The following is a 112,602-nucleotide window of genomic DNA, read 5'->3' on the forward strand; positions in this document are numbered from 1 at the left end:
ATTTCGGAACTTTGACAACTTTAAGAAACGAATTTTCATCGCTCTGAATATAAAAATGAAGAGGACATCAATTGTCCTCTCCAGATGTTAGTTTTTATTCAACCCACTACAGTTGACAATGAGCCAATAAAAAGCGGACAAAACTAGTTTTCTGATAAACAGAAGCTGGTCTTGTTCGCTTTTTTATCTAAACAATTAATTGCAAAAGAAGACCAGAGATGATATTCGACAAAAAACTAAAATAACAAACTAGAGGAATTGCCTCAGAAACATGGTGAGTAAGGCATGGCTATACTGACTTGAATTCAGCTCATCTGAGGACTTTGAAAATCTCTCTAAAGTCTACAGGGATAAGCTTTCTTTCTCTCCTCAAAAGAGTTATAATAAAGATGAAAATAGGAGAAGAGGAGGAGATAGGATGGCTTATATTGAAATGAAAAACAGCTATAAGAGGTATCATACTGGAGATACGGAAATTGTAGCAAATCGAGATGTCAACTTCGAGATTGAAAAGGGAGAACTAGTCATTATCCTTGGGTCATCTGGTGCAGGGAAGTCAACAGTTTTGAATATTCTAGGTGGTATGGATACAAACGATGAAGGGCAAGTCTGGATTGATGGGACCAATATCTCGAATTTCACTTCTCATCAGAGAACTAACTATCGTAGAGATGACGTTGGCTTTGTCTTTCAGTTTTACAATTTGGTTTCTAACTTGACTGCTAAGGAAAATGTTGAGCTAGCTTCAGAAATTGTTGCCGATGCCTTGGATCCTGAGCAGGTTCTCAAGGATGTAGGCTTAGGGCACCGTCTCAATAATTTTCCAGCTCAGCTGTCAGGCGGTGAGCAACAACGGGTATCCATTGCTCGAGCCGTGGCTAAAAATCCCAAAATTCTCCTTTGTGATGAACCAACAGGAGCTTTGGACTACCAGACTGGTAAGCAAGTTCTAAAGATTCTTCAAGATATGTCACGTAAGAAGGGGGCTACCGTTATCATTGTGACCCACAATGCCTCGATAGCTCCTATAGCTGATCGGGTGATTCAGATGCATGATGCCAGTGTCAAGAGTGTTGTCCTCAATCCTCAACCACAGGATATTGATGATTTGGAGTATTGAGATGAAAAGAAAGACATATTGGAAAGACCTGCTCCAGTCTTTCACAGGTTCAAAGGGACGGTTTTTATCCATCCTAACACTAATGATGTTAGGTTCTTTAGCCGTGGTTGGTCTCAAGGTTGCTAGTCCTAATATGGAGCGAACAGCTTGGGCTTATCTGAAAGATACTAATGCGGCAGATATGACCGTCATAGCAGATTATGGTCTAGATCAGGCAGACCAGGAAGAATTACAAACTCTATCAGGAGCAGATGTCGAATTTGGTTATATGACAGATTTGACTCTGGCAAACAGTGAAGATGCCATACGAATCTTTTCAAATACTGATAAGATTTCAAAATTTCAAGTAACGGAAGGTCGTTTGCCTGAAAAAGAAGATGAATTAGCCTTGGCGGACTTTTGGAAAGATCGCTATCAGATTGGTCAAGTCATTCATTTGAGTCAAAAGAAGGGCAGCAATTCTCAGTTGAAGCGAGATAGTTATACCATTACAGGCTTTGTCCACTCACCAGATATTTTTTCAAAATCAGATATGGGGAGTTCAGTCAGTGGTAATGGAAATCTAGCAGCTTACGCTGTCGTAACTGAAGAAAATTTTAAGAGCTCTGTATACACGATTGCCCGCTTGCGTTTTGCTAGTCTAACAGATGTCAATCCTTTCTCTAGTGATTACGAAAAAAAGCTAGAGGAAGAAGAGGAGACTTTAAAGGAACTAGTTGCTGATAATGGACAAGCGCGGCTAGAGAAAATGAAGAAGGATGCCCAAGAGTCCCTTGATGAGGGCAAGAAACAACTAGACGAGGCAGAGACCAACTTGACAGCTGGCAAGAAACGCCTGCAGGAAGTCGAAACGCGTCTACAAGCTCAAGAAAATCAAGTGAGCCAACTACCAGAACCACAAAAAAGTCAAGCATCTAGTCAGTTAGAAGAAGCAAAAAAGCAACTGAAGCAGGAACAGGAAAAGCTGAGCCAAGCCGAAACAGATCTTACTAACGAAAAGGCTAAATGGCAGACCAGTCAGGATGAAGTCAATGCTCTGACAGAGCCAAGCTATCATGTCTACAATCGAAAGAGTTCTCCAACTGGTCAAGGTTATCTCATGTATAGTAACTCGGCCATGAGTATTCGTGCCGTAGGGAATATTTTTCCAGTTGTTCTCTATGCCGTAGCAGCCATGGTTACCTTTACCACCATGACACGATTTGTAGACGAGGAAAGGACCAATGCTGGTATCTTTAAGGCTTTAGGCTACCATAGTAAGGATATCATTGCTAAGTTTGTGATTTACGGTCTAGTTGCTGGTACTCTTGGCACCCTTTTGGGAATTCTGATTGGTCATTATGTCTTAGCACCCACAATCTCGCATATCATCACTGAACGAATGATCGTTGGTGAGAGTCAGCAGTATTTCTATTGGACCTATAGTTGCTTAGCTCTGGGTCTAAGCTTAGTAGCTAGCGTTTTACCTGCCTACCTTGTATCTCGCAGAGAGTTGCATGAAGAAGCAGCGCAATTATTACTACCCAAGCCACCAGTCAAGGGCTCAAAGATTCTCTTGGAGCGCATCACCTTTATCTGGTCTCATTTGAGCTTTACCCAAAAAGTTACAGCTCGCAACATTTTCCGTTACAAACAACGCATGCTGATGACTATTTTTGGGGTCGCAGGTTCAGTAGCCCTCCTCTTTGCAGGGCTTGGTATCCAATCTTCTGTGGTAGGAGTTGCTGACAGGCAGTTTAAGGATTTGCAACAATACCAGATGGTTCTCTCTGTCAATTCTCGAGCTTCAGATTCTGATAAGGCAAAGCTAGAAGAAAAATTGCAGAGTGATGAAGTTGAAAACTATCGTTTAATTTCTTCCAAACAGGTTGAGGAAAAGTATGCTGGCAAGGCAGGTGTTCAAACCGTGACCATCATGGTAACGGATCAAGATGATCTGGCTCCCTTTGTCCTCCTAGAAAGAAATGGGGAAAAACTGAGCTTATCTAACGGACTTGTTCTAACTGAAAAATTAGCCCAGTTGGCAGGAGTTTCCCTTGGTGACAACTTTACAATAGATGGGAAAACCTTTAAGGTTGGAGCCATTACCGAGCACTACGTAGGCCATTTTGTTTATATGAATCAGGCGACCTATGAGGAGATATATGGTCAAACTCCTAAGATGAATACCTATCTAGTCCAACTCAAGGATAAAAGTGAAGGCAATACTGAAAGAGTCGCAGGAGAATTTATGGACCAGGCGGCTGTCAGTGGCCTCGTTCAAAACGCCTCCACCATTCAGCTCTTTGAAAGTTTTGCTAATTCTCTGAATCACACCATGGCGATTTTGGTGCTGGTATCGGTGCTACTAGCCATCGTGATTCTCTATAATTTGACCAATATCAATGTTGCTGAACGGATTCGGGAACTCTCAACCATCAAGGTTCTTGGTTTTCATAACAAAGAAGTGACCCTTTACATATATCGGGAAACCATCCTATTGTCACTAATTGGAATGATTGTAGGATTGGTATCAGGCTTTTATCTCCATCAATTTCTCATTCAGATGATCGCACCCGGTACCTTCCGTTTTCAACCCAAGGTCGGCTGGGAAGTTTATCTCATCCCAGTTCTAGCTGTCAGTGTCATTTTGACCATCCTAGGAGTTTTTGTCAATCATTATCTCCGAAAGGTGGATATGTTAGAAGCCCTCAAGTCTGTAGAATAATTGGTAGAGGACAAAAACAAATAAGAAAGCCCTTTGTGGCTTTTTTATTTTCATAAAAATGGTAAAATAGTAAGAGTAGAAATGGAGTTCTAGATATGAAACGAATTGATCAATTTGAAAATAAGAAAGTATTAGTCCTAGGTTTGGCCAAATCTGGTGAGTCAGCAGCTCGTCTCTTGGACAAGCTAGGTGCCATTGTCACCGTAAATGATGGCAAACCTTTTGAGGAAAATCCAGCTGCGCAAAGTCTCTTGGAAGAGGGCATCAAGGTTGTCACTGGTGGACATCCTTTGGAATTATTGGATGAAGATTTTGCCCTCATGGTAAAAAATCCAGGAATTCCTTATAGCAATCCTATGATTGAAAAAGCGCTAGAAAAAGGCATTCCAGTCTTGACAGAGGTTGAGTTGGCCTACTTGATTTCTGATGCACCGATTGTTGGTATTACTGGTTCAAATGGCAAGACTACGACCACCACTATGATTGGAGAAGTTCTGACTGCAGCTGGGCAAAATGGCCTTTTATCAGGGAACATTGGTTATCCTGCTAGTCAAGTGGCTCAAACTGCCACAGATAAGGACACTCTTGTGATGGAACTTTCTTCTTTCCAACTAATGGGAATCCAAGAATTTCATCCTGAAATTGCTGTTATCACCAACCTGATGCCAACCCATATTGACTATCACGGTTCTTTTGAAGCCTATGTAGCAGCCAAGTGGAATATCCAAAGCAATATGACAGCAGCTGATTACCTAGTATTGAACTTCAACCAGGAATTAGCTAAAGAGCTTGCTACAAAGACAAACGCGACTGTAGTACCATTCTCAACACTTGAAAAGGTGGACGGAGCTTATCTAGAAGATAGTCAACTCTACTTCCGTGGCGAAAAAGTCATGGCAGCTGATGAGATTGGTGTTCCAGGTAGCCACAATGTGGAAAATGCCCTTGCAACCATTGTTGTTGCTAAGCTTCGTGGAGTTGACAATGAAACTATCAAGGAAACCTTGTCAGCCTTTGGTGGAGTCAAACACCGTCTCCAGTATGTAGATGGAATCAAGGGTGTAAAATTCTACAACGATAGCAAGTCAACCAATATCTTGGCGACTCAAAAAGCCTTGTCTGGATTTGACAACAGCAAGGTTATCTTGATTGCTGGTGGGTTGGACCGTGGCAATGAGTTTGACGAATTGGTTCCTGATATTACTGGACTGAAGAAAATGGTCATCCTCGGGGAGTCTGCAGAACGTGTCAAACGTGCAGCGGATAAGGCTGGTGTGACTTATGTGGATGCAACAGATATTGCTGATGCAACACGCAAGGCTTATGAAATTGCGGAAGAAGGAGATGTGGTTCTCCTCAGTCCAGCCAATGCTAGCTGGGATATGTATGCCAACTTTGAGGTGCGTGGAGATCTGTTCATCAACACTGTAGCGGAGTTAAAGGGATAATATGAAAAAAATAGTATTTACAGGTGGGGGGACGGTTGGACACGTTACCCTCAACCTTTTGTTAATGCCTAAGTTCATCGAAGATGGCTGGGAAGTCCACTATATTGGTGACAAAAACGGAATTGAGTATCAAGAAATCCTCAAATCGGGTCTAGATGTGACCTTCCATTCTATTGCAACTGGGAAATTACGTCGTTATTTCTCATGGCAAAACATGGTTGATGTCTTTAAGGTTGCTTTTGGAATTCTTCAATCGCTCTTTATCATGCTTCGAGTTCGTCCACAAGCCCTCTTTTCTAAGGGTGGATTTGTATCTGTTCCGCCTGTTATTGCAGCGCGAGTATGCAGAGTACCAGTCTTTATCCATGAGTCAGACCTCTCTATGGGATTGGCCAATAAAATCGCCTATAAATTTGCGACTAAGATGTACTCTACTTTCGAGCAAGCGTCTAGTCTCACTAAGGTAGAACATGTAGGAGCTGTGACCAAGGTTTCTGGTCCAGTTATGGAAGAACCTGAAGAAATGGTGGATATCCGAACTTCTTTCAACGACAAGTTACCAACTCTTCTCTTTGTTGGAGGTTCTGCTGGGGCGCGTGTCTTTAACCAACTAGTCACAGACCACAAGGAAGAGCTGACTAGTCGTTATAATATCATCAACCTAACAGGTGATGCTAGTTTAAATGAACTAAGTTCAAACCTCTACCGTGTTGACTATGCGACGGAACTCTATCAACCGCTCATGAATATGGCTGATGTAGTCATCACTCGTGGTGGCGCCAATACTATTTTTGAACTTCTTGCCATGGCTAAATTGCATGTCATTGTCCCTCTAGGGCGTGAAGCTAGCCGTGGAGACCAGATTGAAAATGCGGCTTACTTTGTGAAAAAAGGCTATGCTGAGGAGTTGCAAGAGGGCGATTTGACCTTGTCTACTTTAGAAGAAAAAGTAAGCAAGCTTTTGACCCACAAGGAAGACTACCAGAACACGATGAAGAATTCTCATGAATTAAAATCTGTGGCGGATTTTTATACGCTACTAAAAAAAGATCTATCATAAGGAAAATCGATGTCAAAGGATAAGAAACAAGAGCCAACTCAAGGCAAGGAATTGTCAGAGTGGCAAAAACGAAATCAAGAATATCTTCAAAAAAAAGCTGAAGAAGAGGCCCAACTAGCCAAAGAAAAGGCCCAAGCAGATACCAATAAAAAAGAAGTTGCAAAAGCTCCGGAAGAAGAAACCACTTTATCAGAGTGGCAGAAGCAGAACCGTGAATATCTGCGCAAAAAGGCTGAGGAAGAGACCGAGGAAGAACAAGAGTCAGACTTATCTGAGGACACTGAGGAGGAAGATGATTCAGATTCTAATCCTGAAGAGCAGAAGGAGAGTGCAGAAGACCAGTCCTCGCTTGAAAATGAGGAGGAAACTGCTGAGACAGAACAAGTAGAAGAAGAGGACGAAAAATCTGAAGAAACAAAAGTAGAAGAAAAGAGAACTAAGTCTAAGGAAAAGATTGTTAAGCCTTCTATTCCAAGTGTTCATATCTGGCGTGCTGTTACGATTCTAATCCCAAGTTTGCTTGTCTTGTTCTTTTCCATCTATCTTTTGACGCCATACTCAACTTTGAAAAACATAGAGGTTACTGGTACGGTAGAGACCAATGCAGACCAAATCAAAGAGGCTTCAGGGATTCGTGATAGTGACTATACCTTTGGTCTGCTCCTCAATAAAGACAAACATGCTGAGATGATTAAGTCCAATCACTGGATTGAATCTGCTAGCATTCACTATCAATTCCCGACCAATTTCACCATCCAGGTCAAGGAATACGGGATTATAGCCTATTATGTTTCTGGAGAGGACCATTATCCGATTCTTTCTAGTGGGACGGTGGAAACTAGTCCAGTTAGTCTAGTCAGTCTTCCGGAAACCTATATGTCTGTACTCTTTAACGATGAGCAGCAAGTTAAAACCTTGATTGAACAATTAGCTGAAGTCAGCCCAGAGATTAAGCAAGCTATCAAGACGATTGAATTGGCTCCAACTAGTGTAACTAATGATCTTCTCAAGATTACCATGAATGATACGGATGAAGTTTTGGTTCCTCTATCAGAACTAGGTAAAAAATTGCCTTACTATAGTAAGATTAAACCTCAATTAACAGTACCAAGTGGTATTGATATGGAAGTTGGGATCTATAGTTATAGCTTGGCGGACAAGGCACTTGAGGACGAAAGAATCAAGGCCAAAGAAGAGGAGAAGAAAAAGCTGGAAGAAGAAAAGAAAAAACAAGAGGAACAGGGTAATCAAAACCAAACAACTCAACAATCACAGAGTCGCTAAACTTGAGAACATTCTATCTGCTTGATTGTGAGTCTTGGCTTTAAAGTTCTTCGGATACTAGGTAAGTGGTAAGAGTTTTTAGAAAATCAAATAATTCAATATTTTTAGGAGAACAGAGAAATCTGTTCTCTTTTTTGTTCGCTTAAAATTCTATTTGAAAGGAGTTCAACGATGTTAGGATTAGAGATTGTAATGAATTTAGACACGTTAGAAATCTTTGACGTTATCGATCATGATAAGAATGGAAACAGCGAACAAGCGCCTACAACCATCCAGTTAAGCTTATTTGACTCAATGACGTGCATTTAACAGAAGGAGATATATTAGGATGGACAGAGAAGCGCTATACAATGAATTAATTCAAAGCGAACCATTAGGTTTCATTGATCCCTTTTCTGACCTTGGGGAATTCGATCCTCTTCAGCTGAAATTTAAACAACCCGTGAAGGACTTAGTGAATCGATATTCAGGGCAGCCTTACAGTTTGGCCTGGCAACATAAAATTATGGAAATGCGGAAGTTGTTTATTGATTATCAGATAGCATTAAATGAAGAAGATAAGCAGATTAACTTTCAGCGAAGAACAAGAAGCGAAGAGTCCAAAGAACATGCTACTACTATTGTAACAACATATTTGAAGTTGGGATTTAGTTTTAAAGAAATTGAGAAGCGTGTTTCTTTATCTTACAAACAACTTCGTAGAGGCTGGAGAAGAAGTGACCATGTAATGACAAGTAGTCCTGAATTTTATAGCAAAGGGGACTTATCTGAAGGTTGCTGCTTACCGAGTAAAAAGCTACCTAAAAGCATGAGAATAAACGAGGGATAGAAAATGGAAACTGGAATTTGTAGACGATGTGCTTGCAACTGGGTTACACCTTGTATCGATGAAAAGTATGGTCCTTGCTGGTGGGTAGATAAAAACAGAACGCTGTGTAGTCACTGTTTTTATGGATTTAATGATGAATCTTGTCAGACAAAAGTTTATTACAGACCAGGTTGTTATCAGAAGAATTGTTGAATAAATGAGAATGAACATAGGAGGAAATTATATGATTTTGTTGTTTATTGTATTGTTTATTATAGGAGTGTGCATTTCGTTCAATGGAGTATTTATCATAGCTAAAAATACAGACATTAGACTTGGCTGGAGTGGTGAGAAAGATTTCTTTTTGTCTCTAAGTCCTTGGGAATGGATGTTAAGTATATTTTTAATTTTGGTAGGAGGGGCAATGATTTACTTCTCATATAATGAGTTGGCGCCATATATTATAAGTGTACTTGACTTCAAACTATAACTAGTGAAGGGATATGAGAGTCCTAAAAACCATGAAAAAGATTGATTTATTAAAATGCTTATCCATCATCACAAAAGACGGATTAAGAACACAAAAATTTAAGAATAGTCATCTACAGCTCATCTCTTCAGCTGAAGAAGGAAGAAGAGGCTCTGTATTTGCTTATCGTTCAAAAGCGAATATGGTGAAGGCACGTGGTGTTGTTTTAACCTCTATCGAATCATTGCTGGAGAATCAGGATCAGTTTACACACTGGACCCCTAACGTATATTGCTATGGAAGCTATAGCGATGCTGGTCGACGGATTACACGTGGGCACTCTGAAGATAATCTTAGACAGATTAACACATTCTACATTGACTTCGATATTACCTCTGCAGCTGAAGAAATGACGACAGGAGATATTTTAACCGCTTCTCTGGAGCTAGGTTTTATGCCAACGTTGATTCTAAAATCTGATAAGGGATTTCAAGCCTATTTTGTCCTATCAGGATCAGCCTATGTTACAGCTCATTCCCAATTTCGAGTGGTAAAGGTGGCTAAAGCTATCTCTCAAAATTTGAGAAATTACTTTGCTCAAACTTTACCAGTAGATTTGACTTGTAACCATTTTGGGATTGCTCGTATTCCTCGAACCGATAATGTCGAATTCTTTGAACCTGACTATACCTATTCATTCCAGGAGTGGTTAGATTGGTCAATGAAGCAATCAGAACTTCCTTTCCCAACTAAAAAGCCCAATTTGACGGTTATTTCGGGCTCTGAAGGGGTGAAACAGATTGATGAGCCCTGGTATCAATTGCTGATGAGAGAGGGGAATATCAAAGGTGGAAAAGCCTTGATGGGAAGAAACAACGTTCTTTTCACGCTGGCTTTAGCCAACTTCTCTTCAGGAATCGATCAGGAAGAGTGTGAGGAGGTTCTTTCTAGTTTTAATGCAAATCTAGACGAACCACTCTCTTCAGCTGAATATCATAAGATTATCACAAGCGCCTACTCAGGAAAATATGAAGCTGCTAGTCGTGATTATGTGATGACTTTATGTAAAGCATGGGTCAATCAGGAACTCAAGGCTTCAGATCTCTTTGTGAAGCAACGTTGGTACAAATTTAAGAAGAAACGTGCTGACAGGAAGAATAGTCATCTCTATGAATGGAAAACAGACGTAATGGCTTATTTAGAAGGTTTCTATCAATCCGAGGATCCATTTATCCAGACGACGAAAAAAGAGATACGAGAGAAGTTGAACATTCCTGAGCGCTCATTAGACAAAGTATTGAAGGTTCTCAAAACAGAACAAAAGATCTTCTTCACAGTCAAACACGGCCGTGGAGGAGGCATCAGATTAGCCTCTATCAAAGCAATCTTGCTTTCCCTTATCAAGGTGAAGAAAGAACGTCAGGAGGCTTATATGGCCAATATTGCTGCTTTCTTTGAAGAAAGTATAGAGTTCACTCAGAGAGTGATAGAAAGGGTTAAAGATGGCTTTAAACAAACACAACAACTATCTTTATTTGAGCTTGATATTGGATAATTTTAAAAACCCGCAATCTGCCTTACATTTATATCTACGATTATTGCTCAGATATAAATGTATATAAAATAATCTATGGAGGAATGATATGATTTTGATTTTAGTTGGATTCTTTAGCCTTATATTTGTAGGAGGACTTTTCTTAGTTCTCTCACTTATAGGGATTCGTCAACAAGTTCGTTTTGAAAACGGATATGATTCTGAATTAGAGACAGATCGATTGGCAATGATTGGTCAAAATAGAAAGTGAGAAGAAGAATGAAGTACGTAATTTTCAGTTTTGAATTAGGTGACTATATTTGTAATGGGGAGAATAAAGTTTTAGTTTTTGATACCTTGGGACTAGCTTTTCAGTATCTTCAAAAACATTACCGTAAACCACTTCCTGAACAAAGAAAAAAGAGATTGATTCACTATCCTGACGTGTATCAAGCTCCGTTTAGACTTTTAAAAGTTTGTTAGGAAGGAGAAAGGTCGATGTCAGAGTTATTCAAAATCATTAGAGGATACTACCTAACAGGGGTTGGTCAGGAACCATTGGCTTATTATTTTAAGCTTTCATCGGATAATTTAAAATTTGAGTCTGTTTCTGCAGGGGATGTGGCTTTAACTTTTTATCAAAACGAGGAGAGTATTTCTAGCATTCCAGCGATCATTAGAGTAGATAGTGTTATCTCGAATGATAAAATGATTTCAGATTACCTGCAGGAGGAGTTGAGAGATCATTATCCAATGTTGCCAATTGTCCGTGTATTGGATTCCGAGGAATTTGATCCTTTACTCTTTCAAGAAGTGATGACAACGTTCACTAACTTGAAATTAGAAATAAAAGAATTGGCCAAGATTGATTATGTTCAAGGTTCCATATTTGATTTTATGGATGAGGAGGAGATAGGATGAAAGAGCTTTTTACGCATGTTAAGTTAGCTCTAGGGACTCTTCTTGTCATTTTACTTGTGAGTCTCGCAGTTTTAGGAGGATATAGGCTGTATAAAGATTATTTTATCTTAGATTATGATCCTCACCTTACTCAGAAGGAATACCAGAATACTGTACTTGATCAAAATGTAAATCTAGTATTTTATAAAAAAGATTGTCCTTACTGTCAGGTTGGAAAAAGTGTGGTTGTAGATGCAGCCAATAAAGGTTCCTATCCTACATTTTACATTGACACTCAGACAGAAGAAGGTCAAAAGTTGGTAGAAAAATACCAGGTTGAAAAAGCTGCAACTATCATTAAGATTCGTAAGGGAAAAATAAAGAAATATCTATATGCTTCAAGAGATTCAGAGGAAAAGATTGTAGCAGATGAGAAAAGTATTCAGGAGGCCATAAATGACTAAAAGGGTAAAGCTAAGTAAATGGGCCGAGACAGCCTTTCAAAATGATTGTGAACTATGGCGTACTAGGACAAATGAAGGAATGGTTGTTTTAGGAAAATTATCAGACGGAACGTTTACCCTACATCGTTTTAATGATGAGGGAGGAAGACTAACACATATTTCTCAAGATGAGGCTCTTTGGCTAACATTGGATTTGGCACCTGAAAAGTTAGGTTGTATTTAAGGAGACAGTATGTATCAAATTTTAAATGCTATTGCGCATGGCGTGGTTGGAACTATCTTGATTGCGATCTGGTTTGTACCGCTCTTCAGGATAACTATATGTGATAACTTTGGAAATGAAATTAAAACGAAAAGGCTGCCATTAGCGTTCTTAATGTTACTAAAAAGTGTTTGGCCGAAAAGTAAGGTTTCATTTATTTGGAAAGGATATAAGAAGCATGGGAATCAGAGATAAGCCATTATTATAAAACCATAAATAGATACTATGTAGAATTAGAAAGGTGAAAATAAGAATATGGAACAAAAATATTACGCTGTTCTTATGCAAATCAATGTTGGAAAAAGTGTCTGGTTAGTCCAACAAAAAAATGGTCAATTAGCTTGGTCAGACGAAATCAGCGGTACAAGAGTTTTTAATAGTTTTGAGGAAGCTAGGGAAGCTGTTGAAAATCATTTTCTAGAGAATTTTAGATTTATTGGTTCATACAAAATTATAGAGTTCACTTATCAAGAATTGTTAGATTTTGAAATATTAACTGATGACTAAATAGTCCAAAATATCTTCATAGCTTACGTCGGGATTAATGTATTTCTTAGAACTATGCTTAACAAACTTTCCAAAGTAAAATAGTTTAAGAGGTTGTTTATCTTTTGATGCTTTTTCTAATATTTTCAGCTTTCCTTTAACTCCATGATGGCTAGCGAGGCTTTTGTTAATCGTTATAGTTGGATAATTAGAGTCTTGTTCAATTGTGCATAAACTATGGAATCTAACTAAAAAATAACTTTTTTCAGGGTTCTCTTTGTTGTCAATAGACTTTACTGTTGCAGTATCATAATAGATATGAACATCTTCTAGGTTTATTCCTCTTTGGTTTGCTTCTTTTAGATTGACAAAGTATCTTTCGAGTTGGATTTCTCTTTTATATTTATCATAGAATGTATACTTCTCTCCAGACTGGTATTCTAAAAAATAATTGACTAAGTCTCTGAGTTGTTTCACATGGCTACGGAAAGTCCTCTTGTCCTCATCAGTACGAGAGGAATGAGAGCTCTGACGATGAATTTCATCTTTATTTGACTCAGAAGAAAAATTGGATTCGTCTTTCTGTCTAGGTTTAGTTATAGTAGCCAAGCTCCCTTTAACAAGGTCTAAGTCAATAATCAGTTTATTTTTCTCACGATAAAAAGAGATATGATTTTCAGACGTTACTTCTTGTTCCCTTTGTTGATAATGTTCAATCATACGTTGACAATTATTAGGGTCATGTTTTTGATTTCTTGCCCCAGGAGTAAAATAGGGAGTTTTATTAAAGTCTGGATTATTGAAGTTAGCTAAGGTTAATTTGAAGGAGCATTTTTCTCCACATTGAAATTTTTTGGCATCAGTTAAATGATTAGGAGTTCCGATTAGAGAACAGGAAAAATCAAAGGCTTCTTTTGGAGTTACGTGTTGTTTTAATTCTAAACTATAAGCAGATTGAAAAGACATAAATAATTACCTCACTAATAATTTTTATTTTATTTTATCATTATTTCACATAGAATAGAAAGGATAAATCTATCATGATAGAGACAGCAAAACGATGGATTGAAAAGATAAAATCTAGCCCAATTTTGAAACCATTTATTAAGATTAAAGTTTGGTTTCAAGAGAATATTATTAAGAGAAAACTAGTTATTTTCTCAATGTTGTTTGTGACCTGGTTGACCCTTTTGATGGGAGCAATTTTCTCGCCACAAAGACAAACTTATACTTCAGAACAACTCAAAACAAAGCAGATTTTTGCGAATGGCAGTGGTGAGATGAAACTGGTCAGCCAGGAATATTCACCAGATACTGGAATTATTGTTTTACAATTTGAGACGAAAGATGCTACGACTTCGATAGATCGGGGCATCGATGCCAAACGATTGAAATGGAAACTTTATGCGCAACATAAAGATTCAAAAATAGAAATGGATGTTGTCCCAATCATTGATAATAAAGTATCAGTTATTATTAAAGGAGTTCCGAAAAATTTTGGTGCATTTGCGATCGATGTGACAAATCAGACAGTCGCTTCTAGTTCAATTGATGTGAATATTTCATCGCCATCCAGTGATTCTAAAAAGGTTTCTCAGAAGAAATCTGAAGAAGATGACACTGTACAATTTTTTGTAACTCCTCAAAATACTCAGCTTGAAATTAAAGCTATTGAGGTTGTCTCCAGAGAAGAATTTACTCTTCAGGAAATAGAAAAAGAGATCAATTTCCAGAATGAACAGTCTCAAAAATTGACAACCTCAATTGCTCAATTAAAGGAATCAATTGAAGATGATAATTCACGAAAAGCGAGTCTTCAAGCGGAAGCAAAATATCTAACAGGTGATGATCTCGAAGCCAATCAAAAGAATATTGCTACGCTGGATACAAATATCGAAACGAAGAACAGAACTATTGAAACAGCTTATAAAAACATTGAGAAGTTAAAGGCTAAATTAGAGTCTTTGGATAAGAAAAAACAGGCAGTCAAAGATGGAACATTTGAATTTTCAAATCCTATTGAAACTGTAGAAATGAATTAAAAAAGTGAAACAAAGAGCGCATTTTCGATGATGAGCGAGTTTGTGTTTACCAACAAATAGCAGTCAAAAATCTCCTTAATTTTTGAATTAAGGGGATTTATTTTTTATGATTGTCCCTTTAAAAAATAATTTGAGATTTTCGGTTACAATTGGATTAATTAAATAAAAAGGAGAAGTAATCATGGCTAAAAATGATTTAACAAAAATTGATAATCAACTAGAAGAGGCAAAGAAAAAAGTTGCCCTTTTGGAAAAGGAACGTAAAGAAGCAGAAGAGAATCTTCAAAAACAAATTGGTAAAATCTATGTTCAAATTCAATTGAAGAAAAATAAAAATCAGTCGTATGAATCGATTTTTGAAGAGTTAAAAATGGAACTAGGTCTCATCAAAGAAGAGGAAAAAGAACAACGTTTAGCAGCGAAGAAAAATCGTGAAGAAGGCTCTCTTCCAGCTGAAAATCAGTCTTAATTTTTGAGTTTTGAACTTCTAAATAAAGTCAAAAATGGTGTATGTAAAAGTATGTAAAGAATAAAAACAGTGTAAGTATAACACCTATAAAGTGTGTAAAGGTAAGTATAGCTTGTGTGTGTAAGTAGGTGAAACCGAGAAAATTGATATCATTGGAAACGTTGATACTATCAACATATCACGGAACGTGATATCAGTTTCCCTTATGCTCTTTTCTACCACAACACACCTAAAAAGGACCTTAGTCCCTCTGTGTGTGTTAGTGTGTTGAAAAACCGCAAAAATAGAACCGTATCGGTTCGTGATGTTGCGAGGTTGAAGTTTTCTTTTTTGCTTCTTTTTGCTTTTGCTTCGACAAAAGAAAAAAGAAGTCCTGCTTTTGGGACAATAAATAATAAGATGGAGGATACAGATGGACATTCTCATTAGAGGATTAACACAGGAAGAGGTTAGCTATCTAAAAGCTCTAGCTAAGAAAAATAAAGCCAAGTCATTTAATGATTTTCTGCTCTCAATCTGTCGTGAAAAAATTGAGTATGGAAAATTTAATCGTGCTCAAGATTTGTATGTGGCTCATTTAGAAAATATGAAATTAGCTTCTGACCATGTTCTGAAACAAATGAAAAAACAGACAAGGATACTATCTGAATTTGAAGAAAAAATGGATCGTTATGGCAATCATATTTCACGTTGGTTAGAGTATGAAGGGGAGGTGGAAAGTGATGACTAAAAATTTTTTAATTAGAAATGTTCCTGATGATATGTTTGAACAACTTCAGGCCATTTCAAAAAAATATAACTATCCAAGTTTTAATGAGTTTATGTTATCGCAAGTTCAAAATATCGTAATGAATGACGGATTGAATTTGTATGATAATCAATTTGCGGAAACATTGTCCGATATCAAAAACCAACAAAGTCAGATTTTAGAATTGATGTTGAAGAATGACATTTCTCTTTCAGCTTTAAATGTTAAACAAGATATTGTAAATGAATTAACGACAAATTGGTTACATTTTATGGATGATGCATCTGCACTTGATGCTGAGCGACGGTCAGGTGGTGTTTGAAAATGAAGAAGAATAAATCTCTGTTCATCATTCTCATTTTTCTTGCGATCTTTATCGTACAACCTAACAATTTTAATGCTATCAAATCTGGCTTGACACAAAATGATATCCCGACTCAATTGAACATAGCCGATTCAGCTGAAGAAAAAAATTCCGACTCTAATTTGAATCCTACTCTGAAAAATGATGATTTGAAATCGAAGGAGTATGACGGAAAAAATCAAGTGATTGTCGTCAATGAAAAATCACAATTTACAAAAAGCGAATTGAGTTTAGAAAGTGGTAGCTGGGAAAAATATTCTGATCTAGATTTTTTAAATCGTGTAGGAATTGCTGAAGCGATGTTGGGAAAAGAATTGATGCCAACTGAAGATAGAGAATCTATTTCCTCTATCACACCAACAGGATGGAAAAATAAAAAAATAATTTTCAACGGGAAAGAAGATTATTTATATAATCGTTCTCACTTAATCGGTTTTCAATTAAGTGGAGAGAATGCGAATGCTAAAAATTTATTTACAGGTACACGTGCTTTAAATGCAAATTTTGAAGATGAACAATCATCGATGGTTTACTATGAAAATAAAATTGCTAACTACATAAAAAATACGAACCATCATGTTCGCTATCGAGTAACTCCCATTTTTAGAAATGTGGAATTAGTTGCTAGAGGAGTTCGTATGGAAGCACAGAGTATTGAAGATGATGAGATCTCATTTGATGTATATATCTTTAATATTCAACCAGGATATAAAATCAATTATTTGACAGGAACATCTCAGAAAATTTGAGGAGGGAAAAATGAATCCAAGACTTAGCTTATATTTTAGCGAAGAAACACATGAAAAATTTAAGGAAATAAAATCCTACTTGAAAGAATCGTCTGCTTTGCAGAAACAGTATCGAAATAATTCAGCAACGCTTGTCACTTTGATTGAAGTTTTTTATAAACTTTTTATTGAATTAGGAGAAGGAAAAAATTTCTATGAGCGACTGACTCAGCTGGAAAAAAATTTTGGGGATGCCTTTGATTCTGGAAATGATAACAAGGCAATTCATCGTCAACTTGATCAAATTCTCTATCTAACGCTAACCAACTTTCATGCTATTACGAAAGATGATTTTGATGTTCAAGAATTGGAATCTATTCATTCACGATTGGATCCTACACAGCATGAATTGATGGCAAGAATCAACGATGTCATTCAAGAAGATATTGCACGTGGTCAAACTATCAAACATTCTCATTGAGGTACAGTAAATGGTAGATATTGTTGAAATCTATTTAGAAACAGGAGATTTTCATGAAGCGGTGAAACAGTCAGGGCTGCCTACTCATATAGCTCATTTGAAATTAATAAAGAGTGGCTGTCTTAAAATTCAAGATAAAATTCAGTATGGTTCTAGGACAGCTAAGCTCGGGGGAATGGCCGAGGAGCTTTTTCAAAAATATGTTCCAGATGCAACGGATGCGAATAAGTATTTCAAGAAAAATAATCCAGTATATGATTTTTGGCTAGATGGTCTAACGATTGATGTAAAATACAGCTCATTGTATAAAAGGAAAAACGGGAACTCTCATCACTGGCAATTGAGGACAAAAGGAAATCAAGATTTTATTGTCGCCTTTTTAGAACGAGAAAGTGGTTCAGAGTTAGAAGAACCAAATATCTTATTGATTCCCATGCAATTTATTGAAGAGCAAAAAGAATTACACATTTCTCAATCAGGACGGTGGATCAATGATTTTCAAGTTGAACCTGAAGAATTACAACCGTTATTAAAAGACTATGCTCTTTTAAGAAAAAATGGACTATTTTAATTCAAAGAGAGGAAAATAATGAACGTATCTTCTAGTCCAAGTATTACCTTCATGCTGCAATATACAGAAGCAAATAGTGGGTTTGTAGACTACACCAATAGAGACGAAGCTGTCGAGGTTGATAATGAATTAAATTTAGAAACGCACAGACAAAATATTGAGTCTCTAACTGAAGATGAACTACAAAAAATCCAAGCTGAAGTTCCAGAAACAAAACTTAATTTCCAGGAGTACATCGATTATATGAATCGTTCTTATGCTACTGAAAATCAAAATGAAGAAATGACAGCGATTTTTACAAAAGAAGCCAATTACTTGCAACGTAGCAAAGTAACTGAATTGAAAAGTAAGTTAGAACAGGCTTATCAAAATGGCTCTCTTTTATGGCAGGGTGTTATCTCTTTTGATAATGATTTTTTGGCCAAGGAGGGATTATATGATCTTGAAACTGGAAAAGTCGATCAGCAAGCTATCAAGTCGGTCATACGTGAAGCATTACCAAGATTGATTGAAAAAGAAGGCTTATCCGACTCATCATTTTGGTGGGCTAACATTCACTTGAATACGGATAATATTCATGTGCATTTTGGCTTATCAGAAGTCGAGTCTGCAAGAGAAAAAATTTTCTATCGGCCTCGTGGACGAATGGAGTACAGAGGAAACTTTTCGCAGAAAACTATTGAGCGCTTTAAAAGCGATGTTTTTCATGGCTTGTTGAATGAACAGACTAGAGGAATGATTGTTAGACGAGAACAAATCTTGGCCAATATCAGAAGTGAGTTGATCAATTCTGTATTTAGAGATCAGAAGGTTCGTTCTTCGGCTGAAAAAAATTTTTTGGAACAGGCTTACAACCATTTACCAATGGATAAAAAATGGCGCTATGGCTCAAATGCAAGAGATTTTGCAGTCAGTAAATTCTTCCTTGACCGCTATCTGGATTCCTATTTAGAAAATGATGGGAAAGAGCTCTATCAAGAATTTCTGAAAGAAACGAAGGACTTCCTAGAAACCTATAGAGGAGCTTATTCGGCTGGGAAAAAATCAACCTACGAGAAGATTCGGAAACTTGATGGTCGTGTTGAGAAAACACAACAGGAGGCTGCAGGCTATCATCTGCAGCAATTAATAGCGAATCGAGAGAAGGAGTTGAGAGAACGATTAGCAAATAGAATCTTGCACCTATTTCGTGAGAATGCCCCTGAGATAGCTGATGTTCGGCTGGAAAAAAATTTGGCCAATTTCTCAGTAAAGAATCAACAAATGATTTTAGAACAGGATCCCAATGCAAGTGTTATCAAAACACTAGATGCTTGGAAAAAACTGGGTTATGAATTGAAAGATGGGGCAAAACCTCTTGAAATCACAAAACCAGTCTATGCTGCTTATGATAAACACGGAACAGGTTTGGGACGTCCTGAATATGTTACGGAATTAGTTTATGATGTGAGTCAGCTGAAAGAAGACTTACTGGAGAAGCAACTTACTTTAAGAGACTTGTCGCTATTTTCTTCAGATGATTTGAAAGATCTTGTAGAAGCAGCTAAAAAGAAAAGTGATCGATCATTAAAAGAGCGCCAGGAGTTAGGAACATTTCGCTATGCTTTAAAATTGAGTTTATTGGAGGAAAAACAGAGTAGTTTATTAGTTCGTAAAACTCTTTTTGATCAAATTCAACCACTTGAAACCGATAAGCCATTTGTTGAATTTAAAAAGAAAGAAATTCAACAAAGACTGAAGCTGACTGAATTGCAACTGACTCCAAATTATAAACTAGGTGAAGCAGACCAATCTTTAAAACAATCTCTTGCTAACCAATTTGAAGATAGTGTTTCTTTTTCAGTAGAAAAGGCTGATTCATTAGCAATTCAAGCACCTATTAAACGTCTGAAGGGAGAATTAGCGGCAGTTCAACCTCTTCAAGATGAAGGAGTGCTGACTATTCTAAAGGGCTATCCTGTTACGAAAGATAGCTATATAGAAGAGCTACAGACCCATATCTTAATTTTTCAGCTGAAACATCAGATTTACAGTCGAAACAAGGAAATTTCACAAACGACTGATCAAACGACTATTCAAAAATTAAAACGGGATAATGCGAAAGGATTTTCTGAACTCAAATCACTCTATCAAAAAATATTGCCAGAGGAAGAAAGCAATCAGAAAAGTCAGTTAGCTCAAGCTGTTTCACATAAAATGCAAGAAAGGAAGAACTTGCAAAGAAAAAACGTCCAACAATCCCAAGGCAAAGCAATCATCAATACAGATTTTATGAGAAATTTGACCAATTCTCTTCAAAGGGCCCAACGTGCAAATAAAAAAGCCCTTATGGAACGTGAGAGAAGTGATGAGAGGCAAGAACTTGAGGAAAAAGGACAAAGTATATAAGAGTCATTGTAAAAGCAATGACTTTTTTGTTGAAAATGGAATTATATTGTCCCTTTAACTGTGATTTTTCGATTATTACATAGAATAGAAGGATAAAAAGAGAAAGGAGAAGAAAAATGGAGCTAGTATTTCCAGATGTAGCAGTTGAAGCCTTTGACTTTTCAGCTGAATGGTTAATTACGGCAATGAATGCCGATAATAAGCAAGTGCATTTTGAGGGTCAAGGAAGAAATTCTGATTTAGAAATGGTTCTAGATTTTAAGGAAAATTCTGAGCTATTTGAATCTTTTTCAGTAGGGGAATTGGTTCACTTAGATCCAGAAACGTTTCTGCAAGCAGAGAAAGAGCCGTACAAACCACAGTATGAAGGATTTTAAGGAGATTTTATATGACAGAACAAGAATCAAGAAGTGGGAAAAGTCGTAGAGAACGTGTTGAATTTGCACGTTCTAGAGATATTTTGGATGTTGCAAACGAGCTCCAGATGGAGCTGGTTCGTTCTGGACGAGACTATCGATGGAAAGAACATGATAGCCTAGTTATTTCACCTGATAAGAATTTATGGAAATGGTTTTCTAGAAATACAGGTGGAGATGCGATTTCTTTGGTTGAGACAATAAAGGAAGTAGATTTTAACCAATCGGTAGATTTTTTAAATGATGGAAATTTTAAAGAGTTTCAAATGGTTGAAAGGCCTCAAGAGGATTTTAAATACTATCTTGAGAAATACGAGCAGCCGTTATCAGCTGGACGAGACTACTTACGAAATCAACGTGGGCTATCCGATGAAACGATTGATTATTTTTTGGAACAGGGCGTTTTAGCCCAAGCTAATGCCAAACTTGACTACTTTGCGGAAGGTAATAGCGGAAATTCAACAAATGCGATTGAGCCAGTCATTGTATTCAAGTCCCTTTCTTCTTCAGGTGAAGTTGTTGGTGCCTCTTTACAAGGAATACAGGAAAATTGGGAGAAGTGGCCAAAACATGGATATGCTAAAGTGATTATGAAAAACTCCGATCCTATGACAGGTATTCATGTTGATATTGGCAATCCAAAACGATTGATTTTCACTGAGAGTCCAATTGATTTAATGTCCTACTATGAATTGCACAAGGATAGTCTTCAGAACGTCAGATTGGTTTCTATGGATGGTTTGAAAGAATCGACTATTGGCCGTCATCTATCTCAAATTCAAGCTGAAATTTCAGGACAACCACTAAGATGGACACCTGAACAAATGGCAGACGGACTTCAAGTGGCTATTGATCATCACTTTTTTGAAGATGGGAAAAATGCGGATTTAATCACCTTAGCTTTAGATAATGATAAAGCAGGTAGAACATTCATTCAAGAATTGGAAGCAAAAGGAGCCGTTATCAATTCGGATCTACCAGAACTGAGACCAGGGCAAGATAAAACGGACTGGAATGATGTTCTAAAGAGTCAGCATGAAGAAAAATCTGATAATCGGAAATCAGAATATGAAGAAATAGCTGAAGCAACTTTATCAGAATCAAGTCACTTTCCTGATACCAGCCACCTTTCTCCTGAAGATGCGGAGTGGCTTAAAGAAAATTGGAACAATATTTCTTTCTCTGTTCAGTCAACTAGACCCTCTGAAACAGATCTAGCTGCGGAAGAAAAGCATTCTCCAGGCAATCAAGAGTCTATTAGGAATATAGAGGAGAATGCTGAAAGATTGATGAGCTACGAAGAGGTAAAGCAGGAAAACGAAGCATTAACTAAGAGATTAAATAATCGGATTCAATCTGGAGAATTATCAATCGAATTTGCACCAGATTTCTATCTGTATGATGTCTTTGCGAAGTTAGGAAATAGCCATCCTACTAAATACCTCAACGCTAAACGAATGGAAGTATTGTCTCCTATTCATTCACTTTTAACCTCTATTGATGATCGAACGGTTGATTTATACAAGAAAAAAGGGACTTCTGAGCAGGATTCTTTGTATCAAGCATTGAAACCTCATCAGAGAACTTTGGGAGTAGATATTTCAACCCAGTTTATTGGTGAACTTGCAATAGCAGCCTACAATAGTAACAAGCAGATAGAAAGCCTTTCAAGTGACAGTTTTGGCGTCTATTTTGGTGAAAGAACCCTTGATAATCTATCACAATCGATTGAGCGAATGCTGGAGTATCCATTGATTGAATCGGGTAAAAGAGATTTTACCTATGGTTTTGTGGTAACTCCAAATACATTGTTCCACTATCTGGAAGGGCAAGAGGGAGAAGTGGTTTTAAATCATGAATTGTTGGATAACTTGATGTCACGTCTTGAGACTCATCCTATTAAGATAATGGAGACTTCAGAAGAAAAAGCCCCTGAGAAATCTCAAGAGCTAGATGTGATTTTGGAGCAACAAAAAAATGAGAGGACCAGTGGTAGTCTGGGGTCTTTACAGCCCGAAGCTGAAGGCAGTCCCACACCCGTACCAAAAGTTGGCACCTTTGAACGCTCTGTTACCAGTCGTCCTACGACATCCTCTCATTTACTTTATTTTACCATAAATGAAGAGTTTCAGTCAAGTAATGATGGCTACTATCACTCTATTTCCTTGGATGAATTAACTAAATTAAATCGTCCAATCCGTAGACTAGCTTTGCAAAATGCAGCACAATATTATTTGGATGAGTTGGCAAACTCAAAGATTTATTATGTTACCCCTGATAAGACTGTACAAGTGCATTTTGAAGAAAAGCACTTCATGCACCTAACAGGAATTAAGCCAATTGCATTAGGGCAGACACCTGAGAAAACTTTACATGATTTTGCAGAAGGAAATGGGCATTTTGACAATATTTTATTGGCTAATAATGATGCGGCTTTTGACAAACTAAAGGTCTTATCAGATCTTTCAGTCGCAACAGAAAGTACTTCGTTCTATTTTGATGATTTAACTAATCTTAGGCGATATGGTGGACGTTTTGATAGTCTTATAAAGTCTGATGATAAAGATATTATCTTGCTATTCAAAGAGTTAGAGGAAGAAAACTATATTCCAATATCAGTTTTTAAGTCTCGGACAAAAATTACCAAGGAACTAGATACGGTAGATAAAACACCTATTCTTGGTGTGTTCCGTGAACGTGATGGCCAGATTGAACAGCTATCGATTAATGATGAATATGTTAAAGATGGTGGCGAGGAAATGTTATCTATCTTAAAAAATAAGAAGTATGAGGAGGTTTCTGATGAACCTGAACTACCAGCTCCAGAGAACACACTGAATAAAACCTCACTTGATTCAGCTACCTTTACTCAAGTCTTAGATACTGTCTATAATTTAGGTGTGCCAGGTGACATTTCAAAAACTCCAGAAGAATTTCATCAAGCCTGGAATCAGTATCTTGACTATGCGAAACAGTACAATGATAAATTTGATCAGATTGTTGCTGCAGCTGGGAAAGATCATCTCCTAGATACAAATTCAGATTTTTATAAAGAATGGACACAAGATCATATTTATAAGGAGAACTACCATGTACGCCTTCAATGGTCTGAGGATCGCCCAGGTGGCCCGAAATTGCCATTTAAAGAGACAGAGCTGATATCTTATCAAGATTTTGCTAGGGAGCTATATAAGGCCAATCAGGACTTTTATCCAATTCATCAAGAAGGAATAAAATAAATAACAGCAGGCAATACTGAAGGCTATATCCCTCCTACCAAAATTAAGTTTGATGTTTATGCTCCAGGTGGTGAATTGATTAAGGAGGGAATTCGTTATGATATTGGAGATGAGACTACACCAATTTCACAAATGCTAGGGTTAGGATATCGTCGACTCAACGGTCAATCTGAACTAGCATCGATGGATGAAGAAATTCTTTCTCAGCTGGAAAATAGAGTGGTGAATAAGGAAATTTCCCTGGAAGCGAATGAATCAGCTCGATTGATAGAAGAAGGAGAGGGTCAAACTCCTGATACAAGAAAAACGGTAGCTTTTCAATCTTCTAAGCAAGAAACTAAAACTAATTTGCTTCAGCGTGTAGAGGAGATTCTGAAAGAGGAATCTATTTCGGATTTGGAAACCCCTGAAGTAAACTCAAGTAGTATTGATTATGCTACTTTAACGCCTCATGAATTGAGTGAAGTTGCTTTTCAAAAAGTGAGGGAGTACACAGAAACACCAGAACGGTTAGAAGAGTATCTGAATTTTATGAGTAAGTTTCCAGAACTTTCTCCTAGAAATGTAGCTTTGATTCAGGAACAGTGGCCAGGAGCGAGTGCAGTCGCAACCTATAATCAATGGCAATCGATGGGGGAAGTTCTTGGGATTACTTCAGATCAGGTATTTGAAACTAGAAATACCTATACCAATAAAAAAACAGGTCGAACAAGAGAAGTTGTCCATAACAATCTTTCGGTTAAGACAGGAGAAAAATCACATATTACCTTGTTTAGACCTATGATGGTTGAAATGATTCCTGTATTGGATGAAAATGGGAACCAGGTAAAAAATGGAAAAGGCAATCCAAAATATAAAAGACTTTCTGAAGCGACACCTGAAGAAAAGGTTTTAAAGAAAGAAGGAAAATTGAAATCTCGCTTCTTCCAAGAAAGAGATTCAAATACAGGCTTAGCTAAATTCGCTACGTATAAAGTATTTGAGTTGTCCCAAACAACCTTGAAGCCTGAATTTTATCCCAAAGCGATGCCAAATCGTCACTATAACTTTAATATGGATCATATTCGTACAAAAGAGGTGCTTGAAGGACTTTCAGACTATGCTAAGAATATTGGGGTAACAATCTATCAAGACGATGCAAAAGAGTTGAGGAGTGCGAAAGGAGCTTTTTATCCAGATGAACAAAAGATACTTTTGAATCCAGATAATACTCCTGGAGAAGTCGTTGCAACCACTATTCACGAGTTGGCGCATGCTAGTCTACATAATCCTAAATTTGCTAATTCGTATAAGGAGGATGTCTCAAAAGATCGTAGAGAACTTGAAGCTGAGATGACAAGTTATCTCGTATCTAAGCATTTTGGCTTAGATACCTCTGAGAAAGCCATTCGCTATATGGCAATTTGGACTGATAATTTGACATCTCTTGATGATCAACAACTAGCGCAATCTATGAAACGGATTCATGGAACAGTATCAAAGATTGTAAAAAGTGTTGAACAACATACAAAACCTTACCAGTTAAACAGACAGGTGGTACAGAATCAAAATTTTATCCAAAGCCCAAAGAAGGGGCTTAAAGTCTAGAAAGAGTGCTCTTTTTGAGCCTCTTTTTTGTGTAAAAAGTTATATAACTTTTTGTGTTGTTTTTTGATATGAACTCGTTGTATTCTGTGTCAATGTCCCTTTACAAAATATTTTTTAATTATAGATTACAATGACAGAAAATGAAGTAGAAGGAGAATGATATGGTTATAGTTGTTCTGGCTGAAAAAGAGAAACAGGCAGAAGCTTACGCTACAGCTTTGGGACAATTTAGAAAAAAGAAAGGTGTCTATGTCATTAGGCAGTCACCCTATTTTCCAGTTGAAGTACATGTGGTGGCTGCTGAAGGGCACCTATTTGAATATAGTGAACCAGACAATTGGTCGCTTGATAAATTACCTCTTACAAATGTTTCATTTAAGCAACATCTGAAAGAGGACAAGGATTCGAGAGAAAAATTTAAGAGAATCTATGATGAAGTGGTAGCAGCGGATCAAGTGATTATTGGGACGGATGCTGATAGAGAAGGAGAGCGGATTGCGTACTCTATTTTATCGCATATACCAGGAGGCAAGGAGAAAATTTGGAAACGTCTTTGGGCAAGCTCCATGACAAAGAAAACTCTTCAAAAAGCTTTTCAGGAATTGAAGGAACCTTCAGAAACCTATAATTACTATTTAGAAGCTGAAGCACGTGCACAAAGCGATTGGTTGGTAGGCATGAATTTATCACCTCTTGCAACGATTGATCTTCAAGCAAGAGGGCAACTCCCTCGAACAAAAGGTAGCCATCTATCTGTTGGCCGAGTTCAAACACCAGCGGTCAGACTAGTTTGTGAGAATGATTTAGAGATTCGCAACTTTACTCCAGAAAAATATTGGAAGCTTCAGTTGGAGGATAAGAAAAATGGGGTATTTTTCACCACAAAAGACAAAACTAAGGATAGTGAGGCTATTTTAGCCTCTTCAAGGGGATTATCAACCACCTCTGTTATTTCTTCAGTTGAGGTAGAAAATCATCAGAAATCAGCTCCACAATTATTTACCTTGTCTGCATTACAAAGTTTTGCAGCAAGTGCTTGGAAATTTGACTCAGATAAAACAGAGAGCATTGTTGAGGGACTGTATTTGGAAGGATTTCTATCCTATCCACGACCAGATTCAGAATACATCAATCAATTTGAGTTTAACGATTTAAAAGAAAATCTATCTGCCTATCAAAAAGCTATTAATTGTCATTTTCAGCCAGCGTTTTTGGAGCCTAGAGAAGATTATGTCAATGATGAAAAAGTATCTGGTACAAGCCACTCAGCCTTGATTCCGACTGAAAGAATTCCAAACCTTTCAAATTTAAAAACTGACCAACGACTGATTTATGAAGCAGTTGTGAAGCAGGCAATCTTGATGTTTGCGGATGATTGTTATTATTCAACCAAAACAATTGAAGTAGAAAATAATGGTCTTGTTTTTAAAACAAAGGGTAGAACGCTTCATAAATTAGGATGGGCTGAATGGAGTTCACGAAAGGTACGAGGTCCAGTTGAAGTTCCTGATTATCAAGTGGGAGATAAAATTGATACGCAGGTTCAGATTGTAGGGGGTGAAACGAAACCACCTAAAAGACTAACTGAAAGCCAATTGATTGGCCAAATATTTCCTAAATATGGCTTGGGAACACAAGCCACTAGAGGAGAAATCATTAAAAAAATTCAAAGTAAGGGTTATGTTGTTAAAGATAAAAAAACAGGTCAACTAACTCCCACCAATAAGGCCTATCTACTTATCAATTATCTCTATGACAATGAATTCTCTGATCCAGAGACAACAGGAGGCTGGGAAATGTTTCTATCTCAGATTGGAGAAGGGACAATCAATCCACGAGAATTTGTGGATGCGATAAAAGATAAGCTCACTCTTCAAATCAAGGAAGTAAAAGAAAGAGGTGACTAAGTGTGACTACTGAAGAAAAGAAAAAAACACCCTATTTAGATCGTTATACAGAAAATTTGACAGAAAAAGTTTCAAAAAAAGCGGAAGATTATCAGGTGTACGGACGTGATAAAGAAGTAGAAGCTGTTCAGACCACTCTTCTCAGGCGAACTAAGAATAATCCTATTTTGGTAGGAGAAGCTGGAGTTGGAAAAACAGCTATTGTTGAAGGATTTGCTTTAGCCATTTTAAGAAACCAGGTATCTCCAAAATTAAAAAATTTGACCGTGCGTTCTCTGGAACTATCTAGCTTAATGTCAGATGAGGATGGAGGATTTATTGTTAAGTTTAAAAAAATTATTGAGGAGATGGTAGAAACCAAAGGAGAGAATCTTCTCTTTATTGATGAATTTCATACTATTGTTGGTGCTGGTGGTTCAGATAAGGGCGCTTTAGATGCTGGAAATATTGTAAAGCCAGTTTTGTCACGTGGTGAGATGCAATTGATTGGCGCAACTACTTTAGATGAATTTCATGAGTATGTCGAACAGGATCGAGCGCTAGAGCGAAGGATGCAGCCAATTATAGTTGAGGAGCCAACAACTACTCAAGCGATTGAAATTCTTGAACAAGCTAAAACTATTTATGAAAAATTTCACCAGGTGTCTATTAGTTCCGATGCTGTAAAACAAGCTGTACTTCTATCTGTTCGCTACATACCTGATCAATTTTTACCTGATAAAGCCTTCGACTTAATAGATGAAGCAGCGACAATTTGTTCTACAAATGGGTTAGGCCATGTAGGTAAGCAAGAAATTGCAGAGGTGCTGAAAAATAAAACAGGTATTCCTGTCACGACGATTTTAAAAGGTGACAAGGAAAGGCTAGATGGTTTAAAAGAAAAGCTGTCACGACGTGTTAAAGGCCAAGATGAGGCTGTAGAAGCTGTTGTGAACGCTATAACTGTTGCACAAGCTGGCTTACAGGATCAAAGAAAGCCCTTGTCTTCCTTCATGTTTTTAGGAACTTCAGGAGTTGGGAAAACAGAGCTTGCCCTGGCATTGGCAGAGGGGATGTTTGATGATGAGGATGCAATCATTCGCTTTGATATGTCTGAGTATAAACAAAAGGGAGATATCACAAAGCTGATTGGCGATCGTCAAACTAGAACGAAAGGTCAATTGACTGAGAAGATTAAACAGAAACCTTATAGCGTTATTCTGATCGACGAGGTGGAGAAAGCACACTCGGAAGTTGTAGATTTATTTTTGCAGGTGCTTGATGCAGGACGTTTGACTGATTCAACTGGAAGGCAAGTGAGCTTTAAGAATACGATTGTCATTATTACTACGAATATTGGTTCTCAAAAAATTATTAAGCAGTACGAATTGAAAGGGAATTTTAAAAAGCTAACCGATAGGGATAAAATTCAGTTTGAAAAGAGCATGACGTTGGAATTGGAGACTAAATTCCGACCAGAATTTCTCAATCGAATTGAATATAAATTGATTTTTAACATGTTAGACGAGGAAGTGAATAAGGAAATTATTGTCAAACAGCTATCAGAAATTCAAGAAAGAATGAAGAATAAAAAGTTGACTCTCTCTTACGAAGAAAGTTTGGTTACTTATTTATTGGATGTAGGAACAAATATAAAGGACGGTGCACGACCACTTGAAAGAGTGATTAAGCATAAAGTACTTCCTTTAATTTCTAAAGAGTTTCTGAACTTATCTGATCCCAACCAAGAGTATCATTTCCATCTTTGGGTAGAAGGTGATGCACCAGATGAGTATCACCGTGAAGACAAAAGAAAAATATTATTCGAGGTCGAAGCTGAAAATACGTCATTTGGTGAAGCTTTATTTTCTTAAAACTCACCTTGAAAAAAATGATTGTCCCTTTAAAAAATTTTTTTCAATTATCTATTATACTAACGTTGTCAAAAAAACAAAGGAGGATTTCTATGAAAAATTATTTGACAAGACAAATTCAGCAAGTAAAAACAAAATCACAGATGTTTTTATTGAGCCTTTCCCTATTCCTAACAGGATCTACAGTGTATGCGGACGATCCATTTGTTAAGTCGGATAACTTGGCAAAACAAGGAATTACAAAAGTTCAGCTAGTCAGTGTTGCGCTATTTGGTCTAGCTGCCGTTGTCACCTCGCTCATTTATGCGTTTGGTGGACGTGAGTTAAAAGCCTCAATGAAAAAACATTGGGTATCAATTGCAATTGCAATTATTGGTGTTTCAGCAGGACCAAGTATCATTGAATGGATTTTTGATTTCGTGAAAAGTTAAGGGGTGGTGATTTATGGCTTTTTCACTCTTTAATAAAGGTCGCTGTACGATTACAGATGATCTATTTCTAGAAATTACCTGGGAAGATGGAAGAGGTCCAGAGGATGATAGTGAGTTACTTGCTATCATCGAGGGATTGGATCATCTTTCTGATTTTTCTCAGCCGATTTCAAAAAGTTTGCCCTACCTAACATTTCACCAGGCGGAGTTGTTATTTAGAGAGTTGAAACAGATGTATGGTCAGTTTCAGCTGAAAAAAGTTGCCATCGCCCATCTGGAAGGGAAAAGCGTGGTAACAGAAGGAGAGGTTTATGCTAGTCCGTTCCTTATTACTGAAGACTATGAAAACCTCTTGCTTCCCCTTATTCAAGCGATACTTACTCGCTCTGAATTTGTGAATTATAGCTATCAAGAAAAGAGGGAGTATTTTGAGAATCAGATTTATCCTGTATATAAACAAAGTTTGGGATTATCCGATTCTTCTCTTCCTCTTTTCCCAGCTGAAGGTGAGACGGCGACTCTTTCACAACTAAATCGTCCGTCACATGTTCTAAAAGTAGGAGGTCAAACAGCTGTTGCCCCTCCTATAACTCAAAAGCAGTCAGTTTCTCTGAAGAAATTTTATCTATTCTTAGGTGTTTTGGGAGTGTTATCAGTAATAAATATCATTTGTGTATTTATGGCTTTTACTCAACTATCCAACCAGTCAGAAAAAGTAAATTTCTTATACCAAGAACAAAAAAATACTCAACTTATCATTTCAACAAAGAATGAAGTTGATGTATTTAGCCGTTATTTCTTACCTTCTTATTACTCGGGCAAAAAAGAAAACCTAGTAGATTTTCTTTCTGAAGGTGATGCAAAATTTACCAAACCAAAAGAAGGGATTTTACAGTCCGTTATTTTAGAGAAATTGAATTATGATTCAGAAACTCAAAAATATACGGTTTCCTATATCCTGTCTGTCAAAAGAGGGGATAAATTATCTAGCGTTAGATTAACTTTTGATGTAAAAGCTTCTGATTCTTCAAAATATGGATTTGTTGTAGAAACAGAACCAAAAGAATCAAATTATCTTAAAAATTAGAAAAGGAAAAATCAAAATGAACAAGAAAAATGTATTAGCTGCACTAGCACTTTCAACTATCGCACTTGCACAAGCTGGTTATGTATCAGCAGACGAGCTTGCACCAATTGATTCTTCTGCTCCAGCAACAGAAGTCGTTACGCCAACAACACCTAGTGCTTCAACAGAAACAGAGGCACCAGCAACTCAGCCAACAGAGCCTTCAGTTACTCCAGTTGACCCAACAACACCAAGCGTACAAGACAAAGACAACGCAGGAAGTCTTGACGGGGCACCAACAGATAAACCAGCAACTTCTGAACAGCCACAGGACAAGGATAATGCAGGTAGCCTTGATGGTGTACCAACACCATCAGATAAACCACAAGACAAAGACAACGCAGGAAGTCTTGACGGAGTGACAACAGATAAACCAGCACCTTCAGACAAGCCACAGGACAAGGATAATGCAGGTAGCCTTGATGGTGTACCAGCTGAAAAGCCAAAAACAACTGATCAAGCGAACCAGCAAGGGAAGTCACAAATTGGAACTACTTCAACTTCAACAGGTCAAGTAGTGCATGACGTGACAAAAGAACCAGTTGAAACGAATACAGGAGCTTCAATTGTTAGCACGCAAAACGGAAACGTAGTCCTTTCAAATGGATCTGTAGTAGCTCCTGAAGAGATCGGTGGTACTGTTAACGAAGATAAGACTATCTCTGTTACTGATAAAGAAGGCAAACTTAAAACACTTCCAAACACTGGAACTGCAGAAAGCATTCTAGGTACTATTGGGGCTATGTTGTTGACGGCAGTAGGTTATTTCTACAAGAAGAAACTATTTTAATTAAGTGAAGGAGAAAGAAAAATGACAGAAAAAACACAAGGACACGGATATTTCCGTAAGAAAAAATGGGCTAAAGGCCTAGTATCAGGAATTGCAGTTGCAGGTATTGTAGCCTTCTCTGCAGGTTCAGCATTTGCGGATGAAGCAGTTCAGCCTGAAAGCAAAAACGACAATAACATTTATGCTACACAAGCTGGTAAAGCAACAGGAAGCCAGTCTGTAGCGATTGATAATGGAGCAGTTACAAAGGCTGCTGAAAAAGCAAAAGAAGCAGGGGTGAACGTTTCTGAAACTCAGATTGTTGATAAGGGAACAGATACCACTGCTCCAAAACTTGAACAGTCTAAGTCTGAGATTAAACAAGATCAGGACAAGCAAGTCAAGGAACTTGAAGAAGCGACTACAAAACAAGTTGAAAACAATACAGCCTTCAAGGAAGCGCAAAAAGCTATTCAAGCTAACAATCAATTTGTAGCTGATGAAAAAGCCAAGCATGAAGGGGAAACAACTGTCACAGTGACGAATGACAGTTCGACTGCTACAGATGGTTCAGCAGACAAAAACAAGAAAGCTACTCAAACAGCTAAACAGGTCTTGTCAGATAACCAACAAGCCGTAACAAAATACCAAGATGAAAAATCTAAGTATGATGCTACTGTTGAACAAGCTACTGCTCTAAACAAAGCGGTAGAAAGCGCATCTGAACAGCTGAAGAAAGAAAAGGTTGACGTTAAAGTCGTTACACGTACGGTCTCTTCAGTCGCAGAAGTAGAAGCATTGAAGAAACAAAATGACCAGGCTATTGCGACTGCAAAAGGCAAAGTGGAGCTTAACAAAGCCCTCATGGCTGCCTACACAGAGAAGAAGAATGCTAGTGATCAAGTCAACCAAGATGCTGATCGCAAATCAGCGGATTTGAAAAAATCTGGTGTACTTTTAACTTCTAAAACACAGGAAGTTTCTTCAGCTGATGAAGCTAAGCAAATTGGGAAACAAAACCAAGCAGCTTATGACAAGGCTAAGAAATTACAAGCGGACTGGCAGAAGAAATACAATGAACTTCAATCTAAAACAAGTACGGAAGGGTACACAAAAGAGGTTGTCTTACAGGCTCTCAGTCTTGCTTCGGCCAATCCAAATGCTAACGTAAAATCTAGTGCTTCTGGCGCTAAAGAATTGACTACAAGCTATGTCGCTTCTTCAAGTGGAAATTCTGGATATGGTCGCATTCTTGATTCTACCAAAGTCTTGAAATATCAGGATGTTGGAAATGGTTGGAAAACGGAAATTGACTATACTGGTTTGAAAGGGGTGACCGTTTCAACCGCAGATGGTCAAAAACATGATATTTCTCGTATCCACCGTAAGTTTGAGATCATCAACCAAGGTGAAACTGGTCTAATTGACGTTTATGTCTTGAATGATCCTACTGAAGGATTTGTAGCTGCACGAAACGACGGAATTGGGACAACTTATGACTATATGCGTTTCAGAGTCACAGATACCTACTACTACAAGGTGGATGGGAAAGAAGTGGCCTTTAATGCTTCAGAAAAGACTCCAGCAGCCCTTACTTATTCATCACTGAACTACAACAAGATTGGATGGGAAGGTGCAGGAGCTGTCAATGGTAAAAACGTTGAGATTAACGGTTCAACTGTAACCTACCACAAAAATGATGGTTATAACTATGCTGATGATTACAATACAGTGGAAAATGTTGGCGTAACGTGGGATACTTCTGACTCGCCTTACCAATACAAGGGAGCAGCGCTTGGTGTCTTTAAAGAAGGAACAGCCTTCTCGACTGATTTTACTCAATGGGATGGTTACGCAGAGTCAGGTGGTCAAACTTACTGGTTTGCTTTGAATACGAAGGTTGTAGCGCCAGTTGTTGAAGTTCCAGCCACTGCAACTATCACAAAAACAACCGTGAAGCCAGTTAAGCCGGAACCTGTATCAGCTGAATTGGTAAAAGCGAAGAATCCAGTTAAGCCAACCTTGGCTCTTAAAACTCTTTCTGAAACCAAAAATCAGAAATTATCTGCAAGCTATCACGGCTACAAATTGCAGTATAAGCCAGTTGTCCGCAAATCTGTAGCAGATACAGATAAGACCAATACAAACGGTCAAACCGTAGCTAAAAATGCTACTCAGCTTTATACATTGCATCATGACAATATTTATGCGAACCTTAAAAAAGGGGATAAGATCACCATCATTGATCCGCTTGAAGCTGGAGCAGTTCCTGATGTTGCTGTTACAAAGGCAGCTGCAGAGAAAGCAGGATGGGACGTTGCCTATGATGCAGGAAAGAATACGTATACCTTTACTGCAACCTACGAAGGGAAGCGTCTAGCAGCTCCTGTGATTACCTGGAAGCCAATCTATGATAAGGGCTTCTATGACAACACTTATAAAGTGTTAGTGAATAAATACGAGGTGTACTCAAACACTGTTACCAACAACACACCGAAACCACCAAAACCAGTCAAAGCTGTTCTGGATCGCTCTGGTAAGGATATCAATGGTGCGACAACATTTGACCGCAACGTGACCTTCCGCTTGATGACTGATTATAGCCCATACACCAAAACTCTTGCTTCAGCGCAAGCACTTGGTAAGAAGTTTGGAATCCTGGATGATGTTCAAGATGGTGCATTCTCAGTTTATCAAGGCAATATCAAAATGACTGCAGCAGGTCAAGACGTGAAAAATCTCTTTGATATGTATCACGTGCTTTCAGACAAAGGACGTACCGATGCAATCAATAAAATCCTGAAGGAATTGAACCTGCAACCTAGAGGAGAGTTCTATCTCTGGGTAGCGAAGGATTCTAAGAGTTTTTATCACAATTACGTGAAGCAAAATAAAAACGTGACGATTGATCTTCCAGCTAAACTCCTGGTTAAAGCAGGGGAGAAAGTCAAGAATGACTTTAAACAAATTGACTTTGGTAATAGTTATCAGTCAAATCTTGTAACAGTTGAAGTTCCAAATGTTAAGCCAGAAAAACATGTACTTGATAGAACTGGTAAGAAAGTACTTGATGGCAAAGAAGTTCAGCTAGGTGATTTTGTTCAGTACCTTCTTGATGGAGTAACTGTTCCAGAAAAACATGATACATTGTACCAATATGACGGTTTGGATAAGCTTGATACTAAGCATGACCGATATACTGGTAATTGGAAGGGTATCATCAAGGGTACAGAATACACAGCAGAAAAAGAGCTTGTGTTACCTTATGATGTGACATTGAAAAATGGTAAGGTTATCAAGGCAGGCGATAAGATTGCCAAAGGTAGCTCTTATGCCTTTACCTTTGAGTTCAACCAAGATACCAATTCAGAGTTTATCAAGAAACTTGTGACTGTTAAGTGGGATGCCAAAGGTGGGCAATGGTCTTACGTTATCAATCAAGACTTCCTAAACTCTTTAGGAGTCAAAGGTAGCTTCGATGCGGACTTCTACATCGAAGTAGAGCGTATTGAAACTGGTGATAAGATTGAGAATACTTTCATCAATATTGTCAATAAACAAGAAATGACTGCCAAGGTTATTACACGTACACCAGAGCCACCTAAACCAAAACACCCAGAAAAACATGCGCTTGATAAAACAGGTCAGAAAGTTCTTGATGGCAAAGAAGTCCAGCTAGGTGAATTGATTCAGTACCTTCTTGATGGTGCAACTATTCCAGAAAGACATCATACGTTGTACCAATATGACGGTGTGGACAAGCTTGATACTAAGCATGACCGATATACTGGTAATTGGAAGGGTATCGTTAAGGGAACAGAATATACTGCTGAAAAAGATCTAACGTTGCCTTACGATGTTATCCTTAAGGATGGTAAAGTGATTAAGGCAGGAGATAAGATTTCCAAAGGTAGCTCTTATGCCTTTACATTTGAGTTCAACCAAGATACTAATTCAGAGTTCATCAAGAAACTTGTGACTGTTAAGTGGGATGCCAAAGGTGGTCAATGGTCTTACGTTATCAACCAGGACTTCCTAAACTCTTTAGGAGTCAAAGGTAGCTTCGATGCGGACTTCTACATCGAAGTAGAGCGTATTGCAGCTGGAGAAGTTGAGAATACTTTTGTCAATATTGTCAATGGACAAGAAATGACTGCCAAGGTAACAACCCACACTCCACCAAAACCTGAAGAACCTGGAAAACCAAATCCTCAACCATCACTTCCAAATACAGGATCAGCAGCAAGTATGCTTCCAGTTGTGGGAATGATTTTGGGATTATTGAGTCTTGCAGGCCTTCGTAAGTCGAAAGAAAACTAATTTGACGAACTAAAATGAAAGATGACCACAAGCTGGGATATAACTCTCTTGTGGTCTTTATTGAAAGGAGAAAAAATGCAAGTATTTATTGCTTCTGGACGTGTTGCATTCATCCCAAGCGATGCAGTAGGTCAAACTAAAAATGGTCATGCCAGTTTCAAATTTGAGTTTGTTTGTGATTCAAGTATGAATGATGATACAAATAAACCAATTTCTAGTTTTTTCCATGTACAAGTCTATGGAAAACAAGCAGAATTGATGGCTCAGAGTCTATCAAAAGGCTCTCCGATCCTCTTAAAAGGAGAAATTATCCAACGACCATATAATGATGAACAAGGTCAACATCGGACGTATCAGTTTATTTCCCCAAACCAACAAGGAGGAATCACTTTCCTTGAAAATAAGGAAGCATCTAATCGACGTAAGCAGGAACAACAGGGATTTTCTCAGCCGATACCAAGTTCTATTCCTACATCCTATCCTGAACCAATGGATGCGGATTCCCCATTCTAAAGGGATTGAAAGCATACAAGAACACTTGTATGCTTTTTTATTGTCTATTTATTGCATAAAAAGTTATATAACTTTTTATACAATAATATCTTTTGTCCCTTTAACAAAGAATTTGATATTATCCTTTAGAATAGAGGGGAATTAAGAGATAATAAGAAAGGAGTGCAACAATGGCAAGACAAAAATACAATTATCTGTCTGATGAATTGATTGCAGAATCTCTTCAGGTGACCAATTACTTAGAACAAAGTCGATCCAGTCGATTGAATGTTCTTCAGTTGGATGGAGAGAAATGGTTGGAAAACTATTTTAACCGTTATGAGAAAGCCTCTCCAAGGCTACAGTTTCACATATTTCTCTTTTCGAGCTTCTATACTCGAAAAATGGAATGGTTTTTGGAAGGTGTAAGGGGGTAGTAGTTTGTTTGAGTTATTTGAAGTAGTATTTTATACCCTTATCCAATTGATTCGAGCCAGTTGGATCAATACCTTACTTTTTTTAGGAGTCGCAGGTTATTACCTCTTCAGACTCTTTCAACCTTACTTCTTAAGGCAGTATCAGCGGTTACTAAAAAGCAAGAGTTTTCTTCAGCAGATTTTTAAAAGAAGTTGGAAAGGTCGCAATGCGATTGATTGGGAACAGGTATGGAAGCAATCAGCCAGAGGGCTGTTCAAATGGGTAAAGTTATTGATTCCAAAAATCATTGCGCTTGTCTCCCTCATTCTTTGGAATATTCTCTTTCGAATTCTTTATATGATTCCCTTTGTAAAACGGGAACGGAAACGTTTTGATAAAGAAATGAAACCCATTCTTTATTTTAAAAGTTACCGTAGTTTTGTTTATATGGGATTAGGTTTTAGCTTTATTGCTTTTATCTTAACCAATTACCTGGTTACTGTTTTGAGGGCTACAATCCGCTTTCTCTATTTTAGTATATGGTCGTTTAAAGATGCTAGTAAGGCCGTAAACTTTGACTTAAACAGCCTCTTATTTCAAAGTTTATTGAACGCTAAAGTCTTCTTGATAGCACCGATTTTAGCATTTCCAATCTTTTTACTGGGATTAGTTATCGCCTGGAAATCTGCCTGGGTGAACTTCGAGCAGTTTCGAGACTATAACAACAATGAAGAAGGAGATGACCGTTTTGTGACGATTGATGAAATTCGTCGTCAATACAAAAAGATCCCCAATAAAGATTTAACTTATCCAGGTGAAGGTGGAGCTCCTGTACTTCATGAACTGACTCATGATTTAGCAGGACAAACACTGAGAACTCAAATGTTATGGCAAAATAGAAAAATGAGCCGATACGTGACAAATGCGGAGCGGATTTTAGGCACGTTAGCTTTTCCTTCTGGATATTATTACATTGAAGATAAGCCGACGAATCTGTTAGGAATTGGGATGACTCGTTCAGGTAAGGGTGAAGGTCATATTACTCCAGCAATTGAAATCAACAGTCGTGCTGAATTGCAGCCATCGATGGTACTAGCAGACCCGAAAGGGGAACATTATCAAGCCTCCTACAAACTCATGAGGCAACGTGACTATGATGTCAATGTTCTTTCTTTCCAAAATATGGATTGGTCTATGTCTTTCAATCCGCTAGCTCTAGCCATCGCTGCCGCAAAGAAGGGCTACTATGAGAAGACTCAAACCTATGTCAATGCAGTCGCAGAATCCATTTATCCGAAACAAAAAGGTGGAGAGAAGGGGAATGCTGAATACTTCCGTAAGTCATCTATATCCCTGTTTAATGCTCTTACAATGGCTTTGATGGATCGAGCTAATGAAACCTATCAAAATGGTGAAGACGATGCCTGGGATACCATTACGATCCCTAACGTTGCGAAATTCTTGGCGACAATGGGGTCTGAAGAAGTCTTTGTAGATGGTGCTGGAGAAATCGTCGAGAATCCAAGCAGAGAACAACAAGTGTCGAAAAAGTCAAAAATCACAGTCTATTTTGATAATTTGAGACAAGTCAATCAACAACAATTCTCGAAATTTAGACAAATGGCTGATATCGAATTTCGTGCTTCAGACTTTGGTGGTGATGAGACTAAAGGGAATGTCTACTCTAGCATGATGACAGGAATCAACCTGTTCTTGCAAGACAACGTGGCCAAACTGACTTCTAAAAATTCTATTGATTTAGAGTCTGTTGGCTTCCCACGTCGATTGTCTGTCAAGTTGAGATCAAGCACCAATAGCCAACTTAAAAATGAGTTCAAGCACAAAACTGCTAAAGTAACGATTACAGGATTGAAGAAGTGGGGGAAAGTCGAAAAGAAAGTCGATTATATAAAGCAAGCGACGGCTTTAGTTGACGGGGAAGGCTATCTGACATATGCCATTGAGCCTAAACTTCCAGATCAGTTTACGGTAACGATTGATTTCAATCATAAGAACAATGGGCATTCCCCTGTTCGAGATCAAATCTTTCAATTTTCAGCTGAAAAAGTCTATCGAAGAAACGGAGATAGTCTGGAACTAGATGAGTATAGCAAGAAGCCGATTTTAGATCATATCGATATAACCGTCCTTAAGAATAAAGAAGATACTAAAAATCTTCTTCAGGAGTCGGATATTGAACTGGTCTATTCAGATAAACCGAAAGTCATCTACCTGGTAACACCGCCAAACCGAACAGAGTATAATGGTATTGTTTCGTTATTTTTAGATCAGCTATTCAATGCTAACTATGAGCTTGCTCTCTCAAGTGGTCGTAAATGTATTAATCGGATTCTCCATATCTTAGATGAGTTTACAAATATCCCTGCGATTCCTCACATGGATACAAAAATATCTATTGGATTGGGACAAAACATTCTCTATTACCTATGGATTCAAAATCTGGAGCAATTGGATGATAAATACGGCCAAAATGTTGCTCGAACCATTATGGACAACTGTTCATTGAAGGTTTATGTTAAAACAACATCTTCAGATACCAATAAGAAATTTAGTGCTGACCTGGGTACACGTACCATCACCAGAAGACGGCGCTCCAGCAATATCTTGGACGAAGCCAATCCAAATGTAGCTGTCGAGAATCCAAAACAAGAGTTGTTGACACCAACACAATTGGCCAAGCTCCAGGAAGGAGAAGCGGTTATCTTACGTGGAGTCAAGGGACGGGATAATGCTGGACGTAAGGTGACAACGGATCCAATCTTCGCACATGATAAGAACAGCTTCCCTTACAAGTACATGTTTTTACAAGAGGAGTTTGATACATCGATGACTCTTGCGGATATTCCAGTCGAAAGTGCGCACCGTGAGCTAGAACTTCAGGAGATCGCAGTTGATGCAGGTACAGCCTTCAACAACATCATAGACTGGAGGCAACGTTTGACTATGCCTCTCCTCAGCAACAATGGGGAAACTCCTAAACTATCAGGTCGTCATAGTAAAGGACAAAAGGTACAATCCCAATCATTTACATCTACAGATGAACTATTCCAGGCGGCTGTAGCTAGTGTCATTCACGGTGACTATGATTATTATGATGATGGAGACGACTTCTTTGCGGATGAAGTTATCTAAAAAGATATACAATAAGTTATATAAACACTTGCAAGAAAAAAAGCTGTTTGCTATAATAAAATAAACAATGGTTAGGAGATAAATGATGAAAGCAAAGTACTTTTTAAGAATTGTTTTAGTAGGTTTAGCCTTGATTATACTTGGAGCTTGTGGTCAAAAATCACCTGATTCTATTGCTAAAAATGTGCTAAAAGATAGCTATACAGGCTTTTCACAAGAAGATGGTTATGAGAGTCTTGATTTTAAAGGTGGAGTAGGAACTACCTTAAAATTTGATAAAGAAAAGCGAACTATTTCAAATAACGACGGTGAAAGTATTAACTACAGTGTGCTTTCAGAAGAACAAGTAAAGTCGATTCCAGCCTCTTTCAGGGGAACTATTGTTAGTTTAGAAAGTCAACTGAAAGGAAAAGACACTTTTACAATCGCTGTTGATTATAGGGATATAGGTAAGCCTGAAGAAGCAGAGGCTTATTATCAAGTCGTCTTGACTGAGGGGGGTAAAAAAATCCGAATCATTGAGCTACGTCGTGGCTATAAAGAAGACAATGCTTTCTATGATTTTAATGGAGCCGCAGATTAATTTACAAAAGTCTCAATTACTTGAGGCTTTTTTTGTTGTCAGAATTTCATTGTCCCTTTAAAAATGATTTTGCCATTATCGAATATGATAGGGGTATCTTAGAAAGAAAGAAGGTACCTTTAGTGCACTATCAAACCTTTTCAGATTTGGTGAATGAGGTCAAGAATCTCAATGGTGAAATCACAGGCGAGAATGCAAAAAAGCTGGCGGAATTCTATTCCTATTGGAATAACTATTTAGAACCGACTCCTGCATTTATGGCATTTCTAGCCTATTTGCCAGGAGGGATTGCCAAGGCTCTTTATCAAATCACTTCCAGCCTAGAACATGTTTTTAATAATATGTTCAAGCTCTTTGGGCTTTTCGGTTATCTGGGCGACCAGAAGACGATTATAGGCCAGTTCTTTTACTGGTTTCAGTTATTGGGGACGTCTTTGTTCACCCTGATTTTGGTTGTGTCGGCTGTCGCTGGAGTTTTTACAAAGCCAGTCAAATACAAAGGGGTCATCACGAATTTCCTTTTGGTAACGGCTGTAACTGCCGTATTGCCACTAGCTTTGACCACTATCTCAACAGCGGTGGCACAGGATGCCATGTCTATCCAGACGGTCTCCAGTGAAGCGCCATCTGGTAGCCAACCGATTTCTTCCTTGGCTCTTCAGCCCATGAAAAATAATGTAGTAGACTTAAAAGTCTTGATCTACAAAGATTTTTCTACGGAGCTGTTTCCAATGGATAATTATGGCTATATCAAGCCTGTTCAGGAGGGTTCTACCCCTGTCAATAATATCACGGATAATTCTGACCAACGTGATACGACTGATTTTGCGACCAAGATTGATTTTGGGGCAAACTATGGTACGACAAATCCAAAAATGTTAGATGATATACAGAAAAACGACAAAATAGCAGGGATTAAGGGCTTGTTCCTCCATAAGTTGAATTCTAATAACACTGGAGTTGAAAGCATTACAGAACACCGCCTCATTAATCAATTGAGTGCTTTTGAATCTGTTTATATGCGCTATAAAGTCAACTGGATAGGGATGTTTCTTCAGTACATTATCCTTGTTGTTCTCTTGGTCAGCATGATCATTAAGCTCGTCAAATCAGTTTTTGATATTCTGATTGAAGCAATGATTTCTCCGATTCTTGGTTATAGCTCCCTATCAAACTCAAAGAAATACAAAGAGTTGTTAAGAACGATTGGTGGTGCCTTCGCAGGAATTTTCTTTGAAGTTATCATTATGCGTGTAACACTTGAGATTTTCAGAGATTTGCCAATCCTATCTGTTTCAGCAGTATCTAAGCTTTCTGGCGGATTCTTTGATGGGCTGAACATGTGGGAACAGTGTCTCGCAGCTGCCTTTGTCTATGTGGGGGTATTCTTTGCAGCTATGCAAGGAGTGGCCATGATCGAGCGCTGGCTTGGAGTTTCAACGGGTCATAGTGAAACAGCTCAACAACTGCTCGGAGCTATGATGATGGGCAATGCCTTTGCGGCTGGAGCAGGAGGTGTCTTTAATGGGGGTATGGCGCTTGGTCAATTTGGTATGGATATGGCTAAAAAAGCTCCAGATGCCCTGTCTAAAGGAAGTCAGATTCTGGGGAATAGCCTTGCAAGAACTGGAGGTGGTATTCAAGGTGCTTTGAACTCTGTAAAAGACCAGGGCTTGATGAATGCGGCCAAAGGTGGTGTAAGTAATATGGTTGATTTAGCAGAATGGAAAGCATTTGAAGCCATGCAAAATACGAAAGGTGCAGTTGGCAATGCTTTAAATAACTTGGATGATAAAGCCGCCTCTGCTCAAAATGCGACCTATAACGCTTTGAAAAACGATGCGGTTCCTGGAATTGATCAATTTGGACCAGTTGACATTCCTGAGCCACCAATCGATCCAGGAACAACGGATGCACCTATTGTTGATTCAACTCCTTCAGCTGAAGAAATAGGGTCCCCAATTCAAGATCCACCACTTCAAACTGAAGGAGCGGAGCCACCAATTAAAGAGTCAACTCATCCAACTGGAGGAACGGAGCCACCAACCCAAGATTCATCTCAATCAGTTGTAGAATCGACACAAGCACCGAAACAACCAGACTCTTCTCAACAAAAATTTCAACAGAGTATGAGTCAAATGAATTACATGAACCAACAGATGCAACAAGCAGGACAGCGTATGCAGGGAGGACGTCATATCACAGGTGCTGAAAGTCCTGAAGAGGAGGAATAGGATGAATTATGGATTTAACAGGGAAGAATATTGTTATCACAGGAAGCTTACGTCCTCTAACTCGAGAAGAAGCCATACGATTTTTAGAAAGTAAAGGGGCTGTCGTGCAAAACTATGTGTCTTCTAGGACAGATATATTGGTTGTAGGACACAAGCAGTTGAATCTTTTTGATCCAGATAAAAGTTCTAAGAAGCATGATGCAGCGCTTAGAAGACTATCAGAAGGCCAATTGATTACTTTTCTTTCTGAAGAATCATTCTTTGATTTAGTTAAGAAGTCTCAAGATTGAGACTTCTTTTATTGTACAAAAAGAATATAACTTTTTGTGTAATTACTTCCTGAAAGATAATGGCAAAAATGCTATTGTCCCTTTAAAAGATATTTTCGTTTATTCATTATAATGTGAGTATCAAAACAAATATAAAGGAGAAATTAATGTACGGTGAAAAATACGGTGTACCTAGAGATATCTATGCCAAAATCAAGATTATAGGGCTTCTTATCCTAGATATTGCTTTTGTAGGAATTACTGGAGTAATCGCTTTGAGCGTTGGCTTAAAAATCTTTCCTAAAAGCCAGTGGATACAGATGTTCGCATTCATTTTGTTGACACCAGTTATGAGTTTATATCTTGTATTGCCTGCCAACGGTGGCAAAAAGAATTGGCACAGCATGTTTCTCTTCTTCAGACGAAGAAGAAAACGTTATATTAGCTTGAATTATATCAGAAGGAGAAAACCATAATGGCGATTAAACAAATTCAACCCTCAAAAAACGAGAAACGCCCTCTGGGACGTATTCAAGAAACAAAGAAACAAACGCAGGAATATTTTGATTTACATTCTTGCGTTGAGTTGTTAGATGTAAAATCAATCATTCCGAACAGCCAGGCTTATATCCAGTTAGTTGATTATGGCTACTTGCAGCTGATGGAGATACCAGGTAAAGATTTAGGATCGATGTCTTACAACGAAGTTATGAGAACCATTGAAAATTTTGAAACCTGGTTGACTCGATTTGGACCGAATATCCAAGTGGAGACGACAACTTTGCCAACAAATACAGACACTCAAATTTCAGATTTGCGTCATCATTTGGATTTAGTGCGACAAGATATGTCCAAGTTATCAGTAAATGATAGACGTTTTTTACAACTCAAGGATCGTGAAATTTGGCTTCAAAGCCAAATTAAAGTTGAAGAAAGCATCCGACAAGAAGTTTATAATACAGAGTTTATACTGTGGCTATTTGCACCTACAACAAGCGAATTGGACGAATTGGTTCGTAAGGCAAAAACCTATGGAAATAATGATTTTGTTCCACAAGATATCAGCTACAGGAAGAAAATTCAGATTATAAAGCAATATAACAATATGAATGAGAAAGTGTAGGAGAGATAGCATGCCTGATTTATCAAAACGTAGACAAAGACAACTAAAAAATGAAGGATATGACCTTGCCTTTCTTAGCCAGATTCAACCGCAAGGAAATATTGATTTTCAAAAGGATGACCGCTCCTGGATAAGTGGAGATGGATACCATACGGTCTTACACTATTATGAGTATCCAACTGAAGGAATGGATCGTTTTTGGCTTTCCGAATTGTTATTGATCCCTGGGACACGTTCCTTCCTGTCACTGTACAAGGAGGATAATAGACAGCTTCAAAAAGAGATTGAGGACTCTATTGAAGAGAAGTCAACACGGATTACAAACAATAGCAAACTAACCAATAATCGGAAAGAACTAGATGAAATTGACAATCTTAATAAACTAAGCCGTGAAATTGATAAGCGGAATATAGCTATGTATGGGATGTATATTCGTGTCTTTGTGTTTGCATCAACAAAAGAAGAATTATTTAAGAGGGTTGAAGAGGTCAAAGACAAGACGTCAAAATTCAAATCCACTATTCTATCTGGAGAATTAGATTTTGAATACCATGCCCCATTTATTCCAGCTGAATATCAGATTGATTTACCCAATCATCGAAGAGGAATACCGACTCCAGCTCACTCAATAGCTGGTGGATATTTCTTTAATCATACGAAGCTAGAAGATGAGAAAGGTTTCTATCTGGGATGGACTCCAACAAACGGAGCGGTAAATTTCAATTTTCTAGAACGTGACGGAAAAAGAACAAGATCCTTTATGATCCTATCTGGAAATCCAAAGATGGGACAGCGATCTTTTCTTATGAAACACACAGACGGTCTCTATGCGAAGGGGCATTATATTCGTAACTTTGATGCTACTGGCCAGTTTCTTGATCAGACACGAAAACAACATGGATTGATTCTTGATTTATCAGGTGAGGCTAACCGTATCAATATCTTCCAGGTGATTCCAACAGTAACCAATGAAGCGGGAACTGAAATTGATAAGAAGAAATCTTACAACCTTCATATCGAGAAACTGAAGAGTATCTATAAACTCCTGAATAATGAAGTGACAGGAGACGATTTAATCACATTTGGAACTCTCCTGAATGATTTCTATATTGAGGAAGAGTTGTGGGCTCGAAATCCTGCGTTGAATCCAGAAAAACTGAAAGCGACGGATATTGTAAAGGAAGAGTATCCCATTCTGTCTGATTTTATTTTGTTTGTTGATGCTTACAAACGTCGACTGGAACAAACTAGTGCGGATAAAGCTGAACACAAGGCTGTTAAGCGTATTTACAATACGTTTAACGAACTATTGACAACAAACGCAGAAATTTTCGAGGGAACAACCGAATTTCAAGATATCTCTTCAGAGCAAGTTGTAACATTTGACTTCTCAGGGTTGAAGAACGCCCCTCATTTGTTAAATGTTCAGATATTTTCTGTTCTTTCACTTGTCTCAGCTGATATTGTTAATAACGGAAAGCGTTGTAAGCAACTACTGAAGAAACGATCTGACTTAACGGAGATGGATATGCAACACTATATTGTTAATATTAGTGGGGCACAGACACTTATTAATCCAAAGCATGAAAGTAGTGTTAATCTCCTGGCTGATATGATCGATACAATGGGGGAGAATTTTGCTGGTGTTGTATTGTCTGTTAATTCACTACGAGGTATTCTGTTTGAGACAGGTATCGGTACTCATAAGGATCCGTATGTGACTGCTGTTCAGAGGATTTTTGGTTTGATGCAATATAGAGTTTTTGCTCAGACGGATGAAACCAGTGTGCCTCTACTAGCTAACGCCTTATCTGGATCGATGAATCAGTCTGAACTAGAGACTTTGCCTCGTCTGGCGAAAGGACAGTTATTCATGAACATTGCAGGAGTTGGAAATCTAGTATTTAACCAACAGTTGTTAGCTCCTGAAGTTGAACGCTATGGCGGTATTGAATAAGAAAGGAAGATAAACCAGGATGGCCAAAAATAAACTAGGAATGATTGCAAGGACTAAGCAGAGATTTGATCAATATGTGTTGATTCGTAAATATCGTATGAAACAAGAAAGAGATTATTTTGCTTCAGAGGGAGAATCTGATCCAAAACGCCTGGAAGCACAAAAGGAACGAGATAAGGAGTTTTTGAACGGTCTCAAGAAAATAGGTATAGGGTTTATTGTATTTTTAGTTTTTTATGGAATTTTGCGAACAATATTAGGATTGTGGTAGATAAGCGAGGTATCCATGAAAAAAATATTTAAACTGAAGATCCTCATTCCTCTTGTAGCTCTTCTATTAATTGTCAATGTTGGGATAACCATGTTAGTTGGGATAATGGGAGCTGTAACCAATAATGGAAGAAATGATTGTGGTGCCGTAGAAACAACATCTTCAACTAGCGATTCAACAGTTTCTTCAGCTGATGGTTCCATCGATGACTTTGTAAAAAAGCATAAGGAAGCCTATATCCTCTCTTGGAAGGCAGGAGGTTTCCTACCTTCAGCCTCTATCACTCAAACAATGATAGAGAATGGCTTTAATTTTACGAATCCCAATGGTACTTCCTTCTGGAAAGCTCACAATATGGGAGGTGTTAAAACCTCTAGCAAAAGTAATTTTCCAGTTACTCTGGCGACGTATGGTGAAGACAGTGTTGACCTAACGGGAACAAAGCCTGGAGCAAATGTTGGAGATGGCACAGGAGGAGCTTATACCTGGTTCTCTAGCTATGAGGCTGGGATTGTAGGGAAAGCTGAGTTTATGGCTCACCAGACGCTTTATAAAGGGGCTATAAACAATACAAATGGTATTGCTAGCCTATCTGCTATAGCAGATGGTGGATGGGCCACAGATGGCACTTATAAGAGCAAACTAACTGATATGTATCAAAAACTAGGTACGAAGTATCAGTGGCTTGATAAGGAAGCTATTGCTGCTCATGGTGAGAAGCCATATGAAGGATCCAGTACACAAGATGTCAGTTCTTCAGATAGTGCGGTGTCTTCTTCAGCTGAAAAAAGTGGATGTGGTGAGTCAGGTAGCAGTACCGATGGAACGGGAACTGTCCCTTCAGATGCGACTGCATGGGGGTATAAACCAGAAGACTTACCAGATAGCTTGAAACCATTCATTATTGATCCTAAGAGCTTAGGTATGGATTATGCTAAGTCTACAGGATGGTATAATCCTGGAAGTGACGAGTATGCTGGACAATGTGTGAATCTTACAATTAGTATTGGAAATCACTTATGGGGGCATTCTGGTTCAGTTCAAGGTAATGGGAAAGATCAGGCAGCAGCATGGGCATCAATATTTGGAAATTCAGTTAAGGCTACACCCAAAAGAGGCGCTATTTTTTCTACACAGGTAGGAGGTGGAGGATATGGTCATACTGGAATTGTATGTCATGTTTTCGAGAATAGCTCTATCTTATTTGTAGAACAAAATACACCTCTGAGTGGTTGGGATCAGTTCAAAACTCCATATACATGGAATTATCGTATTTGGACTAAATCACAACAACAAGAACAGGTAATCTCTTTTGCTTATCCAGATGACAGAGAAGCTAAATTAAGTTCAAATTAAAAGGAGGATATAAAATGATTGATTGGATAAAGGAGAATATGGTTGTATCGATTGTAGTAGGTATTCTATTGATTTTGGCAGGAATAGGGATTGTATCGAGTTTCAGGCCATCTCAACAAACTAAAATAGAAGAAGCTGCACAGGTGAGTTCTTCAGGAACCACTCAAAACGAGCCGTCTTCCAAAGAAGAAACAGCAGACGAGAAGAATTATCGGACAGCTAAGTTAAAACTAGAACGCCCCTACGTAGAGGCAAGCTCAGAAGACAAAAAAGAAGTGTTAAAAGCCTTTGAAGAAGCGGTAGCAGATATAAAAAAGACGAATTTTCTGCCAAATGTCAAGGGAACAATCGAGAATCATTTATCTATGACACAGAATGCGATGGTTCAAACCTTTGCGATGGCTCTTCTGACGAATCAGTATGATTTTCAACCTAAACAATTGGAAGTGATGCCAACTGAATCAGATGATGTGATTCAATTTTTGGTTGTTCTAACTAAGAATGGAGAAGAGAACAGCTATTTCGTTGGAAATTTCAATACTACGGTTCAACAAATCCAGCTAAAAGCCTATGTTGGTGGAAATATAGGTGGTACATACGGATAACAAGTTGCACAAAAAGTTATATAACTTTTTGTGCTTTTATATTGACAAGTAAAGTTGTTTTAGGTATAATTAAGTATATAAAAAGTTATATAACAAAATATACAATTATCCAAGGAGGGAATCATGAAGATTCAGACAACAAACTTAGGAAAAGGTGGCGGTGGTAAGACTACAGATACCTTTAATGAAGGGGATTGGTTGGCACGTGTTAAGGGGCTTAGAACACTACTCATTGATGGAGCTTGGGAATGCAATTTGACAAGAACATTTGATGTAAAATGTGAGAAAACCGTCTATGATATATTTACGACTGGAGAGTACGAAATTGTTCCAATATCAAAAAATCTCAGTTTGATTTGTGGTGATGAGCGTTTGACAGATGAGCAGTTAGATCTGGCTAGTCGAAACAACAAATATCTCCAGTTGTTTATGTGGTTTAGCGAACATTACGAGGAGTTAGAAGCACAATTTGATGTCATTCTGATTGATACGCACAATGACGAGAGCCTAGTTACAGCTAATTTTATAGCCGTATCAGATATTGTCTTAGCTGTTTCTGATGCCTCTCTTAATGGTTTTCGTGCCTGGTTATCTTTGAAAAATTTTGTAGATTTCATTAAGAGCGAAGCTATCGAAGTTATTACTAAGAAAAGCTATGTTAAAGCAGAACCTTATCTTATTGGGAATAAGATTAAGTACGTTGGAAACAATGTAACAGACACCTGCAAACAATTTTTAGAAGTTGTTGAAGAAGATCAGGCTTACCTGGGTTCTATCCAGGAGAAAGAGCTCATGGCCAAGAGTCTTGTGATCAGTCAGAGTGTCTTTGAGCAGTATGAAGAGATGACAGCTAACCAAAAAGAGACACATCAAAAGTTTTATGATAATATAAACTACGTATATGAAAATATTTTGAATGTGTTAGAAGGAGAGGTAGCATGACAGAGAATCGATTCGCACAAGTAAAACAAACATTCCAAAGTACACCAAAGAGAGAAAAGACTCTTTCCTCGAGGAAACAAAATCAGGAGGCTAGAAAGTCTCCTGACAGCTATAATAAAAAGCAACGTTTTCCTTTCTCTCTGCATCATAATGTTCGATATGATATGTTAGATGCTTTAGTAGAGTATCACGGTGAAAAATCAGCTTCATCTTATATTGAGAATCTGATTATAAGAGAATGGGAAAAGATGGAGAGAAAGAAAAAATAGCGTTCTATAGGGTATCTTACCAAAAACTATTTAGCCTCCACATATAAGGAGATAATAAATTTTAAAATATTACTGATGAAGTAGGAGGAATCTATGATGATTTTCATTGATATTAAAAGACTTGTTCAGCTGTTCTTTATTTTTATCGGAGCTATAGCAATCTATGTGTTCTATAAAACATTTGGACTTAGTATGGTGTTTATAATTGTTTTAGGGTTGGCCGTTTTAAAATTCGCTCCAGCTTTCCTTCCAGTTGTATTATTACTGTATTTGGGACTTCACTTTACAGGTGGTTTTTCCTTTATTGCAGATGGAATTGTGACGGTTTTATGGAGTATTATTTTGATTCCTATGGGGATAGCTACTATTGAAATGAGCAAATCCTATTTTAGTAAAAAAGAGAAACCCTGGTATGACAAGTAAGAGTTTATCTGAAAAGATAGGCTCTTTTTTTGTCAGAACAAAGGATTATTTGAACATTCAGGTCAAAATTTATTAAAATAAGCGTAATTTTAATAAGGGAGGATTCTGAATGGCTTTCTTTGATGAGAGAGAATTAAAAAATCAATTGCTGTTTCAAAATGCAAAAGAATTTTATAACTTTGTTTCTAGGTATGATGAGGAGATGATTCCAGTCATGAAAGCAAAGGGCTATACCTGTATTCATTCAATGGAGCGAACCGTTGCTTTTACATTTGGTGAGTTTACTTTCAGAAGAAGACGTTGGAAAAAGGGAGATCATTGGGTCATTCCAGTAGATGAAAAGTTAGGGCTTCAGAAGAACGTCCGCTTCTCCTGGGAATTTATGTATCAGGTGGCCAAATTATCTACTTTGATGCCATATGATAAAGTAACTCAGGTGATTCAATTGACTTATCACATCTCTATCACAAAGCCAATTGTAGTAAAAGCTGTAAAAATTTGTGAGAAGTTATTGGAGGAAAGAGAAGGCTATCGATATTATGAAGAGAATAAAGAATTTCGCAAAAGAAAAGCCCAGGTTATTTATATTGAGGGTGATGGTGTGATGGTTAAAGCACGTGATACACAAAAGGATAATAAACATTATGATTTATCCCATTTTGTAGTCCATACGGGAAGCCAGAAAGTTGGCAGCAATCGATTTGAACTCCAGGACAAAAAAGAATTTATTGGCCTTGACAACCGCTTAGTGAGGGAACAGGTGATCGATTATCTATTCAATAATTATGAAGTTACGGATAGGACTTTATTGATTACGAATTCTGATGGAGGTCATGGATATACACCCTATGTTTTCAAAGAGATTGCGAAGGTTTTGCGAATTAAACGCCACGAACATTTCTGGGATGAGTACCATGTAAATAAAGAGTTAAAGAATTATCTAAAATTTTACTCTGAAGATCTATTAGAGAGAGCTTTCCAGGCGATTAAGCAACATGACAAGCAGTTAATGAGAACTGTCCTAGATACAACTGAAAGTTATATCGAGACAGAAGAAGAACAAGAGTCATTTGAGAAGTTCAAGAGTAAAATATTGAGAAATTTCCAATTCACTAAACCAGCTGAACAAAGGGGATTCAGTCATGCAGGAATCGGGATAATGGAGAGTCAGCATCGTAAGGTCACTTATAGAATGAAAAAAAGAGGAATGTACTGGACACTTGCTGGAGCTGAAACGATGAGTCGGATAATTGTTTTGAATTATGAGGATTCCTTGAGAGAATTATTCTTTGGCAACTGGAGAGAAGATTATGAAAAATTTATTTCTTTAGAGGAAATTTCTGCTTATACCATTAAAAAGAGAATGAGTAAAACGGATAAAGAAAATACATCTAGATATCAATGTTACCCTGATAGTAAAAGATTATCCTACTTCCGAAAACAATAGAAGTACATAATAAAGTATATAAAAAGTTATACAACAACAACCTTTGAAAAAAAAAGGTCTTTTTGTGCTACAATCAAACATAAAATGCTTGCACGGTGTGTAAAAATGTGTTATAATCTACTTAAATTAATCGAATAAAAAAAGACGAAAAGTGCGCTAACACTTCTCGCCTTACCGAGTAAGAACTCGTCCTTCTTACTCAGTCTTTAATTAATGATACCTGATAAGTGTATCAATGTCAAGACTGAGCAAGAAATTTGTTCAGTCTTTTTTTAAAACTCGGTGATGTTCTCCTAAAAAATGTATGAATTTAGGCGTTCTAAAAAATTCTACCGCATACGGATACTAGTTTTTACTTGACAAGTCCCGCTTTAAATAATAGAATAGTTAAAAACCTTTAAAGCAGTCCAGAGAGGCAGCTAAGGTTAGACGGTGAAAGGGTGGATTCTACCCATTTTTCGTGGAACCTTGCTGTTGGCAGGTTCCTTTTTTGTAGTCTTTTTGAAGGAAGTTGGGCTGATAAGAAAGATAAGAGGAGAAACACATGCGTGAAAGTCGCCCAGTCATAGCTCTGGATTTTCCAAGTTTTGAAGAAGCCAAGGAGTTTTTAGCCCTATTTCCAGCAGATGAAAAGCTCTATGTCAAAGTAGGAATGGAAATCTACTATGCTGTAGGGCCTGAAGTTGTCCGCTATTTGAAGTCATTAGGACATAGTGTCTTTTTGGATCTCAAACTGCATGATATTCCCAATACAGTCAAATCAACCATGAAAATCTTATCCAACCTAGGAGTTGATATGACCAATGTGCAGGCAGCAGGTGGAGTTGAGATGATGCAGGCAGCGCGTGAAGGATTGGGAGATAAGGGGATTCTCATAGCGGTGACCCAATTAACCTCAACCTCGGAAGAACAAATGCAGGAGTGTCAAAATATCCAAACCAGCCTCCAAGAGTCGGTTATCCACTATGCCCAGAAAACAGCTGAAGCTGGTCTAGATGGAGTCGTTTGCTCGGCTCAAGAAGCCAAGCTTATCAAACAAGCAACTCATGAAGACTTTATCTGTCTGACACCAGGGATTCGCCCAAGAGGGACAGAAGCAGGAGATCAGAAACGGGTAGTAACCCCAGGACAAGCTTACCAGATTGGCAGTGACTACATCGTAGTTGGGCGTCCGATTACGCAAGCAGCTGATCCAGTCGCAGCCTACCATGCCATCAAAGAAGAATGGACACAAGATTGGGTTTAAAAAGAAGATTCATTTAATACTATAAAAAGGAGCACACCATGACACTTGCTAAAGACATCGCTAGCCATCTATTGAAAATTCAGGCCGTTTACCTCAAACCAGAAGAGCCCTTCACATGGGCATCAGGCATTAAGTCACCGATTTATACGGACAACCGTGTAACGCTTGCATACCCAGAAACACGCAACTTGATTGAAAATGGTTTTGTGGAAGCTATCAAAGAAGCCTTTCCTGAAGTAGAAGTGATTGCAGGAACTGCAACAGCAGGGATTCCACACGGAGCCATCATCGCTGATAAGATGAATCTGCCATTTGCTTATATTCGTAGCAAACCAAAAGACCACGGAGCAGGCAACCAAATTGAAGGCCGTGTAGCCCAAGGGCAAAAAATGGTCGTTGTTGAAGATTTGATTTCAACTGGTGGCTCAGTTCTTGAGGCCGTGGCTGCTGCCAAGCGTGAAGGAGCAGATGTTCTAGGTGTTGTAGCTATCTTTAGCTATCAACTAGCAAAAGCAGATAAGAACTTTGCGGATGCTGGTGTCAAACTGGTGACCCTTTCAAACTATAGCGAGCTTATCCACCTAGCCCAAGAAGAAGGCTACATCACACCAGAAGGACTTGACCTTTTAAAACGATTTAAAGAAGACCAGGAAAATTGGCAAGAAGTGTAGAAAAATCAAAGAGTTTTGAGAAAGAGACTTTCATAATATAAGAACGCATCATATCAGGTGTAGAAAAGCTTGATATGATGCGTTTTATTGTGGAAATGTTTTTCGAAGTTTCTAGTCAAATTGAGTTTTTGTTCTGATTATTGGATTTATACTGTGAACAATGTCATAGAAGGTAGATTAAGTAAATGTTCCAATACAAGAATAAATATTAGAACTAGATAAATGTGTTACTAATATTTGAATCGGGAGTTTCTTCGATAAATTCAACGATATCATTTGGAAGACAATCTAAAATGAGACATAGCTTTTCTAGAGTTAGTAAAGTTATGTTTTTGTTTTTCTTTAAGCTGTCAAGAGTTTTGTTATCAACTCCGGATTTTAATAACTTATATTGAGAAATTTCTTTTTTCTTCATTGTAGCCCAGAGTGGGTTAAAACTGATTATCGTCATCAACTCCTTTTATTTAATTATAAGAAAAAAGTATCTGACTTCATATTGTGTATATATCCACAATATGATAAAATAACTAGGAAAGGAGAGTTATAGATGAATAAGAGTGATATTATTTCTCAAGAGGAGAATGAGTTAGATTATTTTTTAGGAATTATTCCGGATGAATATAAGTCAGATTTGTTTGATGAATGGACTATTTGGGAAGCTTATGTAAAAGGGCGGTTACCAAATAAACATTGGTCTGAAGTTTTTGATAATGGGACATACCATTCACTTGATGTCATTACTGCAGAAGGCAAAAAATATGAATATTATCCTATCGCTAATCCGCAATCATACCAGACTGTTTTACAAGAATATCTTTCGACAATAGAAGAGCCTAAACGGAGTAGAAACTTAATAGTTGAAGCTGCTATTTGGTCTAAAAGAGTAGAAGACCTGACTAAGTATTTTTATATAGTAGATGGAAAACATGTTTCTCTTATCAACCTGAAATTAAGTGTTTTGGGATGGATTTTCAGAATTTTAGGTTCATTGTTCTTAGTTGCCTATATGGATAGACTTGGTGAATTTTCTAGTTCTGGTTTAGGAATCTTAAGTAAACCTTTTGAATACTCCCTTTGGGTGGGAGCATGGGTTCTGCTATGGTCTCCAATTTATTTTGCTTATCAACGAGTGAAGCATGAAAAACCAATAGCAAATCAAGTAAAAGAACATAAGGATGAAGTTGCTCAAGCTAGAAACTATTGTATAGAGAAATTGAATAGTATCCCATTTGTTTATGCAAGGCAACAAGCAGGATTAGATATTCATTTTGATGCTTTTGCTTATATGGTTAATGTAATTGATCAAGGTAGAGCCTATGACCTAGGACAAGCGCAAAATATGTATGAAGATTTGATAAGGACAGAGCAATTAAATTATCAGTTTCAAGAATTACAAAGAAAAGTTGATTACAATAACAAAATGACAACAATTAATACATTTACAAATTTAATGAAATAATAGATTAGGAGAAATAAGATGTTTGGAAAACCGAAATATGAAAGTGATATTGATCAAACAGATAGAGATATGTGGTGGGGTTTTGCCATTTTTATAACTGTAATGTACTTTTTAGTCAAAGCAACTTACTATGTCGCATTGCCGTTTTATACTTTATTTACTCAGTTATTTGAAGAAAAAATCCAACAGAAAGAATATTTAAACTGGATGCGATTTTTGCCTTTGACTTGGTTTATGAGTGGAGAGACCAAAGAAATGAGACGAGCTGCTGTGAGCTGTACTATACTGCCGATTTCGCTACCTTTATTTTTAATTTTTAATTATCTATATAGTATTAAAGTAATTGGCGATAGCTTTTCCATTTTTATTCTGATTTTATTTACATGCAGCATAGGAGGTATTATAGGTACTGTTCGAAATTATCGTTTTTCTAAAAAATATATTAGATAGTGTAGGTATGTTAAAGAGAGAATCATTGAAAAGTCAGGAAAATAAAGATGGATAGACAAAATACTAACGAAAAAAAGACTTTGAAAAAAGGTAGAAGAGGTTGGGTAATCTCAGCAGCAATTGTCGCACTTTTAGGAATTTTAGCTGGAACTGTTGTGTTGCAAAATCAATCGAGTCAAAACCAAGGAAAATCTGAAAGTGTTACTGTTTCAGATTCTTCTTCAAAAGAAAAAGAATACTCAACAACTGATACTATTAAAGAAACAGAGAAGAGTTTCCCACCTAAAGTAGATGCCAAAGAGGAATTGTCCAAAGTATTTGTAGCTACTAAAGAAGTTGGTGTTGAAGATTCGATTAAATCTCTCGATAAATCATATGAAAAATTATCAGAAATAACGAAGGTAGAGGAAAAGCTTAAGTCACAGGTAACAAATGAAGGTGAAGAAGCAGTTAAGCAAGTTTCTAGACAAGAGGTAGGTAATAAAGATAATAAAATACTGGAAAAATCTGATAGCTTAACTAAAAAAGTTGAGGTAGAAAAAACGACATTAGAAAAAGGGAAGCTGGTTGTTCGACCAGAACTTCCATCACTTGTAGTTACAGATGACAAAGGTATTTCAGCTGTTCAACAAGAGCTACCAGAATTGGTAGTTAGTGACAAAGGAACACCAGAAGTTCAGCCTAAACTACCTGAGTTGGTAATTAGCGAAAAAGGTACTCCTGAAGTTCAACCTAAATTACCTGAGTTGGTAATTAGTGAAAAAGGCACTCCTGAAGTTCAACCTAAATTACCTGAGTTGGTAATTAGTGACAAAGGAACTCCAGAAGTCCAACCCAAACTACCTGAATTGGTAGTTAGTGAAAAAGGCACTCCTGAAGTCCAGACTAAACTTCCAGAGTTGGTGGTTATCGAAAAAGGAACTCCTGAAGTTCAAGAAAAATTACCTGAAGCTAAGCCGGAAAAAGATAAGGTCTTAGATAAGAAGGAAGAGAAAAAAGAAGTTGAAACTAAAGTTACAACTCCAACTGTTCCAGAAAACAAAGACCAAACAACTGGTACTCCAACTAAAGAAGAAAAAACTTTAGAAGAGAAAAAAGATAAGGTTGAAGGTAATAACCAAGCAACTTTACCAGGAAACAAAGAACAAGTTGAAACTGGTAAAACTAATACTGTAGTTGGTGAAAAAACAACTGAAGAAGTTATTAAACCTGCTACTCCAGCAAAACCAGAAGTGCCTGCTAAACCAGCAGAAGATGGAAAACCAGCTGTAGAAGCTCAGCCAGCCATTCCAGCTCAGCCTGAAGTTAAAAAAGTTGTAACTACTCGAACTGAAGTAGAAACTTCTGTAATTGAACCTGGAGTCCAACATGTCCCAGATGCAAATCTTAATGTTGGTGAAACTCAAGTTGTTCAAGAAGGTGTTGCAGGAAAAACAGAAACAACTTACACAATTACCATTGAAAATGGTGTAGAAGTTAGTCGTGTAGCAACAGGAACTCAAACAATTCCTGCAGTTGATAAAGTTATCCATGTTGGTGCTAAAACTTCTAAAGAAGTAGTTCGTACTACAAAAGAAGAGGTAGTTCGTACTCCTATTCTTCCTGGTACAGAATACGTTCCAGATGAAAACTTAGATGCTGGAGTAGAAAAAGAAGTGAGAGCTGGTCAATCTGGTGAAAAACTTGAAGTCTATACTGTAACACTTGAAGATGGTGTAGAAATTGGTCGTACTCTTGTTTCTTCTACTCAAAAAGATGCAAAAAACAGAGTTGTTCATGTAGGAACAAAAGTTTCTAAGAAAAATCTTGAAACAGTAACTCGAGAAACTCACAAAGTTGAACATAAAGTTACTAGCAGCACAAATCCAGACCTTCCAAAAGGCGAGAAAAAAGTAATTCAAGTTGGCAAGGATGGTTCTTATGAACTTGTAACTATTGTTGTCACTACTCCAGATGGAAAAGAAGTTTCTCGTGATGAAAAACGAGAAAATGAAGTTCCTGCAGTTTATGAAATTGTTGAAATCGGAACCGGTGAAAATGTTGAAACAAGCCGCACTTCTCGAACAGTTGAAGTAAATTACGAAACTGAAGAAGTTAAAGATGAGACACTAAATGAAGGGAAACGTGTAGTAGAAACTAAGGGTCAAAAAGGTTCTTATACAGAAACTACAATTGTTTACGGAAATGGTCGTTCATCTGTAGTGAAAAGTGATGAGGTCAAACCTGTTAAAGAAGTTGTTCGAGTTGGAACACATAAAGTTTTGACAGAAAACAAAACTCGAGTTGAGCGTAAAGCTGGAGAAAACTTCAAGACTGTAGAAGTTAAAAGTGACAAGCTTTTCTCTGATCAACGAGTTGTTAAAACTAAAGGTAAAAACGGTGAGATTATCGAAAACTACAAAGACTACTATGAAGATGGTAAACTTGTTAAGAGTGAACTAGTCAATACTGAAACTGTTCCAGCAGTTGATGAAGTAGTCGAAGTTGGAACCAAAGATCGTTACACTTATGCTAACGAAGACAAAGTTATTACCGCTGTAGGTGAAAAACGAGTAGCAGATTCTAATCTTTTTGAAGGTGATGAAACTGTTGAAGATGCTGTAAATGGTAAAGAAACTTACAAAGTTAAGTACAGTAATGATGAAAATCAAAACCGTACAGAAGTCAGTCGTGAACTAATCAAAACTGTCCCTGCAAAACAAAAAGTTGTTCATTATGGAACTAAGAAATTGATGTCTAAAGTTACTGAAGAAGAAACTGAAACAATTTCTCATGGTTATCGAACAGAAAATGATGCTACCCTTTTCGAAGGTGAATCTCGTACTGAAGATGGAAGTGACGGTTATAAACGTTACCGCAAAGTTATTTCAGTAAACAACAAAACCGGTGAAAGAACTGTTAAAAGTCGTGAGCTAGTTGAAACTAAGGATGCAGTTGATACCATTACCTTTAAGGGAACAAAAGAACGTTATACTTATGTGAATGAAGATAAAGTCATTGTTTCTGTAGGTGAAAAACGAGTAGCAGATTCTAATCTTTTTGAAGGTGATGAAACTGTTGAAGATGCTGTAAATGGTAAAGAAACTTATAAAGTTAAGTATCTAAATGATGAAAATCAAACCCGCACAGAAATCAGTCGTGAACTTATCAACTCTGTTCCAGCAAAACAAAAAGTTGTTCATTATGGAACTAAGAAATTGATGTCTGAAGTTACTGAAGAAGAAACTGAAACAATTTCTCATGGTTCTCGAACTGAAAATGACTCTAACCTTTTTGAGGGTGAAAGTCGTACTGAAAATGGGCGTGACGGCTTCAAACGTTACCGCAAAGTTATTTCAGTAAACAATAAAACTGGTGAACGAACTGTTAAAAGTCGTGAGCTAGTTGAAACTAAGGATGCAGTTGATACCATTACCTTTAATGGTACTAAGAAAAAACGTGTCGCTGATCCAACAGATGTCATTGTTCCAACAAGTGATGACAATTATGATATTGATGGCACATGGAAAGATATTAAGAGTTTAGGTGAAAACGGTTTAGATCCGAACAATGAAGATCACCGCAGTGCTAAGTATCTACACGATAATCTTTCTCAAGCTGATAAAGATCGTGTGGCTGTTGATGAAACAGATGACGGAGATGATCTTCCTCGAGACATGGGACTTGTCTCAGTTTGGAAAGCATCACGCCTTTCTCAAGCAGAACTTGACAAGCTTGAACAGATTATAGATAATCGTAAACTTAATGAACACTTCATGGAACTTCTTAATGAAGAACGCACTCGTAAAGGCTTGACTCCTGCAACAATCGCAGCAGATGATAGCGAATTAACTCGAGTTGCTAATATTCGTGCTAATGAAATGGCAGATCATGGATCTTTACGTTATCAAGGTAAGAAGGAAGGTAAGCATAAACGTCCTGATGGTTCTCGTTGGTCAACTGCTTATGATCCAGAGTTCTACAAACAAACAAATGCAATGACAGAAAACGCAGCAGAAGCAACTGATGTTTGGGATATTGTGAGTCTTACAAATGAAAAGGCATTAGCTCATAATTTCTATACTAGATGGAAACACTCTAAAAGTCACTATGCAGCTATGATGATGGGAGATGGTTATAGCCCAGCAAACAAGAATGTACAATTCCGTGTAGCTCTTGGATTTGCTAATCATTCACTAACCTCTGGTAAAGCAATTAATGTTGTTGCTATGATGGAAATTGCATCTATGATGGACTAGATAAAAACGAACAAGATAAGATTCTGATTACCAGAATTCTAGCCTTGTTCGTTTTTCTTTTTAAAACTTAGTCGACTTTTCCACCTTCAACAACCAGGTCATCTGCTTTAGCAGCGTCACCGTAGGTTGGGTGAAGTGTTTTTTCATAAGCCTTGTGGAAGAAGTTTTCTTTACCTAATTTTTCGATTTCTTGGTTAATGTAGTCAAGTAATTCTTGGTTACCTTTTTGAACTGCTGGTGCAATAGTATCTGGATTACCAAGAGAAGTAATTCCTACTTCATATCCCTTGTTTTCAAGTGCCCAAGCTAGAACTTCAGTATTGTCAGTAGAGAAGGCATCTCCACGTCCATCAAGAAGGGCTTGGTAGGCGTCGCTATATTGATCGTATTTTTGGAGTTTTACTTCTGGGTGATTTTTCTCAAAGTAGGTTTCTGCAGTCGTTCCTTTTGTAACGATCAAGGTTTTGCCTTCAAGTTCTTTAACGTCCTTGATGACTTTATCTTTTGGTGACACAACACCGAGAGAAACTTTCATGTAAGGAAGGGCAAAGTCAACTTGTTTCTTACGTTCGTCAGTCACTGTAAAGTTGGCAAGGGTGATATCAACCTTGTTAGAAATCAAGTATTCAGCACGGTTGGCAGCATCGACAGAAACGTATTTAACCTTGACACCAAGATCTTGTGCTAATTGATTCCCTAGTTCGATATCATAACCTTGGTAAGAACCGTCATTATCAACATAACCAAATGGTTTTTTGTCTCCAAATACCGCGATTCGAAGTTCACCACTTTTCTTAATTTCATCAATAGTACGAGCTTTGGCAGTCGCCTTAGCAGATGAAGCATCAGAGCTTCCGCCTGAACTACAAGCTGTGACGAAGATAAGCGCAAATGCTAGAGCAAAAACAGTTAGAATTGGTTTAAGTAGTTTCATAATAATCTCCTTTATTGATTATAGATATGAGCCAAACTGGCTAAAGTCAAAGACGTTTAAAAATTCTTGTGCTCGTTTGGTTTGTGGATTTGTGAAGAATTCTTGAGCAGTTCCTTCTTCAGCAATTTTTCCTTGGTCTAGAAAGATAATGCGGTCCGCAATGGCTTGGGCAAACTGCATTTCATGGGTTACCAAAATCATGGTACGACCTTCTTGGGCCAAGTCATTGATGAGTTCTAGAACCTCACGCACCATTTCTGGATCCAGTGAAGCAGTTACTTCGTCAAAGAGGATAATTTCTGGATGCATGAGCAGGGCACGGACGATCGCAACCCGTTGCTTTTGTCCACCAGATAATTGACGAGCGAAGCTATGTTTTTTGTCTAGAAGTCCAACTCGTTCCAGTAGTTGTAGAGCTTCTTCAGTAACCTCTTTTTTGTCTCTCCCTTGAGCCTTGATAGGGCCTAGGATGAGGTTTTGAAGGACATCCAAGTGAGGAAAGAGTTCATAACTTTGAAAGACCATACCAATCTTTTGGCGAACCAGGTGAAAATCTTTTTTATTTTCAACGATGGACTGGCCATCCAGCAGGATATCTCCTCCTTGAATACTTTCTAAACCATTGAGACAGCGAAGAAGGGTACTTTTCCCACAGCCAGATGGTCCTAGGATGACGACCACTTCCCCCTTTTTAATATCTAAAGAAAGTCCTTGGAGGATAGGATTGTCTCCGAAGGATTTTTTTAGTTCCTTGATTTCTAAAATAGTTTCAGACATTTAGTTCCTCCAATGTTTTTCTAGATGAGTAGATAGTTTGGAAATAGGGAAGCAAACTGCGAAATATAAGACTAGGATGGTTCCGTAAATCCAAAAGGAAGCGGTTGGGATGGTTAAGCGATTGCTATCAATGATTTGTTGTCCAACCTTGGTAACTTCAACAACCCCAATCAAAACAACCAAGGAAGTTGTTTTAATCATACGAGTGACAAGATTGATGGCTTGCGGTAGAAGCCTTCTCAAAACTTGAGGGATAATGATATGGTAGTAGAGTTGCACTTTAGTTAAGCCAAGCGCCTGCCCACTCTCAAACTGATGTTTGGGAAGGGAAGTGATGGCACCACGAACCAAGTCCCCCATCTCAGCTGTTCCCCAAAGAGTGAAAACGATAATAGCAGAAGCCTCACCAGAGATATTGATATTAAAGTTTCGAGCCAAGCCAAAGTAAACGATGAAAAGGAGCACTAGCTGCGGCATGATACGGATAAATTCTAGATATAAGCGTGTCAAGAAGCGAATCACTCTAGAATGAGAAGTCATGATAATTCCCATCACCGTTCCGAAAATCATGGATAAGAGGACAGACAGGATAGAAATACCAATCGTGACGCCCAATCCCTGTAAGATTCTCAGGAGATTATTTCCCTGAAAGAGTACTTGCATTCCCGAATCCTGCATGACGGAGCCTCCTTTCTATCCAACTAAAGACTAGCGAAATAGGTAGAAGCATGATAAGGTAAGCAACCACCAACATAGCTAACGCAATATCTGTCTCATAGTAGAGTCCTATCAAATCCTTAGCAACATACATAAGGTCAGCAAGGGCAACTGCTGAGAAGACAGATGTTTCCTTTATGAGGAAAATAACATTGGCACTAAAGGATGGTAGAGCAACCGCTGTCGCTTGTGGCAGAACCACGTAGCGAAAAACCTGAAATGGAGTAAGCCCAATGGCTAAACCGATTTCATGCTGGGTTTGACTGACTGCTTCTAGCCCGCTTCGGAAGGATTCTGCCATGTAGGAACCACCTAAAAAGATGAGCCCGACTGTTGCACAGACTTCTGAAGAAAGAACAATCCCTATTCTAGGTAGGCCGAAGTAGAGAAAGAAAAGTTGTATCAAAAGGGGTGTATTTCGTGAAAGTTCGATATAGGCTGTTGCCAACTGGGAAAAAACAGGAAGGCGGTAATGCCGGATGACACTGACGATGAGCCCCAGCAAAAAAGAACCTAGAATTCCCCAAACTGCAATATGCAAGGTCAGAAAGAATGCCTTTTGATAGAGTGGTAGATATTGTTCAACAATGGACCAATCCAAAAGTAGAACCTCCCATCTAGAAAAATGATACAGTTATTGTAGCATTAAAAGAGAGCTTTGGATAATATGTATTTTTTATTGCCGTTATAAGGATTTTTTATCATAGACATAAAATTTCTGAAATTTCCAAACAAAATATTTGAAAAGTTTTGAAAAAAGAGTTAAGATGTTTTTGTAATATACAAAGTAAGCGCTTACTTATTAAGGAGGATATTTTATGTCATATAAAACAAGCAATGCAGAAGGTCATGTAGATTTCATCAATACCTATGATTTAGAGCCCATGGCGCAACAAGTTATTCCTAAAGCAGCATTTGGCTATATCGCTAGTGGAGCAGAAGATACCTTTACTTTACGGGAGAACATCCGTGCCTTTAACCACAAACTCATCGTTCCGCATACGCTTTGTGATGTGGAAAATCCAAGTACAGAGATTGAATTTGCAGGTGAAAAATTGTCTTCACCAATCATTATGGCGCCTGTTGCGGCTCATAAATTGGCAAATGAACAAGGTGAAGTAGCTACTGCGCGTGGTGTACATGAGTTTGGTTCTCTTTATACAACCAGCTCTTACTCTACTGTAGATCTTCCAGAAATTACAGAAGCCCTTCAAGGGACACCTCACTGGTTCCAATTTTACTTTAGTAAAGACGACGGAATCAACCGCCATATCATGGACCGTGTGAAGGCTGAAGGTTATAAAGCGATTGTCTTGACAGCAGATGCTACTGTAGGGGGCAATCGTGAGGTTGATAAGCGTAATGGTTTTGTCTTCCCAGTTGGCATGCCGATTGTTGAAGAATACCTGCCAGAAGGTGCTGGTAAATCAATGGACTTTGTTTACAAATCAGCTAAACAACGCTTGTCTCCACGTGACGTAGAATTTATCGCTGAATACTCAGGACTTCCTGTTTATGTCAAAGGACCACAATGCCGTGAGGACGTTGAACGTTCGCTTGCTGCAGGAGCTTCTGGTATCTGGGTAACCAACCACGGTGGTCGCCAAATCGACGGTGGACCAGCTGCCTTTGACTCACTTCAAGAAGTAGCAGAAGCAGTTGACAAACGCGTACCAATCGTCTTTGACTCAGGTATTCGTCGTGGTCAACACATCTTTAAAGCCTTGGCTTCGGGAGCAGACTTGGTAGCTATTGGTCGCCCTGTTATCTATGGCTTGGCCCTTGGTGGTAGTGTCGGTGTACGCCAAGTCTTTGAACACTTGAATGCGGAATTGAAGACAGTCATGCAGTTGTCTGGAACTCAGACTATTGAAGATGTCAAACACTTCAAACTCCGTCACAACCCATACAACCCAACCTTCCCAGTTGATCCTCGTGATTTGAAATTGTATTGATAAAAAGCTTGCCTCCACTTGATGTGGAGGTTTTTGCATATATTTAATCACTTTTGTCATAAAGATTTTAAAAAAAGAGAAAAATTTGAATTTTATAGTTGACAAATGTAGATTTTAAGAGTATACTGATAATTGTAATTGACAAATGTAGATTTTGGAGGTGTGCTGATGCAGATTTCGGATGCAGAATGGCAGGTCATGAAGATTATCTGGATGCAGGGAGAACAGACTAGTACTGATCTCATAAAAGTATTAGAGAAAAGGTTTAGCTGGTCTAAATCCACGATCCAGACACTCTTAGCCCGTCTGGTAGAGAAAGAATGTTTGACTCGGGAAAAACAGGGCAAGTCCTTTGTCTATTCGTCCCTTTTAACGCTAGATGATAGTAAGGGCTTAATGGTTCAGGATATCAAAGACAAGCTTTGTTCTCGAAGAATAAAGCTCTTGCTAGCTGATTTGATTGAAGAATGTGACTTTACCCTAGCTGACTTGGAAGGCTTGGAAGAAGTAATTTCAAAGAAAAAAGCAAGTGCTGTAACAGAAGTAAGATGTAATTGTATGTAAAGGAGACGCTATGTTAAATCTATTTGTATCTATTATTGTTCTAGGATTGATTGCTTTTATCCTCTTTTGGTTTTTCAAAAAACCTCAAGAAGACGGTAAGAGAGCTCAACAAAAGAATGGCTATCAAGAAATTCGAGTGGAAGTCATGGGGGGATATACTCCAGGAACTATTATTCTAAAAAAATCGCAACCTGCTCGCATTATTTTCGATCGAAAAGATCCTTCACCTTGCTTGGACCAAATCGTTTTTCCAGACTTTGGAGTGCATGCAAATCTGCCTATGGGAGACCAATATGTGGTTGAAATCACTCCTGAAGAAGCAGGTGAGTATGGTTTCTCTTGTGGCATGAATATGATGCACGGTAAGATGATTGTAGAATAGGAGAATGATATGACTGAAATTGTAAAAGCAAGTCTTGAAAATGGTGTTCAAAAAATCCGTATCACGGCAGACAAAGGCTACCATCCAGCCCACATTCAACTGCAAAAAGGGATTCCTGCTGAGATTACCTTTCACCGTGTGACACCATCAAACTGCTATAAGGAGATTCTCTTCGAAGAAGAAGGAATCCTAGAACCAATCGCTCAAGACGAGGAAAAAGTCATTCGCTTTACGCCTCAAGACTTGGGCGAGCATGAATTTTCATGCGGCATGAAGATGCAAAAGGGGACCTACACCGTTGTTGAAAAAACTAAAAAGTCTCTCAGTCTTTTACAGCGTTTTTGGATTACTAGTATCTTTACTGTGCCTCTTGTGATTCTCATGATTGGGATGTCTACAGGAGGAATTAGTCACCAAGTCATGCGTTGGGGCACCTTTTTAGCCACAACACCCATTATGCTGGTAGCTGGAGTTCCATATATCAGAAGCGCCTGGGCTAGTTTTAAAAAGCACAATTCCAACATGGATACCTTGGTTGCTCTGGGAACCCTAGTGGCCTATTTCTATAGCTTAGTTGCCCTCTTCACTGGTCTGCCCGTTTACTTTGAAAGTGCTGCATTTATCCTCTTCTTCATTCTTTTGGGAGCAGTTTTTGAGGAAAAAATGCGAAAAAATACTTCACAGGCAGTCGAAAAATTATTAGACCTACAAGCAAAAACAGCAGAGGTTTTGCGTGATGATGTTTATGTTCAAATCCCTCTAGAACAAGTCAAAGTTGGGGATCTCATTCGCGTTCGACCAGGTGAAAAAATTGCCGTTGATGGGACCGTGTTAGAAGGTGAAACGAGTATTGATGAATCAATGGTGACTGGGGAAAGTATTCCAGTCGATAAATCAGTTGGAGATGCTGTTATTGGGTCAACTATCAATAATAGTGGTACGATCATTTTTAAAGCTGAAAAAGTTGGTTCTGAGACTATGCTGGCTCAGATTGTGGACTTTGTGAAGAAAGCGCAAACGAGTCGTGCTCCTATTCAAGATTTGACAGACAAGATTTCTGGGATTTTTGTACCAGCAGTTGTCATTTTAGGACTTCTTACTTTTTGGATCTGGTTTGTTTTCCTAGGAGAAAGCTTTGTGACGTCACTTCTCTACGGAGTTGCTGTTTTGATAATTGCCTGTCCTTGTGCACTAGGACTCGCGACACCGACAGCACTCATGGTTGGAACAGGACGAAGTGCCAAGATGGGGATTCTTCTCAAAAATGGTACAGTTTTACAGGAAATCCAAAAGGTCCAAACGGTTGTTTTTGATAAGACAGGAACCTTGACCGAAGGGAAGCCAGTAGTGACAGATGTTATTGGTGATGAAAGAGAAGTGCTAAGTTTGGCTGCTTCACTGGAAGATGTATCTCAACACCCGCTAGCTCAAGCTATTGTTAATCGTGCATCTGAACTAGGAATTAGCCTTTACCCAGTGGAAAACTTCCAAGCCTTGCATGGAAAAGGTGTGACTGGGATTATTAATGGTAAACAAGTCTTGCTTGGGAATGCTAAGCTCTTAGCTGACCTTGCTATTCCACATGATTATCAAGAACGATTTGATTTGCTTGAGAAAGAAGCAAAAACAGTTGTCTTCCTATCCGTAGATGGTCAGTTAAAAGGCTTAATTGCCTTGCAGGATGTCCCTAAGGAAAATGCTCGAGAAGCTATTGCTAAATTGAAAAAACGTGGTCTTAGAACGGTTATGCTTACTGGAGATAATGCTGGAGTAGCCCATGCGATTGCAGAGCAAATTGGAATCGAAGAAGTGATCGCAAATGTCTTGCCAGAGGAAAAGGCACATGAAATTCACAAGCTTCAAAAGAATGGCAAATTGGCCTTTGTTGGAGATGGTATCAATGATGCGCCGGCCCTCAGTGTAGCGGATGTCGGAATTGCCATGGGCTCTGGGACAGATATTGCCATTGAATCAGCAGATCTTGTCCTTACAACCAACAATTTACTAGGATTGGCACGTGCTTTTGATATGAGTAAGAAGACCTTTAATCGTATTCTACTCAATCTTTTCTGGGCTTCTATCTATAACCTCATTGGTATTCCGATTGCAGCAGGAGTGTTTTCTGGTCTTGGTTTGGTACTCAATCCAGAACTTGCAGGATTGGCCATGGCCTTTAGTTCAGTATCTGTTTTAATCAGCTCTCTGATGCTTAATTTTACTAAAGTCGATTAATACTCTTCGAAAATCAAATTCAAACCACGTCAGCTTCACCTTGCCGTACTCAAGTACAGCCTGCGGCTAGCTTCCTAGTTTGCTCTTTGATTTTCATTGAGTATAAAAAGGCGGTTTTAACCGCTTTTTTGCTATTCTAAAACAGATTTTCAAAACGTTTTCAATCTGTACTGTAATAGAGAATGAAAGTTTCTGAGCATATACTTAGAAATCTAAAATCAAATGTGATAAATTAGGATTGTAAATTTACTGAATCGTTTTCAAATAACATATAAAAGCGTTTTTTGTAAATATATGAAATTATTTTGAAGGAGAGTTATCATTATGACTCAAGGGAAAATTACTGCATCTGCAGCAATGCTCAACGTATTGAAAACATGGGGCGTAGATACTATCTACGGTATCCCATCAGGAACACTCAGCTCATTGATGGACGCTTTGGCTGAAGACAAAGATATCCGTTTCTTGCAAGTTCGTCACGAAGAAACAGGTGCTCTTGCAGCGGTTATGCAAGCTAAATTCGGCGGCTCAATCGGGGTTGCAGTTGGTTCAGGTGGTCCAGGTGCGACTCACTTGATTAACGGTGTTTACGATGCAGCTATGGATAACACTCCATTCCTAGCGATCCTTGGATCACGTCCAGTTAACGAATTGAACATGGATGCTTTCCAAGAATTGAACCAAAACCCAATGTACAACGGTATCGCTGTATACAACAAACGTGTAGCTTACGCTGAGCAATTGCCAAAAGTAATCGACGAAGCTTGCCGTGCTGCAGTTTCTAAAAAAGGTCCAGCTGTTGTTGAAATCCCAGTAAACTTCGGTTTCCAAGAAATCGACGAAAACTCATACTACGGTTCAGGTTCATACGAACGTTCATTCATCGCTCCTGCTTTGAACGAAGTTGAAATTGATAAAGCTGTTGAAATTTTGAACAACGCTGAACGCCCAGTGATCTACGCTGGTTACGGTGGTGTTAAAGCTGGTGAAGTGATCACTGAATTGTCACGTAAAATCAAAGCACCAATCATCACAACTGGTAAAAACTTTGAAGCTTTCGAATGGAACTACGAAGGTTTGACAGGTTCTGCTTACCGTGTTGGTTGGAAGCCAGCCAACGAAGTGGTCTTTGAAGCAGACACAGTTCTTTTCCTTGGTTCAAACTTCCCATTTGCTGAAGTTTACGAAGCATTCAAAAACACTGAAAAATTCATCCAAGTGGATATCGACCCTTACAAACTTGGTAAACGTCACGCTCTTGACGCTTCTATCCTTGGTGATGCAGGTCAAGCAGCTAAAGCTATCCTTGATAAAGTAAACCCAGTTGAGTCTACTCCATGGTGGCGTGCAAACGTGAAGAACAACCAAAACTGGCGTGATTACATGAACAAACTCGAAGGTAAAACTGAGGGTGAATTGCAATTGTACCAAGTCTACAATGCAATCAACAAACATGCTGATCAAGACGCTATCTACTCAATCGACGTAGGTGACACTACTCAAACATCTACTCGTCACCTTCACATGACACCTAAGAACATGTGGCGCACATCTCCACTCTTTGCGACAATGGGTATTGCCCTTCCTGGTGGTATCGCTGCTAAGAAAGACAATCCAGATCGCCAAGTATGGAACATCATGGGTGACGGTGCATTCAACATGTGCTACCCAGACGTTATCACAAACGTTCAATACGACCTTCCAGTTATCAACGTTGTCTTCTCAAATGGTAAATATGCCTTCATCAAGGACAAATACGAGGACACAAACAAACACTTGTTTGGTTGTGACTTCCCTAATGCTGACTATGCGAAAATCGCTGAAGCGCAAGGTGCTGTAGGATTCACTGTGAACCGTATCGAAGACATCGATGCAGTTGTTGCAGAAGCTGTTAAACTCAACAAAGAAGGTAAGACAGTTGTGATCGATGCTCACATCACTCCACATCGTCCACTTCCAGTAGAAGTACTTGAGTTGGATCCAAAACAACACTCAGAAGAAGCAATCAAAGCCTTCAAGGAAAAATACGAAGCAGAAGAACTCGTACCATTCCGCCTCTTCTTGGAAGAAGAAGGATTGCAATCACGCGCAATTAAATAATTTCTCTCGTCGAAAATCAAATTTTAAATTTGTAGAATTTATTCTTTGATTTTCATAGAGTGAAACTTAAAAAGATCGGAGCAATCCGGTCTTTTTCTGGAGGATAGTTAATGAATTTAAATCAATTAGATATCATCGTTTCAAGTATTCCTCAAGTCTGTGCTGACTTGGAGCGTATTTTGGATAAACAGGCAGATTATGTTGATCAAGGCTTTGCTCAGTTCACGATTGGCAGTCATTGTCTAATGTTGTCCCAAAATCATTTGATTCCTTTGGAAGATTTTCAGTCAGGTATCATTCTTCACATTGAGATTGAGGATCTAGAGCAGAATTACCAACGTTTAAAAGAGAGAGGTGTCGAGATTTTACACGGTCCTTGTGAAACGGATTGGGGAACAGAGTCCTTATTAGTTAAAGGTCCTGCTGGTCTAGTGCTTGATTTTTATCGTATGAAATAAGGGGCTTAGTCATTTGAAGATAACCTTAACTATTCTTAAAACAGAATGTGAGAATATGAACTATTGAAAGATCGGAGCAATCCGGTTTTTTTTCTGTTATGCGATTTTCAGTCCGTCTCGTTCCATTAGGTGCGAGACAAAAAACCACCCGCTGACGGGTGGTTATGATTTCTACACTTATTGTTTGGCTTCCTGTTTTAATTGTTGCACCTGTTCCTTGTACTGGAGAAGCTCCTTGTCTTTTTTATGGATAGTCGTTTCTGCTTCAGCAATGCGGCTTTTCAGCTCTTGAGTCTTGCCATGGTGATAGCTAAAACCAATAGCACTACCAACAATGATCCCGATTACTAGACAAGTAAAAATCACCAAAATCAAGGGAGCAGATAGTTGTGTAAAGACAAGACTGACAGTTACTGTTTGACGATTGAGCAGACCAAAGGAGATCACAATGACTAATAAGATCAAACCGCCAATTAGATAAGCCTTATCTTTCAGTGACAATTCATTAAATTTTTTTAGCATAAGTTCCTTTTCTCCTGACTATGTTGATAGAAAATTACACACCATTTAGGTATTAACAAAATTCATTTTACTAGAAAATTTCGATACTGTCAATAATTTCTAACAGCTTATTTACCATCAATCGATTCATTGAAAAGGAGTATTCATTTTCTAATATTTGATTGACTAAACAGATCGGAGCAATCCAGTCTTTTTTCTGTTCCCTCTTTCTTCTCACAAGATTGTGATAGTTTACATCTTTATAACAAAAGCTTCAAAGTCTTGATTGTTTTGAAAGAAGATTATAAAATAAGATTCAGTAAAAATGAAATAGGTTTTGAAAATAACTGAAAAACAAATGAAAATGTTAGGTTGGGTAGCGACCTTTATGTCTGTTATGATGTATATGTCTTACTTCCCACAAATCATGGACAATCTGGCTGGTCAAAAAGGAAATTTCATTGAGCCCTTGGTTGCAGCGATCAACTGTAGTCTATGGGTCTACTACGGTCTTTTCAAAAAAGAAAGAGATATCCCCCTTGCAGCAGCGAATGCACCAGGTATTATTTTTGGCCTAGTAACCGCTATCACAGCTTTGATTTAAAAGGAACAGAGGAGACTAGTTTTCAGTCTTCTTTTTTTGTTTCCGGGGAGGCTATTTGCTTTTTCGAGAGGATAATTTTTTAAAAAACAATCTGATCAACTTAAATAGTAGAATAGTATCAGTATGTCACAGTATTTTATAAGAAAAGGTTTCAGAATGAGCTATAATATAAGTAAATGAACAAGCAAATAAGAAAGTTGAGTAGACTTATGACCGAAAAACTGACTTTTCCGGATGGTTTCGGCTGGAACAGGCGAAATGAACAAGCGCTATGGCTTTATCTATGTGGATCGAGATAACGCAGGAAATGGGACTCTCAAACGTAGCAAGAAGAAATCCTTCTACTGGTACAAGGATGTCATTGCCAGCAATGGTGCAAGCATTGAGTAGAGCACATTTGTTCACTATTTTTATAAAATCTTCTCCCTAATTTATAAGATGTGAAAAAGAGTTCAATTCGAACTCTTTTTTTGCTATAATGAGGGGAGAAAAATCAGACAGGAGATTGACATGTCAGAACCATTATTTTTACAATCAGTTATGCAAGAAAAAATTTGGGGAGGTACCAAGCTACGTGATGAGTTTGGTTACGACATCCCAAGTGAAAAAATCGGAGAATACTGGGCCATCTCAGCTCATCCAAATGGCGTTTCAAAGGTTGCAAATGGACGCTACGAGGGAACAGACCTAGCTACTTTGTATGCGGAACACCGTGAATTGTTTGGCAACCGTCCAGAACCTGTATTTCCACTTTTGACCAAAATACTCGATGCTAACGACTGGCTTAGCGTCCAAGTTCACCCAGACGATGCTTATGGACTAGAGCATGAAGGCGAACTTGGAAAAACAGAATGTTGGTACATCATCTCTGCGGATGAAGGTTCAGAGATTATCTACGGGCATAATGCCAAGTCAAAAGAAGAACTCCGTCAGCAAATCGAAGATAAGAACTGGGATGACCTGTTGACAAAAGTACCAGTTAAGGCTGGAGATTTCTTCTATGTACCAAGTGGCACCATGCATGCTATTGGTGCAGGCATCTTGATTCTTGAAACCCAACAGTCTAGTGATACCACCTATCGCGTCTACGACTTTGACCGCAAGGACGATAATGGAAACTTGCGTGAACTACACCTTGAAAAATCTATCGATGTCTTGAATATTGGTGAGCCTGCAAATAGCCGTCCTGTGACTGTCAAAGCTGATGATTTACGCTCAACTTTACTTGTCTCTAATGATTTCTTCGCAGTCTACAAGTGGGAAATCACAGGAAAAGTTGAATTTGAGAAGACGGCTGATTACAGCTTGTTGAGTGTCTTGGCTGGTCAAGGGAAACTGACTGTAGACGGAAAAGATTATCCAATCCAAAAAGGTAGTCACTTTATCTTGCCGAGTGATGTTGAAGCTTGGACTCTGGAAGGGCAAGATTTGGAATTAATTGTTAGCCATCCATAAAAAAGAAAGGGCCTGAGTTCACTACTCAAGTCCTTTTTGATTACATAAATTGGGCGATAAAGACCACGATGATGATGATTGGAATGACGAAACGAAGAAGGAAGAGCCAGACTTGGAAAAGTCCTTGTTTCCATGCTGTTTCATCAAGATGCAATTCCTCCATAGCGAGTGCTTTTTTAAAGATAAAGCCTGTAAAAAGGGACAAGCAGAGAGCACCGAAAGGCATAAGGAGGTTGGAAACCAAGAAATCCATAGCATCAAAGAAAGTTTTTCCAAAGATTTGGACGTCTGCCATGACACCGTAGGATAGGGCTGAAGGGATACCAAATACAAAAGTCAAAACCCCTAAAATCATACTCCACTTAGCACGTTTGCGATTGTCTTGGTTGGTGATGTTGCCTACATTGATTTCCAGCATCACGACAGAAGAAGTGACCGTCGCAAAGAGGAAGAGCAAGAGAAAGAGAATATAGAAAATACTTCCAAAAGGCATCTTGTCAAAGAGTTGTGGCAAGACGATAAAGAGAAGACTTGGACCACCTTCAGACTGGATGTTAAAGGCTGACATAGCTGGGAAAATGGCTAATCCTGCCATGATGGATACAGAGATGTTCATGGCAACGATGGACATACCTGATTGGACCAGATTGGTTTTCTTATCTAAGTAAGAAGCATAGGTCAACATAGCAGTAACACCGAGCGATAATGCAAAGAAAGATTGCCCCAGAGCATAGAGGAGTCCGGCGCTTGTCAGTTTTGAAAAGTCAGGTTTGAGGAAGTAAACCACACCTTCCATGGCATTAGGCAAGCTGAGAGAGCGCCCGATGATAATGACAAAGATGATAAAGAGCAGGGGCATCATAACTTTCGATGCTCTTTCAATTCCTTTTTGAACTCCCTTAGATACGATAAAGATGTTGAGGAAGATAAAGAGGGCTTGGGAACCAAGGGCAATCCATGGATTTGAAATAATGTCTGTGAAGAGCTGGGCATAATCACTGCTAATCCCAACTTGGAAGGCTTTAGCAATAGCGATACCTAGATAGACTAAAACCCATCCCCCAATAACACTGTAAAAGGATAAGAGGATGAAAAGGGCAAAGGCACCGATCCAACCGATAAAATTGTAGTTCTTGTTATTGCCCAATTTTCCAAAGGTTTTGATTGCTGACACGCCAGCGCTCCGACCAAGGGCGAATTCAGCAAGCAAAAGTGGGAAACCAATCAATAGTGTCGAGATGAGAAAGACCAGTAAAAATCCTCCTCCACCATTAGCAGCGGTCATATAAGGGAATTTCCAAACGGCCCCAAGACCAATAGCAGAACCAGCAGATGCAAGGATAAAGCCCAGTTTTGAGCCCCATTGCGATTTTTCAGACATCGTTAAACTCCGATCTATTGTTTAAAATAAGAAAAGGCTACTTGAGTTGTCAAATAGCCTTCTCTCAATTGCTCTTTTGAGCTTATTCTTTGATTGATAGACTTGATTATCCTATCATGATTTTTCAAGTCTGTCAAGAAAGCGATTTTCATGTTTTTATAAAAAATATGATAAAATACTTGACTCTCCTCAAAGGGGAGGGTATATACTATTTATGTGAGGAGGAAATCATGTACCATATCAAAGAAGCTGCGCAACTTTCAGGTGTCTCCGTCAAGACCCTCTACCATTATGACAAGATTGGACTTTTGGTTCCATTAAAGTCAGAAAATGGCTATCGAACCTATAGTCAAGAGGATTTAGAACGACTACAGATTATCCTCTATTACAAGTATCTAGGTTTTTCTTTAGAAAAAATAGCAGAGCTATTGAAGGAAGAAAAGACGGACTTGTTACCACATTTAACTAGACAGTTGGACTATTTAACCCATGAGAGGCAACATCTGGATACCTTGATTTCAACCTTACAAAAAACCATTCAAGAACAAAAAGGAGAAATAAAAATGACTATTGAGGAAAAATTCACTGGATTTAGCTATCAAGACCATAAAAAATACCACCAAGAGGCTTTAGATAAGTATGGTCAAGAAGTCATGGACCAAGCTCTCGAGCGTCAAAAAGGACGAGAGGATGAAGCTACAACAGCCTTTAATCAAGTCTTTCAAGCCTTGGCTCAAAATCTACAATCTGATCTGCCGATAACAGCATCTGAAAACCAAGAGGAAGCAGCCAAGCTCTTGCAAGCCATTCGTACCTATGGATTTGACTGCTCCGTTGAAGTCTTCGGTCATATTGGTAAAGGCTACGTCTATAACTCAGAGTTTAAGGAAAACATTGACAAATTTGGAATTGGAACAGCCCAGTACACATCAGATGTGATTGCCCACTATGTAAGCACACAAACTCGATAAAACTCGATAAAACTCAAAGCCTAAGGTAGTAACAGACTTTTAATTGGAGGACACAGACCTAGCTTGAAGATTAGACAAGATAAAAATCGGCGGAGTGACCTCTGCCGATTTACTGTTATTTGAGTTGGTAAGACCAGTCCTCCCCATCCTTGTAGTAAAAGAATTCACTGAGGTCCTCTTCTAGAAAAACACGAAGCATGTCAGACATATCCTCAGTAGCTAATTTTAGATGAGGTAGATTTTCAAAATCCTCCCACCAGACATTTCCTTCGTCTGAAGATTGGAGCTCACCAGTAAAGTGTTCTGTTTTGTAAAAGTGGACAACATAACGATAGTCCTCGTCATCATACCAATCTTTGATACCACAGAGTTGAGGCTTAGAAATGGTCAGACCAGTTTCTTCCTTCACTTCGCGAATGACAGCATCGACAAAGGATTCGCCACGTTCAACATGGCCACCAGGAAAAGTAATGCCAGGCCAGTTAGGACTAACTCGGTCTTGAACTAGGACCTTGTCCCCATTTTTAATCAAGCACATGTTGACAAATTCGACTGATTCTCTTCTGCTCATATTATTTTTCCTATTTTGTTAGTAATTTTTCTACCACGTTTAACTTTCGCATGGTCAGATCAACGCCGAACAGCTTTTCAAGATAGTTGGTATTAAGTTTTTTTCGTTTTGCAGTTCTAGGGAGATAGAGGTAAAGACAATGGTTGCCGATACAAATCTCTTCTTCACCATAGTCACTATCCAATTTTTCTAATGGTAGACTTTGGATATCATTTTGAAAAAGGATCACATGTATTCGGTCAAAAAGATAGTGTTTTCCAAATGGGTTTTCTTGGACAATTTTTGCAAAATCATTTTTGTTCTTGATTACCATTTTTAAATCAGCACCAATTTTTTCCTTTATTAGAGTGTGAACCTGTTCTCGTATTTCTTCCAGAGATAAGTTACTTTCAAGAATGATATTCCCACTTTGAATATAGGTTCGAACTTGTTGAAAATCAGCCTCTATCAAGATATCTACTAGATAAGACATTTTAGGGATAGCATTTTTTCCATTAGGAGTAACTCCCCTTAGTAAGATAATATGTTCCAAAGTAGTTCCTTTCTTATCTAACATCCTTAGATACTAAATCATTTATAGATTAAGTTTGAGCCTGCCACCCAGCCAGTGCAGAGGGCAGAAGTGATGTTAAAGCCACCCGTATGGGCGTTGATATCTAGGACCTCTCCTGCAAAGTGAAGGCCAGGAACCAGTTTGCTTTCCAGCGTTTTAGGATTGATTTCCTTGAGACTAACACCTCCTTTGGTAACAAAGGATTTAGCCAAGGACATTTTTCCTGTCACAGGGATTTTGAGTGCCTTGATAGACTGGAGAAGTTGATCGCGTTCTCTTTCAGTTAGTTGTTTGACTTTTTCAGGATATCCTTGGACAAAAAATTCTGCCAAGCGTTCAGGGAGTAAAGCTTTTAAGGCATTTTTCAAGGATTTTTCACGGTTCTCTTCTAAAAAGTCAACTAAGTCACCTTCTGAAAGTTGTGGCAAGACATCTAGAGAGAGAATTTCCCCACCCTTGACAAAGCTAGACATGCGTAGCGCAGCAGGACCTGATAAACCAAAGTGGGTAAAGAGCAGGTCATGAGTGATGACATGCTTGCCATAGCTTAGGGTCACATCGTCTAGGGAAATTCCCTGCAAGGCCTTATGCGGGAAATCAGTCAACAATGGACTTTCAGCAGCCTCAAGCTCGGTAATGGTGTGTTTGAAATGGCGAGCAATCTCATGACCAAAACCAGTAGAGCCAGTAGAAGGATAGGATTTTCCACCAGTTGTGACGATGAGTTTATCACAAGTAAAGGTCTGGTCTGGTGATTTCAGGATAAACTGGTCGTCTATCTTTTTAACTGAAACAATTTCTGTTTGAGTAGCAATTTGCCCACCAAGTTCAATAATTTTCTTTTCCAAAGCTTCAATTATGGTCCGAGATTTGTCACTGGCTGGAAAGACGCGGCCATGGTCTTCGACCTTGAGTTTTACGCCATTTTCAGTAAAAAAGTTGATGATATCATGGTTGTCAAACTGGGAAAAGACACTGTATAGAAAGCGGCCATTTCCAGGGATGCCAGCTAATAGGTCATCTAGAGATCCATTGTTGGTCACGTTGCAGCGCCCACCACCAGTACCAGCTAATTTTTTTCCGAGTTTTCGATTTTTTTCGATGAGAAGGGTTTTCTGCCCATAAAAGCTACTTGAAATCGTAGCCATCATACCAGCCGGGCCTCCCCCGATTACAATAGTATCAAAATGTTTCATAAGAGTATTGTACCATAAAAAAGACGGAGGGACAGAAATCGGTAGATCAAGTTTTGCATGATAGTACCTAGTCCCGTGAATCTTTATCAAACCGGTGGCTTCTTCAAACTTATGTATTGACAAGATGAAATTGTCAGTACAAAAGTCTACTCAGCTACAGTAGAAAAGATAATTGCTGATAAAAATTGAGGTCGGGACATTGAATCCCGACCTCTGTCTTATATAAATTAGTCAATTTCATATCCCATGAGGAGTCCACCCTCTTCTGCATAAAAACTGCAGAGTCCAGAGGTTGGGATAATCTTGATTTCAGCTTGTGGAAATTTTTCACGTAAGAGCTCTGAGAGCTGTTGGCAGAATTTATCATTACTGCGGTGAGCCATGACGATACGTCCACCAGCATAGCCAGCTTTGATTAACTCTTCATAGGCAGCTTGAAGAGATTTTTTAGCACCACGAGCCTTTTGGAGGAGTTCCAAGGTTCCAGTTTCACTTGCTTCCCCAACCATACGAATATTGAGGAGCCCAACAACTGTACCGATCAGTTTACTCAAGCGACCATTCTTAACCAGATTATCAACCTTAGCGAGAACGAACAATAACTTAGTTTTTTCTTGGTAAGCAGTAATAGCATTAACCACTTCTTCAAAAGAAAGTCCTTGGTCAATCAAATAATTGATTTTCTCAACGATTAGATCAACTTCCCCACCAGCAGACAAGCTGTCAATAACATGAATCTGAGTATCAGGATGTTCTTCGAGATAGAGATTCTTAGCTAATTGAGCGCTGTTTTGACTACCAGAAAGAGTTCCGGTAATGGTCACTACAAAAATATGTTTTGCCCCTTCAAATGCTCGCAAGTAATCATCAGGGCTAGGACAAGCTGATTTTGAAGCTTCAGAAGTTGCATACATGTTTTCCATCATTTTGTCAATATCAAGACTAGCATCGTCAATAAAGACTTGATCAGCCACTTGAATGGTTAAAGGAACACTTACAAATTCAGTGTCAATCGCAGGAGTAGGTAATTGACGATAATCACAACCAGAATCTGCCACAATCTTCCAAGTCATAGAAATTCTCCATCTTTGTCACTTATACATTGACAAAGGTTCTGTCTTTTTCTACAATTATATCATGAAAGTGCTTAAAACAAAAGTCTCGTCACTCTGTTGTCACAAGTAGAAAGGAAGTGTTATGGCCGAACGAAGAATTTCCGAAAATTCACTTGAAAATCTCAGAAAATCCAATCAAGAATCCAATTTACTGACCAGAGAAGCTATCGAAACAGCTCTCTTGCAACTTTTGGAGAAAAAGGAATTGACAAAGATTAGCATTTCTGAGTTGGTCAAACGTGCTGGTGTTTCCCGTGCAGCCTTTTATCGAAACTATGACTCCAAAGAAGAGATTTTAGAAAGTGTCTTTAAACGAAGCGTCCATAACATTATGGAGCAATTGAGCCATTACGATGTTAAAACGGACCTCTATCTGGTTTGGGTTCGCCTCTTTAGAGAAGCCAAGAAAGAGGCTAAGGTTATTCAGCTTGCCTTGGACTACCACTTGGAAAAAATCTTTGTGCAAGCCATGCAAGAGTTTTTAGAAAAATACTATGGAAAATCAAAAGGAGTCAGCTCTTACCTGCATTCTTTTTGGAGTTCTGCCATCGTATCAGTTTTGCTTAAATGGATTAAGGATGGAATGAAGGTTCCTGCTGAAAAAATTGCAGATTTACGCTTACCATTTTTCAAAAAATAAACCAAGAGGAGAGAAGATATGACAGAAAAAAGACTGGCTTGGGATGAGTATTTTGCTGCTCAAGCCCTATTGATTGCCAATCGTTCAACCTGTAAACGCGCCAAGGTAGGAGCTGTTTTAGTCAAGGATAATAAGGTTATTTCAACAGGTTATAATGGCTCTGTATCAGGAACAGAGCATTGTATTGACCATGACTGTTTGGTGATTGAAGGTCACTGTGTCCGTACCCTTCATGCTGAGGTTAATGCTATTTTACAAGGAGCCGAACGTGGCGTTCCAAAAGGATTTACAGCTTACGTTACTCATTTTCCTTGTCTCAACTGCACCAAGCAATTACTTCAGGTAGGATGTGAGCGTGTCGTTTATATTAACCAGTACCGTATGGACGACTACGCCCAGTATCTCTATCATGAAAAAGGGACCGAGTTGACCCATTTACCACTTGAGACAGTACAAGCAGCTCTTCAAGAAGCTAACTTGATTTAAAAATTAAAAAAAAAGATGGTTTAGAAGGATTTTTAGACCATTTTTTGATATAATAAGAAGAATAAATTGAAAGAAGGAATTCAGAAAATGGGAAAACTTGAAGTCATTAATCATCCACTCATTCAACACAAATTGTCAATCTTGCGTCGTACAGACACTTCTACAAAAGCTTTTCGTGAGTTAGTAGATGAAATTGCTATGTTGATGGGATATGAAGTACTTCGTGATCTTCCGCTTGAAGACGTTGAAATCGAAACACCTATCACAAAAACAGTTCAAAAACAATTGGCTGGTAAAAAATTGGCAATTGTTCCAATCTTGCGTGCAGGCATCGGGATGGTCGATGGGCTATTGAGCTTGGTTCCAGCAGCCAAAGTTGGACATATTGGTATGTACCGTGACGAAGAAACTCTTCAACCAGTAGAATACTTGGTTAAATTACCTGAAGATATCGACCAACGTCAAATTTTTGTGGTTGACCCTATGCTTGCAACAGGTGGTTCTGCAATCTTGGCTGTTGATTCCCTCAAAAAACGTGGAGCATCAAACATCAAATTTGTCTGCCTTGTATCTGCTCCAGAAGGTGTAAAAGCTCTTCAAGAAGCTCACCCAGATGTAGAAATCTTTACAGCAGCTTTGGATGAACGCTTGAACGAACATGGCTATATCGTTCCAGGTCTTGGTGACGCTGGAGACCGTTTGTTCGGTACTAAATAAGAATCCAATCTAGGATTTGATCAAATTAAAAAATTGACCTTTTTTGACCAATGGGGTATAATAGCTTCATTATCAGTAGTGATCTACTCATTAAAAAGATCAAAAGGAGAAATCAATGATTCCTGTAGTAATTGAACAAACAAGTCGTGGGGAACGTTCCTACGATATCTACTCTCGTCTTTTGAAAGACCGCATCATCATGCTGACAGGTCCAGTTGAAGACAATATGGCAAACTCAGTTATTGCTCAGTTGCTCTTCTTGGATGCTCAAGACAGCACTAAAGATATCTACCTCTATGTTAATACACCAGGTGGATCAGTTTCAGCTGGTTTGGCAATTGTAGATACTATGAATTTCATCAAAGCAGACGTACAAACGATTGTTATGGGTATGGCTGCCTCAATGGGAACTATTATCGCATCAAGTGGTGCTAAGGGCAAACGCTTCATGCTTCCAAATGCAGAGTACATGATTCACCAACCGATGGGTGGTACTGGTGGTGGTACGCAACAGACAGATATGGCTATTGCGGCTGAGCACTTGCTTAAAACTCGTAAGACTTTGGAGCAAATTCTTGCAGATAATTCTGGTAAATCAGTTGAGCAAATCCATGCAGATGCTGAACGTGATTACTGGATGAGCGCTCAAGAAACACTTGAATATGGTTTCATTGATGAAATCATGGCTAATAATTCTTTGAATTAATCTTTTGAAGCAAACTCGACTGAGTTTGCTTTTTTTGATATAATAGTAAGAAGATTGTTAGAAGGAAGTTGTAATATGTTTCAAAAAGAGAATCGGTCTGGTCTGATTATCTACCTATACTATAATCGTGATGCAAAAAAACTCGATAATTATGGTGATATTTGTTACCACTCTAAAAAACACCGTTATCTGCAACTTTATGTTCCAACAGAAGAAGTGGAAGAACTGGTTAGCCGTTTAGGAAAAGAGAAATTTGTCAAAAAAGTGAGACAATGTCATATCCAAGAATTGGAAACTCCCTTTGTTGGTAGTCTCTACAGAAATAACGAAAACGTTATCATGTAAAATTTTAGATAAATGTGTTGACAATTTTCTGATAATTCGGTATATTCTTAACATGCTATTTATTTAAGAAATAAGGAGACAAAAAGATGAAGAAAAAATTTGCCCTATCGTTTGTGGCGCTTGCAAGTGTAGCACTTCTTGCAGCCTGCGGAGAAGTGAAGTCTGGAGCGTCAAACGCTGCTGGTAACGAAATCGACAAAGAACTAAAAATCGGTTTTAATTTTGAAAAAACTGGTGAAGTAGCAGCCTACGGTAGCGCTGAACAAAAAGGTGCTCAATTGGCCGTTGATGAAATCAACGCAGCTGGTGGTATCGATGGAAAACAAATCGAAGTTGTAGACAAAGATAACAAATCTGAGACAGCTGAAGCGGCTACCGTTACAACAAACCTTGTTACCCAATCAAAAGTGAACGCTCTTGTAGGACCTGCAACTTCAGGTGCCACTGCCGCAGCGGTTGCCAATGCTGGTAAAGCAGGTGTACCATTGGTAACCCCATCAGCAACTCAAGATGATTTGACAAAAGGTCAAGATTACCTTTTCCGTGCAACCTTCATCGATAGCTTCCAAGGACAAATCATTGCTAAATACACAACTGATAACTTGAAAGCGAAGAAAGTCGTTCTATACTACGATAACTCATCTGACTATGCTAAAGGGATTGCTGAAGCCTTCAAGAAATCTTATAAAGGTGAAATTGTAGCGACAGAAACGTTCCAATCTAAGGATACAGATTTCCAAGCCGCACTTACAAAAATCAAAGATAAAGACTTCGATGCCATTGTCCTTCCAGGGTACTACACTGAAACTGGTAAAATTGTAAACCAAGCACGTGGTATGGGAATCAAACAACCAATCATCGGTGGTGATGGATTTAGTGATGCTAAATTCGTTGAACAAGCAACACCTGCTGCAGCTACAGACATCTACTACGTAACTGGATTCTCTACTGAAGGTGAAATGACTGATAAAGCCAAGAAATTCGTAGAAGCTTATAAAGCGAAATACAACGAAGAACCTTCAATGTTTGCAGCCTTGGCATATGATTCAGTTTACATGATTTCGGAAGCATCTAAAGGTGCTAAGAACTCTGTCGAATTGAAAGACAACCTTGCGAAGTTGAAAGACTTGGAAGGTGTTACTGGTACAATGTCTATTGACAAAGACCATAATCCGGTTAAATCTGCACTTATGATTGGCTTAAAAGATGGTAAAGTTGAGTCAGTTGAGTCGGTTAAACCTTAATCTAGTAGATATCGTAAATGGGGAATGAGCTTCTACTCACTCCCTGTTTCGGTGTTTATGAAAGGATTATTTTTTTATAAAATTCTAAAAATATAAATTAGAAAGAGTGAACCATATGCTTCAACAACTTGTAAATGGTTTAATCTTGGGTAGTGTCTATGCGCTGCTAGCCCTAGGTTATACTATGGTTTATGGAATTATCAAGCTGATTAACTTTGCCCACGGTGATATCTATATGATAGGTGCTTTCATGGGTTATTTTTTGATTAATTCCTTGCAATTAAATTTCTTTGTTGCCTTGATTTTATCAATGGCAGGCACAGCAATTCTTGGTGTTATCATTGAGTTTCTAGCTTACCGCCCATTACGTCATTCAACTCGTATCTCCGTATTGATTACAGCGATTGGGGTTTCCTTCTTACTTGAGTATGGGATGGTTTATCTAGTCGGAGCCAACACACGTGCCTTTCCTCAAGCAATCCAAACAGTGCGTTATGACTTAGGTCCAATCAGTCTGACCAATATTCAATTGTTGATTTTGACTGTCTCACTTGTTTTGATGGTTCTTCTACAACTTATTGTACAAAAAACAAAAATGGGGAAAGCCATGCGTGCTGTATCTGTAGATAGTGATGCTGCTCAGTTGATGGGAATCAATGTAAACCGTACTATCAGCTTTACATTCGCTTTGGGTTCAGCCCTAGCTGGTGCAGCGGGTGTCTTGATTGCACTTTACTATAACTCTCTTGAACCATTGATGGGGATGACTCCAGGTATTAAATCATTCGTGGCTGCCGTTCTAGGTGGTATCGGAATCATCCCTGGTGCGGCTCTGGGTGGCTTTGTTATTGGTCTTTTAGAAACATTTGCTACCGCCTTCGGAATGTCAGATTTCCGTGATGCTATCGTGTATGGAATCTTGCTCTTAATCTTGATTGTACGTCCAGCTGGTATCCTCGGTAAGAATGTGAAAGAGAAGGTGTAAACAATGAAAGAAAATTTAAAAGTTAATATTTTATGGTTGCTCCTTTTATTAGCAGGCTATGGCTTAATCAGCGTACTTGTTTCAGCTGGAGTGCTCAATCTCTTTTATATTCAAATTTTAGAGCAAATTGGGATTAACATCATACTTGCAGTTGGTCTTAACCTTATCGTAGGTTTTTCTGGACAATTTTCTCTAGGGCACGCAGGATTTATGGCTATTGGTGCCTATGCGGCTGCAATTATTGGTTCTAAATCTCCAACCTATGGAGCCTTCTTTGGAGCTATGCTTCTTGGAGCACTTATCTCAGGATTAGTGGCTTTAGTCGTTGGGATTCCAACTCTTCGTTTGAAAGGGGACTATCTTGCAGTAGCAACCCTCGGTGTTGCTGAAATTATTCGTATCTTTATTGTCAACGGTGGAGATATTACTAATGGTGCAGCAGGTATTCTAGGTATTCCGAGCTTTACTAACTGGCAAATGGTATACTTCTTTGCCGTGATTACAACGATTGCTACTCTCAATTTCCTTCGTAGTCCTATCGGGCGATTAACTTTATCTGTTCGTGAAGATGAGATTGCTGCTGAGTCAGTAGGGGTAAATACTACAAAAATTAAAATCATCGCTTTTGTTTTTGGTGCTGTTACTGCAAGTATCGCTGGTACTCTTCAGTCAGGATTTATCGGATCAGTCGTACCAAAAGATTATACGTTTATCAACTCTATCAATGTCTTGATTATCGTTGTATTTGGTGGTTTAGGTTCCATTACAGGGGCAATTGTTGCTGCCATCGTGCTTGGAATCTTGAACATGCTCCTTCAAGACGTGGCTAGCGTTCGTATGATTATCTATGCTTTGGCCTTAGTACTCGTTATGATCTTCAGACCAGGTGGTCTTCTTGGGACATGGGAATTGAGCCTATCACGTCTCTTTAAAAAAGGTAAGAAGGAGGGACAAAACTAATGGCATTACTTGAAGTAAAAAATTTAACCAAACATTTTGGTGGTCTGACAGCTGTTGGGGACGTCACTCTCGAATTGAACGAAGGTGAACTTGTTGGTTTGATTGGACCGAATGGTGCTGGGAAAACAACTCTCTTCAACTTGTTGACAGGTGTTTATGAACCAAGCGAAGGGACAGTAACCTTGGATGGTCACTTGTTAAATGGCAAGCAACCCTATAAAATCGCATCTCTTGGTTTAGGGCGTACTTTCCAAAATATCCGCCTTTTTAAAGACTTGACAGTTTTGGATAACGTTCTGATTGCATTTAGCAATCATCATAAACAACATGTTTTTGCAAGTTTCTTGCGCTTACCAGCTTTTTATAAGAATGAAAAAGAATTGAAAGCTAAAGCCTTAGAATTACTAAAAATCTTTGATTTGGATGGAGATGCTGAAACTCTCGCTAAAAATTTAGCCTATGGTCAACAACGTCGCTTAGAGATTGTGCGTGCCCTTGCTACAGAACCTAAAATCCTTTTCTTGGATGAGCCTGCAGCGGGTATGAATCCACAAGAAACTGCAGAATTGACTGAGTTGATTCGTCGCATCAAGGATGAATTCAAGATTACTATTATGCTGATTGAACATGATATGAACTTGGTTATGGAAGTTACGGAGCGTATCTATGTTCTTGAGTACGGTCGTTTGATTGCTCACGGGACACCAGATGAAATCAAGAGTAATAAACGTGTTATCGAAGCTTATCTTGGAGGTGAAGCCTAATGTCTATGTTAAAAGTTGAAAACCTCTCAGTACACTATGGTATGATTCAAGCTGTACGTGATGTGAGCTTTGAAGTAAATGAAGGAGAAGTTGTTTCCCTTATCGGTGCAAACGGTGCTGGTAAAACAACCATCCTTCGTACCTTATCAGGCCTTGTTCGTCCAAGTTCTGGTAAAATTGAATTTTTGGGACAAGAAATCCAAAAGATGCCTGCACAAAAAATTGTGGCATCAGGACTCTCTCAAGTACCAGAAGGACGTCACGTCTTCCCTGGTTTGACAGTTATGGAAAACTTGGAGATGGGAGCCTTTCTTAAGAAAAATCGTGAAGAGAATCAAGCAAATTTGAAGAAAGTCTTTTCACGTTTCCCTCGTCTGGAAGAACGTAAAAACCAAGATGCAGCTACCCTTTCGGGAGGAGAACAGCAGATGCTTGCTATGGGACGCGCGCTTATGTCAACGCCTAAACTTCTTTTGTTAGATGAACCTTCAATGGGGCTTGCACCAATTTTCATCCAAGAAATTTTTGATATCATTCAAGATATTCAAAAACAAGGTACAACTGTTCTTTTGATCGAGCAAAATGCCAATAAAGCACTAGCCATCGCAGATCGAGGCTATGTTCTTGAAACAGGAAAGATTGTCCTATCAGGAACAGGAAAAGAACTCGCAGCGTCAGACGAAGTCAGAAAAGCATATCTAGGTGGCTAAAACAATCCAGTGGATTGTTTTAGTCGGCAGATAAAAATTGCGGCAGCAATTCACATCTAGTCTGGGAGACTAGTTTAGGTTGCGAATAAAGATTGTCTTAGTCTGCGGAAAGATTGCCAAACAAATTATATAATCGTAAGATTGAGGGCCCTAATATAGGGCTCTTTTTATAGTATTTCAGAGTTTTCAGAATCTTGAAAAAGAGATGAAAGCGTTTGATTGATTTTCGTAAAAAGTGTATAATAAAGCTATAAACATAAAGGAGAGTTCCTATGGCAGTTAAAGATTTTATGACACGAAAGGTCGTATATATTAGCCCAGATACGACTGTAGCACATGCAGCAGACTTGATGCGCGAACAAGGTTTGCATCGTCTTCCTGTTATTGAAAATGATAAATTAGTTGGTCTAGTAACAGAAGGAACAATTGCTGAAGCCAGTCCATCAAAAGCAACGAGTCTTTCAATCTTTGAAATGAATTACTTGCTCAATAAAACAAAAGTAAAAGACGTCATGATTCGTAATGTTGTAACTGTCTCCGGTTATGCAAGTTTGGAAGATGCAACCTATCTTATGCTGAAAAATAAGATTGGAATCTTGCCAGTTATTGATAATGAACAAGTTTATGGTGTCATTACTGACCGTGATGTATTCAGAGCATTTCTTGAAATTTCTGGTTATGGCGAAGAGGGAATCCGTGTTCGTTTTATCACAGAAAATGAAGTTGGGGTACTTGGAAAGATTGTTTCTTTGATCGTTGAGGAAAATCTTAATATCTCTCACACTGTTAATATTCCACGTAAAGATGGTAAGATTGTTATCGAAGTTCAAATTGAGGGAACGGTTGATCTAGCTACCTTTAAACAGAAATTTGAATCTGAGAATATTCAGGTTGAAGAAATTACACAAACTTCTGCAAAAAAACTGTAAAAAATAAAATAGAAGCAGTTTTTACTTGCGAAAAAATTTTTTTTCTAGTATAATAATTTATTGTGAGCGAACCTCACTTACCCCTTGCAAAGTCTTGGGGTCATTAGACCAAAAGGAGGAACATATCAATGGCTAAATACGAAATTCTTTATATCATTCGTCCAAACATTGAAGAAGAAGCGAAAAACGCTTTGGTAGCACGATTTGACTCTATCTTGACTGACAACGGTGCAACTGTTGTTGAATCAAAATCTTGGGAAAAACGCCGTCTTGCATACGAAATCAAAGATTTCCGTGAAGGACTTTACCACATCGTTAACGTTGAAGCAAACGACGATGCAGCTCTTAAAGAGTTTGACCGTCTTTCAAAAATCAACGCTGACATTCTTCGTCACATGATCGTCAAAACTGACGCGTAAGAAGGTAGATTATGATTAACAATGTTGTACTTGTAGGGCGTATGACTCGTGACGCTGAGTTGCGTTATACCCCATCAAATGTAGCAGTTGCGACTTTTACTCTTGCAGTAAACCGTACATTTAAGAGTCAAAATGGCGAACGTGAGGCTGATTTTATCAATGTCGTTATGTGGCGCCAACAGGCTGAAAATCTTGCTAATTGGGCTAAAAAAGGCTCACTTATCGGGGTGACAGGCCGTATTCAGACTCGTAGTTACGATAACCAGCAAGGACAACGTGTCTACGTGACGGAAGTCGTGGCTGAGAATTTCCAAATGTTGGAAAGCCGTAGTGTGCGTGAAGGACATACTGGTGGAGCTTATTCAGCACCAAGTTCAAACTATTCAGCACCTACTCAATCAGTACCTGACTTTTCACGTGATGAAAATCCATTCGGAACAACAAATCCTTTGGATATTTCAGATGATGATTTACCATTCTAATGGACAATTAATACTATAAAGGAGAAAAAAACATGGCTCAACAACGTCGTGGCGGATTCAAACGCCGTAAAAAAGTTGATTACATCGCAGCAAACAAAATTGAATATGTTGATTACAAAGATACTGAGCTTCTTAGCCGTTTCGTTTCAGAACGTGGGAAAATCCTTCCTCGTCGTGTAACTGGAACTTCAGCGAAGAACCAACGTAAAGTAACAACAGCTATCAAACGCGCTCGCGTAATGGCTTTGATGCCTTTCGTAAACGAAGATTAAAAAAAAGACCCGGTTGGGTCTTTTTTTCACGAGCCTTGAAATGAGAGAGCGAGTTTGGGTCCAGTGGACCTCTTTTTCATGAGCTTGAAAACAAGAAAGCGAATTAAGACCCGGTTGGGTCTTTTTTTCACGAGCATGGAAATGGGATAGCGAGTTGAGTTCCGAGTGGACCTATTTTTCAGACCCAGGTGGGTCTTTTTTCACGAGATAGTTTTTTCTGACTTTGGCGTGCTATAATGGTAATAGAAAGAGCAAAGGTGGGTAAGTCAAAGATGAATTGTACGATTAGAAATATGATTAAGTCTGATATTGAATCCTTATCTCATGGATTTATGAATCAAGGTTGGCCTGATAGAGAGGAAATTTTGGCTAGATATTTTCTGGAACAGGAAAGTGGGGAGAGAGAAGTCTTAGTTGCAGAGATTGATGGTGCTGTAGCGGGCTACGTTACCATTTTGCCCTCTGCTAAACATGGTCCTTTTGCAGAAGTCTATCCAGAATTATCAGATTTTAATGTGTTTGAGCCTTTTCGAAATCAAGGGATTGGGAATCAACTGCTAGAAGAAGCAGAAAAACGAGTCAAGTTTGTTTCGAGTAAGGTCACTCTTGGTGTAGGTTTGCACTTAGGCTATGGCCCTGCCCAGAGATTGTATATCAGACGGGGCTACATTCCAGATGGGACAGGTGTCTGGTATCGAAATCAACCCTTGGAAATGAATGCGACTAGCCAAAATAATGATGATTTGGTTTTGTATCTAGTAAAGGAATTCGGATAAGAGACAAGGATTTTATTGGGGATGTGGGATTCCTCTACTTTATGGTATAATGGAAAGAGTGAATTGAAGGAGGTAATGAGATGGATGCGAAATTAAGATATAAGGCAAAGAAGATCAAGATTGTCTTTTTTGATATTGATGATACATTGCGGAATTCAAAGACAGGTTTTATTCCGGCTTCAATCCCAACGGTTTTTAAGCAATTACGTGAGAAAGGAATTTTGACAGGTATTGCTTCTGGACGGGGGATTTTTGGTGTCGTTCCAGAGATTCGTGAGCTCAAGCCTGACTTTTTTGTAACCTTAAATGGTGCCTATATTGAGGATAAAAAAGGCAATGTGATTGATAGTAACAAAATCTCTAAAGATAAGGTTGAAAGCTATATTGCTTGGACTAAGGAAGTGGGGATTGACTATGGTTTAGTTGGTAGTCATACTGCTAAACTCTCCACTAGAACTGAGTTGATTAGTGAGGCCATTGATCCAATTTATCCCGACTTAGATGTAGATCCAGATTTTTATGAAAAAGAAGACATCTATCAGATGTGGACTTTTGAAGATAAGGGAGATGACCTGACTTTGCCTGAAAGTTTAGCATCGACTTTGCGTATGGTACGCTGGCATGAACATTCGTCAGATGTTGTACCAATTTCAGGTTCAAAAGCAGCTGGTGTAGCAAAAGTTGTAGAACATTTAGGTCTTAAACCTGAGAACGTCATGGTTTTTGGGGACGGACTCAACGATTTAGAGCTCTTTGATTATGCAGGTATTAGTGTTGCTATGGGAATTTCTCATGACGAAATCAAAGAAAAAGCAGATTATATTACAAAAACATTAGAAGAAGATGGCATTTTTGATGCCTTAGAAGGATTTGGTATGGTAGAAAAAGAATTACATTTGCCACAAGTAGATATTGAAACAGCGGAAGGTCCGATTGCGACTATTAAAACAAATCATGGAGATATGCGTATTAAGCTTTTCCCTGAACATGCACCAAAAACAGTAGCCAACTTTATCGCTCTGTCAAAAGATGGTTACTATGACGGGGTCATTTTCCACCGTATTATTAAAGACTTTATGATTCAAGGTGGAGATCCAACTGGAACTGGTATGGGTGGCGAATCAATCTATGGTGAGTCATTTGAAGACGAATTTTCAGAGAAACTTTACAATATCCGCGGAGCCCTTTCTATGGCTAATGCTGGACCAAATACAAACGGTAGCCAGTTCTTTATCGTGCAAAATCAACACTTGCCATACTCTAAGAAAGAAATTGCTCGTGGTGGTTGGCCAGAACCAATTGCGGAAATTTATGCGGAACAAGGTGGAACTCCTCACCTTGATCGTCGTCACACAGTTTTTGGACAGCTTGCAGATGAAGCTTCTTATGAAGTTCTGGATGCAATTGCAGGTGTAGAAACAGGTGCAATGGACAAGCCAGTTGAAGATGTCGTTATCGAAACGATTGAAATCGAGGACTAAGATGAAAATAGGTGATAAGCTAACAGGGCGAATTACAGGGATTCAGTCTTATGGAGCCTTTGTGGAGCTAGAGACTGGTATCACAGGTTTGATTCATATTTCTGAAATTCGCACAGGATTTATTGAGAATATCTATGATGTACTGAAAATCGGTGAAGAAGTTCAAGTTCAGGTTGTCGATTTGGACGAATATACAGGGAAAGCAAGTCTTTCTATTCGGACTTTGGAAGAAGAGAAACATCAGTTACCGAGACGGAGACGTTTTTCAAGTGACCGTGTCAAATACGGCTTTGCTCCTTTGGCTCGCATGATGCCTATCTGGACCAAGGAAGCTATCTCTAATTTAAATAAGAAAAATTCCTAATTGATCCTTCTTTTTTGAAATGTTAATATAGTTTGATATAATAGAATTATGGTAGAAGAATTATTAAAATCAGGAGAGAGAATCAATCAACTCTTCTCTACAGATATCAAGATTATTCAAAATAGAGAGGTTTTCAGCTATTCGGTGGATAGTGTACTTTTGTCACGTTTTCCTCGCTTTCCTAAAAATGGCTTGATAGTGGATTTTTGTGCAGGTAATGGAGCTGTTGGACTTTTTGCCAGTAGTCGTACCAAGGCTAAAATTCTATCTGTAGAAATTCAGGAACGTCTCGCTGATATGGCTGAACGGTCAGTTCGTTTAAATAGCTTGGAAGAGCAGATGCAGGTCATTTGCGATGATTTGAAGAACATGCCTAGCTACATTCAGGGGAGCAAGGTTGATTTGATTTTGTGTAATCCGCCTTATTTTAAGGTAGATCCAAATTCTAATCTGAACGAGAGTGAGCACTACTTGTTGGCTCGGCATGAAATTACGACCAATCTTAAGGAAATCTGCCGTAGTGCCCAAAGTATTCTCAAATCCAATGGGCGTTTAGCCATGGTTCACCGTCCTGATCGTTTGTTAGATATTTTAGAAACGCTTCAACAACACAATTTGGCTCCAAAACGTCTGCAATTTGTCTACCCTAAACGGGAGAAGGAAGCCAATATGCTTTTGATCGAGGCTATTAAGGACGGCTCCACTAGTGGTTTTAAGGTTCTGCCACCACTCATTGTTCATAATGATGATGGTTCCTATACTCCAGAAATTCAAGAAATCTATTATGGATCATAAAGCTTATATGTATGTAGTTGAGTGTCGGGATGGTTCCTACTATACTGGTTATACAACGGATGTCAAAAAAAGAATAGCTGTTCACAATAGTGGTAAGGGAGCCAAATATACACGAGCTCGCTTGCCGGTAAAACTTATCTATGCTCAAGGTTTCGAAAGTAAAGAAGAAGCCATGTCAGCCGAAGCTCTTTTTAAACGCAAGACACGTCCGCAGAAAATAAACTATCTAAAGGACAATCAAGATAAGAATTTAGCCAATATTTTCGAGATTTAGTGAGAGTGGGACAGAAATCGTTAATTCGTTAGAATTCGATTTCGTCGTCCCACCTCCGCACAATTGAGTAGGGCTGTAAAAGATGATGATACTCTTCGAAAATCAAATTCAAACCACGTCAGCTTCGACTTGCCGTACTCAAGTACAGTCTGTGGCTCGCTTCCTAGTCTGCTCTTTGATTTTCATTGAGTATGAAATCAGCGTAGTAGAGCCCACTCAATCACTGCGTCTTGCTCGACAATCCAAAGACAATTGAGAGGCTAGGACTTTTGTCCCAGCCTCTTACTTTTGTCAAAAATTGAAAAAAATGCTACAATAGAGTGAATAAAGAAACGAGGTATAATCATGTCTAAGATTCTAGTATTTGGTCACCAAAATCCAGATTCAGATGCCATCGGGTCATCTGTAGCCTTTGCTTATCTTGCAAAAGAAGCTTATGGCTTGGATACAGAAGCAGTAGCTCTTGGGACTCCAAATGAAGAAACAGCCTATGTATTGAACTATTTTGGTGTAGAAGCACCACGTGTTATCACATCTGCTAAAGCAGAAGGGGCAGTGCAAGTTATCTTGACGGACCACAATGAATTCCAACAGTCAGTTTCAGATATTGCTGAAGTAGAAGTTTACGGTGTGGTAGATCACCACCGTGTGGCTAACTTTGAAACTGCAAGCCCACTTTACATGCGTTTGGAACCAGTTGGATCAGCATCTTCTATTGTTTACCGTATGTTCAAAGAGCATGGTGTAGCTGTGCCAAAAGAAATTGCAGGTTTGATGCTTTCAGGTTTGATTTCAGATACCCTTCTTTTGAAATCTCCAACAACTCACCCATCTGATAAAGTGATTGCGCCTGAATTGGCTGAATTGGCTGGCGTGAACTTGGAAGAATACGGTCTTGCTATGCTCAAAGCTGGTACCAACTTGGCAAGCAAATCTGCAGAAGAATTGATCGACATCGATGCTAAGACTTTTGAACTCAACGGAAACAATGTCCGTGTGGCTCAAGTGAATACAGTTGATATTGCTGAAGTATTGGAACGCCAAGCTGAAATCGAAGCTGCCATCCAAGCCGCAAATGCAGCTAACGGCTACTCTGACTTTGTCTTGATGATTACAGACATCGTCAACTCAAACTCAGAAATTTTGGCTCTTGGTTCTAATATGGACAAGGTAGAAGCAGCCTTCAACTTCAAACTTGAAAACAACCACGCTTTCCTTCCAGGTGCTGTTTCACGTAAGAAACAAGTGGTACCACAATTGACTGAAAGCTTTAATGGGTAATATTTAAGAAATATTTGGAACTGTTAATTTGACTATTTATAGAAGGTGATAGCATGATGAGATTGATTGAAGGGCTACGCTTTTTGGTTGAGGTTGTGGCAATCCTTGGTCTTTTCTCCGTATCTGTAATACAAATTTCTTGGCTGGAAAAATTCCTATTTTTTCTTCTAGCAGTTCTATTAATCTTATTTTGGGCGCGATATATGGCTCCAAAATCTCCACATGCTTTTAAAAAATGGCGTCGCCTCGTTGCTGAGACATCGATTTTTATTTTAGTTAGTGGTAGTTTTTGGTATTTGTATGGATTGCAAATAGGAATCCTCTACTTAGCTCTGTCTTTTGTAAGTTTAGTGCTACTTTATTATTTTCAGCTAGAGTGATTCTTGGAATATAGTTAATGAATTATTTAAATGGTAATTTTTTAACTAGAGATTGACACGAGAAAACTATGTTTTCTATATAGCTAAAGGAGTTTCGGCTCCTTTTTTGCTAGGAGAGAAGTATGTTAGAAAATGGCGATTTGATTTTTGTGAGAGATGATTCGGATATAGGACAGGCCATCCAGGAATCTACTGGTCACTATAGCCATGTGGCCATCTTTTTGGACGGACAGGTTTATCATGCAACGGTTGAAGGAGGTGTCATTGCACAATTACCTGAAGATTTCTTTGAACACGGGAAAGTATATGACCTCTATAGCTATCCGAAAATCGATAGCAAAGAAGTCAAGAAGCTGGCAGAGAGCCTTTTTGGAGACCCCTACAATGCTTCCTTTTATCCAGATAGGGATGGTTTCTATTGTTCCCAGTATATAGCAGAAATTCTCCCTATTTTTGAGACCATTCCCATGAAGTTTGGGGATAATACACAGGAAATCAGTGATTTCTGGAGAGAATATTATCGAGATTTGGGGCTTCCTGTACCTCTGAATCAGCCTGGCACCAATCCCAGTCAATTAGCAACATCTCATCTTTTAGTTTGTAAAGAAAGGAATCTTCATGATTCAGATTTTTAATCCATCACGTTTGACACGACAAGCATTTTTTAAAGACTTGGTTGACTATCTTGACCAGCATGATGAAGTTATCCTCCGCGAAATCAAGGCTCAGTTTCCAGAGGTTCCAGTTGACAAGTATTTGGAGGAATATATTAAAGCGGGTTTGATTTTGAGAGAAAATAAACGCTATTATCTCAATCTCCCATTTCTAGAATCTACAGAATCTCTTGAACTAGACCAAGAAATCTTTGTGAGAGATGATAGTCCAATCTATCAAGAAATCCTGGAGAAAGATTTTCAGACCGAATTGCGCAATCAAACCAATGCAGCTATCTTAGAAGAGCATACAGATTTTGCAAGAGAAAAGATGACCTTGTCTAATTACTTTTATAAGGTCAAACACCAGTATCCACTGACGGAAGAACAGCAGGCGCTCTACGGAATTTTAGGGGATGTCAATCCTGAGTATGCCCTCAAGTACATGACTACCTTTTTACTCAAGTTCCTCAAAAAAGATCAACTCATGCAGAAACGACGTGATATCTTTGTTGATAGTTTAGTCTTATTAGGTTACATCCTTCAAAATGAAGATGGGAAATACGAGTTAGCTGTAGAATTTGACAAAGAAAGACTCATATTTATAAAAAAATAAAGGCTAGGAAATTTCCTAGCCTTCTTTTAATTTATTATAGATAACGTTCAGCGATGGCTGCATCTCCAGGGTAGTCTTCCTTCTTGCCTTGGACGATTTGGTAGCAGTCTGCTCCTTTACCAGCGATAATCACAGCGTCCAGTTCTTGACTTGTAACAGACATAGCAGCCTTGATAGCTTGCTCGCGATCGACAATCTTTTCTACAGGATGGTTGATATAACTACTGATTTCATCTGCAATATCCAGTGGATCTTCATAGTTTGGATCATCAGCTGTTAGAAAGACTTGAATTTCAGGATGTTGATCGAGGAGAAGTCCGAAGTCCTTACGACGGCTTTCTCCCTTGTTTCCAGTTGAACCAAGTACTAAAGCAATCTTTCCAGTTTGATGAGTTTCAACGACAGAAATAAGTTTTTTAAGACTGTCACCATTGTGGGCGTAGTCGATGAAAACTTTTGCACCATTTTTCTGAGTGAGAACTTCCATACGACCAGGTACGCGAGTAGTCGCAATCCCTTTTTTGATGTCTTCAAGACTAGCACCTAGACGAAGACAAGCAAGTCCTGCAGCAACAGCATTCTCTTGGTTGAAATGTCCAATTAGTTGGATGTCATAATCTCCTGCTAATTTACCAGTAGCTGAGAAGTTAAAGGCTTTGGAGTTTTCAATCTGGTTATTTGACTGGCTACCGTAGAAGTCATGCTCTTGGTTCACAACTTGTTCTTTCAGAATAGAGAAGTGGTCCATATCGCTATTAATGACAACTGCTCGGCTATTTTTCATTAAGAGGCGTTTATGATAGAAGTAATCTTCAAAAGTCGGATGTTCAATAGGACCAATATGGTCTGGTGTGATGTTGAGAAAAACTCCCACGTCGAAAGTTAAACCATACACTCGATTTACCAGATATGCTTGGCTGGAAACTTCCATTACCAGATGAGTTCTACCATTTTTAACCGCTTGAGCCATCATATCAAAGAGATCAATATTTTCAGGTGTTGAGAAGGAAGATTTGAAGAAAGTTTTGCCGTCTAAAGTTGTATTCATTGTCGATAAGAGGGCTGTTGGGTAGCGTTGGGACAAGATATGATAGGCAAAGTAAGCCGCTGTTGTTTTTCCTTTAGTGCCAGTGAAAGCAAGGATTTTCAGTTTCTCCTGAGGGTTGCCATAAAATTCCATGGCAATCAAACTCATGGCCTTTTTGATATTGTTAACAACAATAACAGGAATACCAACTTCATAATCCTGTTCAGCCACGTACCAATTAAGCCCTTGTGCGATAGCTGAAAATAGATATTCTTTTTTAAAGGCAGCTCCTTTTGCAAAAAATAGAGTATTTTCTTTGGTTGTTCGGCTATCGTAACTGATGCTGTCAAAAATAACATCGTTGTAGTTGTAGTGGTAATGTCCTTGGTCGATAATCTCACGGAAGAGACCATCTTTCTTTAAAATATCTAATATAGTTTCAATCTTTATCATACTTTCTATTGTAAACCGAAAGTCTGAATTTTACAAGTAACAAGGAAAAGTTTATAATGGAATATAAGGAACATTTCCTAGTTATTAAAATTGAATGAGGAAGTTATGTCTAACGAAAATAATCATCAGCAGGCCCAGATGTTACGCGGAACTGCCTGGCTAACGGCTAGTAACTTTATCAGTCGCCTGCTTGGGGCCATTTACATCATCCCTTGGTATATCTGGATGGGGACTTATGCTGCTAAGGCTAATGGTCTCTTTACTATGGGTTACAATATCTATGCTTGGTTCTTGTTGATTTCGACAGCAGGTATCCCTGTGGCAGTCGCAAAGCAAGTTGCCAAGTATAATACCATGCATGAGGAAGAACATAGTTTTGCCCTGATTCGGAGTTTCCTAGGCTTTATGACAGGACTTGGTGTGATCTTTGCTTTAATCTTGTATCTCTTTGCCCCTTGGTTAGCAGACCTTTCGGGTGTTGGTAAGGAGCTCATCCCCATTATGCAAAGTCTAGCTTGGGCGGTCTTGATTTTCCCATCCATGAGTGTGATTCGTGGATTTTTCCAAGGGATGAATAATCTTAAGCCTTATGCCATGAGCCAAATCGCTGAACAGGTCATTCGTGTTATCTGGATGCTCTTAGCAACCTTTATCATCATGAAGCTGGGTTCAAAAGATTATATATCAGCAGTTACCCAGTCTACCTTTGCGGCCTTTGTGGGAATGGTAGCTAGTTTTGCAGTCTTGATCTATTTCCTATACAAAGAAGGAATGCTTCAAAAAGTTTTTGAAACTCGAGATAAGATTGATAGTAAAGGTCTCTTGATTGATACCATTAAGGAAGCTATTCCTTTTATCTTGACTGGTTCGGCTATTCAGCTTTTCCAAATCTTGGACCAAAATACCTTTATCAATAGCATGAAGTGGTTTACCAACTATAGTAATGAAGACTTAATTGTCATGTTTTCTTATTTCTCTGCCAATCCTAATAAAATTACTATGATTTTGATTTCGGTTGGAGTTTCGATCGGTAGTGTAGGATTACCACTTTTAACTGAGAACTATGTTAAGGGTGATTTGCAGGCAGCTGCTCGGTTGGTGCAAGATAGTATCACCATGCTCTTCTTATTCTTACTTCCAGCAACTGTTGGAGTAGTCATGGTTGGAGAACCTCTCTATACAGTCTTTTACGGTAAGCCAGATAGTTTGGCTATGGGCTTGTTTGTCTTTGCAGTTTTACAGTCAACCATTCTTGGTTTGTACATGGTCTTGTCCCCTATGCTTCAAGCTATGTTCCGTAACCGTAAAGCAGTCTTGTATTTTGTTTATGGCTCAATTGCTAAGATTGTTTTACAATTACCATCGATAGCGATTTTCCATAGTTATGGTCCTTTAATTTCAACGACAATTGGTCTCATCATTCCAAATGTCTTGATGTACCGAGATATCTGTGAGGTGACAGGTGCACGTCGAAAGATTATTCTGAAGCGAACAATCTTAGTTACTATTTTGACTTTAGTCATGTTTATTCTGGTAGGCTTCTTACAATGGATGATTGGCTTTGTCTTCCAACCATCAGGTCGTTTCTGGAGTTTCCTTTACGTTCTTCTAATCGGAACAATCGGTGGTGGTCTCTACGGAGTCATGTGTCTCTATACTCGTCTCTTGGATAAGGTTATTGGACAGGCAAAAGCGGACCAGTTGCGAGAACGCTTGAAAATATCATAATAGTTTATAAATAAAATGAACAATTTGAACTTTCAACTCTAAAAAAGTTTAAATTGTTCATTTTTTATTTAAAAAATAGTATAAAATATAAAATTAGTAGAAAAAAATCTATAATTTAGTAAAAAATAGATAAAATTGCTTGACTAAAAAAAACAATAGCTGTATAATGATACAAATATTTAAATTTGGAGGTTCTGGAAATGAAAAAGTCTAAGGCAAAATATCTGACGCTGGCAGGCCTTGCCCTAAGTGCCGGTCTACTATTGGCGGCTTGTAGCAACTCAGCTAGTTCAACTAAAACATACAACTATGTCTATTCTAGCGATCCGTCTAGTTTGAACTATCTTGCAGAAAACCGTGCAACAACCAATGACATCGTTACCAATTTGGTAGATGGGTTGATGGAAAATGACCAATACGGTAACTACGTTCCATCCTTAGCAGAGGATTGGAGTGTTTCTCAGGACGGTTTGACATACACTTATAAACTTCGTAAAGATGCTAAGTGGTATACCTCTGAAGGTGAAGAATATGCTCCAGTAACTGCCCAAGATTTTGTAACTGGTTTGAAATATGCTGCTGATAAAAAATCCGAAGCTTTGTACCTGGTTCAAGATTCTGTAGCAGGTTTGGATGACTATATCAACGGTAAAACAACTGACTTTTCAACTGTCGGTGTTAAGGCGATTGACGATCAAACAGTTCAGTACACTTTGACACGACCAGAATCTTATTGGAATTCTAAAACAACATCAACCATTCTCTTCCCTGTCAATGCAGACTTCCTGAAATCAAAAGGGGATGATTTTGGTAAGGTGGATCCTTCTAGTATTTTGTACAATGGACCTTTCTTGATGAAATCCTTTGTTTCAAAATCTGTCATCGAATTCAAGAAAAATCCCAACTACTGGGATGAAAAAAATGTCTTTGTGGATGATGTGAAATTGGCCTATTATGATGGTAGTGACCAAGATGCACTAGCTCGTAACTTTGTAGAAGGAGTCTACAGCTACGCACGTCTCTATCCAAATAGCTCAAGCTTTGAAGGAATTAAAGAGAAGAACAAAGATAACATCATTTATAGTATGCAAACCGCAACTTCTTATTACTTGAACTTCAACTTGGACAGAAAATCTTATAACTTCACGTCTAAATCCTCAGATATCGAAAAGAAATCAACTCAAGAAGCAGTTCTGAATAAAAACTTCCGTCAAGCCTTCAACTATGCATACAACCGTACAGCCTATGGAGCTCAATCTCAAGGGGAAGACGGAGCAACGAAGATTATTCGTAACCTGGTTGTACCTCCTACATTTGTAACCATCAACGGGAAAGACTTTGGAGATGTTGTTTCAGAAAAGATGGTCAACTATGGCCAAGAATGGCAAGGAATCAACTTTGCAGATGCACAAGACCCATACTACAATCCTGATAAAGCTAAGGCTAAATTTGCGGAAGCCAAGAAAGAATTGGAAGCTAAGGGTGTGCAGTTCCCAATCCACTTGGATGTATCAGTTGACCAATCAGCTAAAAAAGGTGTACTTGAAGCAAGTTCTTTGAAACAATCCATCGAATCTGTTCTAGGGGCTGAGAATGTGGTTATCGATATTCAACAATTATCAACAGACGACTTCGATAACTCTAGCTACCTCGCTCAAACCGCAGCTCAAAAGGATTTTGATATTTATAATGGTGGTTGGAGTGCGGACTACTTGGATCCATCAAGCTATCTAGATATCCTAAATGTTAATAATGGGGGGATGTTGCAAAACATTGGTCTAGAACCAGGTGAGGTCAATGACAAGGCTAAGGCAGTTGGACTGGATACTTACACTCAAATGTTAGAAGAAGCGAACAAGGAGCAAGACCCAGCGAAACGTTATGAAAAATATGCTGAAGTTCAAGCTTGGCTCGTCGATAGCGCCCTTGCAATTCCAAACGTTTCCCTTGGTGGAACACCTACCTTGAGAAAAACAGTTCCATTCTCATCGCCATTCTCACAAGCTGGAAATAAGGGTGTCGAATCATACAAGTATCTCAAGTTGCAAGATAAGACGGTGACAACTGCTGAGTACGAAAAAGCTAAAGAAAAATGGCTAAAAGAAAAAGAAGAATCTAACAAAAAAGCCCAAGAAGAATTAGCTAAACACGTTAAATAATCAGTCAGTGCAACAGGAAAAACGATAGTTTCTCAGGAAGCTATCGTTTTTGTATAGTTTGAAACTATAACTAGCTCTTGAAAACAAGAAAACGAAGGATACAAAATAAGTGGTACAATAGTTACTATAGATTTGGAGGTATTGTATGAGTAAATCATTTCACATCAACACAATTTTAGCACAAGCAGGGATCAAGTCTGATGAAGCAACAGGTGCTTTGGTTACACCAATTCACTTTTCAACGACTTATCAGCACCCAGAATTTGGTCAATCAACTGGATTTGACTATACCCGCACCAAAAACCCAACTCGTAGCAAGGCAGAGGAAGTCTTAGCAGCTATTGAATCAGCCCGCTATGCTCTAGCAACTAGTTCAGGTATGTCTGCGATTGTGTTGGCCTTTAGTATCTTTCCAGTAGGAAGTAAAGTCTTAGCTGTTCGTGACCTTTACGGTGGTTCTTTCCGCTGGTTCAATCAAGTGGAACTGGAAGGTCGTTTCCACTTTACCTATGCCAACACAGAAGAAGAGTTGATTGCTGAGCTAGAAAAGGATGTGGATGTACTCTATATCGAAACGCCAACCAACCCTTTGATGTTGGAATTTGATATTGAAAAATTGTCAACATTAGCTCATGCTAAGGGTGCTAAAGTTGTCGTCGACAATACCTTCTATAGCCCGATTTACCAACGTCCAATTGAAGATGGAGCAGATATTGTCCTGCATTCAGCGACAAAATACCTTGCAGGTCATAATGATGTTCTAGCTGGTGTAGTTGTGACAGATAATGCTGATTTGTACGAAAAACTCTTTTACAATCTCAACACGACAGGGGCTGTTTTGTCACCATTTGATAGTTATCAATTGATTCGTGGTCTTAAAACCTTGTCACTTCGCATGGAGCGCTCAACAGCTAATGCTCAAGAGATTGTATCCTTTTTGGAACAATCACCTGCTGTCAAAGAAGTCTTGTATACAGGTCGTGGGGGAATGATTTCCTTTAAAGTGGCAGATGAAAAACGAATCCCTCATATCTTGAATACTTTGAAAGTATTCTCTTTTGCTGAAAGTTTGGGTGGTGTAGAAAGTCTAATTACATATCCAACCACTCAAACCCATGCTGACATTCCTGCAGAGGTTCGTCATTCTTATGGTCTAACAGACGATCTCTTGCGCTTGTCTATTGGTATTGAGGATGCAAGAGACTTGATTGAAGATTTAAGACAGGCCTTGGAAGGATAAAACTATGGGAAAATATGATTTTACGACCTTGCCCAATCGTTTTGGACATCATACCTATAAGTGGAAAGAAGCAGAGACTGACCGTCAAGTATTGCCTGCCTGGATTGCTGATATGGACTTTGAGGTGTTACCTGAGATTCGTCAGACAGTCCATGACTATGCAGAGCAATTAGTCTATGGCTATACCTATGCTAGTGATGGTTTGATTGAAGCCGTTCAAGACTGGGAAGAAAAACACCATGGCTATCGCTTTGATAAGGATGCTCTAGTCTTTATCGAAGGGGTAGTACCAGCTATTTCAACAGCCATTCAAGCCTTTACCAAGGAAGGCCAAGCAGTGCTCATTAACACACCAGTATATCCTCCTTTTGCTCGCAGTATTAAGCTCAATAATCGTAGACTAATCACCAACTCTCTAGTAGAAAAAGACGGACTTTTTGAGATTGACTTTGATCAATTAGAGAAAGACTTTGTTGAAGAGGATGTGAAACTTTACGTTCTCTGCAACCCTCATAATCCTGGTGGACGTGTTTGGGAGAAGGAAGTCTTAGAGAAGATTGGACAACTTTGTCAAAAACATGGAGTTTTGTTGGTGTCTGATGAGATTCACCAAGATTTGGCCTTGTTTGGGAACAAGCACCAGTCATTCAATACGGTAAATGAAGATTTTAAAGAATTTTCACTGATTTTAAGCAGCGCTACCAAGACCTTCAACATTGCTGGAACAAAGAATTCCTATGCTATCATCGAGAATCCTAAGTTAAGACTTGCTTTCCAAAAGCGCCAGCTGGCTAATAATCAACATGAAATCTCAGGGTTGGGATATTTGGCAACAGAAGCAGCCTATCGCTCTGGTGAAGATTGGTTAACAGAACTCAAAGAACTGATTGAGAAACACATCAATTATGTAGTTGATTTGTTTGGGAAAGAAACTAAAATTAAGGTCATGAAACCTCAAGGGACCTATCTCATTTGGCTTGATTTTTCAGCCTACGATATTAGTGATGAAGAATTAAGAAGCCTTTTAAGAGACGAAGCCAAGGTTATCCTGAACAGAGGCTTGGACTTTGGTGAAGAAGGAGCCCTCCACGCTCGCTTAAATGTAGCTATGCCGACATCTGTCTTGGAAGAAGTTTGCCAACGAATCATTGCTACTTTCGCTAAATTTTAACAAGCTAGCCTTTTAGGAGAAAAGTACTCCTAGAAGGCTATTTTCGTAAGAAGAAATGTGGTATAATTAAGAGATAAAGTAAAGGGGAAAATATGGCTAAATTGATTCCAGGGAAGCTTCGAATGGAGGGAGCTCAACTCTACGAAACTAGTCAGATTGAAATTATCAAAGAGAAAGATCATCGCCTCTATGCGCGTGTAGCAGATGAAGAAATTCGCTATAGCTTAGATGATGATTTGGTTTTTTGTGCTTGTGATTTTTTCCAAAAAAGAGGGTTCTGTGTGCATTTGGCAGCACTAGAGCATTACCTGAAAAATAATCACATTGGTCAGGAACTCTTGGGAAATCTGGAAAATGTGCACGAACAGAAAGAAGAAGTTGAAACTCAGGTTACTTTTGGAGGAAAGTTTTTAGAATCCATTCAAATTCCTAGTCTTTCTGAAATCTATCAGTTGTCTGCTCAAGGGCAGATTGAAGCAGGGACTAATCGCATTATTTGGACTTTGAGAGTCGGTCTTATCCAGACACAGAAATTTTATGTAATCCGAGATATTCCCCTTTTTCTGAAGGTTTTAGAAACTAGTAAACCCTATATGATTGGAAAGTTATATGAAACTTCCTTGAATATTCGTCAGTTTGATGAAAGTAGCCAATTTGTTCTGAATTTCCTTCAGGGAATTGTAGAAGATGAGGTTGAAAATGCCCTCTTTTTCCAAAATCAAGGTCGTCATCTCTATTTCCCGCTGTCTTTTTTTGAGCAGGGTGTTAGTCTGCTGATGGGCTTAGATGAATTCCAATTTGACCATCAGATTTCAAGCTATCCTTATCTTGTATTTCAAGATTTTGATGGTCAAGCAGGCTTATTTACCTTTCAAATTGAAGAAAAATCCAACTATTATGAGATGGAAATTTTTCAACAGGTAGGGCTTAATTCGTTTTATAAGGGACAAGTCTTGTTTACTAAAGGTACATTTTATCTTCTGTCTAAAGAACAAGCTAGACTTATAGAAAAATTAAAAAAAGTATCTATCGATAAAAGTGGTAGAAAGATTTTACAATTTGATACCAGTGATCGAGATCTTTTAGCTTCGACCTTGTCGCAGTTTAAAGACATAGGAGAGGTAAAAGTCCCTGATGCGCTCCAAATTCAGTCTTTCCGTCCTTCTTTCTACATGGAAGGAGAAGAGGACGGTTCTATTCGCTTGGATATGCAGTTTCAGTATGAAACTTGCTTAGTAAGGAATCGTAATGAACTAGAGAGTCTTCCTTTTGCTAGTGATATTCAACTGGAGAAGCAAATCTTTCAATTGGCTCTATCTGCTGGATTTGAAGCAGATTTTCGTTCTTGGCGTCAAAGTTTGAAAGCTGATGCAGTCCATGCCTTTTTCCAGGAAGTTTTGCCAGCCTTTGCAGTACTTGGAGAATTAAAGATTTCTGAAAACTTGCAAGACCTTTATCAGGTTCAGAAGCCTCAAGTTCACATCTCATCCAAGGGAAGCCTATTAGAAATTCAATTTGATTTTCAAAATATAGATCAAGAAGAAATCGATCGAGCGATGAAAGCGCTAGTTGAGAAGCAGGATTATTACATCAGCTCTTCGAATCAGGTTTACTATTTCGATGATCATACCAAGCGTATCCGTCAGGATTTAGAAGAATTAGGGATAGAGGACCTACAAGATGGAGCTTTTCGAGCTCGTAAATCCCTAGCTTATACCCTATCTCATCTATTTAAGGACCAGGATCAAATTTCTTTCACCGAAGAATTTCGTAATCTGGCCCATGATTTGACGCATCCAGAAGATTTTCCGATGAAAGAGCTGAATATCCAAGCAGATCTTAGAGACTATCAGAAAAAGGGAATTCAGTGGCTTCAAATGCTCCACCATTATGGCTTTGGTGGGATTTTAGCAGATGATATGGGGCTTGGGAAGACTTTGCAAACCATCGCCTTTTTAAGTAGTCAGGTTCAAGCAGATACTAGTGTCCTAATCCTTGCTCCATCTGGCTTAATCTATAACTGGGCTGATGAATTTCAAAAGTTTGCTCCAGATTTGGATGTCGTGGTCGTGCATGGCTTAAAATCTCATCGAGAGTCAATTTTGGCAGAAAATCATCAGATTTATGTGACAAGCTATGCTACTTTCCGTCAAGATAGTGAAATTTATCGAGACCTATCTTTTGATTTTCTTTTTCTAGATGAAGCTCAAGTGATGAAAAATGCACAAACGAAGATTGCTCAAAGTTTACGACGATTTGTGGTTCCATCTGTCTTTGCACTATCAGGAACACCGATTGAAAACCATCTGGGAGAACTCTGGTCGATTTTTCAGATTGTCTTACCAGGCCTCTTACCTGCTAAGAAGGAGTTTATGAAACTATCAACCGAGAGAGTGGCTCAATTTATCAAACCCTTTGTCATGAGACGTAAGAAAGAAGAGGTTTTGACAGAGTTGCCTGACTTGATTGAAGTTGTTTATAAGAATGAACTGGAGGATCAACAAAAAGCTATCTATCTTGCTCAACTGCAACAGATACAGGAACGTTTGGGACAGGTAAGCGATTCGGAATTTCAACGAAATCGCGTCGAAATTTTGACTGGACTCATGCGTCTGCGTCAGATTTGTGATACGCCTTCGCTCTTTATGGAGGACTACCAAGGAGAGAGCGGGAAGCTGGATAGTTTACGAGATTTGCTGGTTCAGATTGCTGAAGGTGGACACCGTGTACTTATCTTCTCACAATTTAGAGGTATGTTGGATCGGATTGAGCAAGAGCTGCCTGACTTAGGCTTGAATTCCTTTAAAATTACAGGTTCAACACCTTCACAAGAACGTCAAGAGATGACCAAAGCCTTTAATCAAGGTGAGCGCGATGTATTTTTAATTTCCCTAAAGGCTGGCGGGGTCGGTCTCAATCTCACTGGTGCGGATACAGTCATTTTAGTAGACTTATGGTGGAATCCTGCAGTTGAATCACAGGCTATCGGTCGCGCCCATCGTATGGGGCAAGAACAAGCTGTTGAAGTTTATCGCCTTGTGACTCGAGGTACAATTGAAGAAAAGATTCAAGAATTACAAGAGAAAAAGAAAAATCTTGTTTCTGAAATCTTGGATGGAACAGAGTCTCGAGGAAGTTTGAGTCTAGCTGAAATACGAGAAATTTTAGGGATTTCATGAGCCTATACTTGAAAAATCAAGACATTACGCTATAATGGAGTATTGAAAGGAAATAAATATGACACAAAAACGATTTCCAATAGTGGCAGATGATGAAGTCATGTTGACGGAAATGCCAGTTATGAATCTTTACGATGAGTCTGATTTCATCAGTAATATCAAAGGTGATTATCAAGATAAAAACTACTTAGAATGGTCTCCAATCACTGAAGAAAAAAAGCAAGAGAAAGCCAAGCCTCTTGTAAAACCGATTGAGAAAAAAGAAAAATCCTATGCTGAATTAGCGCGTGAAGAAGCGCGCGCGGATTTGAAAAAGAAGCGCTCGGCTCGATATTTGACTCAGGATGTAAGTCATACGAGACGTCAAACGAAACCAAGCCAGGTGCGTCCAGCAAATCAACCGACAGCACCTTTTCAAAAAGAAAATCCAGGAGAATTTGCGAAATATAGTCAGAAGTTAGGTCAATCTCACTATATTTTGGCAGAAACAGTTTCTCAAGTGGAACCTCCAATTTCAGACGGTGAAACAAGTCGTTCCAAGAAAAACAATTATGACTTTTTAAAGAAAAGCCAAATTTATAACAAAAAAAGTAAACAAAAAGAACAAGAACGTCAAGTTGCCCAAGAGCTTAACTTGACTAGAATGAGCGAATAAAGGGGAAGAAAATGGCAAAAACCTATCATTTTATCGGAATCAAAGGATCAGGTATGAGTGCCTTGGCTTTGATGTTGCATCAAATGGGGCACAAGGTGCAAGGTTCTGATGTTGAAAAGTACTACTTTACCCAACGTGGACTAGAGCAAGCAGGGATTACAATCTTACCTTTTGATGAGAAGAACTTACAAGGGGATATGGAGATTATCGCTGGGAATGCCTTCCGTCCAGATAATAACGTTGAAATTGCCTATGCAGATCAACAGGGCTTGAGCTATAAACGTTATCATGAGTTTCTCGGTAGCTTTATGCGTGATTTTATCAGCATGGGAGTTGCTGGAGCCCACGGTAAGACTTCAACAACTGGGATGCTTTCTCACGTCTTGTCACACATCACTGATACAAGTTACTTGATTGGAGATGGTACAGGTCGTGGATCTGAAAATGCCAAGTATTTTGTCTTTGAATCAGACGAGTATGAGCGTCATTTCATGCCATATCACCCAGAATATTCTATTATTACGAACATTGACTTTGACCACCCAGACTACTTCACAAGCTTGGAAGACGTCTTCAACGCCTTCAATGATTATGCCAAACAAATTACCAAAGGTTTATTTGTCTACGGTGAAGATGCTGAGTTGCGTAAGATTACGGCTAATGCTCCAATTTATTATTACGGTTTTGAAGCAGAAGGTAATGACTTTGTAGCCAGCGATTTACTTCGTTCTACAACAGGTTCAACCTTTACCGTTCACTTCCGAGGTCAAGAGTTGGGCCAATTCCACATTCCAACTTTCGGCCGTCACAATATCATGAATGCCACTGCAGTAATTGGTTTGCTTTATACTGCTGGCTTTGACTTGAATTTGGTGCGTGAACATTTGAAGACTTTTGGTGGAGTGAAACGTCGCTTTACAGAAAAGATTGTCAATGATACGGTTATCATCGATGATTTTGCTCACCATCCAACTGAAATCGTAGCGACTCTTGATGCTGCACGTCAAAAATACCCAAGCAAGGAAATCGTGGCTATCTTCCAACCGCATACTTTTACTCGTACAATCGCCTTGTTGGATGATTTTGCCCAAGCCTTGAATCAGGCTGATGCGGTTTACCTAGCACAAATCTACGGTTCAGCTCGTGAGGTGGACCATGGTGATGTCAAAGTAGAAGACCTTGCAAGTAAGATTAATAAGAAAAATCAAGTAATCACAGTTGAAAATGTTTCTCCACTTCTAGACCATGACAATGCTGTCTATGTCTTTATGGGAGCTGGTGACATCCAAACTTATGAATACTCATTTGAGCGTCTCTTGTCAAACTTGACTAGCAATGTTCAATAAGGAATATCATGGAATTTTCAATCACTATTCGGGAGGTTCAGCCATCAGATTTAGAGTCAATCTGGCTGATAGGAGAAAGCAACTCTGACTCCCAAGATGAAATTAGTATAGAAATGATAAAAGAGCGTATCCGCAACCATGCGGGTACGTTTCTGCTAGCCAGCCTTAATGAAGAAATCATTGGTTATATCATTGGTGACGAACTCACTAAGTTCACTCAAAGTGATTCTAGGAAGCAGCTTGAAGCAGCAATTCCTGACACGAATGATTTTATCACTATTTTAGATCTCGCCGTCCATCCTGATTATCAAGGACAAGGATTTGGGACCTTATTGTTGGGAGCTATGAAGGAGTATACTTTTCAGAAAAATAGCCAAGGTCTCTATTTGCTGTCTAGGGATGAATTGCTGGCTTACTTTGAGATGAATGGATTTCTTGACCGAGGTTTAGCTGATGTGCCAACTAGTAGTGAAACTTATTTTCATATGTTTTGGGCAAATCCCTATTTTCAGGAGGAAAGATGATTATTAGACAAGCAAGGCTTACAGACCTTGATCGTATCCTAGAGATTGAGTTGGAAAATTTCTCTGCTGAGGAAGCTATTCCAAGATCTGTCTTTGAAGCTCATCTGAAGGAAATTAAGACCAGTTTCTTAGTGGCTGAAAAGGAGGGACGAATCCTTGGTTACGTTGAAGGACCAGTAATCCCTCATCGATATTTACAAGACCAGTCCTTTACAGAAGACATTAAAGATTATAGCCATCAAAAAGGTGGCTATATCTCTGTGACTTGTCTATCCATTGCTAAGAAAGCTCAAGCTTTAGGTGTCGGACGAAAATTATTGACCGCCTTAAAAGAGCTCGCTCTTGAGCATGAGCGTGAGGGAATCAATCTAACCTGCCATGACTATCTCATTGGATATTATGAAAAACATGGTTTTGTAAATGAAGGAAAATCCAAGTCGACTTTTGCTGGTGAAGAATGGTATGATATGGTCTGGGAAAACACGAATTAGGCATTAGAAAGGCATCTATGGTTGCTTTTCTTTAGTTTTTAAGATATAATATTATGGATTATCAAGAAGGAGGTAATACCTTTGAGCGAAAATTCAAGAGAAGAAGAAAAGTTAAGTTTTAAAGAACAAATTTTAAGAGACTTAGAAAGATTGAAAAGAGAAGAAGAGCTTAGCGCTACCGAGAGTGGTAAGGATGTGCTTTTCTCTGATTTTAGTACTCTTTCAAAGACAGATGAACTAGTGAAAGAGCCGTCTGTAGAAGACTTGATGGAAGATTCAGTTTCACTAGTGGATGAACTATTTGCTAATGCTCCAACAGTTCCACCACGTCCATCTTTATTATCAGAAAAACCTGTTGAACCAGCTGTAGTTCCAGAAAAAGTTACGCCTGCAGAACCAGCTGTGGCTCCAGAAAAAGTTACACCTGCAGAACCAGCAGAAGTTACACCTACAGAATCCGCAGTAGCTACAGAACCAGTAGTACCTACTGTAGATCGAGTTGAATCTCATGTACCTGCTCAGCCGGTTCAAGAAGAGAAAGAGTTCAATGCTAATTCGACAAGGATTCCAGTTTCTTATCGTACGAATCAGGCCAAACCAAGTCCTGCTCGAAAGAATATTAAACCTCAACCGAAACCAACAGTTCTTGCAAAAGAAACTCCAAGTCAAGAACCAGTTGCTCCAGTTGAAACTAGACCTGAACTTCCTAGAAGAAGTCGTAAAGAATCAGTGAAACCAATCAAGAAAAAGAAAAAATCACGCTTGAAAGGATTTTTCGTAACAGTATTTGTTTTATTGATTTTACTAGGTGCGGGTGGATTCTTCGGTTACCGTTATGTCGAATCTGCACTTCAACCAGTTGATGCAAATTCAAAACAGTATGTCACTGTTCAGATTCCAGATGGGGCCAATCTTCAGCAAATTGGTGACACCTTAGAAAAATCTGAATTGGTAAAACACGGTTTTATCTTTAGCCTTTATGCTAAGTATAAAGACTACAATGATTTGAAATCTGGTTACTATAATTTGCAGAAGAGCATGAGTACAGATGATATCATCAAAGAATTGCAAAAGGGTGGAACTCCTCAACCTCAAGAGGTTGCACTTGCAAATCTTACAATCCCTGAGGGTTATACTATTGATCAAATCGCACAAACAGTTGGTCAGCTTCAAGGAGAGTTTAAAGAACCTTTGACTGCTGATGCCTTCTTGGCAAAAGTTCAAGATGAAACCTTCATCTCTCAATTAGTTGCTAAGTATCCAACCCTTCTCGGAAGTCTACCAACTAAAGAAAGTGGTGTTCGTTACCGTTTAGAAGGTTATCTTTTCCCAGCAACTTATGCTATCAAAGAAAGCACAACTATTGAAAGCTTGATTGATGAAATGGTGGCAACTATGGACAAAAACTTGTCAGCACATTACACTGCAATCAAAGAAAAGAACTTGACAGTGAATGAACTCCTCACCATCGCATCACTTGTGGAAAAAGAAGGATTGAAAACTGACGATCGCAAACTGATCGCTGGAGTCTTCTATAATCGTTTGAACCTTGGTATGCCACTTCAAAGTAACATTGCTATTCTCTATGCAGAAGGTAAGCTAGGACAAAATATTAGCTTGGCAGATGATGCAGCAATTGATACAACAATCAATTCACCGTATAATGATTATATGAACCTTGGCTTAATGCCTGGCCCAGTAGACAGTCCAAGTCTGGATGCAATTGAAGCAAGTATCAATCAAACTAAGAGCGACTATCTCTACTTTGTAGCCAACGTACAAGATGGTAAGGTTTACTTTGCAACGACACGAGAAGAACATGATCGAAACGTTGCAGAGCATGTCAACAGTAAACTGACACAATCAAGCAGTTCAAACTAACTCTTAGAACAAGATTTGCGATTAAATCCGTGAATGTAGAAGAGAAACTATCTTTTTACGGGAATAGCAAGTCACACCAGTCTTTCCGCTATGATTAGAAACGCCTGAAATTCACAAGTTTTAGGCGTTCGGAAATTACGAAAGTAAAAACCTACCTCTTATTTGAACCTGAGTCTAGCAGTGATAGAATCATTCGGTTTAGGCACAGATTTTAAAAGGTCGATACTGACTAAAATCATTTAAGGAAAGCTTTAAAAAGACTTTGTCTTCATTGTAAAATTATGTGGTTTACCACATAATTTTGCTTTACTACCTAAAGAAATATAAATTTAATCAAAAGAAAGTTGAGAAAAATGGCAGAAAAAACATATCCGATGACCCTTGAAGAAAAGGAAAAACTCGAAAAAGAATTAGAAGAGTTGAAACTAGTTCGTCGTCCAGAAGTTGTAGAACGCATCAAGATTGCGCGTTCATACGGTGACTTGTCAGAAAATAGTGAGTATGAAGCAGCTAAGGACGAGCAAGCCTTCGTTGAAGGACAAATCTCTAGCTTGGAAACAAAAATCCGTTATGCTGAGATTGTCAATAGCGATGCAGTTGCTCAAGATGAAGTTGCTATCGGGAAAACAGTCACTATCCAAGAAATTGGTGAAGACGACGAAGAAGTATATATCATCGTGGGATCAGCGGGTGCAGATGCCTTTGCAGGTAAAGTATCAAATGAAAGCCCAATTGGGCAAGCCTTGATTGGTAAGAAAACAGGTGATACTGTTACGATTGAAACACCTGTAGGAAGCTATGATGTTAAAATCTTAAAAGTAGAAAAAACAGTTTAATAGGAATGAAAAGAAGGAGTAGATATGGGGAAAGCGCTTCCTATCACTCCTTTTCTTCATTCTAAAAACTAGAGGAGACTATATGAATTCAGAAAATAAGCACAAAAAGAAAAATAAAATGGAACGTGGGTTAACCAATCGCCATGTTCAGGTTATGGCGATTGCAGGAACAATTGGAACAGGACTTTTTCTAGGAGCTGGACGTTCAATTAGTTTGACAGGTCCGTCAATCGTCTTGGTCTATATGATTACAGGTGGCTTTATGTATCTTATGATGCGTGCTATCGGGGAAATGTTGTACCAAGATCCGGAGCAACATACCTTTATCAACTTTATCACCCGTTATCTAGGTCAGGGTTGGGGTTACTTCTCAGTCTGGTCTTACTGGCTCTCAGTAGTCTTTATCGGTATGGCTGAGATTACAGCTATTGCTCACTATGTTCAGTTTTGGTTTCCATCCTGGTCATCTTGGTTGATTCAGGTTGTATTTCTGACAATACTCGGCTTGGTGAACTTGATTGCCGTTAAAATCTTTGGTGAAGTAGAATTTTGGTTTGCTATGATCAAAATCGTGGCCATTCTCGCTATGATTGCAACAGGGGTCTTTCTTGTTTTGACTGGCTTTGAAACTCCATATGGTTCAGCAAGTCTCGCTAATATTAGTGAGCAGTTCTCACTTTTCCCAAATGGTGCTATGAACTTTGTCATGGCCTTCCAGATGGTTTTCTTTGCATACTTAATGATTGAATTTATCGGTGTTACCACATCTGAAACCAAGGATCCAAGAAAAGTCTTGCCTAAGGCTGTTAAGGAAATTCCCTTGCGAATTATCTTTTTCTACGGTGGAGCTCTCTTAGCAATCATGTCTATTATTCCTTGGCGTGAGCTTTCTGCAGCGGATTCACCATTTGTAACGGTATTTGAACTTGTTGGTCTTAAGTGGGCGGCAGCTTTAATTAACTTTGTAGTTTTGACTTCAGCTGCATCAGCCTTGAATTCAACCCTTTACTCAACAGGTCGTCATTTGTACCAAATTGCCCATGATTCACCAAATCGTTTCTTGAAAGCTATTAAGGCAGATACACTCTCACGTCACAACGTTCCTCAGAATGCTATCATTGCTTCTGCAGTATTGATTGGTTTTGCAGCCTTCATCAATGTTCTTCCAGGCGTATCAGATGCCTTTGCTTTGATTACAGCTTCTTCATCAGGTGTTTACATCGCCATCTACATCTTGATCATGGTAGCCCATCTCAAATATCGTAAGTCTAAAGACTTTATGTCAGATGGCTATCTCATGCCTCGATATCGCTTGCTAAATCCTCTAACTATGCTATTCTTTATCTTTGTATTTGGAACTCTCTTCTTACAAGAATCGACTGTAATGGGAGCTAGGGGTTCAGCGATCTGGATTGTCGCTTTTGGTATTTATAGCCAATGGAAATTTAGAAAATAAGGGCTCTTTGTCAACTGTAGTGGGTTGAATAAAAGCTAACATCTGGAGAGGACAATCGTTGTCCTCTCCATTTTTATATTCAGAGCGATGAAAATTCGTTTCTTAAAGTTGTCAAAGTTCCTAAA

107 protein-coding genes and 3 pseudogenes are annotated in these 112,602 nt (G+C 38.6%); 97 read left to right on the plus strand and 13 right to left on the minus strand.

All coding sequences use genetic code 11. From position 1 onward, the window contains the following. The first annotated feature begins 418 nt into the window (after positions 1–418). The 15 genes from QM867_RS04895 to QM867_RS04965 all read left to right on the plus strand — a co-directional run bounded on the left by QM867_RS04895 (position 419) and on the right by QM867_RS04965 (position 12,563). Positions 419–1,120: an ABC transporter ATP-binding protein gene (locus tag QM867_RS04895; protein ID WP_414315266.1), complete on the plus strand. Its 702-nt coding sequence runs from the start codon at positions 419–421 to the stop codon at positions 1,118–1,120. A 1-nt stretch (position 1,121) separates the two neighbouring features. Beyond that, complete coding sequence (locus tag QM867_RS04900; protein WP_414315267.1) at positions 1,122–3,827, plus strand: FtsX-like permease family protein; 2,706 nt, start codon at positions 1,122–1,124, stop codon at positions 3,825–3,827. 95 nt (positions 3,828–3,922) lie between these two features. Continuing rightward, entirely contained in the window at positions 3,923–5,275 is a 1,353-nt protein-coding gene (gene murD, locus QM867_RS04905; protein WP_414315268.1) for a UDP-N-acetylmuramoyl-L-alanine--D-glutamate ligase, read from the plus strand. 1 nt (position 5,276) lies between these two features. Further along, on the plus strand, positions 5,277–6,335 hold the full coding sequence (locus QM867_RS04910; protein WP_414315269.1) for a UDP-N-acetylglucosamine--N-acetylmuramyl-(pentapeptide) pyrophosphoryl-undecaprenol N-acetylglucosamine transferase: 1,059 nt from the start codon (positions 5,277–5,279) through the stop codon (positions 6,333–6,335). Between the two features lie 9 nt (positions 6,336–6,344). Then, on the plus strand, positions 6,345–7,619 hold the full coding sequence (locus tag QM867_RS04915) for a cell division protein FtsQ/DivIB (protein WP_075232223.1): 1,275 nt from the start codon (positions 6,345–6,347) through the stop codon (positions 7,617–7,619). 328 nt (positions 7,620–7,947) lie between these two features. After that, positions 7,948–8,448, plus strand: coding sequence for a hypothetical protein (locus tag QM867_RS04920; RefSeq protein WP_000373371.1), 501 nt, complete (start codon positions 7,948–7,950; stop codon positions 8,446–8,448). Positions 8,449–8,671: 223 nt separating this feature from the next. Further along, positions 8,672–8,917 (plus strand): hypothetical protein, encoded by a 246-nt coding sequence (locus QM867_RS04925; protein ID WP_000601796.1) that lies wholly within the window; start codon positions 8,672–8,674, stop codon positions 8,915–8,917. Between the two features lie 31 nt (positions 8,918–8,948). Then, positions 8,949–10,451: a primase C-terminal domain-containing protein gene (locus QM867_RS04930; protein WP_414315270.1), complete on the plus strand. Its 1,503-nt coding sequence runs from the start codon at positions 8,949–8,951 to the stop codon at positions 10,449–10,451. A gap of 88 nt (positions 10,452–10,539) precedes the next feature. Next, the gene (locus tag QM867_RS04935) at positions 10,540–10,701 is read left to right on the plus strand and encodes a hypothetical protein (RefSeq protein ID WP_000600806.1); all 162 of its coding nucleotides are present in this window, start codon (positions 10,540–10,542) and stop codon (positions 10,699–10,701) included. Between the two features lie 8 nt (positions 10,702–10,709). Further along, positions 10,710–10,913, plus strand: coding sequence for a hypothetical protein (locus QM867_RS04940; RefSeq protein ID WP_000878299.1), 204 nt, complete (start codon positions 10,710–10,712; stop codon positions 10,911–10,913). Positions 10,914–10,928: 15 nt separating this feature from the next. Further along, positions 10,929–11,351, plus strand: a complete 423-nt coding sequence (locus QM867_RS04945; protein ID WP_001292117.1) for a hypothetical protein — start codon at positions 10,929–10,931, stop codon at positions 11,349–11,351. Beyond that, positions 11,348–11,794, plus strand: coding sequence for a thioredoxin domain-containing protein (locus QM867_RS04950; protein ID WP_000661092.1), 447 nt, complete (start codon positions 11,348–11,350; stop codon positions 11,792–11,794). Before QM867_RS04945 ends, QM867_RS04950 begins: the two co-directional genes overlap by 4 nt. Next, complete coding sequence (locus tag QM867_RS04955; protein ID WP_000167063.1) at positions 11,787–12,017, plus strand: hypothetical protein; 231 nt, start codon at positions 11,787–11,789, stop codon at positions 12,015–12,017. Before QM867_RS04950 ends, QM867_RS04955 begins: the two co-directional genes overlap by 8 nt. Before the next feature lie 9 nt (positions 12,018–12,026). Continuing rightward, positions 12,027–12,251, plus strand: a complete 225-nt coding sequence (locus QM867_RS04960) for a hypothetical protein (RefSeq protein ID WP_000284341.1) — start codon at positions 12,027–12,029, stop codon at positions 12,249–12,251. Between the two features lie 60 nt (positions 12,252–12,311). Next, the gene (locus QM867_RS04965) at positions 12,312–12,563 is read left to right on the plus strand and encodes a hypothetical protein (RefSeq protein WP_000436118.1); all 252 of its coding nucleotides are present in this window, start codon (positions 12,312–12,314) and stop codon (positions 12,561–12,563) included. Here the strand turns inward: QM867_RS04965 and QM867_RS04970 are convergent. After that, positions 12,549–13,508: a hypothetical protein gene (locus tag QM867_RS04970; RefSeq protein ID WP_000009937.1), complete on the minus strand. Its 960-nt coding sequence runs from the start codon at positions 13,506–13,508 to the stop codon at positions 12,549–12,551. The genes QM867_RS04965 and QM867_RS04970 overlap by 15 nt on opposite strands. Positions 13,509–13,582: 74 nt before the next feature. On the opposite strand from QM867_RS04970, the gene QM867_RS04975 reads away from it, so the two are divergent. The 34 genes and pseudogenes from QM867_RS04975 to pyrE all read left to right on the plus strand — a co-directional run bounded on the left by QM867_RS04975 (position 13,583) and on the right by pyrE (position 53,439). Further along, the gene (locus QM867_RS04975; protein ID WP_000573156.1) at positions 13,583–14,584 is read left to right on the plus strand and encodes a hypothetical protein; all 1,002 of its coding nucleotides are present in this window, start codon (positions 13,583–13,585) and stop codon (positions 14,582–14,584) included. Positions 14,585–14,765: 181 nt separating this feature from the next. Continuing rightward, the gene (locus tag QM867_RS04980) at positions 14,766–15,053 is read left to right on the plus strand and encodes a hypothetical protein (protein WP_001096995.1); all 288 of its coding nucleotides are present in this window, start codon (positions 14,766–14,768) and stop codon (positions 15,051–15,053) included. 412 nt (positions 15,054–15,465) lie between these two features. Further along, entirely contained in the window at positions 15,466–15,783 is a 318-nt protein-coding gene (locus QM867_RS04985; protein WP_000353213.1) for a hypothetical protein, read from the plus strand. Further along, positions 15,776–16,123 (plus strand): hypothetical protein, encoded by a 348-nt coding sequence (locus tag QM867_RS04990; RefSeq protein WP_414315271.1) that lies wholly within the window; start codon positions 15,776–15,778, stop codon positions 16,121–16,123. Before QM867_RS04985 ends, QM867_RS04990 begins: the two co-directional genes overlap by 8 nt. A gap of 2 nt (positions 16,124–16,125) precedes the next feature. Then, complete coding sequence (locus tag QM867_RS04995; protein ID WP_414315272.1) at positions 16,126–16,914, plus strand: DNA/RNA non-specific endonuclease; 789 nt, start codon at positions 16,126–16,128, stop codon at positions 16,912–16,914. Positions 16,915–16,924: 10 nt separating this feature from the next. Further along, the gene (locus QM867_RS05000; RefSeq protein ID WP_001069604.1) at positions 16,925–17,374 is read left to right on the plus strand and encodes a hypothetical protein; all 450 of its coding nucleotides are present in this window, start codon (positions 16,925–16,927) and stop codon (positions 17,372–17,374) included. A 10-nt stretch (positions 17,375–17,384) separates the two neighbouring features. Further along, positions 17,385–17,945: a hypothetical protein gene (locus QM867_RS05005; protein ID WP_000227716.1), complete on the plus strand. Its 561-nt coding sequence runs from the start codon at positions 17,385–17,387 to the stop codon at positions 17,943–17,945. Between the two features lie 18 nt (positions 17,946–17,963). Continuing rightward, the gene (mobP2, locus tag QM867_RS05010) at positions 17,964–20,333 is read left to right on the plus strand and encodes a MobP2 family relaxase (protein WP_414315273.1); all 2,370 of its coding nucleotides are present in this window, start codon (positions 17,964–17,966) and stop codon (positions 20,331–20,333) included. A 116-nt stretch (positions 20,334–20,449) separates the two neighbouring features. Further along, on the plus strand, positions 20,450–20,710 hold the full coding sequence (locus QM867_RS05015) for a hypothetical protein (RefSeq protein ID WP_000424244.1): 261 nt from the start codon (positions 20,450–20,452) through the stop codon (positions 20,708–20,710). 11 nt (positions 20,711–20,721) lie between these two features. Continuing rightward, positions 20,722–25,575, plus strand: a pseudogene (locus QM867_RS05020) (PBECR4 domain-containing protein). A 161-nt stretch (positions 25,576–25,736) separates the two neighbouring features. Further along, positions 25,737–27,482, plus strand: a complete 1,746-nt coding sequence (locus QM867_RS05025; RefSeq protein ID WP_414315274.1) for a type IA DNA topoisomerase — start codon at positions 25,737–25,739, stop codon at positions 27,480–27,482. Between the two features lie 2 nt (positions 27,483–27,484). Beyond that, complete coding sequence (locus tag QM867_RS05030) at positions 27,485–29,335, plus strand: AAA family ATPase (protein ID WP_414315275.1); 1,851 nt, start codon at positions 27,485–27,487, stop codon at positions 29,333–29,335. Positions 29,336–29,427: 92 nt separating this feature from the next. Next, positions 29,428–29,766, plus strand: a complete 339-nt coding sequence (locus QM867_RS05035; protein WP_006152148.1) for a hypothetical protein — start codon at positions 29,428–29,430, stop codon at positions 29,764–29,766. Between the two features lie 13 nt (positions 29,767–29,779). Then, on the plus strand, positions 29,780–30,853 hold the full coding sequence (locus tag QM867_RS05040) for a hypothetical protein (RefSeq protein WP_414315276.1): 1,074 nt from the start codon (positions 29,780–29,782) through the stop codon (positions 30,851–30,853). Positions 30,854–30,869: 16 nt separating this feature from the next. After that, entirely contained in the window at positions 30,870–31,682 is an 813-nt protein-coding gene (locus QM867_RS05045; RefSeq protein ID WP_414315277.1) for an LPXTG cell wall anchor domain-containing protein, read from the plus strand. A 21-nt stretch (positions 31,683–31,703) separates the two neighbouring features. Continuing rightward, a complete protein-coding gene (locus QM867_RS05050; protein ID WP_414315278.1) occupies positions 31,704–35,981 on the plus strand; it encodes an SspB-related isopeptide-forming adhesin in 4,278 nt (1,425 codons plus the stop codon). A gap of 75 nt (positions 35,982–36,056) precedes the next feature. After that, the gene (locus QM867_RS05055) at positions 36,057–36,494 is read left to right on the plus strand and encodes a single-stranded DNA-binding protein (protein ID WP_001195795.1); all 438 of its coding nucleotides are present in this window, start codon (positions 36,057–36,059) and stop codon (positions 36,492–36,494) included. Positions 36,495–36,664: 170 nt separating this feature from the next. Next, a complete protein-coding gene (locus tag QM867_RS05060) occupies positions 36,665–36,910 on the plus strand; it encodes a hypothetical protein (protein ID WP_000113750.1) in 246 nt (81 codons plus the stop codon). Positions 36,911–36,914: 4 nt separating this feature from the next. Further along, complete coding sequence (locus tag QM867_RS05065; protein WP_033584665.1) at positions 36,915–40,043, plus strand: VirD4-like conjugal transfer protein, CD1115 family; 3,129 nt, start codon at positions 36,915–36,917, stop codon at positions 40,041–40,043. An 82-nt stretch (positions 40,044–40,125) separates the two neighbouring features. Then, positions 40,126–40,626 (plus strand): lipoprotein, encoded by a 501-nt coding sequence (locus QM867_RS05070; protein ID WP_301392047.1) that lies wholly within the window; start codon positions 40,126–40,128, stop codon positions 40,624–40,626. Positions 40,627–40,748: 122 nt separating this feature from the next. Then, a complete protein-coding gene (locus QM867_RS05075; protein WP_414315298.1) occupies positions 40,749–42,860 on the plus strand; it encodes a pLS20_p028 family conjugation system transmembrane protein in 2,112 nt (703 codons plus the stop codon). Between the two features lie 8 nt (positions 42,861–42,868). Next, the gene (locus tag QM867_RS05080; RefSeq protein ID WP_006151897.1) at positions 42,869–43,150 is read left to right on the plus strand and encodes a BRCT domain-containing protein; all 282 of its coding nucleotides are present in this window, start codon (positions 42,869–42,871) and stop codon (positions 43,148–43,150) included. A 146-nt stretch (positions 43,151–43,296) separates the two neighbouring features. Next, a complete protein-coding gene (locus tag QM867_RS05085; RefSeq protein ID WP_006154524.1) occupies positions 43,297–43,605 on the plus strand; it encodes a DUF5592 family protein in 309 nt (102 codons plus the stop codon). After that, complete coding sequence (locus QM867_RS05090; RefSeq protein ID WP_006154580.1) at positions 43,605–44,252, plus strand: hypothetical protein; 648 nt, start codon at positions 43,605–43,607, stop codon at positions 44,250–44,252. The genes QM867_RS05085 and QM867_RS05090 overlap by 1 nt, the downstream gene beginning before the upstream one ends. A 10-nt stretch (positions 44,253–44,262) precedes the next feature. Beyond that, positions 44,263–46,209 carry a virulence factor gene (locus QM867_RS05095; protein ID WP_414315279.1) on the plus strand — a complete coding sequence of 649 codons (1,947 nt, stop codon included), beginning with the start codon at positions 44,263–44,265 and terminating at the stop codon, positions 46,207–46,209. A 19-nt stretch (positions 46,210–46,228) separates the two neighbouring features. Then, positions 46,229–46,480 (plus strand): hypothetical protein, encoded by a 252-nt coding sequence (locus QM867_RS05100; RefSeq protein ID WP_001107250.1) that lies wholly within the window; start codon positions 46,229–46,231, stop codon positions 46,478–46,480. 15 nt (positions 46,481–46,495) lie between these two features. Next, positions 46,496–47,836: a CHAP domain-containing protein gene (locus QM867_RS05105; protein WP_414315280.1), complete on the plus strand. Its 1,341-nt coding sequence runs from the start codon at positions 46,496–46,498 to the stop codon at positions 47,834–47,836. A 14-nt stretch (positions 47,837–47,850) separates the two neighbouring features. Continuing rightward, positions 47,851–48,441 carry a hypothetical protein gene (locus QM867_RS05110; RefSeq protein ID WP_006154511.1) on the plus strand — a complete coding sequence of 197 codons (591 nt, stop codon included), beginning with the start codon at positions 47,851–47,853 and terminating at the stop codon, positions 48,439–48,441. A 123-nt stretch (positions 48,442–48,564) separates the two neighbouring features. Next, positions 48,565–49,383 carry a ParA family protein gene (locus tag QM867_RS05115; RefSeq protein ID WP_006154569.1) on the plus strand — a complete coding sequence of 273 codons (819 nt, stop codon included), beginning with the start codon at positions 48,565–48,567 and terminating at the stop codon, positions 49,381–49,383. After that, entirely contained in the window at positions 49,380–49,652 is a 273-nt protein-coding gene (locus QM867_RS05120) for a hypothetical protein (RefSeq protein WP_000138497.1), read from the plus strand. The genes QM867_RS05115 and QM867_RS05120 overlap by 4 nt, the downstream gene beginning before the upstream one ends. 93 nt (positions 49,653–49,745) lie before the next feature. After that, the gene (locus tag QM867_RS05125; protein ID WP_000972579.1) at positions 49,746–50,075 is read left to right on the plus strand and encodes a hypothetical protein; all 330 of its coding nucleotides are present in this window, start codon (positions 49,746–49,748) and stop codon (positions 50,073–50,075) included. 109 nt (positions 50,076–50,184) lie between these two features. Continuing rightward, positions 50,185–51,522, plus strand: a complete 1,338-nt coding sequence (locus QM867_RS05130; RefSeq protein ID WP_000863692.1) for an ISLre2 family transposase — start codon at positions 50,185–50,187, stop codon at positions 51,520–51,522. Positions 51,523–52,066: 544 nt separating this feature from the next. Then, positions 52,067–52,768, plus strand: a complete 702-nt coding sequence (gene pyrF / locus QM867_RS05135) for an orotidine-5'-phosphate decarboxylase (protein ID WP_414284421.1) — start codon at positions 52,067–52,069, stop codon at positions 52,766–52,768. A gap of 38 nt (positions 52,769–52,806) precedes the next feature. Next, on the plus strand, positions 52,807–53,439 hold the full coding sequence (pyrE, locus tag QM867_RS05140) for an orotate phosphoribosyltransferase (protein ID WP_281334807.1): 633 nt from the start codon (positions 52,807–52,809) through the stop codon (positions 53,437–53,439). Between the two features lie 214 nt (positions 53,440–53,653). On the opposite strand, the gene QM867_RS05145 is transcribed toward pyrE, so the two are convergent. Next, positions 53,654–53,890, minus strand: a complete 237-nt coding sequence (locus QM867_RS05145) for a helix-turn-helix domain-containing protein (RefSeq protein ID WP_414315281.1) — start codon at positions 53,888–53,890, stop codon at positions 53,654–53,656. Between the two features lie 96 nt (positions 53,891–53,986). Here QM867_RS05145 and QM867_RS05150 point away from each other — a divergent pair, with 96 nt between their 5' ends. From QM867_RS05150 to QM867_RS05160, 3 genes are read left to right on the plus strand one after another with little or no spacing between them, the layout of a single operon-like run. Beyond that, positions 53,987–54,898, plus strand: a complete 912-nt coding sequence (locus QM867_RS05150) for a hypothetical protein (RefSeq protein WP_281334806.1) — start codon at positions 53,987–53,989, stop codon at positions 54,896–54,898. Between the two features lie 18 nt (positions 54,899–54,916). After that, positions 54,917–55,348 (plus strand): hypothetical protein, encoded by a 432-nt coding sequence (locus tag QM867_RS05155; RefSeq protein WP_281334805.1) that lies wholly within the window; start codon positions 54,917–54,919, stop codon positions 55,346–55,348. Between the two features lie 47 nt (positions 55,349–55,395). Further along, positions 55,396–59,586 (plus strand): G5 domain-containing protein, encoded by a 4,191-nt coding sequence (locus QM867_RS05160; protein ID WP_281334804.1) that lies wholly within the window; start codon positions 55,396–55,398, stop codon positions 59,584–59,586. A 67-nt stretch (positions 59,587–59,653) separates the two neighbouring features. On the opposite strand, the gene QM867_RS05165 is transcribed toward QM867_RS05160, so the two are convergent. Genes QM867_RS05165 through QM867_RS05180 form a run of 4 tightly spaced genes read right to left on the minus strand, consistent with a single transcriptional unit; the run spans position 59,654 to position 62,615 of the window. Beyond that, on the minus strand, positions 59,654–60,520 hold the full coding sequence (locus tag QM867_RS05165) for a cysteine ABC transporter substrate-binding protein (protein WP_414315282.1): 867 nt from the start codon (positions 60,518–60,520) through the stop codon (positions 59,654–59,656). An 18-nt stretch (positions 60,521–60,538) separates the two neighbouring features. Next, a complete protein-coding gene (locus QM867_RS05170) occupies positions 60,539–61,297 on the minus strand; it encodes an amino acid ABC transporter ATP-binding protein (RefSeq protein ID WP_004252334.1) in 759 nt (252 codons plus the stop codon). Further along, on the minus strand, positions 61,298–61,975 hold the full coding sequence (locus tag QM867_RS05175) for an amino acid ABC transporter permease (RefSeq protein WP_075232219.1): 678 nt from the start codon (positions 61,973–61,975) through the stop codon (positions 61,298–61,300). Then, positions 61,935–62,615, minus strand: a complete 681-nt coding sequence (locus QM867_RS05180) for an amino acid ABC transporter permease (RefSeq protein ID WP_000384100.1) — start codon at positions 62,613–62,615, stop codon at positions 61,935–61,937. The genes QM867_RS05175 and QM867_RS05180 overlap by 41 nt, the downstream gene beginning before the upstream one ends. Positions 62,616–62,832: 217 nt before the next feature. On the opposite strand from QM867_RS05180, the gene lctO reads away from it, so the two are divergent. From lctO to QM867_RS05210, 6 genes are all read left to right on the plus strand, one after another. Next, positions 62,833–63,969, plus strand: a complete 1,137-nt coding sequence (lctO, locus tag QM867_RS05185) for an L-lactate oxidase (protein WP_414315283.1) — start codon at positions 62,833–62,835, stop codon at positions 63,967–63,969. Between the two features lie 168 nt (positions 63,970–64,137). Next, positions 64,138–64,533: a CopY/TcrY family copper transport repressor gene (locus QM867_RS05190; protein ID WP_075232217.1), complete on the plus strand. Its 396-nt coding sequence runs from the start codon at positions 64,138–64,140 to the stop codon at positions 64,531–64,533. A gap of 10 nt (positions 64,534–64,543) precedes the next feature. Then, positions 64,544–64,915, plus strand: coding sequence for a cupredoxin domain-containing protein (locus QM867_RS05195; RefSeq protein ID WP_075232216.1), 372 nt, complete (start codon positions 64,544–64,546; stop codon positions 64,913–64,915). A 9-nt stretch (positions 64,916–64,924) separates the two neighbouring features. Further along, positions 64,925–67,147: a heavy metal translocating P-type ATPase gene (locus QM867_RS05200; protein ID WP_414315284.1), complete on the plus strand. Its 2,223-nt coding sequence runs from the start codon at positions 64,925–64,927 to the stop codon at positions 67,145–67,147. A 324-nt stretch (positions 67,148–67,471) separates the two neighbouring features. Then, a complete protein-coding gene (gene spxB / locus QM867_RS05205; protein WP_049503130.1) occupies positions 67,472–69,247 on the plus strand; it encodes a pyruvate oxidase in 1,776 nt (591 codons plus the stop codon). A gap of 110 nt (positions 69,248–69,357) precedes the next feature. Then, on the plus strand, positions 69,358–69,705 hold the full coding sequence (locus tag QM867_RS05210) for a VOC family protein (RefSeq protein ID WP_020901924.1): 348 nt from the start codon (positions 69,358–69,360) through the stop codon (positions 69,703–69,705). 177 nt (positions 69,706–69,882) lie between these two features. Here QM867_RS05210 and QM867_RS05215 read toward each other — a convergent pair whose 3' ends face one another. Further along, the gene (locus QM867_RS05215; RefSeq protein WP_049503129.1) at positions 69,883–70,227 is read right to left on the minus strand and encodes a lipopolysaccharide assembly LapA domain-containing protein; all 345 of its coding nucleotides are present in this window, start codon (positions 70,225–70,227) and stop codon (positions 69,883–69,885) included. Positions 70,228–70,549: 322 nt separating this feature from the next. Between QM867_RS05215 and QM867_RS05220 the strand changes: the two genes are divergently transcribed. From QM867_RS05220 to manA, 3 genes and pseudogenes are all read left to right on the plus strand, one after another. Beyond that, complete coding sequence (locus tag QM867_RS05220; protein WP_025170330.1) at positions 70,550–70,810, plus strand: SemiSWEET family transporter; 261 nt, start codon at positions 70,550–70,552, stop codon at positions 70,808–70,810. Between the two features lie 234 nt (positions 70,811–71,044). Next, positions 71,045–71,200: pseudogene (locus tag QM867_RS05225) on the plus strand (family 1 glycosylhydrolase); the annotation flags it as partial. A 120-nt stretch (positions 71,201–71,320) separates the two neighbouring features. Continuing rightward, entirely contained in the window at positions 71,321–72,265 is a 945-nt protein-coding gene (gene manA, locus QM867_RS05230) for a mannose-6-phosphate isomerase, class I (protein ID WP_153225294.1), read from the plus strand. Between the two features lie 40 nt (positions 72,266–72,305). Here manA and QM867_RS05235 read toward each other — a convergent pair whose 3' ends face one another. Then, complete coding sequence (locus tag QM867_RS05235; protein ID WP_153225325.1) at positions 72,306–73,646, minus strand: sodium-dependent transporter; 1,341 nt, start codon at positions 73,644–73,646, stop codon at positions 72,306–72,308. A gap of 230 nt (positions 73,647–73,876) precedes the next feature. Here QM867_RS05235 and QM867_RS05240 point away from each other — a divergent pair, with 230 nt between their 5' ends. Continuing rightward, complete coding sequence (locus QM867_RS05240; RefSeq protein WP_414315285.1) at positions 73,877–74,617, plus strand: MerR family transcriptional regulator; 741 nt, start codon at positions 73,877–73,879, stop codon at positions 74,615–74,617. 115 nt (positions 74,618–74,732) lie between these two features. Here the strand turns inward: QM867_RS05240 and QM867_RS05245 are convergent, their stop codons facing one another. The 4 genes from QM867_RS05245 to QM867_RS05260 all read right to left on the minus strand — a co-directional run bounded on the left by QM867_RS05245 (position 74,733) and on the right by QM867_RS05260 (position 78,010). Beyond that, positions 74,733–75,188 carry an 8-oxo-dGTP diphosphatase gene (locus tag QM867_RS05245; protein ID WP_075232212.1) on the minus strand — a complete coding sequence of 152 codons (456 nt, stop codon included), beginning with the start codon at positions 75,186–75,188 and terminating at the stop codon, positions 74,733–74,735. A gap of 10 nt (positions 75,189–75,198) precedes the next feature. Continuing rightward, a complete protein-coding gene (locus QM867_RS05250; protein ID WP_075232230.1) occupies positions 75,199–75,720 on the minus strand; it encodes a DUF1697 domain-containing protein in 522 nt (173 codons plus the stop codon). Positions 75,721–75,758: 38 nt separating this feature from the next. Further along, positions 75,759–76,937 carry an NAD(P)/FAD-dependent oxidoreductase gene (locus QM867_RS05255; RefSeq protein WP_075232211.1) on the minus strand — a complete coding sequence of 393 codons (1,179 nt, stop codon included), beginning with the start codon at positions 76,935–76,937 and terminating at the stop codon, positions 75,759–75,761. 227 nt (positions 76,938–77,164) lie between these two features. Beyond that, the gene (locus QM867_RS05260; RefSeq protein ID WP_414315286.1) at positions 77,165–78,010 is read right to left on the minus strand and encodes a DegV family protein; all 846 of its coding nucleotides are present in this window, start codon (positions 78,008–78,010) and stop codon (positions 77,165–77,167) included. Between the two features lie 124 nt (positions 78,011–78,134). On the opposite strand from QM867_RS05260, the gene QM867_RS05265 reads away from it, so the two are divergent. The 23 genes and pseudogenes from QM867_RS05265 (at position 78,135) to QM867_RS05375 (ending at position 94,331) form a co-directional block, all read left to right on the plus strand. After that, positions 78,135–78,692 carry a TetR/AcrR family transcriptional regulator gene (locus QM867_RS05265; RefSeq protein WP_000840875.1) on the plus strand — a complete coding sequence of 186 codons (558 nt, stop codon included), beginning with the start codon at positions 78,135–78,137 and terminating at the stop codon, positions 78,690–78,692. A gap of 18 nt (positions 78,693–78,710) precedes the next feature. Further along, on the plus strand, positions 78,711–79,178 hold the full coding sequence (locus QM867_RS05270) for a deoxycytidylate deaminase (RefSeq protein ID WP_075229249.1): 468 nt from the start codon (positions 78,711–78,713) through the stop codon (positions 79,176–79,178). 87 nt (positions 79,179–79,265) lie between these two features. After that, the gene (gene upp / locus QM867_RS05275; RefSeq protein ID WP_000517029.1) at positions 79,266–79,895 is read left to right on the plus strand and encodes a uracil phosphoribosyltransferase; all 630 of its coding nucleotides are present in this window, start codon (positions 79,266–79,268) and stop codon (positions 79,893–79,895) included. Between the two features lie 112 nt (positions 79,896–80,007). Next, a pseudogene (locus QM867_RS05280) lies at positions 80,008–80,601 on the plus strand (ATP-dependent Clp protease proteolytic subunit); the annotation flags it as partial. Positions 80,602–80,676: 75 nt separating this feature from the next. Continuing rightward, positions 80,677–80,946 (plus strand): YlbG family protein, encoded by a 270-nt coding sequence (locus tag QM867_RS05285; RefSeq protein WP_049549362.1) that lies wholly within the window; start codon positions 80,677–80,679, stop codon positions 80,944–80,946. Between the two features lie 86 nt (positions 80,947–81,032). After that, the gene (locus QM867_RS05290) at positions 81,033–82,190 is read left to right on the plus strand and encodes an ABC transporter substrate-binding protein (protein ID WP_075232207.1); all 1,158 of its coding nucleotides are present in this window, start codon (positions 81,033–81,035) and stop codon (positions 82,188–82,190) included. A 115-nt stretch (positions 82,191–82,305) separates the two neighbouring features. After that, the gene (locus tag QM867_RS05295) at positions 82,306–83,175 is read left to right on the plus strand and encodes a branched-chain amino acid ABC transporter permease (protein ID WP_075232206.1); all 870 of its coding nucleotides are present in this window, start codon (positions 82,306–82,308) and stop codon (positions 83,173–83,175) included. A gap of 3 nt (positions 83,176–83,178) precedes the next feature. Continuing rightward, entirely contained in the window at positions 83,179–84,135 is a 957-nt protein-coding gene (locus tag QM867_RS05300; protein ID WP_414294261.1) for a branched-chain amino acid ABC transporter permease, read from the plus strand. Continuing rightward, a complete protein-coding gene (locus QM867_RS05305) occupies positions 84,135–84,899 on the plus strand; it encodes an ABC transporter ATP-binding protein (RefSeq protein WP_001185990.1) in 765 nt (254 codons plus the stop codon). The genes QM867_RS05300 and QM867_RS05305 overlap by 1 nt, the downstream gene beginning before the upstream one ends. Then, positions 84,899–85,609: an ABC transporter ATP-binding protein gene (locus tag QM867_RS05310; RefSeq protein WP_045763246.1), complete on the plus strand. Its 711-nt coding sequence runs from the start codon at positions 84,899–84,901 to the stop codon at positions 85,607–85,609. Before QM867_RS05305 ends, QM867_RS05310 begins: the two co-directional genes overlap by 1 nt. 272 nt (positions 85,610–85,881) lie before the next feature. Beyond that, a complete protein-coding gene (locus tag QM867_RS05315; protein ID WP_049549357.1) occupies positions 85,882–86,538 on the plus strand; it encodes a CBS domain-containing protein in 657 nt (218 codons plus the stop codon). Positions 86,539–86,666: 128 nt separating this feature from the next. Continuing rightward, positions 86,667–86,957: a 30S ribosomal protein S6 gene (rpsF, locus tag QM867_RS05320; RefSeq protein ID WP_001151778.1), complete on the plus strand. Its 291-nt coding sequence runs from the start codon at positions 86,667–86,669 to the stop codon at positions 86,955–86,957. Between the two features lie 11 nt (positions 86,958–86,968). Further along, positions 86,969–87,439 carry a single-stranded DNA-binding protein SsbA gene (gene ssbA / locus QM867_RS05325; protein ID WP_000609604.1) on the plus strand — a complete coding sequence of 157 codons (471 nt, stop codon included), beginning with the start codon at positions 86,969–86,971 and terminating at the stop codon, positions 87,437–87,439. 32 nt (positions 87,440–87,471) lie between these two features. Continuing rightward, positions 87,472–87,711 carry a 30S ribosomal protein S18 gene (rpsR, locus tag QM867_RS05330; protein ID WP_000068664.1) on the plus strand — a complete coding sequence of 80 codons (240 nt, stop codon included), beginning with the start codon at positions 87,472–87,474 and terminating at the stop codon, positions 87,709–87,711. A 272-nt stretch (positions 87,712–87,983) separates the two neighbouring features. After that, positions 87,984–88,487, plus strand: coding sequence for a GNAT family N-acetyltransferase (locus tag QM867_RS05335; RefSeq protein WP_414315287.1), 504 nt, complete (start codon positions 87,984–87,986; stop codon positions 88,485–88,487). Between the two features lie 80 nt (positions 88,488–88,567). After that, positions 88,568–89,968: a bifunctional Cof-type HAD-IIB family hydrolase/peptidylprolyl isomerase gene (locus QM867_RS05340; RefSeq protein ID WP_414315288.1), complete on the plus strand. Its 1,401-nt coding sequence runs from the start codon at positions 88,568–88,570 to the stop codon at positions 89,966–89,968. A gap of 1 nt (position 89,969) precedes the next feature. Then, positions 89,970–90,332: a S1 RNA-binding domain-containing protein gene (locus QM867_RS05345; RefSeq protein ID WP_281334780.1), complete on the plus strand. Its 363-nt coding sequence runs from the start codon at positions 89,970–89,972 to the stop codon at positions 90,330–90,332. A gap of 45 nt (positions 90,333–90,377) precedes the next feature. Beyond that, positions 90,378–91,127, plus strand: a complete 750-nt coding sequence (locus tag QM867_RS05350) for a tRNA1(Val) (adenine(37)-N6)-methyltransferase (RefSeq protein ID WP_316108249.1) — start codon at positions 90,378–90,380, stop codon at positions 91,125–91,127. After that, complete coding sequence (locus QM867_RS05355; RefSeq protein WP_223339064.1) at positions 91,117–91,401, plus strand: GIY-YIG nuclease family protein; 285 nt, start codon at positions 91,117–91,119, stop codon at positions 91,399–91,401. The genes QM867_RS05350 and QM867_RS05355 overlap by 11 nt, the downstream gene beginning before the upstream one ends. A 345-nt stretch (positions 91,402–91,746) precedes the next feature. Beyond that, positions 91,747–92,682 carry a manganese-dependent inorganic pyrophosphatase gene (locus tag QM867_RS05360; protein WP_414273153.1) on the plus strand — a complete coding sequence of 312 codons (936 nt, stop codon included), beginning with the start codon at positions 91,747–91,749 and terminating at the stop codon, positions 92,680–92,682. Positions 92,683–92,735: 53 nt separating this feature from the next. Further along, on the plus strand, positions 92,736–93,062 hold the full coding sequence (locus tag QM867_RS05365; RefSeq protein WP_414273154.1) for a DUF2568 domain-containing protein: 327 nt from the start codon (positions 92,736–92,738) through the stop codon (positions 93,060–93,062). Between the two features lie 122 nt (positions 93,063–93,184). Then, on the plus strand, positions 93,185–93,697 hold the full coding sequence (locus QM867_RS05370) for a YiiX/YebB-like N1pC/P60 family cysteine hydrolase (RefSeq protein ID WP_414273155.1): 513 nt from the start codon (positions 93,185–93,187) through the stop codon (positions 93,695–93,697). After that, entirely contained in the window at positions 93,681–94,331 is a 651-nt protein-coding gene (locus QM867_RS05375; RefSeq protein ID WP_414273156.1) for a DUF1803 domain-containing protein, read from the plus strand. Before QM867_RS05370 ends, QM867_RS05375 begins: the two co-directional genes overlap by 17 nt. Positions 94,332–94,365: 34 nt before the next feature. On the opposite strand, the gene QM867_RS05380 is transcribed toward QM867_RS05375, so the two are convergent. Then, positions 94,366–95,811, minus strand: coding sequence for a UDP-N-acetylmuramoyl-L-alanyl-D-glutamate--L-lysine ligase (locus QM867_RS05380; protein WP_414273157.1), 1,446 nt, complete (start codon positions 95,809–95,811; stop codon positions 94,366–94,368). Positions 95,812–95,916: 105 nt separating this feature from the next. On the opposite strand from QM867_RS05380, the gene QM867_RS05385 reads away from it, so the two are divergent. The 12 genes from QM867_RS05385 to QM867_RS05440 all read left to right on the plus strand — a co-directional run bounded on the left by QM867_RS05385 (position 95,917) and on the right by QM867_RS05440 (position 112,477). Then, positions 95,917–97,539, plus strand: coding sequence for a putative polysaccharide biosynthesis protein (locus QM867_RS05385; protein ID WP_414284447.1), 1,623 nt, complete (start codon positions 95,917–95,919; stop codon positions 97,537–97,539). A gap of 200 nt (positions 97,540–97,739) precedes the next feature. Next, positions 97,740–99,698 (plus strand): peptide ABC transporter substrate-binding protein, encoded by a 1,959-nt coding sequence (locus QM867_RS05390; RefSeq protein WP_414315289.1) that lies wholly within the window; start codon positions 97,740–97,742, stop codon positions 99,696–99,698. A gap of 145 nt (positions 99,699–99,843) precedes the next feature. Then, a complete protein-coding gene (locus QM867_RS05395; RefSeq protein ID WP_414315290.1) occupies positions 99,844–100,938 on the plus strand; it encodes a cystathionine gamma-synthase in 1,095 nt (364 codons plus the stop codon). Between the two features lie 4 nt (positions 100,939–100,942). Beyond that, positions 100,943–102,109, plus strand: coding sequence for a MalY/PatB family protein (locus QM867_RS05400; RefSeq protein WP_414315291.1), 1,167 nt, complete (start codon positions 100,943–100,945; stop codon positions 102,107–102,109). A gap of 92 nt (positions 102,110–102,201) precedes the next feature. Further along, positions 102,202–105,288 (plus strand): DEAD/DEAH box helicase, encoded by a 3,087-nt coding sequence (locus QM867_RS05405; RefSeq protein WP_414315292.1) that lies wholly within the window; start codon positions 102,202–102,204, stop codon positions 105,286–105,288. A 58-nt stretch (positions 105,289–105,346) separates the two neighbouring features. Beyond that, positions 105,347–105,943: a cystathionine gamma-synthase gene (locus QM867_RS05410; RefSeq protein WP_414315293.1), complete on the plus strand. Its 597-nt coding sequence runs from the start codon at positions 105,347–105,349 to the stop codon at positions 105,941–105,943. 11 nt (positions 105,944–105,954) lie between these two features. Further along, the gene (murC, locus tag QM867_RS05415) at positions 105,955–107,289 is read left to right on the plus strand and encodes a UDP-N-acetylmuramate--L-alanine ligase (protein WP_414315294.1); all 1,335 of its coding nucleotides are present in this window, start codon (positions 105,955–105,957) and stop codon (positions 107,287–107,289) included. Positions 107,290–107,297: 8 nt separating this feature from the next. Then, positions 107,298–107,813, plus strand: coding sequence for a GNAT family N-acetyltransferase (locus QM867_RS05420; RefSeq protein WP_414315295.1), 516 nt, complete (start codon positions 107,298–107,300; stop codon positions 107,811–107,813). Then, complete coding sequence (locus QM867_RS05425) at positions 107,810–108,304, plus strand: N-acetyltransferase family protein (RefSeq protein WP_414315296.1); 495 nt, start codon at positions 107,810–107,812, stop codon at positions 108,302–108,304. Before QM867_RS05420 ends, QM867_RS05425 begins: the two co-directional genes overlap by 4 nt. 75 nt (positions 108,305–108,379) lie before the next feature. Continuing rightward, on the plus strand, positions 108,380–110,185 hold the full coding sequence (gene mltG / locus QM867_RS05430) for an endolytic transglycosylase MltG (protein WP_414315299.1): 1,806 nt from the start codon (positions 108,380–108,382) through the stop codon (positions 110,183–110,185). Between the two features lie 353 nt (positions 110,186–110,538). Further along, positions 110,539–111,021 carry a transcription elongation factor GreA gene (gene greA, locus QM867_RS05435; protein ID WP_315639624.1) on the plus strand — a complete coding sequence of 161 codons (483 nt, stop codon included), beginning with the start codon at positions 110,539–110,541 and terminating at the stop codon, positions 111,019–111,021. 82 nt (positions 111,022–111,103) lie between these two features. After that, the gene (locus QM867_RS05440; RefSeq protein ID WP_414315297.1) at positions 111,104–112,477 is read left to right on the plus strand and encodes an amino acid permease; all 1,374 of its coding nucleotides are present in this window, start codon (positions 111,104–111,106) and stop codon (positions 112,475–112,477) included. The last annotated feature ends 125 nt before the right edge of the window (positions 112,478–112,602 follow it).

The organism is Streptococcus infantis (assembly GCF_047463635.1).
GTDB classification, from domain to species: Bacteria; Bacillota; Bacilli; order Lactobacillales; family Streptococcaceae; genus Streptococcus; species Streptococcus infantis_W.

Coding starts and splice junctions, on each gene's coding strand:
- QM867_RS04895 (WP_414315266.1), top strand. CDS start 419: ATGGCTTATATTGAAATGAAAAACAGCTATAAGAGGTATCATACTGGA.
- QM867_RS04900 (WP_414315267.1), top strand. CDS start 1,122: ATGAAAAGAAAGACATATTGGAAAGACCTGCTCCAGTCTTTCACAGGT.
- murD (WP_414315268.1), top strand. CDS start 3,923: ATGAAACGAATTGATCAATTTGAAAATAAGAAAGTATTAGTCCTAGGT.
- QM867_RS04910 (WP_414315269.1), top strand. CDS start 5,277: ATGAAAAAAATAGTATTTACAGGTGGGGGGACGGTTGGACACGTTACC.
- QM867_RS04915 (WP_075232223.1), top strand. CDS start 6,345: ATGTCAAAGGATAAGAAACAAGAGCCAACTCAAGGCAAGGAATTGTCA.
- QM867_RS04920 (WP_000373371.1), top strand. CDS start 7,948: ATGGACAGAGAAGCGCTATACAATGAATTAATTCAAAGCGAACCATTA.
- QM867_RS04925 (WP_000601796.1), top strand. CDS start 8,672: ATGATTTTGTTGTTTATTGTATTGTTTATTATAGGAGTGTGCATTTCG.
- QM867_RS04930 (WP_414315270.1), top strand. CDS start 8,949: ATGAAAAAGATTGATTTATTAAAATGCTTATCCATCATCACAAAAGAC.
- QM867_RS04935 (WP_000600806.1), top strand. CDS start 10,540: ATGATTTTGATTTTAGTTGGATTCTTTAGCCTTATATTTGTAGGAGGA.
- QM867_RS04940 (WP_000878299.1), top strand. CDS start 10,710: ATGAAGTACGTAATTTTCAGTTTTGAATTAGGTGACTATATTTGTAAT.
- QM867_RS04945 (WP_001292117.1), top strand. CDS start 10,929: ATGTCAGAGTTATTCAAAATCATTAGAGGATACTACCTAACAGGGGTT.
- QM867_RS04950 (WP_000661092.1), top strand. CDS start 11,348: ATGAAAGAGCTTTTTACGCATGTTAAGTTAGCTCTAGGGACTCTTCTT.
- QM867_RS04955 (WP_000167063.1), top strand. CDS start 11,787: ATGACTAAAAGGGTAAAGCTAAGTAAATGGGCCGAGACAGCCTTTCAA.
- QM867_RS04960 (WP_000284341.1), top strand. CDS start 12,027: ATGTATCAAATTTTAAATGCTATTGCGCATGGCGTGGTTGGAACTATC.
- QM867_RS04965 (WP_000436118.1), top strand. CDS start 12,312: ATGGAACAAAAATATTACGCTGTTCTTATGCAAATCAATGTTGGAAAA.
- QM867_RS04970 (WP_000009937.1), bottom strand. CDS start 13,508: ATGTCTTTTCAATCTGCTTATAGTTTAGAATTAAAACAACACGTAACT.
- QM867_RS04975 (WP_000573156.1), top strand. CDS start 13,583: ATGATAGAGACAGCAAAACGATGGATTGAAAAGATAAAATCTAGCCCA.
- QM867_RS04980 (WP_001096995.1), top strand. CDS start 14,766: ATGGCTAAAAATGATTTAACAAAAATTGATAATCAACTAGAAGAGGCA.
- QM867_RS04985 (WP_000353213.1), top strand. CDS start 15,466: ATGGACATTCTCATTAGAGGATTAACACAGGAAGAGGTTAGCTATCTA.
- QM867_RS04990 (WP_414315271.1), top strand. CDS start 15,776: ATGACTAAAAATTTTTTAATTAGAAATGTTCCTGATGATATGTTTGAA.
- QM867_RS04995 (WP_414315272.1), top strand. CDS start 16,126: ATGAAGAAGAATAAATCTCTGTTCATCATTCTCATTTTTCTTGCGATC.
- QM867_RS05000 (WP_001069604.1), top strand. CDS start 16,925: ATGAATCCAAGACTTAGCTTATATTTTAGCGAAGAAACACATGAAAAA.
- QM867_RS05005 (WP_000227716.1), top strand. CDS start 17,385: ATGGTAGATATTGTTGAAATCTATTTAGAAACAGGAGATTTTCATGAA.
- mobP2 (WP_414315273.1), top strand. CDS start 17,964: ATGAACGTATCTTCTAGTCCAAGTATTACCTTCATGCTGCAATATACA.
- QM867_RS05015 (WP_000424244.1), top strand. CDS start 20,450: ATGGAGCTAGTATTTCCAGATGTAGCAGTTGAAGCCTTTGACTTTTCA.
- QM867_RS05025 (WP_414315274.1), top strand. CDS start 25,737: ATGGTTATAGTTGTTCTGGCTGAAAAAGAGAAACAGGCAGAAGCTTAC.
- QM867_RS05035 (WP_006152148.1), top strand. CDS start 29,428: ATGAAAAATTATTTGACAAGACAAATTCAGCAAGTAAAAACAAAATCA.
- QM867_RS05040 (WP_414315276.1), top strand. CDS start 29,780: ATGGCTTTTTCACTCTTTAATAAAGGTCGCTGTACGATTACAGATGAT.
- QM867_RS05045 (WP_414315277.1), top strand. CDS start 30,870: ATGAACAAGAAAAATGTATTAGCTGCACTAGCACTTTCAACTATCGCA.
- QM867_RS05050 (WP_414315278.1), top strand. CDS start 31,704: ATGACAGAAAAAACACAAGGACACGGATATTTCCGTAAGAAAAAATGG.
- QM867_RS05055 (WP_001195795.1), top strand. CDS start 36,057: ATGCAAGTATTTATTGCTTCTGGACGTGTTGCATTCATCCCAAGCGAT.
- QM867_RS05060 (WP_000113750.1), top strand. CDS start 36,665: ATGGCAAGACAAAAATACAATTATCTGTCTGATGAATTGATTGCAGAA.
- QM867_RS05070 (WP_301392047.1), top strand. CDS start 40,126: ATGATGAAAGCAAAGTACTTTTTAAGAATTGTTTTAGTAGGTTTAGCC.
- QM867_RS05080 (WP_006151897.1), top strand. CDS start 42,869: ATGGATTTAACAGGGAAGAATATTGTTATCACAGGAAGCTTACGTCCT.
- QM867_RS05085 (WP_006154524.1), top strand. CDS start 43,297: ATGTACGGTGAAAAATACGGTGTACCTAGAGATATCTATGCCAAAATC.
- QM867_RS05090 (WP_006154580.1), top strand. CDS start 43,605: ATGGCGATTAAACAAATTCAACCCTCAAAAAACGAGAAACGCCCTCTG.
- QM867_RS05095 (WP_414315279.1), top strand. CDS start 44,263: ATGCCTGATTTATCAAAACGTAGACAAAGACAACTAAAAAATGAAGGA.
- QM867_RS05100 (WP_001107250.1), top strand. CDS start 46,229: ATGGCCAAAAATAAACTAGGAATGATTGCAAGGACTAAGCAGAGATTT.
- QM867_RS05105 (WP_414315280.1), top strand. CDS start 46,496: ATGAAAAAAATATTTAAACTGAAGATCCTCATTCCTCTTGTAGCTCTT.
- QM867_RS05110 (WP_006154511.1), top strand. CDS start 47,851: ATGATTGATTGGATAAAGGAGAATATGGTTGTATCGATTGTAGTAGGT.
- QM867_RS05115 (WP_006154569.1), top strand. CDS start 48,565: ATGAAGATTCAGACAACAAACTTAGGAAAAGGTGGCGGTGGTAAGACT.
- QM867_RS05120 (WP_000138497.1), top strand. CDS start 49,380: ATGACAGAGAATCGATTCGCACAAGTAAAACAAACATTCCAAAGTACA.
- QM867_RS05125 (WP_000972579.1), top strand. CDS start 49,746: ATGATGATTTTCATTGATATTAAAAGACTTGTTCAGCTGTTCTTTATT.
- QM867_RS05130 (WP_000863692.1), top strand. CDS start 50,185: ATGGCTTTCTTTGATGAGAGAGAATTAAAAAATCAATTGCTGTTTCAA.
- pyrF (WP_414284421.1), top strand. CDS start 52,067: ATGCGTGAAAGTCGCCCAGTCATAGCTCTGGATTTTCCAAGTTTTGAA.
- pyrE (WP_281334807.1), top strand. CDS start 52,807: ATGACACTTGCTAAAGACATCGCTAGCCATCTATTGAAAATTCAGGCC.
- QM867_RS05145 (WP_414315281.1), bottom strand. CDS start 53,890: ATGACGATAATCAGTTTTAACCCACTCTGGGCTACAATGAAGAAAAAA.
- QM867_RS05150 (WP_281334806.1), top strand. CDS start 53,987: ATGAATAAGAGTGATATTATTTCTCAAGAGGAGAATGAGTTAGATTAT.
- QM867_RS05155 (WP_281334805.1), top strand. CDS start 54,917: ATGTTTGGAAAACCGAAATATGAAAGTGATATTGATCAAACAGATAGA.
- QM867_RS05160 (WP_281334804.1), top strand. CDS start 55,396: ATGGATAGACAAAATACTAACGAAAAAAAGACTTTGAAAAAAGGTAGA.
- QM867_RS05165 (WP_414315282.1), bottom strand. CDS start 60,520: ATGAAACTACTTAAACCAATTCTAACTGTTTTTGCTCTAGCATTTGCG.
- QM867_RS05170 (WP_004252334.1), bottom strand. CDS start 61,297: ATGTCTGAAACTATTTTAGAAATCAAGGAACTAAAAAAATCCTTCGGA.
- QM867_RS05175 (WP_075232219.1), bottom strand. CDS start 61,975: ATGCAGGATTCGGGAATGCAAGTACTCTTTCAGGGAAATAATCTCCTG.
- lctO (WP_414315283.1), top strand. CDS start 62,833: ATGTCATATAAAACAAGCAATGCAGAAGGTCATGTAGATTTCATCAAT.
- QM867_RS05190 (WP_075232217.1), top strand. CDS start 64,138: ATGCAGATTTCGGATGCAGAATGGCAGGTCATGAAGATTATCTGGATG.
- QM867_RS05195 (WP_075232216.1), top strand. CDS start 64,544: ATGTTAAATCTATTTGTATCTATTATTGTTCTAGGATTGATTGCTTTT.
- QM867_RS05200 (WP_414315284.1), top strand. CDS start 64,925: ATGACTGAAATTGTAAAAGCAAGTCTTGAAAATGGTGTTCAAAAAATC.
- spxB (WP_049503130.1), top strand. CDS start 67,472: ATGACTCAAGGGAAAATTACTGCATCTGCAGCAATGCTCAACGTATTG.
- QM867_RS05210 (WP_020901924.1), top strand. CDS start 69,358: ATGAATTTAAATCAATTAGATATCATCGTTTCAAGTATTCCTCAAGTC.
- QM867_RS05215 (WP_049503129.1), bottom strand. CDS start 70,227: ATGCTAAAAAAATTTAATGAATTGTCACTGAAAGATAAGGCTTATCTA.
- manA (WP_153225294.1), top strand. CDS start 71,321: ATGTCAGAACCATTATTTTTACAATCAGTTATGCAAGAAAAAATTTGG.
- QM867_RS05235 (WP_153225325.1), bottom strand. CDS start 73,646: ATGTCTGAAAAATCGCAATGGGGCTCAAAACTGGGCTTTATCCTTGCA.
- QM867_RS05240 (WP_414315285.1), top strand. CDS start 73,877: ATGTACCATATCAAAGAAGCTGCGCAACTTTCAGGTGTCTCCGTCAAG.
- QM867_RS05245 (WP_075232212.1), bottom strand. CDS start 75,188: ATGAGCAGAAGAGAATCAGTCGAATTTGTCAACATGTGCTTGATTAAA.
- QM867_RS05255 (WP_075232211.1), bottom strand. CDS start 76,937: ATGAAACATTTTGATACTATTGTAATCGGGGGAGGCCCGGCTGGTATG.
- QM867_RS05260 (WP_414315286.1), bottom strand. CDS start 78,010: ATGACTTGGAAGATTGTGGCAGATTCTGGTTGTGATTATCGTCAATTA.
- QM867_RS05265 (WP_000840875.1), top strand. CDS start 78,135: ATGGCCGAACGAAGAATTTCCGAAAATTCACTTGAAAATCTCAGAAAA.
- QM867_RS05270 (WP_075229249.1), top strand. CDS start 78,711: ATGACAGAAAAAAGACTGGCTTGGGATGAGTATTTTGCTGCTCAAGCC.
- upp (WP_000517029.1), top strand. CDS start 79,266: ATGGGAAAACTTGAAGTCATTAATCATCCACTCATTCAACACAAATTG.
- QM867_RS05285 (WP_049549362.1), top strand. CDS start 80,677: ATGTTTCAAAAAGAGAATCGGTCTGGTCTGATTATCTACCTATACTAT.
- QM867_RS05290 (WP_075232207.1), top strand. CDS start 81,033: ATGAAGAAAAAATTTGCCCTATCGTTTGTGGCGCTTGCAAGTGTAGCA.
- QM867_RS05295 (WP_075232206.1), top strand. CDS start 82,306: ATGCTTCAACAACTTGTAAATGGTTTAATCTTGGGTAGTGTCTATGCG.
- QM867_RS05300 (WP_414294261.1), top strand. CDS start 83,179: ATGAAAGAAAATTTAAAAGTTAATATTTTATGGTTGCTCCTTTTATTA.
- QM867_RS05305 (WP_001185990.1), top strand. CDS start 84,135: ATGGCATTACTTGAAGTAAAAAATTTAACCAAACATTTTGGTGGTCTG.
- QM867_RS05310 (WP_045763246.1), top strand. CDS start 84,899: ATGTCTATGTTAAAAGTTGAAAACCTCTCAGTACACTATGGTATGATT.
- QM867_RS05315 (WP_049549357.1), top strand. CDS start 85,882: ATGGCAGTTAAAGATTTTATGACACGAAAGGTCGTATATATTAGCCCA.
- rpsF (WP_001151778.1), top strand. CDS start 86,667: ATGGCTAAATACGAAATTCTTTATATCATTCGTCCAAACATTGAAGAA.
- ssbA (WP_000609604.1), top strand. CDS start 86,969: ATGATTAACAATGTTGTACTTGTAGGGCGTATGACTCGTGACGCTGAG.
- rpsR (WP_000068664.1), top strand. CDS start 87,472: ATGGCTCAACAACGTCGTGGCGGATTCAAACGCCGTAAAAAAGTTGAT.
- QM867_RS05335 (WP_414315287.1), top strand. CDS start 87,984: ATGAATTGTACGATTAGAAATATGATTAAGTCTGATATTGAATCCTTA.
- QM867_RS05340 (WP_414315288.1), top strand. CDS start 88,568: ATGGATGCGAAATTAAGATATAAGGCAAAGAAGATCAAGATTGTCTTT.
- QM867_RS05345 (WP_281334780.1), top strand. CDS start 89,970: ATGAAAATAGGTGATAAGCTAACAGGGCGAATTACAGGGATTCAGTCT.
- QM867_RS05355 (WP_223339064.1), top strand. CDS start 91,117: ATGGATCATAAAGCTTATATGTATGTAGTTGAGTGTCGGGATGGTTCC.
- QM867_RS05360 (WP_414273153.1), top strand. CDS start 91,747: ATGTCTAAGATTCTAGTATTTGGTCACCAAAATCCAGATTCAGATGCC.
- QM867_RS05365 (WP_414273154.1), top strand. CDS start 92,736: ATGATGAGATTGATTGAAGGGCTACGCTTTTTGGTTGAGGTTGTGGCA.
- QM867_RS05370 (WP_414273155.1), top strand. CDS start 93,185: ATGTTAGAAAATGGCGATTTGATTTTTGTGAGAGATGATTCGGATATA.
- QM867_RS05375 (WP_414273156.1), top strand. CDS start 93,681: ATGATTCAGATTTTTAATCCATCACGTTTGACACGACAAGCATTTTTT.
- QM867_RS05380 (WP_414273157.1), bottom strand. CDS start 95,811: ATGATAAAGATTGAAACTATATTAGATATTTTAAAGAAAGATGGTCTC.
- QM867_RS05385 (WP_414284447.1), top strand. CDS start 95,917: ATGTCTAACGAAAATAATCATCAGCAGGCCCAGATGTTACGCGGAACT.
- QM867_RS05390 (WP_414315289.1), top strand. CDS start 97,740: ATGAAAAAGTCTAAGGCAAAATATCTGACGCTGGCAGGCCTTGCCCTA.
- QM867_RS05395 (WP_414315290.1), top strand. CDS start 99,844: ATGAGTAAATCATTTCACATCAACACAATTTTAGCACAAGCAGGGATC.
- QM867_RS05400 (WP_414315291.1), top strand. CDS start 100,943: ATGGGAAAATATGATTTTACGACCTTGCCCAATCGTTTTGGACATCAT.
- QM867_RS05405 (WP_414315292.1), top strand. CDS start 102,202: ATGGCTAAATTGATTCCAGGGAAGCTTCGAATGGAGGGAGCTCAACTC.
- QM867_RS05410 (WP_414315293.1), top strand. CDS start 105,347: ATGACACAAAAACGATTTCCAATAGTGGCAGATGATGAAGTCATGTTG.
- murC (WP_414315294.1), top strand. CDS start 105,955: ATGGCAAAAACCTATCATTTTATCGGAATCAAAGGATCAGGTATGAGT.
- QM867_RS05420 (WP_414315295.1), top strand. CDS start 107,298: ATGGAATTTTCAATCACTATTCGGGAGGTTCAGCCATCAGATTTAGAG.
- QM867_RS05425 (WP_414315296.1), top strand. CDS start 107,810: ATGATTATTAGACAAGCAAGGCTTACAGACCTTGATCGTATCCTAGAG.
- greA (WP_315639624.1), top strand. CDS start 110,539: ATGGCAGAAAAAACATATCCGATGACCCTTGAAGAAAAGGAAAAACTC.
- QM867_RS05440 (WP_414315297.1), top strand. CDS start 111,104: ATGAATTCAGAAAATAAGCACAAAAAGAAAAATAAAATGGAACGTGGG.